A 102848-nucleotide genomic window follows, 5' to 3' on the forward strand; every position below is an offset into this window, starting at 1 on the left:
TGGCGCCGGCGTCCAGGTGTTTCTGGGCGGTGACTTTGTCCAGGAACAGGCCGGTGGACTCGACCACGATGTCGGCACCGACTTCGTTCCACTTCAGGTTGGCGGGGTCGCGCTCTTGCGTCAGGCGAATGGTCTTGCCGTTGACCACAATGTTGCCGCCTTCCACCTTGACGGTGCCCTTGAAGCGGCCGTGCACGCTGTCGTATTGCAGCATGTAGGCCAGGTAGTCGGGTTCCAGCAGGTCGTTGATGGCAACAACTTCGATGTCAGAAAAACTCTGGATCGCGCTGCGCAGCACGTTGCGCCCGATACGGCCAAAGCCGTTGATACCGATCTTGATGGTCATGGTGGAAGGTCTCCGGGAGAGGTGAAAAATGGGCGTTCAGGCTGTTGTGGGCAGCTCGGTGGTCAACGCCGAAAAATCGGGAATCACGCGATCAGGTGAGCAGGATTCGATGGGTTCACCCATGTTGTAGCCATAGGGCAGCGCCCACACCGCAATGCCGCCGTTGCGCGCCGTGGCCACGTCGATGCTGGAGTCGCCCACAAACAGGGTGCGCTCACGCGGCACACCAAAGCGCTGCAGGCAATGCTCGATACCGGCCGGGTTGGGCTTCTTCACCGGCAGCGTGTCGCCGCTGATCACAAGATCAAACAGCGGCGTCATCTGGTGTGCGTCCAACACGGTCTGGGTGTACCGCCCTTCCTTGTTGGTCATCACCACCAACTTCACGCCCGCCGCACGCAGGGCGTGCAGGGTTTCCCGCACCTGGGGATACAGGTGACTGCGCGTGCCGCAGCGGCGCTGGTAGAACTTGCCAAATTCGACCTCAATCAGCTTGAAGCTGTCTGAGTGGCGCACCAGGTCGGCTGTGGTGTTGCCCACATAGGCCAGCGCCTGGATCAGCAGCTCGCGCGTGCCGTGGCCAATCCAGTCGTTCACCTGCTGCTGCGTCACGGGTGGCAAATCAAACCGCGTCAGGGTGTCGTTCACCGCATCGGCAATTTCGGGCGCGGTCTCTATCAGCGTGCCGTCCAGGTCAAACAGGATCAGGTCGTAGGGGTAGGCAGCCATTCAGTGGGCCCCTTTGATGATGTGCTCGGGCAGCGTTTCTTCGAGCCGGTGGGCGGCCCGGTGCACCAGGGTGCGCACGGCGTCACACACGCGCGCACTGGTGATGCCGAAGTGCTGGTACAGGTCTTTGGCCGGTGCCGACTCGCCAAAGCTGGCGATGCCGACCACCACGCCGGTGCGACCGACGTACTTGCGCCAGAAGTCGGGGTGCGCGGCCTCCACCGCCACGGTGGGCAGCGACAGCGGCAACACCTTGTCCTGGTAGGCCTCGGGCTGGCGGTCAAACACGTTGCTGCTGGGCATGGACACCACGCGGGTGCTGATGCCCTCGGCGGCGAGCGCGGCATGGGCTTCCATGGCGAGCGAGGTTTCGGAACCGGTCGCCACGATCACCGCCTGCGGGTTCGCGCCCTCGGCCAGCACATAGCCGCCCTTGCGGATTTTCGAGACCATGGACAGGTCGCTCAGGCGCGGCAGGTTCTGGCGCGACAGGCACAGCGCGCTCGGTCCGTCACGCCGCTCGATCGCGCAGGTCCAGGCCACGGCGGTTTCCAGGCCATCGGCCGGGCGCCACACGTCCAGCCCCGGGATGATGCGCAGGCTGGGCACGTGCTCGACCGACTGGTGCGTGGGGCCGTCTTCACCCAGGCCGATGCTGTCGTGCGTGAACACATGGATGACGCGCAGCTTCATCAAGGCGGCCATGCGGATGGCGTTGCGGCTGTAGTCGCTGAACGTGAGGAAGGTACCGCCATAGGGGATGTAGCCACCGTGCAGCGCGATGCCGTTCATGATGGCGGCCATGCCGAACTCGCGCACGCCGTAGCTCATGTGGTTGCCCCAGGCGTCGCGCCCGGCCTTCACACAGCCCTTGAAGTTGGTGAGGTTGGAGCCGGTCAAATCTGCGCTGCCGCCGAAAAATTCGGGCACCAGCGGCGCCAGCACATCCAGCGCGTTCTGGCTGGCCTTGCGGGTGGCAAAGGCGTCGGCTTTGGCGGCAATGGCTTCCAGCACCTCGGGCAACTTGTCGGCGAACGCGGGCAACAGATCGCCGGCCATGCGGCGCTCAAACTCGGCGGCTTCCAGCGGGTACTGCGCGCGGTAAGCCTCGAAGCGCTCGCGCCAGGCCCGCTCGGCGGCGGCGCCGCGGTCCACCGCATTCCAGGCCAAGGCCAATTCATCGGGAACTTCAAACGGCGGCGCCGTCCAGCCCAGCGCGTCGCGCGTGGCCTGCACCTCGGCAGCGCCCAGCGCGGCGCCGTGCACGTCGTGCGTGCCGGCCTTGTTGGGCGAGCCCATGCCGATCACCGTCTTGCAGCAAATCAGCGTGGGCTTGCCGTGCGGCAGCGCGCCCTGCTTCTTGGCCTCCACCAGTGCCGCTTCAATGGCGGCGGGGTCATGACCGTCCACGTTGGGGATGACGTGCCAGCCGTAGGCGTCGAAGCGTTTGGGCGTGTCGTCGGTGAACCAGCCCTCCACATGGCCGTCGATGGAGATGCCGTTGTCGTCGTAGAACGCCACCAGCTTGGACAGGCGCAGTGTGCCGGCCAGGGCGCAAGCCTCGTGGCTGATGCCTTCCATCATGCAACCGTCGCCCAAAAACGCGTAGGTGAAATGGTCGACGATGTGGTGCGTGGCGTCCTCGTCTTCGCGGTTGAACTCGGCGGCCAGCAGCTTCTCGGCCAGCGCCATGCCCACCGCGTTGGTGATGCCCTGGCCCAGCGGGCCGGTAGTGGTTTCCACACCGGGGGTGATGCCCACCTCGGGGTGGCCGGCGGTCTTGCTGTGCAGCTGGCGAAAAGCCTTCAGCTCGCTCATCGGCAGGTCGTAGCCCGTCAGGTGCAGCAGCGCATAAATCAGCATCGAGCCGTGGCCGTTGGACAGCACGAAGCGGTCGCGGTCGGGCCAGTGCGGGTTGGCCGGGTTGTGTTTCAGGTGCCGGTTCCACAGCACCTCGGCAATGTCGGCCATGCCCATGGGCGCGCCGGGGTGGCCGCTCTTGGCTTTTTCCACAGCGTCCACCGCGAGCATGCGGATGGCGTTCGCCATCTGGCGAGCGAGTTCGGGAGAGGGGTTGTTCATGGTGTCCTTCGGGCCTGAAGTGGTTCAAGTTTCTCAGTGGGGTCTCTGCTGGCTGGCCCCCACCCCTGCCCTCCCCCAGCGGGTGAGGGAGTCAAGCGGGGAAGCTCGGGCATTCGGGCTTCGCTCCTTCCCCCGCTGGGGGAAGGCGGGGATGGGGGCCCGCGCGAAACAACGCAGCTCAAAGCATCAAGCCAAGCCCATGGCTCTCTTCTTGCGCTCCACCATGCGCCATATAAACGGCGTGAAGATCAGCTGCATCGCCAGTTCCATCTTCCCGCCAGGCACCACGATGGTGTTGGCGCGGCTCATCATGGAGCCATTGATCATGCTCAGCAGGTACTGGAAATCGATGCCCTTGGGCTTGGCGAAGCGGATCACCACCATGCTCTCGTCGGCAGTGGGCACGTCGCGCGCCACAAACGGGTTGCTGGTGTCCACGATCGGCACGCGCTGGAAATTCACATGCGTGTGCTGGAACTGCGGGGTGATGTAGTTCACGTAGTCGGGCATGCGGCGCAAGATGGTGTCGGTCACCGCGTCGGCGCTGTAGCCGCGCATGTTCTTGTCGCGGTAGAGCTTCTGAATCCATTCCAGGTTGATGACCGGCACCACGCCGACCAGCAGGTCGGGGTATTGCGCCACGTTGTGCTCGGGCGTCACCACCGCGCCGTGCAGGCCTTCGTAAAACAGCATGTCGGTGTCGGCCGGCAGGTCTTCCCAGGGCGTGAAGGTGCCGGGCTCTTGCTTATAGGGCGCGGCTTCTTCGGCGTTGTGCAGGTACTTGCGGCTCTTGCCTTGCCCGGTCGCGCTGTAGGTGCGAAACAGGTTTTCAATCTCGCCGAACAGGTTGGCGTTGGCACCAAAGTGGCTGAAGTTGTTGTTGCCCGCCGCTTCGGCCTCGGCCGCCTTCAGCTTCATTTCCTTGCGGTCGTAGCGGTGAAAGCTGTCGCCTTCAATGATGCCGGCGGTCACATTCTCGCGGCGGAAGATGTTCTGGAACGTGCGGGTAACCGTCGAGGTACCGGCGCCGCTGGAACCTGTGATGGCGATGATGGGGTGGCGTTCAGACATGAAGTTCTCCAAAAAACAAAATCAGTTCAGCAGAGGGGATGCTCACCAAGGGCACAGCGGAACCGGCTTTGCCGGGCCGCCAGTGCCGCCCCCTTGAGGGGGTGACGCGCCCTTAGGCGCGGCGCGGGGGTGGTCAATCCCTGAAAAGGCTACGTTCGGCAAACAGCGGGTTCGCGTCTTCCTTGTAGGCCGCCGGCTCGTGGTGGTAGCGCTCAATGCGCTCCACCTCGTTTTTGCTGCCAAACACCAGGCCAATGCGCTGGTGCAGCGCGGTGGGCATGACGCCCAGCATGGGCACGCTGCCGGTGCTGGCGCGGCCACCGGCCTGCTCCATGAGCATGCCGATGGGGTTGGCCTCGTAAAGCAGGCGCAGGCGGCCGGGCTTGCTGGTGTCCTTGGTGTCGCGCGGGTACATGAACACGCCACCGCGCATCAGAATGCGGTGCGCTTCGGCCACCATGCTGGCAATCCAGCGCATGTTGAAGTCTTTGCCCCGGGGCCCGGTTTTGCCTGCCAGGCACTCGTCCACATAGCGCTTCACCGGCGCTTCCCAGAAGCGGCTGTTGGACGCGTTGATGGCAAATTCCTGCGTGTCGGGTGGAATCTGGATGTTGTGGTGCGTCAGCTTGAACTCGCCCAGGTTGGGGTCGAGCGTGAAGCCGTTGACGCCGTCGCCCACGGTGAGCACCAGCATGGTGGTGGGGCCGTAGAGCGCGTAACCCGCCGCCAGTTGCTGGGCACCAGGCTGGAAGAAGTCTTCGGCGGTGATGTCGCGGCCGCTGTCGATCACGTCTTGCGGCGCCCGCAAAATGGAAAAGATGCTGCCCACCGACACGTTCACGTCGATGTTGCTGGAGCCATCCAGCGGGTCAAACACCAGCAGGTATTTGCCGCGCGGGTACTGGCCCGGAATTTGATAGGGCTCGTCCATTTCTTCCGAGCCCATGCCCGCGAGGTGGCCGCCCCAGTTGTTGGCGCTGATGAACATGTCGTTGCTGATCACGTCCAGCTTCTTCTGCGTTTCGCCCTGCACGTTGACGCTGGCGCCGCCGGCAGCAGCGTCGTGGTTGCCCAGCATGCCGCCGAGTTCACCAAAGGCCACCGCGCGGGCAATGGCTTTGCAGGCCAGCGCCACATCCAGAATCAAGGCGTTGAAGTCGCCGCTGGCACTGGGGAAGCGCCGGCGCTCCTCAATCAGGAACTGGGTCAGCGTGGAGCGTTTGGACAAAGGCATGGCGGTCTCTCGGTGGTTTTTTAATGCGGAAAGGGGCTCAGGCGCTGCGGGCGTTCTTGCGCAGCTGCTTCATCACGGTGTGGTAGCCGCCGTCGTTGTCGGGCGCGCCAAACACGGCACTGCCGGCCACCAGCGTGTCGGCGCCGGCCCGCACGATCTCGGCGATGTTGTCCAGCTTCACGCCGCCGTCCACCTCCAGCCAGATCGGCTGGCCGCCTGCGGCCACGTGGGCGTCGATGCGGCGGCGCGCATCACACAGCTTGGCGAGCGTGCTTGGAATGAACTTTTGCCCGCCAAAACCGGGGTTCACGCTCATCAGCAGCACCACATCCAGCCGGTCCATCACATGGTCCATCCACTCCAGTGGCGTGGCCGGGTTGAACACCAGGCCGGCCTTGCAGCCGTGGTCGCGGATGAGTTGCAGCGTGCGGTCCACATGGCGGCTGGCTTCGGGGTGGAAGGTGATGATGTTGGCGCCCGCCTTGGCAAACAGCGGAATCAGCGCGTCCACCGGCTCCACCATCAGGTGCACGTCGATGCCGATCTTCACGTGCGGACGGATCGCCTCGCACACCAGCGGACCGATGGTGAGGTTGGGCACGTAGTGGTTGTCCATCACGTCAAAGTGAACCAGGTCGGCGCCGGCCGCTTCAATGGCACGCACCTCGTCACCCAGGCGGGAAAAGTCGGCAGACAAGATGGAGGGCGCAAGGCGAATGGGGGTCATGGAACGGGCCGGTGGGGTGAAAGAAACGGTGGGCAAACGCGGCATCAGCCGTTGTGCCATTCGCGCAGGCGCGCCACGTTGACCTGGCTCAGGTCGGGCACCACCCGCAGGGCGCCGGTGAAGTCGTGGTGCGCGGTGAAGCTGTTGGGCGTGATCACGGTGGCGAGGCCGGCGGCCCTGGCCGCGCGCAGGCCATTGGCCGAGTCTTCAAAGGCCAAGCAATCGGCTGCACGCAGGCCCATGTCGGCCAGCACCTTCATGTAGACCTGCGGGTTGGGCTTTTTGACCGGGGCATTGCTGGCGTCGCCCACGGCCAGAAAGTGGCTGCGCCAGTCAGACCCAATGGCGCTGCGCAGCAGGGCCGCAATGTTGACGGGCGAGGTGGTGGTGGCAATGGCCAGTTGCAGGCCTTGCGCCCGGGCTTCGCTCATCAGCGCCAGCACACCGGGGCGCAGGGTCACCGCGCCGTTGTTCACCGCGTTTTCGTAATAGGCGGTCTTGATCTCGTGCAGCCGGTTGATGGTGGCCTCCACCGCGCCGCCGGCCAGCTCTTTCAAATCCGGCTGCAGGCTGCGCCAGTGGTGCAACATGCGCTCTTTTCCACCCGAAATGTCCAGCAACTGCGTGTACTGGGCCAGGTCCCAGTGCCAGCCCATACCGGCTTGCTCAAAGGCGTGGTTGAACGCGGCCAGATGCACGCTTTCGGTGTCGGCCAGGGTGCCGTCAACATCAAAAATCAGGGCTCGGAGCATGGGCTAAACCAGTGAATGCCCCCCGAAAAACCGGGGTGTTGGCGAACTATAGGCATTCACTTAAATAAGGTAAATTCACGATTACTTGCTTTTAAGTTAAGCTTTTACTTAATGAAAAACGCCACCTTCCGCCAACTCAGGGTTTTCACTGAGGTCGCCAAACACCTCAGTTTTGCCCGCGCCGCCGAGGTGCTGCACCTGTCGCCGCCGGCGGTGACCATGCAGGTCAAAGAGCTGGAAGGCCATGTGGGCCTGCCGCTGTTTGAGCGCACCGGGCGCCAGGTGTCGCTGACCACGGCGGGCGAATACATGCTGGTGTACGCCCGCAAGGTGCTGGCCACGCTGAAAGACGCCGAAGACGCCGCCGCCCGCCTGCAGCGGCTGGAGGTGGGCACGCTCACCATCGGCATGGTGAGCACCGCCAAGTACTTTTTACCCCGGCTGATGGCCGAGTTTCAGCACGAGCACGAGGGCATTGAAATCCGGCTGGCCGTGGGCAACCGCGAACAGCTGGTGAAGATGCTGCAGGGCAACGAGCTGGACATTGCCATCATGGGGCGCCCGCCCACCGAGCTGGCCACGCGCGCCGAGCCGTTTGCCGCCCACCCGCATGTGTTTGTGGCCGCCACCGACCACCCGCTGCTCAAGGTGGGCCACCCCACGGTGGACTCGCTCAAGCCCTACGGCTTCATCTTGCGCGAGCGCGGTTCGGGCACGCGCGCGGCGATGGAAAAGTTTCTGGAACGCACCCGCATGGAACCTCGCGTGGTGATGGAAATGACCAGCAACGAAACCATCAAGCAAGCGGTGATGGCCGGCATGGGCATCAGCTTTTTGTCGCTGCACACCATCGGCCTGGAACTGGAACACGGCCTGATTGCCACCCTGGACGTGGAAGGCACGCCCATCGTGCGCGCCTGGAACGTGGTGCACACCTTGTCTAAACTGCTCTCCCCGGCCGCCGAAGCGTTTCGCTATTTCATGCTCGAGCGCGCCGAAGGCCACCTGGCCGAAAAATACGGCCAGTTGCTGAAACTGCCGCAGGCGCTGTAGGCGCCCCATTTCCACCCCATACCCATGACAACCCCCAACACCCCGGCCACCGACCGCACCGACGAACGCCTGACGCAGCTCGAGATCAAGCTCAGCTACACCGAAGACCTGCTGGACACCCTGAACCAGCTGGTGGCCACGCAGCAAGACCAGATCGACCTGCTGCTGCGCGAAGTAGGCCGCCTGCGCCAGCACGGCGGCGGCGAAAGCATGGCCGCCCCACGCAACCCGCGCGACGAACTGCCACCGCACTATTGAACCCACGTTGGCCCGGGGGTGCGCGAACGAATGCACACCCCGGCCCGGGTGGTTACAAAGCGGGTTTCTGAATCGTTTCTAATTACCCCCGGCCACCGGTTTCGCCCTTTTCGGCGAATTCGATGCTGGCCACACCGGCTGCCGGCACACCTGCCGCAACCGACCCGTGTGCACACCCCAACGTTGACGCGACATTCAGGCCGAAGCACTGGATGAACACCCAGCGATGGACCGGTGCCCAGCGGCCTCCCCGGCCCACCCATTTTCAACCGCTTGATGGCCCCGTTTCGGGGTGAAGGATTGGTTTTGCGCAGCAACTTCAGCAGTTCCAGACTGGTGCGCCTGCTCGGTGACGGCATGCCCGCGCCGGCCGAGTCGCCCCGGCAGGACGTTGCCGAGCGGCTGGGCCAGTGGCTGAATGTGGCGGACGCCATTGCGCTGCATGCGGCCCACCAGTCGATCCAGGCCATGGCCTCTGCCAAGCCCGCGCGCGCCCGGGCCCACGGCACAGGCCGCGCAACCGCCTTGACCGCCGAATTTCAGCGCGTGCGCGCCACGCTGACCCAAGCCATCCAGACCCCACCGCCAACCGGTGCCAGCACCAAGCGGCACCGCCACGCGCTGCCCGCCAGCGTGCTGCCGTTGGACGCGGAAGCCCCGCCCGCCGCACCCGACATCAGCTTTGCTCCCTTCCAGCAGCGTTACCAGGAACACCAGCGGCGCATGGACATGAGCCTGGAAGCCCTGCGCGGCCATGTGCGCCAGACGCTGGCCAGCGCCACGCCAGCCCTGGCCCAGCTGGCCGCACTGGACGCCGTGCTCGACCCTTTGCTGGGCGGGCGCGAACAAAAAATGCTGGCCACTGTGCCCGCATTTCTGGAACGCCGTTTTGACCAGCTGCGCCAGCAGCACCCCACCGAGCCCGATGCGCCGGCGGCAGCGCCAAGCTGGCTGGCCTCTTTTGAACCGACCTTCCAGGCCACCTTGCTGGCCGAACTCGACGTGCGCCTGCAGCCCGTCCTGGGAATGATCGAAGCACTCAGCAACTCCGTGAATCAGTGAAGCAACAACAATGAGCAGAATCGTTTTGGCCGTGGCCTTTGTCCTGGGTCTGGTGGCCGTCCTCTGGGTGGGTGTGGGTTTTGTGGGCACCAGCGCGCTGGCGCTGGCCATGAGCGTGGTGATTGGCGCGGTGTACGTGTTGGGCGCCGTGGAAATCCGGCGCTTTCGCGCCGTGACCGCCTCGTTGCAAACGGCGCTGAGCCACATTCCGCAGCCACTGGCTCAGCTGGGCGACTGGCTCGCAGGCCTGCACCCTTCGGTGCAAAACGCGGTGCGCGCGCGGGTAGAGGGCGAGCGCGTGGCCTTGCCTGGCCTGGCGCTCACGCCCTACCTGGTGGGCTTGCTGGTCATGCTGGGCATGCTGGGCACGTTTGTGGGCATGGTCGTCACGTTCAAGGGCGCGGTGTTTGCGCTGGACGGCTCCACCGACCTGCAGGCCATTCGCTCGGCGCTGGCCGCCCCCATCAAAGGGCTGGGGCTGGCCTTTGGCACTTCGGTGGCGGGTGTGGCGGCGTCGGCCATGCTGGGCCTCATGTCGGCCATCAGCCGGCGCGAGCGCCTCGGCGTGGTGCGCCTGCTGGACGCGCAGATCGCGACCACCTTGCGGACGTTCTCGCTGGCCCACCAGCGCCAGGAAAGCTTCAAAGCCCTGCAGTCGCAAGCCCAGGCACTGCCCGCCGTGGTCACCCAGCTGCAAGCCCTGATGGCGCAGATCGAGCAGCGCAGCGAACAGCTGGACGCGCAGTTGCTCAGCCGCCAGGCGAAGTTTCACAGCGACGTGTCGGTGGCCTACACCGGGCTGGCCAGCGCCGTGGCCACGTCGCTGCAAGACAGCCTGAGCGCCAGCGCCCGGGTGGCCGGCGAGAGCCTGAAGCCGGTGGTTGAGTCCGCCATGGCGGCCATGGCCGAAGAGTCGGCGCGCCAGCATGGGCGCGTGAGCGACGCGGTGCAAACGCAGTTGAACGGTCTGGCCACCCAGTTTGGCGCCACCGCCACCACCGTGGCCGACACCTGGACCAGCGCCCTGGCCCAGCATGCGCACACCAGCGAACAGCAGGTGAGCGGGCTCGACCGCGCGCTGAACGCTTTCACCCACACCTTTGAAGAACGCGCCACCGCCTTGCTGGCCAGCGTGCAGGCCAGCGCCGCCCAGTCGCTCGCCGGGCTGGCGCAGGCCGACCAGCACAAGCAGGCCGCCTGGACGCAGTCGCTGCAAGCGCTGGCTTCCACGCTGCAAGGCGAATGGCAGCAGGCCGGCGCACAAACGCTGGCCCAGCAACAGGCCGTGTGCCAGGCACTGGAACACACCGCTACAACGATCAGCGAACGCGTCAGCCAGCAGGCCGGCCGCAGCCTTGACGACATGGCGCGCCTGCTGGCCCAGTCCGAAGAACTGGTGCGCGCCCGCACCGAGGCGGAAGCCCGCTGGGCTCAAGACCACGGCCAGCGCATGGACGCGCTGGCCACGCTGTGGCGCACCGAACTGGCCGCCCTGCGCAGCGACGAAAGCACGCGCGGCCAGGCCGCCGTGGAGCGCATGGAAGCGCTGCAGACCACGCTGGCCGACCAGCTGGCCGCCTTGCGCACCGACGAATCGGCACGAGGCCAGGCCGCCGTGGACCGCTTGGAAGCCCTGCAAACCACGTTGGCGCAACAGCTAACGGCTTTGCGCACCGACGAATCCACACGCGGCCAGGCCGCCGTGGACCGCCTGCAAACCTTGCAGGCCGAGCTGAGCGCCCACATGAGCACCCTGCGCACCGAAGAAGCCACCCGGGGTGAAGCGGCGGTGAACCGGCTGGGCGAGCTGCAAGGCGCGCTGGCCAGCCACCTGGCCACGCTGGGCACCGCGCTGGAAACCCCCATGACCCGCCTGCTGGAAACCGCCTCAGAGGCGCCGCGCGCCGCCGCCGAGGTGATTACCCAGCTGCGCCAGGAAATGGGCCACATCACCGAGCGCGACAACCTGGCTCTGAAAGAGCGCACCAGCCTGGTGGCCCAGCTCGACACGCTGCTGCACACGGTCCAGCAGGCCACGGGCGAACAGCGCGCCGCCATCGAGTCGCTGGTGGCATCGGCCGCCACGGTCATGGCGCAAGCCAGTGGCCAGTTTGCCCAGACCCTGGGCGCGCAGGCCGGCCGGGTGGACGAGGTGGCCGCCCATGTGAACGCCAGCGCGGTCGAGCTGGCCAGCCTGGGCGAGTCGTTCGGCCACGGCGTGCAGCTGTTCAGCGCCAGCAACCAGCAGCTCATGGACAGCCTGCAGCGCATTGAAGGCGCCATTCAGCATTCGATGGCGCGCAGCGACGACCAGCTGGGCTACTACGTGGCGCAGGCGCGCGAGGTGATCGACCTCAGCATCAGCGCGCAGCAAGGCATTGTGGAAGACCTGCGCCGGCTGCACGGCACGCCTGCCACCCAGCCGGTGGGAGCCGCGGGATGACCGACCTGGACGACCGCGACGACGGCGGCCTGGAACAGACCGCCCCGGTCTGGGCCGTGTTTGGCGACCTGATGTCGGGCCTGCTCGGCGCTTTCGTGCTCATTTTGGTGGGTGTGCTGGTGGTTCAGATGGACCTGATGAGCAACCTGGCCTCTGAAATTGCCAAGCGCGAGGCCGAAGAGCAGCGCCGCATGGCGCTGGAAAAAGCGCTGGCCATTCCGTTGCAAACGGGCCGCGTCACGCTGAACAACGGGCGCATTGGCATCAGCGGCAGCGTGCTGTTTCCGCTCAACTCCGACGAGCTGCGCCCCGACGGCCGCCAGCTGCTCAAGAGCCTGGTGCCGCCGCTGCAGGTGTACCTGGGCGAGCGCGACGAAATGCTGATGGTCAGCGGCTTCACTGACGACCGCCCGATCCAGGACGGCAACCGGCGCTACGCGGACAACCTGGAGCTGTCGGCCCAGCGCGCGCTCACCGTGACCCGCGCGCTCATGGACGAAGGCATGCCGCCCGCGCGCGTGTTTGCCGCCGCCTTCGGGGCCGAACAGCCGGTGGCCTCCAATGCCGAGGAACAGGGCCGCACCCTGAACCGCCGGGTTGAAATGGCGCCGGTGCCCAAAACCGCCACCCCACCCGCGGCCAAGCCATGACCGAGCCGCTGGCCGCCCTGGCCGATCTGCGCAACGCGGGCGCCCACCAGCTGGACCCGGTGCGCTTTCACTACCTGGAGGCGCTGGCCGCCCGCGTGCAAACGGCCACGCCGGGCGTGCAAAGCGCGCTGGCCGCCCGGCTGGGCGCAGCGCTGGCCGACTACCAGCAGCGCGCCACACAAGCCCTGCAGGCGCGCCAGGGCGCAGAAGACGCGCAGACCGCGCAACACACTCGGCAAAAAATGGAGCGGCGCCGGCTGGCGGCGGCCTGCGGCGTGGGCATGCCGGCAGCCAGCGCCCAGGCCGCCGAGTCGCCGCTGGCCGAGCTCACCCGCTACATCGATCGCGTGCGGCAGGCGCCGGCCGACGATCCGCTGGCGCACGGCGCCCAGCCCCACCAGCACGCCCTGCCCGAACTCAACAGCGTGCGCCGGTTTCGCGAAACCTGGTCGCGCATCTGCGCCGAAGACCAGGTGGACCTGGCCGTGGAGCGTGGCCCGGAAAACGCCGGACCGCTCAACTCGCACATGCTGGTGCTGCGCTCGCTGGCGCTCATGCGCGAGCTGTCGCCCCACTACCTGCGGCGCTTCATGGCGCATGCCGACGCCCTGCTGTGGATCGAGCAGGCCAGCGCCCGCCTGAAGCCCCCCGCCGCCAAGCCCAAGGCGGTGCGCGGCGCCAAGGCCAAAAAACCCAGCTAAAACCGGGTTTGTTGCCGCTCTTCGCGCTGCACCGGGCCGGCCTTGGCCAGCGCCATCCACACATGAAACGGCAGGCGCTCCAGCGCGCGGCGCGGTGCCTCGCGCACCACCATCAGCGCATCGGGTGTGGCCAGCATCACACCGCATTCGGGTGGAATCTCGTCGGGCTCGCCAATCGGGCGGCCGCGCGCGTCGTGCCCCAGCACATACCAGCAAGCGCTGGCCAGCCCCAGGTAGGCGGCGCGCTTGGCGGGTTTTTTCAGGTCGCCCAGCAGGTCGGCGCGGTTCACCTTGATCTCGTGCACCACCGGCTCCAGGTAGGCTTCCACCGAGCTGCGGCGAATGGAAAACACGTCGGGGCAGGCCATGCACCAGGCGTGGTCGGGCTGGCCGGGCACGGTGTCGGTGTCGTCGTCCAACGCGCTCAACTGCGCGGGCGGCCCGGCCACCACGGTCGGCGCCACGCCATCGTCCAACGGGGCGCCTTGCAACAACGTGCGCGGCAAGGGAACCCGCAGCGCCAGGCCGCGCCAGGCCAGGCGCCCCGCGCGGCCCATGGCCACCGCCACCTGCTCCACCAGCGCTTCGTGCGGGGAACGCGCCGCCTTGTTGCTGGCAAACACCCGCGCCAGCGTTTCAATGCCGGCGTCGGTCACGCGCAGCGTCTCGTGGCCCTGGTCCGACAGGCGCCGCTCTACCTGCCCCGCGGCCAGCAGCTCCACCTCAAGCAGGTCCTGGCAAGGCCAGCCGGCCGAGCGGTAAATGTCGCGCAGGCGCTGGTGGTGGCGGCGGGTCAGGGTGGGCACAAACGAACTCATCAGCTGATGGTATATCCAGTACGATGCCACACCCCAACGCCTGCCCATCTTGAACACCGCCGCCCCCCGCCTGGAAGCCGAAACCGCTGAAGACTCCCCGCTGGGCGCGGTGGCGGTGCGCGCGCTGTGCGACTTTGCGGCCCGCGCGGGCGACCTGGACCTGCGCTTCACGCCCTCGCCCAGCGGCAGCGAAGGCGTGGCCGGGCACAGCGAGGTCACCTCGCGCCGCGGCGCGGGCTACCAGCGCGAACTGCCCCTGAGTGTGGTGTGGGGCGGGCTGCGTGTGCAAGGCCGGGCCGATGGGTTTGATTCCGTGGCCCTGCGGCTGGAAGAAATCAAAACCCACCGCGGCGACCCGGCCCTGATTGGCGCCAACCAGCGCGCGCTGCACTGGGCGCAGGCCCGCGTGTATGGCCACATGCTGTGCGAACAACTGGCGCTGGACGGGCTGGACCTGGCGCTCGTTTATTTCAACATCGACACCGCGCAAGAAACGCCGCTGGTGCAGCACCACAGCGCGCCCGAACTGCGCGCGTTTTTTGAAGCCCTGTGCACGCGCTACGCGGTGTGGGCGCGGGCCGAGCGCGCGCACCGCCTGGCGCGCGACGCGGCGCTGCGCGCGCTGGCCTTTCCATTTGCCGCGTTTCGCACCGGGCAGCGCGCGCTGGCCGAGGCGGTGTACCGCACCCACAGCCACGGCCGGGTGTTGATGGCACAGGCGCCCACCGGCATTGGCAAAACCATGGCCACGCTGTTTGCCGCGCTCAAGGCCGCGCCCGGCAACGGCAAAGACCCGGGCACCGACAAACTCTTTTACCTGACCGCCAAAACCCCCGGCCGCCAACTGGCGCTGCACGCGCTGGACAAGCTCACCCAGGCCGACACACCGCAGGCCATCCCGCTGCGCGTGCTGGAACGCGTGGCCCGCGACAAAGCCTGCGAGCACCCCGACAAAGCCTGCCACGGCGACAGCTGCCCGCTGGCCCAGGGCTTTTACGACCGCCTGCCTGCCGCCCGCCAAGCCGCCGCGCAGGCCCGCTGGCTGAGCAAAACCACGCTGCGCCAGGTAGCGCTGGAACACACCGTGTGCCCCTACTACCTGGGGCAAGAAATGCTGCGCTGGAGCGACGTGGCCGTGGGCGACTTAAACCACTACTTTGACCACGGCGCCGCCTGGCACGCACTGACCGAGGCCAACGGCTGGCGCGTGGGCCTGCTGGTGGACGAAGCGCACAACCTGATCGAGCGCGCGCGCCTCATGCACAGCGCCACGCTGGAGCCCGCCGCCTTTCAGGCGCTGCGCCAGGCCGCGCCCGCCGCGCTGAAAAAGCCGCTGGACAAACTGCAACGCCGCTGGAGCGCCCTGGCCAAAACCCAGACGCAGGACCACGAGGTGCTGCCCGAGCTACCCGGTGAATTCATCACCACGCTGCAGCAACTGTGCAGCGACATCGGCGACCACCTTGCGCAGCACCCGCAAGACGCGGTGGACGGCCCGCTGCAGCGCTGGTGGTTTGAGGCGCTGCACCTGCTGCGTGTGGCCGAGCAGTTTGGCGAGCATTCGCTGTGCGACCTGACCCGCGACACCAGCACCGGGCGGGCCAAGCACCCCGCGCTGGCCATCCGCAATGTGGTGCCCGGCCCGCTGCTGGCGCCGCGCTGGGCCGCAGCCCACAGCGCCACGCTGTTTTCAGCCACGCTCGCGCCCATGGACTTTGTGGCCCACATGCTCGGCCTGCCGGCCGAGACGCTGCGGGTCGATGTGCCGTCGCCCTTCGCGCCCGAGCAGCTGGCGGTGCGCGTAGCGCCCCACATTTCCACCCGCTGGAGCGACCGCAAGGCCTCGCTCACGCCCATGGCCAAGGTGATGGCGGCGCAATACGCCGCCGAGCCCGGCAACTACCTGGCGTTTTTCAGCAGCTTTGACTACCTGCAGCAAGCGCTGGACCGGTTGCAACAGCACCACCCCGCCCTGCCGGTGTGGGCGCAGTCGCGCGGCATGAGCGAGCCCGAGCGCGACGCCTTTGTGGCCCGCTTCACCGAAGGCGGCCAGGGCATTGGCTTCGCGGTGCTCGGTGGCGCGTTTGGTGAAGGCATTGACCTGCCGGGCCGCCGCCTCATTGGCGCCTTCATTGCCACGCTCGGCCTGCCGCAGGTGAACCCGGTCAACGAGCAAATGCGCGCGCGCTTGCAAGCCCTGTTTGGCCGCGGTTACGACTACACCTACCTCTACCCCGGCCTGCAAAAAGTGGTGCAAGCGGCCGGGCGGGTGATCCGCACCGAGCAAGATCACGGCACCGTGTGGCTGCTGGACGACCGCTTTGCGCGCCATGACGTGCAACGCCTGCTGCCGGCTTGGTGGCGCGGCCCGCGCACGGCACCGAACACGCCTGACCTATAGTGCGGCCTGGGCTGCACCCGCTTGGCGGTGCACTGCGCAGTACCCCAAAGCACCACCATGCCCACGGCCCAGCGCCCTTTTCTCGCCAACCCATGCCAGACACCCAACCCGACCCAAACACGCCGCCTCGCCCCGAGCGGCCCGAAGACGCCATAGCGCTGCATGCCGAGCCCGGCCACCTCATCCGCCGCGCCCACCAGCTCGCCGTGGCCACCTTTCACGACACCCACGGCCGCCAGATCACGCCGGTGCAATACGCCCTGCTGCGCGCCCTGCAAGAAGAGCCCGGCCTGGACCAGGTGACGCTGGCGCAGCGGGTGGCGCTCGACACCTCCACCACCGCCGACATCGCCACCCGGCTGGAAAGCAAGGGCTGGATCGTGCGCGAGCTGCTGGCGCGGCGCCAGCGCAGCCTGCGCCTCACGCCGGCTGGCGAAACCATGCTGAGCGACATGCTGCCCCGCGTGGAGCCCATGTACCAGCAACTGCTGCAGCCACTATCGCCCGCTGAGCAAGCCGAGTTTTTGCGCCTGCTGCGCAAGTTTGTGCACCTGAACGAAGCCGCAGCACCGCCGCAAACCTCGGGAAAACCCGAATTTTGAACCCCTGTCATTGGCGCCACACATTCCGTAAAATACGCGTCATTCAGCATACTGAATGAAACACACCCCACAGGAGACGCTGCATGTTCCCCAAAAACACCTGGTACGTGGCCTGCACGGCCGAAGACATTGACGCCAAGCCCCTGGGCCGCAAAATTTGCAACGAGCGCATCGTTTTTTACCGCGCGCAGGCCGGCAAAGTGGCCGCCGTGCAAGACTTTTGCCCCCACCGCGGCGCCCCGCTATCGCTGGGCTACGTGTGCGAAGGCAAACTGGTGTGCGGCTACCACGGGCTGGAAATGGGCTGCGACGGCAAAACCATCGCCATGCCCGGCCAGCGCGTGGGCGGCTTCCCGGCCATCCGCAGCTTCCCGGTGGAAGAGCGCTACGGCTTCATCTGGGTCTGGCCCGGCGACAAAGACAAGGCCGACCCGGCCCTCATTCCCCACATGGAGTGGCACGACAACCCCGAATGGGCCTACGGCGGCGGGCTCTACCACGTCAAGGCCGACTACCGCCTCATGGTCGACAACCTGATGGACCTGACGCACGAAACCTATGTGCATTCCACCAGCATCGGTCAAAAAGAGATTGACGAGGTGCCCTGCAAAACCACGATCGACGGCGACACCGTGGTCACCAGCCGCTTCATGGAAAACATCTCGGCCCCGCCATTTTGGAAAGCCGCCCTGCGCGCCAACCACCTGGCCGACGACGTGCCGGTGGACCGCTGGCAAATCTGCCGCTTCACACCACCCAGCCACGTCATGATTGAGGTGGGCGTGGCCCACGCCGGCCACGGCGGTGTGAACGCACCGGCCGAACACAAGGTGTACGCCGTGGTGGTCGACTTCATCACCCCCGAAACCGACACCTCCATGCACTACTTCTGGGGCATGGCGCGCAAGTTCAACCCGCAAGACAAAGCGCTCACCGCGCAAATCCGCGAAGGCCAGGGCAAGATCTTTTCAGAAGACCTGGAAATGCTGGAGCGTCAGCAGCAAAACCTGAGCGAATTCCCCGAGCGCGCCCTGCTCAAGCTCAACATTGACGCCGGCGGCGTGCAGTCGCGCCGGGTGATTGACCGGCTGATTGCCGCCGAACAAGGCGCCGCCCCATGAACCAGCCCAGCCCCACCCTGGCCGTGTGCGTGGCCAGCAAGCGCACCGAAGCGCTGGGCATTTGCAGCCTGCAACTGGTGGCCACCGAGGGCACCACCCTGCCCGCCTTCACCGCCGGCGCCCACGTGGACGTGCACCTGCCCGGCGGCCTGGTGCGCCAATATTCCCTGTGCAACCCGCCCAGCGACGCCGGCCGCTACGAAATCGGCGTGCTGCGCGACGCCCAGTCGCGCGGCGGCTCGGTGGCCGTACACGACGCCGTGAACGAAGGCACTGTGCTGCAAATCAGCGCGCCCAAAAACCACTTTCCCCTGGCCGCAAACGCCGACCACCACCTGCTGCTGGGCGGCGGTATCGGCATCACGCCGCTGCTGGCCATGGCCGAGCACCTGGCCAGCCACGGCAAAAGCTTCGAGCTGCACCACTGCACCCGCTCGCGCGAGCGCACACCCTTCACCGAGCGGCTGGCCGCGGCAAGCTTTGCGCGCCACGCGCACCACCACTTTGACGACGGCCACGCCACCCAAAAGCTGGACATAGCCGCCACGCTGCAACAGGCCAACCCCGGCACCCACCTGTATGTGTGCGGCCCGCAAGGCTTCATGGACGCCGTGCTGAGCACCGCCCGCGCCCAGGGCTGGCCCGAAGAACGCCTGCACCACGAATACTTCAGCGCCGCCCCGGCAGATACCGCAGGCGACGGCAGCTTCGAGATGGAAGTGGCCAGCACCGGCCAGGTGATCACCGTGGCTCCCGCCCAAACCGCCCTGCAAGCCCTGCTGGCCGCGGGTTTTGACATTCCCATGTCGTGCGAACAAGGCGTGTGCGGCACCTGCCTGACCGGCGTGAAAGCCGGCACCCCCGACCACCGCGACCACTACCTGACGCCAGAAGAACAAGCCGCCAACGACCAGTTTCTACCCTGCTGTTCGCGGGCCAAGGGTGGGCGGCTGGTGTTGGATTTGTAGATGGCTGGACGCACGCATTTGCATTTATTGGGGGTACATTGATATATTGAGATCGAGCTGAGACGACGCCAAGCGCAGCAGAACCCTGCTGGAGCGTGGCCTGGACTTTGCGCATGCAAAGGCCGTGTTTGAAGGCTTGCATTTCACAGCGCAAGACACCAGAGCGGGCTACGAAGAAGATCGGTTCATCACCGTGGGGTGGCTGGATGCCCGTTTGGTGGTTTTGGTCTGGACCCCACGCGGCGAGGTACGCCGCATCATCAGCATGAGGAAAGCCAATGACCGGGAAAAAACGCTCTACGCCAGCCACCTGGAATGACCCGGACGATGCACCGGAATTGACGGATGCATTTTTCAAGTCCGCCGACCTGTATGACGGGAACAAACCCAAGGCACGCGGCCGCCCCAAAGCTGCCACCACCAAGGAGCCTGTCAAGCTGCGCCTGGATGCCGACGTGCTGGCCGCGCTGCGCGCCAGCGGTGAGGGGTGGCAGACACGCATCAACGACACCTTGCGGGCAGCACTGAGCCTGGCCGGGCGGGTCTAAACCGAGGGCTGGCCCGAAGAACGCCTGCTCCACGAATACTTCAGCGCCGCCCCGGCAGACACCGCCGGCGACGGCACCTTTGAGGCGGGAGTGCACAGCACCGGCCAGGTGGTCACCGTGGCCCCCGCCCAAACCGCCCTGCAAGCCCTGCTGGCCGCGGGTTTTGACATTCCCATGTCGTGCGAACAAGGCGTGTGCGGAACCTGCCTGACCGGCGTGAAAGCCGGCACCCCCGACCACCGCGACCACTACCTGACGCCGGAAGAACAAGCCGCGAACAACCAATTTCTACCCTGCTGTTCGCGGGCGAAGGGTGGGCGCCTGGTGCTGGATTTGTAGATGGCGGAGCGCGGGTTGCTGCGCATTCACCCATGGGCAAAGGGTCGCGATTCGCGGCCCTTTGTTTTTGGCGCGCGGCTGGAAAGGCTGCACTGCCGCAAACTGCACCTGGGTTGAAGGGGTGAATTGGGCCAACTGAATTCACATGACTGACAGTCAGGGTGCTGACTGACCACTGACGACCCGTTGCGGCCGATTGGTCATCCGAGTCAATGGCTGCAGTGCAGCGACAGCGGTAGTTGGTGGTCGCGCTCGCAGTTCACGGTCATGTACACAGACCTGTCAGCCAGGCAACTGCGATGTCGCTGGTCCGATGACCGTTCATCGGGCCAATGCTGACGTTGCCTGCTGTAAAGGAGTCGAGGCCGGCCGAACGTCCGCTGACTGATCTGTCCAACAGGCACTGCCGACCCGCAGCAGACGGGGGTTCATGTGGTTGCACTACTATTGCAACATGCCGCCAGGACTCCCAACTCCTCAAGAACTCGTCGACGGTGAGGTAGCGTTCTTTTCCCTGGACACGGATGTCATACAGGCCGCTGGCTACAACTTCGGCAAGGGAGCGCTCAACCAGCTTCCGCGCCAGCTTCCTACCGCCATGAAGCTCCAGCTCACGGAGGTCGTTCTGCAGGAGATCGTTGGTCACAAGCTGGCTCCCGTGAAGGAAGCTGCCGACAAGTTCCAGGCTTCGACCGCAGGCCTCACCAGGCTTACTGGCCTAGATTTCAGTCCAGTAGACTTTCATTTCAGCAAGCTAGATGTGCTCGCTGCCGCGCAGCGGAAATTTGAGGCAGACGTCAAGAACTACGTGTCGCAGTGCGGCGGTGACGTCCTATCCATAGCGGATGTCGACCCGGAGATGCTCTTTGCTCGGTACTTCGCGGCAGATCCCCCATTCGGCCTCAAGGCCGACAAAAAGTCGGAGTTCCCAGACGCGGCGGCGTTGTTGCTCCTTGAGCAGCACGCGATTGACGAGGAGACAAAGGGCATTCTTGCTTCGGGAGATGCTGGCTGGAAAGCCTTTGCAGACCAGTCTGCCCACCTTTACTGCGTCTCATCGCTGGACGACTTGGCAGCGCTATTTGCCGCGACCGATGCCCACGCTCAAGCGGTGAGGGACAAGATTGCGGCCGCCGTAGGCGACAAGCATTCCGCTCTACGGGCGCAACTTACGGAGTCACTCAAGGAACACGTTTCTAGCGCAGATTGGGACGCGAGCGAACTGTACAACGGGTCTCGACGCATCGAACCTGAGGTTAGTGATGTGGAGCTGACGGACTATTCCGTCCACGAAAGCTCGCTGAACGTCTGGAAGGTCGAGAACGAACCGGGAGCCTGGGTCGTCGAACTGACGGCCAGCGTAACGGTAGACGTCACAGTGAGCGTTCAGTTTTTTGTCTGGGACTCAATTGACCGTGAAGAATTGGCCTTCGGCCATGACAGCTTCACGTTCTCCCAAGAAGTGGAAGTTGAGGCGTTTCTCACCTGCCACTCTGTGAAGCTGGAAGTGGCGCCTGAATTGTGGGAAATTGAAGTTGAGATTGGCTCCGGGAAGTACTCGCTTGAAGCTGCCGAAGTGGAGCCGGACTTCAGCGACCACGATTGATCGCGGACGTTCCTAGGCTGATGCCCTTGGCCCCGTGACTGGCACCTGTATGGGAAACCATCCCAGTTGGCAGCTTAACCAACGTTGGCACTGCGCCTGGAATCAGTCACGGTCAGTTGGTGGTGCGACTCTGCTTGTCCAACTATCATTCTTCGATGCCTCAACGGACCAACCAATTCCAAAGACTCGCGGTTCACATCCACGCTCGGTTAAGTAAGGGGTGGAAGGTCGAAGAGTCAAAGATGCTGGTTGATCGGATAACGGGCGAACTGCGAGAGGTGGATGTGACAGCCACGGCGACTGTTGGTACGCATCAAATCGTCCTTAGCGTGGAGTGTCGGGACCACCAGCGGCCCGCCGATACGCCTTGGGTGGAGTCGATGGCTCAAAAACACGCTAACTTGGACACGTCAAAGCTTGTGCTCTGGTCACGCAGCGGCTTTACCGCCCCTGCAGCTGCTAAGGCGAGTTTCCTCAACATCGATACTGTTTCGGCACGTGATGTGAAAGATGCTGATTGGGCCAAGTTCGCTCGCGCCTCTGTAGGTTCCAAGATTCGACTCGTTACCCCTGCATTCCAGCCTGAGGTCTTGGTCGTAACCGCAAATAGCGACGTTGTTCCAATGAATAGCCCGGAACTGGCGGTCTGGTTCGATGAAGCTGGACGTGTGGCTGGTTCAATGCAGGGCGTACTGAACCAGCTCTTAACAGACGAAGAAGTGCGGACTGTAATGCTTGACCATGCGCCGCTCGGCTCGGGGGACTTCTGGACGCATGTTGTTCCCCCGGAAGGGAGGACATGGTTTGTCCAGTCTGACAAAGGGGAGCGCATAGTGGTCCGGCGCATCGCGGTTGGGATCAAAACCATGACCGAGGTCGTGAAATTGCAGACTGCCTCAGCGCCCTACGACGGAAAAATCGTCACGCTTGCGAGCGGTGTGCAGGAGAACGGCCGGCACGTGAACGTCTACGTCGAGGAATCCCCGCCTAGCCTAGCCAGCTCCAACATTGAAGAAGACAGTGGCACGGACCCGCAAAGTTAAGTGCCAGCTCTTGGCCGACCGCTGATTCCGCGGCTCCAGTCGTTCGACCCTTCTGTGCTCGAAAGACAGGTGAACGCGGCGTCCGACATTCAAGAGTGCCAAGTCACCGGCTGCACCCAGCCTTTATCGGGTACCCGGCTGGCGCCGGGCAAGGTCAGCTGATGGCCGAAAGCGGCTTCCTGCTGGCAAAAAACTGCTTGCTCCCGCCCGGAGCACAACGGCTCAAACCGCGCCACGACTAAAACTCAAGGCACCAACACAGCCCGCGCCACCGCGTTTGCCTCCACCTGCACGGGGTTGAACCACCACGCGGTGCGCTGGCCCGCTGCCCACAGGCGGGCCTGGTCGTTTTGGTGGGGTTGGAAGTGGCGTTCGCTCACGCCGCCGGCGAGCACGGCTTCTATTTTGTCGGGGTCGCCGAAGTCCACCACCAGCTGCATGGACGCGAAGAACTTGGTGTCGAACGGGGCCATGAAGTCGTACACGCCGCGGTTCAGGGTTTCGCCGCTGCCCGATTTGTCGAACGCAAAGCCGCCCACCAGCTCTTGGCCGGCGCCTTTGCGGCGCAGCGGGCTCACAAAGGCGAGCCGATGCGAGCGGCCCCATTGCCATTGCGACACGTCTTTGCCTTGCTGCGCTTCCAGCGTGGCGCGGGCGCGGGGGGCGGCGCTGCGGATCACGTCGGCCAAGGTTTCCTGCCGGTCGGGGGTGCTCACGTCGTCAAACCATTTCGCCTTGGGCGTGGCCACCAGGGCGGCAAAGCGCTGTTGCCAAAAATACCAGCTGGACATCATGTCGCCCGCGGTGTCGGCGCCGAGTTCGTCCACAAAGGTGCCCAGCGCCACTTCGCGGTAGAGCGCCTGGTACACCAGCGGGGCGGCGTCGGTGGCGCGGTCCACGCCGTCCCAGGCAGCGAGCAGCGCGGCCAGGTCGGCGTGGGCGGGGTCGTTTTGCAGGGCGGCCACCAGCAGCGGGCGCAACACGTCGCTTTGCAGGTTGCGGTCGTCGCGCATCAGGGCCCAGTGGTCGTCCACCCGCATTTGGGTGGCGCTGCCCAGCACCTGGCCCATGCGCTGGTAGCGGTAGTCGGGCGCCACGTAGTTGGTGTAATACCAAGGGAAGCCTTCGGGGCGGGTGTCGTGGTTGGCGGTGCCCACCCAGGCGCGTGCGGGGTTCAGCTGGCCGGGCATGCGGTCTTTGGGGATGAAGCCAATCCAGTCGTCGCCGCCGTCGGCCGGCGGCAGGCGGGGCGCGCTGCCGTCGGCCCCGGCGCGCAGGGGCACGGCGCCGCTGGCGCGGTGTCCTATGGCGCCTTGCGCGTCGGCAAACACGAAGTTGAACATCATGAGGTCGATTTTTTGCACCTCGGCGTCAAAGGCGGCGGCGTTGGGCGCGGTCAAGAAGCCTTCCACGCCGATGACCGGGCCCAGCACTTCGGCGTCGGTAGAGCGCAGCACCAGGAGCTTGTCGCCCTTGGGGCCCAGGCCGGGGTGGTCGCTGATGACGGGGCCGCGCCGGGTGCTGCGAACGGTGAGTGTGTGCTCACGCACGCCGCCGGGGGCTGCGCTGTCTTTCACGCGAATGACCTCGCTCACGGTGCCAAAGGGCACGCTGCGCCCACCGTCCAGGTAGTGCTGGGGGTTGGCCGGGTCCCGCGTTTCAATGTAGAGGTCTTGCACGTCGCCGTAGGCGTTGGTCACGCCAAAGGCCACATGCTGCGTGCGGCCCACCAGGATGCCGGGCACGCCGGGCAGCGCTGCGCCCACGGCCTGTATGCCGGGCGCGAACAGGCCCACGGGGTGCCACATGCCGGGCAAGATGCGGTTGTCCAGGTGCGGGTCGTTGGCCAGCATGGCCTGGCCCGAGGCGCTGCGCGACGGGCCCACGGCCCAGTTGTTGGAGCCCAGGCCTTGGTGGTTCAGGGTGTCGGGGCGCACCAGCAGGTGGTCCCAATCCAGGCCGAGCGCTGCGGTCTGCTCGGCGGCAGGCTTTGGCGCTGCGGTCTGGCGCTGCAGGCTGGTGGCGGGCCAGTCGGGGTTGCTCAGCAGCGGAAACAGTTCGCGGGCGCGGTCTTCGCCCAGCTGGTCGATCAGCTTCTGCGCCACCACCTCGGTTTTGAAGTTGGTGGCATGGGTGTAGTGCACAAAATGCACCAGCGTGACCAGGTCGGCCACACCCCAGGGCCTGGGCACCAGCCCAGCAATGCGCAGCTCGACCGGATGGTCGGCGGTGTGGTCTTGCACATAGGCGTTCACGCCGTCCACATAGGGCTGCAAAAACGCGCGGGTTTCGGGCGAAATGCGCTGGGCGTGGCGTTCGCCGTTGCGGGCAATGCCCAGCACGCGCATGCGGATGTCGCTGGGCAGCGCGGCTTCACCAAAGCTGGCGGCCAGCTCGCCGCGCCAGGTGGCGCGGTACAGCTCCATTTGCATCAGCCGGTGCTGCGCGGTGACGAAACCCTGGGCGCGAAACAGGTCGGGCGTGTTGGCCGCAAAGATGTAGGGCACGCCGTGGCCGTCGCGCAGCACCTTCACCGGTGCGGTCAGGCCGCTGAGCTTCAACTCGCCGCCCACCTGCGCGCGGCCGGAAGCGCGCAGCAAACCGTAGGCGGCCAGCGCAGCCAGCAAGGCCAGCACCAGCACAGCCACCACCAGCCATTTCAGGGTTCGGACCACGGCGTCTCCTCGTTGTGTTGTGAAGGCAAATGGTACCCGTGGGCCTGGGTGGGCGGTGTCACGGGGCAGCCATTTTCAGCGGTAGCTGGCCAGGTGGATGCTGGTTTCGGTGCCGCGAATGCCGCTGATCAGCCGCACGCGCTCCAGCACGTCCGACAGTTCTTTCATGCTGCCCACCTCCAGCTCGGCCAGCAGGTCCCAGCGGCCGTTGGTGTCGTGCAGGGCGGCCACACCGGGCTCGCCCAGCAGGCTGGCAATCACCAGGCGGGTCTGGTTGCCTTCGACCTGCACACCCATCCAGGCGCGTATACGTTCGGGCTGTGCTTCGGGCCGCAGGCGCACGGTGTAGCCCACGATCACCTGCGTGTCTTCCAGCTTGCGCAGCCGGTTGGTGACGGTGCCGCGCGACACCTTGAGCTTGTGCGCGAGGTCGGCCACCGAGAGCCGGGCGTCTTGCCGCAGCAGGGCAATGAGTTGCTGATCGAGCTGGTCCATGGTCAAAACGCCATCCAAGGTTGCCGAAATGCTTGATTTTCTGTCATTTCAATACCTTTTTGGCGATTTTCATTGCCGCGCCACCCCGGCAAACTGCTTGCACAGTTTGGCGAACCCACGCCAGCCCCCCAAGAGACGACCATGAACAACACCGCACTGACCCGATTCAAAGACACTGGCACCCTGTACCTGAGCGCGCCCGAAGCCGCCGAGCTGGTGCGCCGGCTGGGCCTGCCGCACTGCCTGCAACACATGGCCGAGCACATACGCGCCGACTTTCTGCGCTGGGCCGACTTCGACAAAAGCGCCCGCGTGGCGGCCCATTCCAAAGACGGCGTCATCGAGCTCATGCCCGTGGCGGACGACCACCGCTACAGCTTCAAATATGTGAACGGGCACCCGGGCAACACGCGCTTGGGGCTTTCCACCGTGATGGCCTTCGGTGTGCTGGCCGACGTGGACACCGGCGCACCGCTCTTCCTGAGCGAGCTCACGCTCACCACCGCGCTGCGCACCGCCGCCATGTCGGCCCTGGCCGCCAAAACCCTGGCCCGGCCTGAAAGCCGCGTGATGGCGCTGATTGGCAACGGCGCGCAAAGCGAGTTTCAGGCGCTGGCTTTTCAGCACCTGGTGGGCATCACCACCCTGCGGGTGTTTGACGTGGACCCTGCCGCCAGCGCCAAGCTGGTGGCCAACCTGCAAGGCAGCGGGCTGCGCATTACCGTGTGCCCAAGCACGGCCGAAGCCGTGCGCGGGGCTGACATCGTGACCACCGTGACCGCCGACAAGGCGATGGCCCTGATCTTGACACCCGAAATGTTGGAGCCCGGCATGCACCTGAATGCCGTGGGCGGCGATTGCCCGGGCAAGACCGAGCTGCACGGCGCCATATTGGACGCAGCCAAGGTGTTTGTGGAATACGAGCCGCAGTCGCGCGTGGAAGGCGAAATACAGCACAAGCCCGCAGACTTTGCCGTGACCGAACTCTGGCAGGTGTTGCGCGGTGAAAAGCCCGGGCGCGACCACGCTGCCCAAGTGACGGTGTTTGACTCGGTGGGCTTCGCGCTGGAAGATTTTTCAGCCCTGCGCTTCATGATGGACAGCGCCACCCGCCTGGGCATGGGCGAGCGCATGGCGCTGATTCCGCAGCTGGCAGACCCGAAGAATTTGTTTGGCCTGCTGGGCGCTACCGCGCCGGTGGCCTTGGCCGCGCACGCGAGGCGCCTCGCGGCCTGAGGCAACGCTTACTGGATTTTTTGGTAACGGCCGTCGCGAATTTCGGTGAAAAACACCTTGCGCTGGGTGTCGCCGTTGGCGTCAAAAACCATTTCTTGCTGCAGGCCGGTGAAAGGGCTGCTGCGCAGCGCAGCAGATTTCACGGTTTCGCCCTTCTGGCGGTTTTTCAGCGCCTGCAGCACCACGGTGGCCGCGTCGTAGGCCGACACCGAGCTGTAACCCGGGTTGCGCTGGAAGCGCTTGAAATAGGCTTCGCTGAACGCTTTGAAACGCTCTGAGGTGTCATCGCGGTCGTAGTTTTGCACGATCAGCAGGCCTTCCACCACCGGGCCACCCAGCTCGATGAGCTGCTCGGTCGAAGCCCATTCAGCCGCGCCAATGGGCAGCGTGGGCGCGAGTTTGCGGGACTGCTGGGCAAAGCGGGCCACGTCCAGCGCACCCGAAATGAAGAACAGGCTGTCGGGATTGACGACCAGCATGTTTCGCACCACGACGTCAAAGTCGGTGTCGATGCCTGAGGCATAGGGCACCTCTGCGGCCAGCTCGGCGCCCAGGGCGTTTGCCGCGGTCCGGAATTCGGTGAGCCAGGATTCGGTGAAGTTTTTGTTGCGCGTGTCATAGGCCACGGCCACACGCTTCTGGCCCATGCCCACCATCACTTGCGCGTAGTCGCGGGCGTTGTCACGGGTGGTGCGGTTGATGCGAAACAGGTTGTCGTCTTTGCCGTAGAAGTCCATCGAGGTGATGGTGGGGCTGACCTGAAAAATGCCCGCAGCGCCGGTGATGGGCACGATCACCTGGGCCATGCTGCTGGTGAACGGCCCGACCACCGCTTCCACCTGCGCTGCCACCAGCTCTTCAGACGACTTGGCTGCCACAGCCTTGTCCTGGGCATCGTCTTTGGGCAGCAGCTCGACCAGCCGCCCGTCCACACCGCCCGCGCGGTTGAACTGTTCCACCGCCAAGATCACGCCATTCAGGCCGGACTGGCCGTTGTCCGAGTTGCGATCGGTCAGGCCGCCAATGAACCCGATTTTGATGGGCGGCGGTGGGCTGCAAGCGCCCAACAACAAAGAACCTGCCAGAAGCAAAAAAAGAGGCAATTTTTTCATATTTGTACCGATAAACAAGGGATGAAATCCCATTCGTCGAAAGAGCACCCGAGAACGGGTCTGCTGAGCAGCCACCACAAAAGCCCTTCAGCGCCTGAAAGCGCGCGGTGCAACCGCCTAGAGCGCCATGTCTGACCACGATCCGATATCGACCTTTCCGGAAGAAACTGAAACGCTGTACAGCCGCTCTCTGGCGAGCCAATGGCGCCGGCGCTGGACTGGGTCTCTGCGCTTTCGGCTGCTCGCGCTCGGCCTCATGCCGCTGCTGGTGGCGTTTCCGCTGGTGATTGCAGCGCTGGTGGTGCTGGGTGGCCAGCGGGCCCAGGCGCTGCTGGAGTCCAACCTGCGCAGCCACCTGGCGGCGAGCCGCAACTACCTGAGCCAGGTGAGGCTGGAAACCGGGGTGCGGGTGACCCAGCTCGCCCGATCTGAGCGCATGCGCGACCTGCTGGCCCCCGACACTCCCCAGGAAATCCGTCAGCGCGCCCTGGCCGCCGCCGCCGAGAGCAGTGGCCTGGACTACCTGCTGCTGGCCATGGCGGACGGGCGCGTACTGGGGGCCAACACACCGGTCGCTGAAGGCGCCCGGTTGCCCGACTCGTTTGTGATCCGGCAGGCCGCCATTGGCGTGGCCAACGCGGCGTATGAGGTATTTGATGCGCAAACGCTGGCCACCTTTTCGGCGGCTTTTCCCGAGGTGGCCCGGGTGCCCCTGGCGCTGCAGGGCGGCAAAGCGGCGGAGTCTGAAACCCGTGGGCTGCTGATCAACGCGGCGGCGCACTTCCCGCTGGGTGTGGACACGCCCGACGCGATCTTGCTGGGCGGCGTGCTGCTCAACCGCAACAACTCGCTGATCGAGCACATGCGGGAGATCATTTACCCGGTGGGCTCGCTGCCCGACGATGCCGAGGGCATCACCGCCATTGCCTTGGGCGGGGTGCATGTGGCCATGAGCCACCAGCGCCAGCAGGGCCACCGGGTGCTGGGCACACCGGTGAATGACGCAGCGTTTTCAGCGGTGATGGAACAAGGCCAGGCGTGGCACAGCCGCCTGGTGCTAGACGGTGCCGAGCACCTGGCGGCCTACGAACCGATCGTTAACGGCGATGGCCAGCGCGTGGGCATGCTGGGCGTGGCGTTTCCGTATGCGCCGTACCAAAACAGCGTCCAGCTGCTGATGTGGATGGTGGGTGCTTTGCTCGCGCTCACCATGCTGGCCATTTCGCTGGCCTTCCTGTTTGCGGGCCAGCAGCTCACGCAGCGGCTGGCCCACATTGGGCAGACCATGTCGGCGGTGCGCCGCGGTAACCGGCACCACCGCGTGGCATCGTCGGTGCACCAGGACGAGCTGGAACAGCTGGCGCGGCACTTCAACGTGTTGCTCGACACCATTGCCACCCAGGACGCCGCGCAGCACCAGGCGCAGCAGACGATTGCGGACGAAGCTTCGCGCCGGCGCGCGTTGTTTGAACACGAGCGCGACGGCGTGGTGATTCTCAACGCCGACGGCACGGTGTTTGAAGCCAACCCCAAGAGCGCGGCCATGCTGGGCTACAGCGGCGAAGAAATGCAAGGCCTGCATGTGAGCGACTGGGACGCCCACTACAGCGCGGCCGAGGTGCGCGCCATCATCCAGACGATGGGGCCCGCCGGCGAGTTTTTGCAAACCGTGCACCGCCGCAAAGACGGCAGCACCTACGACGCCGAGGTGTCGATCAGCCTGGCCACATGGGGTGACAAAACCTTTGTGTTCATGCTGCAACGCGACATTTCAGAACGCAAGGTGGTGGAAGCCGAACTGGAACAGTACCGCCGCGACCTGGAGATTCTGGTGGGGCAGCGCACGCAGGAACTGTTTGACCGCTCGGAACAGCTCAACACCATCTTTGCCCTGAGCCCGGACGGCTTCGTGTCGTTCAACCACCGGCGACAGGTGAACTTTGCCAACGAAGCGTTTTTGCGCATGACGGGCCTGTCCGTGCAGGACGTGGTGGGTCTGAGTGAGGCGGCCTTTGCGGCCCGCATGGGCGGGCTGTGCCGCAGCGCAGAAGACTTCCCCGACATTGCTTCGCTGCGCCAGGCCCAGCAGCGCCAGGAAGACGAACCCGCCAAACACGCACCGAAGGCGCAGCGGCACCAGTTGCTGGAACTCACCGCCGCAGGCAACCGCATGCTGGAGCTGGATGTGCGGGTTTCCGAGTCGGCCAATGTGTCGCTGGTGCTGTATTTCCGCGACGTGACGCACGAAACCGAAGTAGACCGCATGAAGAGCGAGTTTTTGTCCACCGCCGCCCACGAATTGCGCACACCCATGGCGAGCATTTACGGGTTTTCCGAGCTGCTGCTGGCGCGCAAATTCAGCGAAGAACAGCGCCGCGATCTGCTGGAAACCATATCGCGCCAGGCCACCCGCATGTCCACCATCATCGACGAGCTGCTGGACCTGGCCCGCATTGAAGCCCGCCAGGGCAAAGACTTTGTGCTGGCCACGCTGCCGCTGCAGGCGCTGGTGAAACAGGTGCTGGGCGACTACAACCCGCCCACCGGCCGAACCGCGCCCAGCCTGGACGCGGGCCACCACCCGCTGCAGGTGCGCGCCGACAGCGACAAGCTGCAACAGGCGTTGCTCAACGTGGTGTCCAACGCCTACAAATACTCGCCCGAAGGGGGCGAGGTGCAGGTGCGGTGCCTGTGGGACGAAGCAGGCCAGCGCGCCGGCGTTGAGATCAGCGACCAGGGCCTGGGCATGACACCCGAGCAGGTGGCGCGCTTGTTTGAGCGCTTTTACAGGGCCGATACCTCAGGCCAGATCCCCGGCACGGGGCTGGGCATGAGCATCGTGAAAGAAATTGTGGAACTGCACGGCGGGCAGATCGATGTGCGCAGCGCCCACGGCCAGGGCACCACCATCACCCTGTGGCTCCCTGTGTGGAACAGCGCCACAGCACACAGCGAAGACACGGAGCCAGCAACCGCGTGAGCGGCTGCCGCGCCCAAAGCCACGCTCAGCCTCTTCAGTCGTCGTCGCCCAGCTCGGCGCTCCAGCCGGCGGCCTTGGCGCGTTGCACGGCGCCGGCGTGGATGCGGGCATGGCGCTCGGCCAGTTCGGGCGGCAGGCGGCTGGGCAACTGGCCGTAAGGCTCCCAGGCCTGGTGCACGGCCTCGAACAGGTTTTGCATGTCGCCTGCGCTTTTGCCGGCAAAGCCATCGCCCTCGGGCAGCACGCCAAACACCCAGGCGTCTCGGATGATGCGTCCGGTCATGGTCATGCCGTGGTTTTCTTCGTGGTCCATGCCAGCGTAGCTGTGGGTGCGGGTGTGAATCATGGCAAGGGGTGCTTTCAGGTTATCGGGTGAGGCCAGCATAAAGCACCGGCAGTTTCTCGGGCAGGCGTTCCACCTTGTCCACCACCATGTAATGCCGCTCGCCAAAGATGCGGCGCACATACTGGTCGGCGCGCGGGTCCAGGCTCATGCAGTAGGTCATCACGCCGTTTCGCCCCGCTTCTTCCACCGCCTTCTTGGTGTCGTGCCGCAGGTACTGCGGGTCGCGCACGTCCACGTCGGCCGGTTCGCCGTCGGTGATGACGAGCAGCAGTTTCTTGCTGCTGCGCTGCGCCTTGAGCGCGGCCGCGGCGTGGCGGATGGCCGCGCCCATGCGGGTGGACAGCTGCCCTTCCATGCCGGCCAGGCGCGCCTTGGCCAGGTCGTCGTAGGGCTGGTCAAAGTCCTTGAAGCGCCAGTAGTTCACGTCGTGCCGGCCGTCGGAGCAGAAGCCGTGGATGGCGAACGGGTCGCCCACCTTCTGGATCGCGTCGGCCAGCAGCGCGCAGGCGGAGCGCGTGAGTTCCAGCACCGTGTGCTCCTGCCCGGTCACCTTGTCGTTCGTCGACTGGGACAGGTCAAGCAGCACCAGCACCGAGATGTCGCGCGTCTTGCGCACGCTGCGCATCATGATGCGCGGGTCGGGCTGGCGGCCCATGCGCTGGTCGATCACCGAGGCCAGCGCGGCATTCAGATCAATCTCGTCACCGTCTTCCAGTTTGCGGATGCGCTGCACGCCCTGCGGCTGCATGGCGTCCAAGATGTACTTCATGCGGCCGGTCAGGCGCCGGTGTTCGGCCAGGATCGCGTCGATCACCGCCGCGTCGCCAGCCTTGGGGCGGCGCTCCTGCACCGTGGCCCAGGCCGGGCGTTCGAGCTGGATCATGTGGTCCCACTCGCCGTAGTGCACCGGCGGCAGAACCGGCTCGCGGCCTTCGCTCTGATTGAACGACACGCCCAGGTCTTCGTAGGGAAACAGCTCGGTGCCCAGCACCCAGATTTCCTGTGCGTCGTCGCCCGCGCCCTCCACCTCCAGCTCGTTGACGAACTCCATCAGGTTGACCTGCTTGCGCACCTGCTGCGGCGGCTCGTAGCCAGCGGCGATGCTGCGCTCGAAGTCAAACCCGTCAAAGGCCCAGAAGTAGCGGTTGTCGTCGCGGTAGGCGGCCGTCTGCAGATCGGTGCGCGGCTGGTAGGCCGGGCCCGGCGTCAGTTCGCGGTAGCTGTGCGCCAGATGCACGCCCAGTTCCCACGACACGGTGTTTTCGTGCGGATCGGCCTGCATGCGGGGCAGCGCCTCGGCCAGCAGCGTGCGGCCCTGGGCGATCCAGGGGTGGGTGTCTTCGTACGCCGGATCCAGCAGCGCACGCGCGAGGCGGTTGAGCCAGTCACCGGCCGTCTTGTCTTGTGTGGCCTGCACGGTGTGCAGCTGTGCCCAGAGCGGGCGCATGCCGGCAAAGCGCGCCAGCGTCAACGACTCCACGCGTGCGTCCTCCACCAGGCCGATCACGGCCATCTGCCAGGGGTTCAGCGTCTCGGCCGAGATCGGCTGGCGGGTGAACACCACGTGCGCCGCGGCGTGCGCGGCGGCGGCGCGGTAGAGCTGCGTGGCGTGCACCGTGCCGGCGTTGCCCTCCACCGCGTCGAAGGCGTCGGGCAGGTGGATGAAGTAGTCTTCGATGAAGGGGCGGTAGCCTTCGCGGCTCTCGTAGTCGCCGGCCGTGGGCCGCATGAAAAAGTCGCGGCCCCAGAGCGCACGCAGGTACATGTTGATGCGCCGCTGCACGTCCACCAGCAACGTGCCTTTGCGCTCCTTCTGCAGCATCGCCAGCGACTCTTTGGACTGCAGGCCAAAATAGGCGATCTGCTCTTCGTAGTTCGTGCGGTGCGCCTGCGCGCCCCAGGTGGCCCAGCGCCGCAGGCCGCCGAGCGTGAGCTGACCGAACAGCGCGTCGAGCTGGCCCAGCATGGGCCGCAGGCCGCGCGGCGCCTGCGCCACCAGGGTGTTGAGGAACTGCAGGTACTGCATGAACAGCGCGCCATCGGCCAGGCGGCGCGCGGCGGTGGGCGCGGTGGCCAGCACCAGCTCGATCACCGCCCCCGACGTCTTGGACGCGAGCATGAGCGCGGTGGTGGCGAGTTCACCGACCACGTCTTCGCCGATTTCCTGGGCTACCTGCGGCGCACCGTCGATCCAGGCGTTGACCAGCTCGTGACCGCGACCCAGTCCGCGCAGCGCGGCGGCACCCTTGACGTAGTTGTCCAGCCCTCGCGCCGAGAACACCTTGGTGGCGTCCGGCCAGCGGTGCGCCAGCAGTTCGCGCGAGGCCGCATCCAGTTGCTCGGTCCACTCGGCGTGGTCGTGGAGGTGGACGCTCATGGCGAGATCAGAAGAATGTCGAGACAGCGGCGTCCAAAGCGTCGCGCATGTCCGGGTCGTCCGTGATTGGGCGCACCAAGGCCACTCGGCAGGCGGCCTGCGCGGCCACGCCTTTGGCGATCAGGCTGCCCGCGTAGATCAGCATGCGGGTGGAGATGCCTTCGTCCAGGCCATGGCCCTTGAGGTTGCGCGCACGTTCAGCGATGCCAACCAACTTGCCTGCCACGTCGGCGCTGACACCGGTCTCGTGGGCCACGATCTCGGTTTCGATGGCGTGTTCGGGGTAGTTGAAATCCAGCGCACCAAAGCGCTGTTTGGTGGACTGCTTGAGGTCCTTCATCAGGCTCTGGTAGCCCGGGTTGTAGGAGATGACGATCTGGAAGTCCGGGTGGGCCCTGACCAGCTCGCCCTTTTTCTCCAGCGGCAGCACGCGGCGGTTGTCGGTCAGCGGGTGGATCACCACGGTGGTGTCTTGCCGCGCTTCGACGACTTCATCGAGGTAGCAGATGGCTCCCAATCGTGCGGCCATGGCGAGCGGGCCGTCTTGCCAGCGGGTGCCTTGCGCGTCGAGCAAGAAACGGCCAACCAGGTCGGAAGCCGTCATGTCTTCGTTGCAGGCCACGGTGATGAGCGGCTTGTTGAGCTTCCAGGCCATGTACTCGACGAAGCGCGTCTTGCCGCAGCCGGTGGGGCCCTTGAGCATCATGGGCATGCGCACCGAGTAGGCGGCATCAAACAGCTCGACCTCGTCGGCCACCGGGCGGTAATAGGGTTGCTGTGCGACGCGGTAGGCGTCGAGGGTGTCGCTCATGTTCGTCTCCGTTGCTTCTCGTTCGCCTACACCGCGTGGCACGGCGCGGCCGACTCCGTTCGTGTCCCCCGCCGGCCTGCGGCCGGCTCCTCCTTTACCTCACTGCGTCAGCCATCCCGCGCCACGCTCACGAGCACTCAGCAGAAAAGACATTCCAGCCAAACGTCCGGAGCGCGTGCAGTGACCAGAGATGCCGTGGAACTGGCTCCGCCAGGCCACAGGCATCGCCCCCTGGGGGGTGACGCCGCAGGCGGCGCGGGGGGATCACCAATCAGACAGTCTTCCCGCGGAAGATCACCATGCTCGCACCCTGCGACTGCTTGAAGTTGTCGTAGCCAATCAGGCGAATGTGGTTGTCCGGGTTCGCTTTGCGGCAGGCTTCGCATTCGGCCAGCACCACGTCCACGTCGGTCTCGCCAAACATGGGCAGCTTCCACATGTACCAGTAGGAGTCCATCAGGTACTGCGGCTCGATGTGCTCAATGGCCGGGTTCAATCCCTTTTTCACCAGGTATTGCACCTGCTTGCGGATTTCCTCGGTGGTCATCGCGGGCAGGTACGAAAAGGTCTCGAACTTGCGGCTGGCCGGGTCGGAGAGGCGGGAGTTGTAGTCTTGCATGCTCATGGTGTGTGTCCTTTAAAAAATGGGGCTGCGTCCGACAGGTTCACTTGTGAGCGATGTCGAGCTTGTCCACCGTGTCAAATTCGAACTTGATCTCTTTCCAGGTTTCCATGGCGATCTTGAGTTCGGGCGAGTGTTGGGCGGCGTCCATCAGCACGGTCTTGCCTTCCTTCTCCACCGCCACACCCTCGTTGCGCGCCTTCACGCAAGCTTCCAGTGCCACGCGGTTGGCGGCGGCGCCGGCGGCGTTGCCCCAGGGGTGGCCCAGCGTGCCGCCACCAAACTGCAGCACCGAGTCGTCGCCAAAAATGTTCACCAGTGCGGGCATGTGCCAGACGTGGATGCCGCCCGAAGCGACCGGCATCACGCCAGGCATGGAGCCGAAGTCCTGGTCGAAGAAAATGCCGCGGCTGCGGTCTTCTTTGATGAAGCTGTCGCGCATGATGTCGATCCAGCCCAGCGTGGAGGCGCGGTCGCCTTCGAGCTTGCCCACCACGGTGCCCGAGTGCAGGTGGTCACCGCCCGAGAGGCGCAGCACCTTGGTCAGCACGCGAAAGTGGATGCCGTGGTGCGGGTTGCGGTCGAGCACGGCGTGCATGGCGCGGTGGATGTGCAGCAGCATGCCGTTGTCGCGGCACCAGTTGGCCAGGCCGGTGTTGGCGCACAGGCCACCGGTCAGGTAGTCGTGCATGATGATCGGCGAGCCCAGTTCCTTGGCGTATTCGGCGCGCTTGTACATCTCTTCGGGCGTGGGCGCGGTCACGTTGAGGTAGTGGCCCTTGCGCTCGCCGGTCTCGCGCTCGGCCTTTTCGATGGCTTCCTGCACGAAGTCGAAACGCTGGCGCCAGCGCATGAAGGGTTGCGAGTTGACGTTCTCGTCGTCCTTGGTGAAGTCCAGGCCACCGCGCAGGCATTCGTACACGGCGCGGCCGTAGTTCTTGCCCGACAGACCCAGCTTGGGCTTGATGGTGCAGCCCAGCAGCGGGCGGCCGTACTTGTTCATGATGTCGCGTTCGACCTGGATGCCATGGGGTGGGCCACCGCAGGTCTTCACATACGCGATGGGGAAGCGGATGTCTTCCAGACGCAGGGCGCGCAGGGCCTTGAAGCCAAACACGTTGCCCACCAGCGAGGTCAGCACGTTGACCACCGAACCTTCTTCAAACAGGTCGATCGGGTAAGCCACGAAGGCGTAGAAACAGGTGTCGTCCCCGGGGACGTCTTCGATGCGGTAGGCGCGGCCTTTGTAGTAGTCCAGGTCGGTCAGCAGGTCGGTCCAGACCGTGGTCCAGGTACCGGTGGACGACTCGGCGGCCACGGCGGCGGCCACTTCTTCGCGGTCCACACCGGGCTGTGGCGTGATCTTGAACACCGCGAGGATGTCGGTGTCCTTCACGGTGTAGTGGGGTTCCCAGTACGTGCTGCGGTATTCCTTGACACCGGCGTTGTAGGTTTTCGTGGCCATGCTTGCTCCTGTTCGGGTGGTTCTGAATGCGGTTCTTCGGCGCTCAACACGCGGGTGAAAGACTTTCGAAGCCCGTCGTTTTGCGTTGAACTGGAGCGGATTGTTGGCCAGCCAGACGATAAATAAAAGTAAAATGTTTAGACCGTTACGTTAGATTTTTATAAATGCATTGGAGCCATCGGTATGCACCTGCGCCACGCCACCTTGCACCAGCTGCGCATATTTCTGGCGGTGGCACGCCACTGCAGTTTTGCGCGTGCGGCCGAAGAGCTGCACCTGTCACCGCCCACGCTGTCGCTGCAGGTCAAGCAGCTGTCGGAAACGGTGGGGCAACCGCTGTTTGAGCAGCTGGGGAAAAAAATCTTTTTAACGGCCGCTGGCCAGACCCTGGCCGAGGCCTGCCAGGACATCGAGGGCCGCATGGAACGGCTGTCGCAAGACCTGGCCGCGCTGCAGGGCGTGGAGCGCGGCAGCCTGAAGCTGGCGATTTTGACCACGGTCAAATACACCGTGCCCAAGCTGCTGGGCGGCTTTTGCGCGGCGCACCCCGGCATCGACGTGGCCATGGTGGTGGGCAACCGCGAAAACCTGCTGCAGCGCCTGGCCGCCAACCAGGACGACCTCTACATCATGGGCCAGCCGCCCGAGCAGATGGACGTGGTGTGTGAAGACTTTGCCGACAATCCGCTGGTGCTGGTGGCCCCGCCCAACCACCCGCTGGTGGGCCAACAGAACCTGTCACCCCAGCGGCTGATGAACGAGCCCTTCATCTTGCGCGAACCCGGTTCGGGCACACGGCTCACGGCCGAGAAGTTTTTTGCCGCGCAAGGCGTCACCCTGAAGAACCGGCTCGAAGTCGGCAGCAACGAAGCCATCAAACAAACCGTGGCGGGGGGGCTGGGGCTGGCAGTGCTCTCGGCCACCACGGTGGTGTCAGAACTGGCGCTGGGCGAGCTGGTGCTGCTGGATGTGCAGGGCTTTCCGCTCATTCGGCGCTGGCATGTGGTCTACCCGCGGGGCAAGCGGCTCTCGGCCGCGGCGCTGGCCTTCAAGGCCTGGCTGTTTGAGCACCGCGAGCAACGCGGCTGAACCACTCAATCTGCGGTTGCCTCGGCTTCGGGCAAGCGCGCAATCAGCACCTGGTCGATGCGCCGGCCATCGAGCACCAGCACCTCAAAACGCCAGCCAGCCGCATGGACCTCCTCGCCCTGTTGCAGCAACTCGCCCGCCACGGTCTGCATCAAGCCGGCCACGGTGTTGTAGCGGCCCTTGTCTTCGTCGGGCAGCTCCTCAATGTCCAGGCGCGACTTGAGCTCGGCCACCGGCATGGCCCCGTCCACCAGCCAGGCACCGTCGTCTCGCTGGGTGGCCCAGGCGTCCACCGCGGCCTCGGGTGACAGCTCGCCGGTGATCGCTTCCAGCATGTCCAGCGGGGTCAGCAGACCCTGCACCACGCCGTATTCGTCCACCACAAACACGATGCGGGTGGCGCGCTCGCGGAACTGCTCCAGCAGCTCCATGCCGGTCAGGGTTTCGGGCACAAACACGGCCGGCTGCACGTGGCGCATGAGCGGCTCGTTGTCGCCTTCGGCCTGCAAAGCCAACATGCGCGGCAGGTGGATCACGCCCACCACGTCTTCCAGCCCGCCGCGGCACACCGGGTACCACGAATGGCCGGTGGTCCAGGCCTTTTGCACCGCGTCGTCGATGCTGTCCTGCGCGTCCAGCCACTCGATCTCGGAGTGCGGCACCATGATGGACGTGAGCTGGCGGTCGTCCAGCAAAAACACATTGCGCACCATCTGGTGTTCGTGTTCTTCAATGATGCCCGCGTCAACGCCCTCTTCCAGGCTGGCATTGATCTCTTCTTCGGTCACATGCTGCACAGCGTTGCTGTCCACACGCAACAGCTTGAGCATGCCTTGCGTGGTCTGGGTCAGCAGCCACACAAACGGCTTGGCGGCCTTGGCCACAAAGGCCATGGGGCGAGACACCCAGCGCGACACGGTCTCGGGGTAGAGCTGGCCAATGCGCTTGGGCACCAGCTCGCCAAACACAATGGTGATGAAGGTAATGACCACCACCACGATGGCCGTGGCCGTCACGTTGGCCGTGGTGTCGGCCATGCCAAAGGTTTGCAGCCAAAGCGCCAGTTTGCCGCTGAAAGCGGCTTCACCCACGATGCCGTTGAGCATGCCGATGGAGGTAATGCCCACCTGCACCGACGACAAAAACTGGGTCGGGTTTTCCAGCAACTTCAGGGCGGTGATGGACCCCTTGTCACCGGCCTCGGCCATGGCCGCCAGACGCGCCTTGCGGCTGGAGGCCAGCGCCAGCTCGGACATGGCGAAAGCGCCATTGAGCAGCGTGAGAAAAACAATGAGGAGGATGTCCATAATCGGTCGATGGCAATTTACATGATCGGCGATGTGCAGGGCTGCGATGAAGCCCTGGGCCGCCTGCTCGAAACAGTTGATTTTTCACCCAGCCGCGACACGCTGTACCTGCTGGGCGACCTGGTGAACCGGGGCCCGCAGTCGCTGGCGGTACTGCACCGCTTGATGGCGCTGGAAGGCTCGGCCCACTGCCTGCTAGGCAACCACGACCTGCACCTGCTGGCTACCGCGCACGGCGTGCGCAAGCCGCACCGCAGCGACACGGTGCAAGACATCCTGAACGCACCCGACCGCAGCGCCTTGCTGGACTGGCTGCGACACAGGCCCATGGCGCTGTATGCACACGGCTGGCTCATGGTGCACGCCGGCCTGCTGCCGCAGTGGGATCTGACGCAGACGCTGGCACTGGCGGGCGAACTGGAAACCGTGCTGCGCAGCCCCGGTTGGGCCGATTTTTTGACCGGCATGTACGGCAACCAGCCTGACTTTTGGAGCGACAGCCTGCGCGGGGCCGAGCGCCTGCGCGTGATCGTCAACAGCCTCACGCGGTTGCGGTTCTGTTCGGCCCAAGGCGTGATGGAATTTGACGCCAAAGACGGTGCCGACACCGCCCCGCCGGGGTTCATGCCCTGGTTTGACGTGCCCGGACGCCGCACCGCCGGTGTGCCGATGGCGTTTGGCCACTGGTCCACGCTGGGCGCGGTACAGCGCGAAGGCGTGTTGCCGCTGGACACCGGTTGCGTATGGGGTGGTTGCTTAACGGCGGCGCGTGTTGGCAGTGCACCGGGCAGCTTTGAGCTGCTCTCGGTGCGGTGCGCGCAAGCACGCAAACCAGGCAAGGACTGAAGCGACACCGTGGGCGAGCCTGAAAGGCTCAGATTTCCTCGGTCGTGCTGGCCACCGGGCTCGGGGCCTGTGCGGGCGCTGCGGCCTCGGGGGCCTGCACCGGTGCTGGTGCACGCTTGAACAAAGCCGCCACTTTCTTGCGGGACTTGATGTTGGGCGACAGGCTGCGTGCCGCAGCCGGCTGTGAGGCTTCCCACGACGGCTTCACGTCGGCACCCACACTGGGCTCGTAAGGCTTGTCAAACAAGGGATCGGCCGGTGCGCGCGGCGCACGCGGGGCGCGACCAGCCGAGGCCGAGCGCGGGTCAAACTCAGCCCGGCCCCCGCCACGGCCTTCACGCGGTGCGCGGCTTTCACGGGCTGCGCGAATTTCACGGTCTTCGGTGGCTTCCGGCTGCTTCCAGGCGCGCTGGCCGTCGTTGAAATGGCCAGCTGGGCGCTTGTCGGCTTCCAGCTCCAGCGCTTCGAGTTCCAGTTTTTTGCCCAGCAACTTTTCCAGATCGCCCATCAGACGCGTGTCGCGTGCGCTGACAAACGACACCGCCAGGCCCGAGGCACCCGCGCGGCCGGTGCGGCCAATGCGGTGCACGTAGTCTTCGGCGTTGAAGGGAATGTCGAAGTTGAACACCGCCGGCACGTCCTTGATGTCCAGACCGCGCGCGGCCACATCGGTACACACCAGCAAATCCACCGCACCGCTCTTGAAAGCTTCCAGCGCTTTCAGGCGTTCGTCCTGGCTTTTGTCGCCGTGCAGGGCGGTGGTGTTCAGGCCTTCACGCTCCAGCGAACGCGCCAGCCGGGCACAACCCAGCTTGCTGTTGACGAACACAAAGGCCTGCTTGAGACCGCGCTCGCTCAAAATTTTCTTCAGCACGTGGCGCTTGTCGTCGTCGTCCACGCGGTAGAAATGCTGCTCCACCGTGGAAGCCGTGGCGTTGGAGCGCGCCACTTCAATGGTCACCGGGTCTTGCAGATAGCTGCCCGCCAGGCGCTTGATTTCGGGCGAAAAAGTGGCCGAAAACAGCAGCGTAGTGCGCTGCTTGGGCAGGTAGCTCAAGATGCGCTGCAGGTCGGGCAAAAAGCCTATGTCGAGCATGCGGTCGGCTTCGTCGAGCACCACATATTCCACCTGGTTCAGCACGCAGTTTTTGGCTTCAATGTGGTCGAGCAAGCGCCCGGGCGTGGCCACCAGCACTTCGACGCCTTTTTTCAGCTCGGCGGTCTGGGGCTTCATGTCCATGCCGCCAAACACCACCGCGCTGCGCAGGTTGGTGTACTTGGCATACAGCTTCACTTGCTCGGCCACCTGGTCGGCCAGCTCGCGCGTGGGCAAAAGCACCAAAGCGCGCACCGGGTGCCGGGCGGGCGAGGTGGAGGCGTTTTCGTGCTTCATCATGCGCTGCAGAAGCGGCAGCGTGAAGGCGGCGGTCTTGCCGGTGCCGGTCTGGGCGGCGCCCATCACGTCACGGCCTTGCAACACCACCGGAATGGCCTGCGCCTGGATCGGCGTCATGTTCTCGTAGCCCATTTCGGCCACGGCACGCTCCAGCGAAGGAGAAAGGGAGAGTTCGGAAAAAGATTGGGTCATTTCTGTATCGGTTAGCCCGCTATTGTCTCACTTTGACCCGAAATCACCCAATCAGCCCGCGTCTGGCTTCGCTCTGGGGCCATAGACGGCCTTACAAATTGCGGGCGTTGAAGGTGTCGCACAAGGGCACCTGGCCTTGTTCCAACCCGATGTGGAACCAGCGCTGGCGCTGCGCACTGGTGCCATGGGTGAAGCTGTCGGGCACGATCTGCCCCTGGCTCTTGCGCTGCAGGGCGTCGTCACCAATGGCCGCAGCGGCGTTGAGCGCTTCTTCCACATCGCCGGGCTCCAGAATGGCCTGGGTCTTGTGGTTGTGGTGCGCCCAGATGCCGGCAAAACAGTCGGCCTGCAGTTCCAGCCGCACGCTCAGGGCGTTGTATTCGCGCTGGCTGACACGGCCGCGCATCTGGTCCATCTTGTCGGTGATGCCCAGCAGGTTTTGCACGTGGTGGCCCACCTCGTGGGCAATCACATAGGCCTGCGCAAAGTCGCCAGGGGCGCCAAGCTCGCGTTTGAGCGTGTCGTAAAAGCTGAGGTCGATGTAGACCTTTTCGTCGCCCGGGCAATAAAACGGCCCCATGGCGGACTGACCCGTGCCGCAGGCGGTGGGCGTGGCGCCGCGAAACAACACCAGGCGGGGTTTGCGGTATTCGCTGCCGCCCTGGCGAAACACCTCACCCCACACGTCTTCGGTGCCGCCGAGTACAGCGGCCACAAACTGGCCCATGTCGTCGGTGGGTTTCTGGGTCGCCGCTGGTGCGCTCTGTGTCTGGGCCGGGGCCATGAGGTCGCCACCGCCGCCCAGCACACCCAAAATGGTCATCGGGTTGATACCGAACACCCACCCCGCCACCAGCGCAATGGCGATGGTGCCCAGGCCAATGCCTTTGCCACCGGTGCGGCGACGGCCACCCGTGGGCAGGCCAGCACCCGGCTGCGAGCGCCGGTCTTCCACCTGGTCGGACTGGCGGTTGTTGCCCCACTTCATGGCTGCAACGCCGTCGAATGGGCCAATGGCTGCGGGCAGGCAAGCGTTAGAACGTGCATGGTTTCTCCGGGATCTGCGGTGGGGTGTGGGGAACTCGGCGGTTGCGCGAATGGTCGCACAATGCCTTGGCAACCGAACAGCACGGCCCCGCTTTTCAAACGCAACTCAACGCAACGGCACCGCCACACCCATTATGCAAACAGCCCGCCACTTGCAACCCCACCGGTTTACGCCGGCAGCGCCATCTCGGCGCGCAGCGTGGCGTTGTGCCGCAGGTGTTGCTTTGGCGTCGCTGTTGCTGCTGGCCGGCTGCGCCAGCACGCTCACAGCCAAGGTGACCCGTTTCAACCAGTGGCCAGCCGACGCAGCCGGCCAGCGCTTCAGCTTCGCGCCGGCCGAGCCTGAAAGGGAACTTGAAATGGCGGCTTACCAGGCGCTGGTGGCCACCGAGCTGGAGCGCCTGGGTTTGCAGCCTGCGCCTGCGGGAGAGACAGGGCCGTTTGTGGTGCAGCTGCAGGCCACGCTGAGCGAACGCGAGCGCAAGCGGCTGGAAGCGGTGTACAGCGACCAGTGGGTGTACGTGCCGCCCTGGCGCGATGCACAAGGGCGGCTGTTGGGTGGCCACTGGGTGCCCGACCCCATGGGCGTGCGCTACGTGGGCGACCGCGAGGTGACCCGCACGGTGCAGGAAAGTCGGCTGCAAGTGCGCATCACGGCAGCCCAAGCGCCCACCGGCGTGGCCCGCACGGTGTTCGAGGCCACCGCCGTGCACGACGGCCGTGACGGCGATCTGGTGGAGGTGGTGCCTTACCTGGTGCGGGCCGTGTTTCAGGACTTTCCGGGTGCTAACGCTCAGGTGCGGCGCATCAGCTTTGAGCTGAAAAAACCCTGACTCTGCGCCCAGTGCAGCACACAACCGACACAAAAAAGCGCTGCCATGCAGCGCTTTTTTTATGAATTCGAGAGGCGTTGCTTGACGCTCGCGCCCCTCACACCATGGCGGGCTTGAAGTCGCTGGTGGGGCGACCCTGGAAGTCGGTCCAGCAGCGGCGGGTGAAGTCGTACAGCTTGCATTTGCGGGCGGTGTCAAAGTACCAGGCCCACGAAAATTTCTGCACGATGATGCGGCCTGGCAAGGCCTCTTCCAGCACCTGTTGTGCGCCTTCGAGCTTGTAGAGCGGAATGCTCATGTCCACGTGGTGCGCGGTGTGCTCCATGATGTGGTGCATCAGCGCGCCAATGCGCATGGGGAAGGTCATGTGCACCGTGGTGGAGACAAACGGAGCGGCCTTGGCCCAGGCGGCTTTTTCGTCGTGCCACTGCACGGCGGTGTGCGTGTGGTGCACGTACACCACAAAGCCGATCATGGCGTTCCAGAACATAAACGGCACCACAAAGCCATAGCCCAGGGTAGCCCACACCGACTGCCCGGTGGCAAACGCTGCGGCCACCAGTGCGCCGATCCACACCAACGCGCTGGCAACCACGTACACGCCGTCCCACATGAATTCTTTGCGCTGGGTGCCCATGTAGGTTTTGCGCGGGAAGAACATGCGCAGCCACCACATTTCAATCAGGTAATAAAACGCCGGGCCCAGGCCGCTGCGGTAGAGCCGCTCCAGCGCACGGCGGGTAGGGGACAGCGCTTCAAACTCTTCTTTGGTGAGCGGTGCCCACACAAAGTCCACGCCCTTGAGGTTGGTGTACCCGTGGTGCACCACGTTGTGCCCCACTTCCCACAGGCTGTAAGGCGTGAGCGACACGGTGAAGGCGATGCGGCCTAACACGCGGTTCAGGCGGCGGTGCGGGGTGTAACTCTGGTGGCAGGCGTCGTGCCCGATGACAAACAGCCGCCCGATCATGAAACCCGCCGCCATGCCGCACAGCAGCTTGGCCCACCAGGCGTCCAGCCACACGGTGCCAGCCATGAGAGCCGCGTAAATGACCAGATCCAAGGCCAGCAAAAACACCGCCAGCGCGGTGCGGCGCTCGACGATGGGCGCCAGCCAGCCGCGGATCACCTTGCGGTGCGGCAGGGGCTGCCCCAAGGGAATGGGTTCAGGATGCTGGAACGAAGGGGAAACGTGAGACATGGAGCAGATGGGGAGGTAGGTCCCGGGAAGCACACACGGAAGGCGTGCGGTACACACAAACGCCAGCCAAAGCCAGCGAGGAACACGCAGCGACACCACCGGGGGTGCCCGCAAACAGGAAGCGCGATGCTAGCCGGAGCGCTGCCCCGCCGCTTTGATGCATGTCAAACAGCCCATGCCAGCCCGGGCACTCAGGTCTTGGGCAGCGTCACGCCCACCTGGCCCTGGTATTTGCCGCCACGGTCTTTGTAGCTGACTTCACAGACGTCGTCCTTGTCGCTCTCAAAGAACAGCACCTGGGCGCAGCCTTCACCCGCGTAGATCTTGGCTGGCAGCGGCGTGGTGTTGCTGAACTCCAGCGTCACATAACCTTCCCACTCGGGCTCGAACGGGGTCACATTGACGATGATGCCGCAGCGCGCGTAGGTGCTTTTGCCCAGGCAAATGGTCAGCACATTGCGCGGAATGCGGAAATACTCCATGGTGCGCGCCAGCGCAAAACTGTTGGGCGGAATGACGCACACGTCTTTGTTGATGTCGACAAAGCTGTTTTCATCAAAGTTCTTCGGGTCCACCACGGTGCTGTGGATGTTGGTGAACACCTTGAATTCGGGCGCACAACGGATGTCATAACCGTAGCTGCTGGTGCCGTAGCTCACGATTTTTTCGCCAGCGGCGTTTTGTCGGATCTGGCCCGGCTCGAAGGGCTCGATCATGCCGTGCTGCTCGGCCATGCGGCGGATCCATTTGTCGCTCTTGATACTCATGCTGGTGTGCTCCGTGGAATAGCTGCCGATTGTACGGACGCAGCCCTGCACCGCTGAACGCGTCAGCCCGTCACTGTGCGGACAACAACCCGGTCATCGCCCAGCACGATGAGCGCAAACAGCAATTCTTCCAGGCTGTTGGCCTGGGCGGTCTTGCGTGCCAGCAGCGGCGTGGCCTGCGGGTTGAGCACCACAAAGTCGGCTTCGCAACCCGGCTGCAAGTTGCCCACCACGCCGCCCAAGCCCAGCGCCTGCGCGGCGCCTGCCGTGTGCTGCCACCAGAGCTGGCCGGGGGTCAGGCTCAGGCCGGTCTTGGTGTGTCCCTCACGGCCCACGTAGTAGGCCGCCAGCATGGTGTGAAACGGTGAAAAACTGGTGCCCCCGCCCACGTCGCTGGCCAGGCCGTAGCGCATGCCCGCGGCGTCGGCGGCGGCGTAGTCAAAAAATCCGCTGCCCAGAAAGAGATTGCTCGTGGGGCTGATGGCGGCTGCGGCGCCGGTTTGCTGCATGAGCGCACGGTCGGCCGTGTCCAGGTGGATGCAGTGGGCGTAAATGGCGCGCTCGCGCAGCAGGCCGAAGTCGGCGTACACGCTCAGGTAGCTGCGCGCGTGCGGAAAAAGCTCGGCCACCCACTGCACCTCGTCGCGGTTTTCGGCCACATGCGACTGCACCCAGACGCTGGGGTAGCGGGCGGCCAGCTCGCCCGCGCCGCGCAACTGCTCGGGCGTGCTGGTGGGCGCAAAACGCGGCGTGATGGCGTAGCCCAGGCGGTCCACGCCGTGCCAGCGCTGGATCAGCGTTTCGGTGTCGATCAGGCTTTGCTCGGTGTCATCGCGCACGCCGTCGGGGCTGTGCCGGTCTTGCAGCACTTTGCCGGTGATGAGGCGCACGCCCCGGGCCTGAGCGGCTTCAAACATGGCGTTGACGGAACTCGGGTGCGAGGTGGCAAACGCCAGCGCCGTGGTGACACCGTGGCGCAGCAACTCGTCCAGAAAAAATTCGGCCACGCCGCGTGCGTAGTCCATGTCTGAAAACCGCGACTCGTGCGGGAAGGTGTAGTTTTCCAGCCAGGGCAACAAGCCCGCCGCGGGCGCCCCGATCACATCGGTTTGCGGATAGTGGATGTGCATGTCCACAAACCCCGGCGCAATGATGTGGCCCCGCAGGTCTTCAATGGCCACACCGGGGAAGCGGTCCACCAACGCGGTATGGTCGCCCACGGCGCGCACCACGCGCTGCCCGGTGGCATCTGGCCCCACCACCAGCAGGCCATCGGGCTCGAAGACGGGGGTCTGGTCGTCGGCAAAACGGAGAACGGCGGCGCGGTAGGCTTTCATAAGGCCTTGAGCTTAGCGGGGTTCTGCCCCGCAGGCATACCGCTCTTGGCATAGTTGCCATGCCGGCAGACACCCCGCCAACCGTCAGTGACCCAGCTTGGCCTGCACGCCGTCCACCAGCCAGTTCATGTTGAGAATGTCGGCGTCCGACAGCGCCTGCCCCGCGCCGATGACCACCTGGCCCTCGTTGCTGAGCACCGCGGTTTTGGCCGCAAACACCCGCAGCTTGCCGGCCGCCATATCGGCCTGGCGCGCCAGCACTTCCTGGCGAACAGCAGCCGGCACCTTGCTGCCGAAACCGTCCACACGCACCATGCCGTCCTTCACGCCGCCCCACACACTGGCGCTCTGCCAGGTGCCGTCGAGCACCGCCTTTACGCGGCGGGTGTAGTAATCGCCCCACAAGTGGGTCACGGCCACCACCTGCGCATCGGGCGCCACCTTGCGCATGTCGGAGTGGTAGGCCACGGCCAGCTTGCCGCGCTCTTGCGCAGCGGCCATCACCGCGGTGGAGCCGGTGTGAAACGCCAGCACTTCGGCGCCCTGGTTCATCAGCGTCATGGCGGCGTCGCGTTCGCGCGGCGGGTTGAACCACTCGCCCAGCCAAACCACCCGCACCGTGGCCGCGGGGTTGACCGAGCGCATGCCCAGCGTGAACGCATTGATGCCCTGAATCACCTCGGGAATCGGGAAGCCCGCCACGTAACCGGCCTGACTGGCCATGCGGCCCGCCGCAATGCCAGCCAGGTAGCGGCCTTCGTAGTAGCGCGCGTTGGCAGTGGCCACATTGAGCGCATTTTTGTAGCCGGTGATGGACTCGAACTTCACGCCCGGAAATTCTTTGGCTACCTTGAGCGTGGGCTCCATGTAACCAAAACTCGGCGTGAAGATAATGCCGTGCCCCTGACGCGCCAGGTCGCGGATGACGCGCTCGGCATCCGCACCCTCGGCCACGTTTTCCACAAAGTGGGTTTGCACCTGGCTACCCAGCGCAGCCGCCACCGCCAGGCGGCCCTGCTCGTGCTGGCGCACCCAGCCCGCTTCGGTGAGCGGGGCCACATACACAAACGCGGCCTTCAGCGGTGCACCCGGCGGCGACTGGCCGGCCGTCTGTGCGGTCGTGGCGAGGGGAAAAGAAAAGAAAAAGCTGGTAACCGCCAAGGCGCAGGCGCGCCGGGTCACGAGGTTTTTGTACATGGTGGTCCTCTACATGGCTTCCGTGAATAAAAAAGCGAGCCGGGGAAGCACCGGCTCGCAGGCTGCATTTTAACCCGCCACCTCCTGCGCGCTGGCGCCACGCCTGCACGCCGTGCAGGCGCTGCGGTGCCCTGAACAAGCTAAGTGCAATTACGTAGCGACAGCAGAAGGTTTTGCCTTTCCAATCTGTGTGCAGCGACATGTGAAAAATGCCGCACCACAGACGTCAACCAGGAGACAAAAGAATGAAGCAGAAAGACATGCAGGACGTGATCGGCGGCCTGGGGTTGGCCGCCCTGGGCACATTCGCCGCCGTCTACGCCCAGCGCTACGAGTTCGGCGACCTCAACCGCATGGGCGCAGGCTACTTCCCGGTCACGCTGGGTGCGTTGCTGGCGGTGCTTGGGCTCATGATCGCTATCCCAGCCTTCTTTCGCAGCGGGCCAGCCATCTCGGTGCAGTGGAAAACTTTCGCGCTGATCATGGCCAGCATCGTGGCGTTTGCCCTCACGCTGAAGGTGCTGGGTCTCATTTTGGCCACCATGCTGTCGGTGGTGCTGGCCACGCTGGCCGACAACGAAACGCGCGGCAAAGGCCGTCTGATGATCGCCGGGGGCGTGGCCGCTGTGACCTACCTGGTGTTTGGCTTCGGTTTGAGCATGAGCCTGCCCATCTGGCCCTGGAGCCCCTGATGGGCGGAACCACCCAGCCCGCTCACACCACACAACACTGAGAGACACAACACCATGGACATTCTCAACGGCCTGATGATCGGCCTTGAATCGGCGATGAACCCGGTCACGCTGCTGTATTGCTTCATCGGCGTATTTCTGGGCACGCTCATTGGCGTGTTGCCAGGCATCGGGGCACTCGCCGCGATCTCGCTGCTGCTGCCCATCACGTACCACATCCCACCCACCGCAGCCATCGTGATGCTGGCGGGTATTTACTACGGCGCCCAATACGGCGGCTCCACCGCGTCGATCCTGCTGAATCTGCCCGGCACCCCATCGTCGGCAGTGGCCTGCCTGGACGGCTACCCCATGGCCAAGCAAGGCCGTGCGGGTGTGGCGCTGTTCATGACCACGATCGCCTCGTTCGTGGGTTCCATGCTGGGCATTTTGGCGCTGGTGTTGTTTTCACCCGCCATTGCAGAGCTGGGCCTGAAATTCGGCGCCGCCGAGTACTTTGCCATGATGTTGCTGGGCCTGATTGCGGCGTCGGCGCTGGCGTCGGGCTCGCCAGCCAAAGGCCTGTCGATGGTGATCCTGGGCCTGTTGCTTGGCACCGTGGGCACCGACGTCAACTCGGGCCAGGCCCGCTTCGACTTCGGCATACCCGAACTGATGGACGGCATCAACCTGGTGGCGCTGGCCATGGGCATGTTTGGCGTGTCTGAGGTGATCTCTGGCATCAACCAGGTCCGTGGCAGCGAGGTCAAGGAAAAGATCACCATGCGCACCATGACGCCCACGCGCAAGGATGTGAAAGATTCGATCATGCCCATGCTGCGTGGTACCGGCATCGGCAGTTTCTTTGGCGCCCTGCCCGGCACTGGCGCATCCATTGCGTCGTTCATGTCCTACGCCGTTGAAAAGAAGATCGCGAAAGATCCCAGCCGTTTTGGCAACGGTGCCATTGAGGGCATCACCGCACCCGAGGCAGCCAACAACGCAGCCGCTCAAACTGCCTTTGTGCCCACGCTCTCGCTGGGTATTCCGGGCGACGCCGTGATGGCCCTGATGCTTGGCGCGCTGATCATTCACGGCATCCAGCCGGGGCCCATGCTCATGTCGCAGCAGCCCGAGCTGTTCTGGGGTTTGATCGTGAGCTTTGGTATCGGCAACGTCATGCTGCTGGTGCTCAACCTGCCCATGATTGGTATGTGGGTTGCCATTTTGCGCATCCCATACCGGGTCTTGTTCCCCGCCATTCTGGTGTTCATCAGCCTCGGGGTTTACAGCGTCAACAACAACACCTTTGACGTCTTGATGGTCGCGGGCATTGGTGCTGTGGGCTACTTGCTGGCGGTGTTCAAGTTTGAAGCGGCCCCCCTGTTGCTCGGTTTTGTGCTGGGCCCGCTCATGGAAGAAAATCTGCGCCGCGCCCTGTTGCTGTCACGCGGCGAGCTGTCCACCTTCATTGATCGCCCCATCAGCGCCGGCTTCCTTGCCTTTGGTGCTGCCATCCTGCTGTGGAGCGCCTGGGGTTCACTGAAGAACTTCATGCGTGCCCGCGAAAGGGAAGCAGACGCCCAGCAGATCTGACCCTGCTGCGCTGAAAAGCACAACGCCGTGGGCATCCACTTGTGATGCCCACGGCGTTTTTTATGGGTGTTTCAAACCTTCAAGTCAAACGCTGCCACCACTCGGTTCACAGCGGCATACAGGCTGCTCCGCTGGGTATCGCTCACAAAACTGGCTTCAACACTGTTGCGCGCCAGGGTAACCACCTCGGCTTCGGACAAGCCCAGCGCGGCCACCGTCTGCTCAAAGTTGGCGTTCATATAGCCACCAAAATACGCGGGATCGTCTGAATTCACCGTCACACAAAGCCCCGCGTCCAGCATCGTTTTCAGCGGGTGCTCGCGCAGGTCGCGCACCACGCACAGTTTCAGGTTGGACAACGGACACACCGTGAGGGGCAGGCGCGTGTGCGCCAGTTCAGCCACCAGCAGCGGGTCTTGCAGGCAGGCCACACCGTGGTCGATGCGCTGCACCTTCAGCAGGTCGATGGCTTGCCACATGTAATCGGGCGGGCCCTCCTCGCCCGCATGCGCCACCAGGCGCAAACCCAGCTCGCGGCAGCGGGCAAACACGCGCTCGAATTTTTCGGGTGGGTGGCCGAGTTCGCTGGAATCGAGCCCTACGCCAATGAAGTGCTCGCGGTAGGGCAGCGCGGCTTCCAGCGTGGCAAAAGCGTCTTCCTCGCTCAGGTGGCGCAAGAAACACAGGATCAGCGCCGAACTGACGCCCAGCTCGGTTTCGGCCAGGCGGCAGGCGCTGGACAGCCCTTCCACCACCGTGGCCATGGGCACTCCGCGGGCGGTGTGGGTCTGCGGGTCGAAAAACAGCTCGGCGTGGATGACGTTGTCGGCCTTTGCGCGCAGGAAATAGGCCCACGCCATGTCGTGAAAATCTTGCGCTGTCAGCAACACGCTGGCGCCAGCGTAATAAATGTCCAAAAAGCTCTGCAAGTCGGTGAAGGCGTAGGCCGCTCGCAGAGCCTCCACGCTGGCGTAGGGCAGCTTGACGCCGTTGCGCTGGGCCAGCGCAAAAATCAACTCGGGCTCCAGCGAGCCTTCAATGTGGATGTGCAGCTCGGCTTTGGGGATGGCGCGGGCCAGCGCCACAGCGCGTTCAACAGCGGGGTTGGTCATGTCAACTCCAGAAAGGTTTCAATGCAGGGGTCGGTGTTCAGCACACACCGAGCGACACGCCCAAACGGGCCAGGTAGCGGCGGTAGGCGCTCGACATGCGGTCGGCCGGGCTGTGCACTTCGGTCATGGGCAGGTCTCGCCCAATGGGCAGGGCCTTGGGTTGCTGAGATTCAACGATGGGCCGGTCTTGCGCAAACACCGCGTCCTGAAAGGCCCGCAGCTCTTCGTCGTCCGACAAGTCGCCCAGCGTCGCCATGGCAAACCAGGCGGTGCAAGACTCAGACGAGTCGGGCCGGATGAACAGCGCAATGGCGTTGCTCACCGGGTCGCCCTCGGTGGCGTCTTTGCGCAAGATGGCGGCAAACGGATGCGGCACGGTGTAGCGGTAGGCCACCCAGCCGCCGTCGCTTGCGCCCGCATAGGCGCGCGGCTGCCAGGCGCGGCAGTCGCTCGCCACCAGGCCTTCAGCGGTTTCCTGCACCTGGCCGGTGTCCACCTGCGCGTGGCTGCGTGCGCCCAGCCAGCCTTCGTGCACAAAGCCGAAATGGCTCAGGTCCAGAAAGTTTTCAACCAGGCGCGGTGCGCTGGTGTTCACCTCGTAGGGGCCACACAGCACCTGCCGCCACAGGGGGTCGTGCCACGGGTCAAACGCGGGGGGCTTCCGCAGGCCAGCAGGCACGCGGGTGCTGTCTGGGGCGGCCAGGCGCACCCACACCAGACCATGCTGCTCACAGGCCTCAAACACCGTGGCCGTGTGCGCCGCGGGCGGCTCGAACAGCGGCGCGGCAGGCACATGCACGCAGCGCCCACACGCGGCAGTGGCCTGAGCGGCCGCTGCGTCGCCGCCAAACTGCCAGCCGTGATACGGACACTCCAGCCGCGCGCCGTGCAGATGGTGCAACACCCGGCCCAGCGACAAGCGAGCACCCCGGTGCGGGCAGCGGTCGGCCCAAGCGTGCACCACACCCGGCGCGCCTTCGTGTCCCGGCTCGCGCCAGAGCACGAGCGACTGCCCCAGCAGCGCCACCGCCACGGGCGCTTCGCGCACGCTGTGCGAAGCGGTCACCGGATGCCAAAGCTGTGTTTCGATCATGTGGAACTCCTAAAAGCAAAAAAGCCGCCCGGAGACAGCTTTTTCGAGCGCCTGGGTTAGAGGCGCGTCAGACGGGTGCAGGGCTAGGCGCGGGTGTCAGGCCACCGGAATGGACTTGCGGTCCATGAGGATGGCCTGAACGGGACCCGCAACAACGCCATGCGCACGTAGGACGTGCCGAACTCAGTTAGGCACTTTGCCTTCTACGCCCTTGACGTAAAACTTCACACCACCCAGGAAAGCGTCGTCAGCCACGGCATCAGCCGCCAGCACTTCTTTGCCGGCCTGGTCCAGGATGGGGCCCTTCCAGATGGAGAACGTGCCGTCCTTCAAACCATTGCGGATTTCGTCCACTTTGGCTTTGGTTTCGGCAGGCACGTCTTCGGCCACCGACACCATGTCAATCGCGCCCTCTTTCACACCCCACCAGACACCACCCGTGCTCCAGGTGCCTTCCAGCGCATCTTTGGTGGCCTTGATGTAGTAAGGCGCCCAGTTGATGATGGCCGAACCCAGGTGGGCCTTAGGGCCGTAGGCGGTCATGTCAGAGTCCCAGCCAAACGCGCGCTTGCCCATTTTTTCAGCGGTCTGCAGCACGGCCGACGAGTCGGTGTTCTGGAACAGCACGTCAGCGCCGCCGTTGATCAGCGAGGTCGCGGCTTCCGTCTCCTTCGGTGGGTCGAACCAGCCGTTCACCCACACCACCTTGGTCTTGACCTTCGGATTGACCGACTGCGCGCCCAGGGTGAAGCTGTTGATGTTGCGGATCACTTCGGGAATTGGGATGGAAGCCACCACGCCCAAGGTGTTGGACTTGGTCATGGCGCCCGCGATCACGCCGGCCATGTAGGCGCCTTCGTAAGTGCGGCTGTCGTAGGTGCGCAGGTTGGCGGCTGTTTTGTAGCCGGTGGCGTGTTCAAACTTCACATCGGCGAAGTCAGGCGCCACTTTCAGCATGGGTTCCATGTAGCCGAAGGTGGTGCCGAAGATCAGTTTGTTGCCCTGACCGGCCAGATCGCGAATGACGCGCTCGGCGTCGGCGCTCTCGGGCACGTTTTCCACAAAGCTCGTCACGATCTTGTCGCCAAACTCGGCTTCCAGCGCCTTGCGGCCGTTGTCGTGCGCAAAGGTCCAGCCGCCGTCGCCCACCGGGCCCACGTAGGCAAACGCAATTTTCAGCGGCTCGGCCTTGGGCGCTTCCACCACAGCCGGTGCAGGCGCGGGTGCCGGGGCCGCCTCTTCTTTCTTGCCGCAGCCGATCAGCGCGGCGCTGGCCACTGCCGTCAGGGCAGCGAGCTTGATCAAGGAACGTTTGCTCAGGTCAGTCATGAAAACCTCTTGGAGGGTTGGGAGAGTTGAAGAAAATCAAACACAGCTGGTAATTGAAACACGAATCTGCACTGCAACGGTGCCTCGAAAACCGGCCGGGGACACCGCCGGGCCGGCGCTGCCGGACGGCTGGTGTCGCCCCCTGGAGGGTGACGCCGAAGGCGGCGCGGGGGGTACTTCATCAAGCACCGGGATAAAACGGTTTGCCGATCGACGTGGGCATGTTGATGCGAATCCAGGTGGGGTTGCGCGAGATCAGCACCAGCACCACGATGGTGGCCAGGTAGGGCATCATGGTCAGGAACTGGCTGGGCACGTTGACGCCAATGCCCTGCAAATGGAACTGCAGCATGGTGACGCCACCGAACAGATAGGCACCAAGCAATACCCGTGCCGGGCGCCAGGTGGCAAAGGTGGTGAGGGCCAGCGCGATCCAGCCCTTGCCGGCGATCATGCCTTCCACCCACAGCGGCGTGTACACGGTGGACACGTAGGCGCCCGCAAGCCCACACAGGGCGCCACCGGCCATCACGGCCATCAGCCGGATGCGGCGCACCGGGTAGCCCAGCGCATGGGCCGACTCGGGACTTTCGCCCACGCTGCGCAGAACCAGGCCGGCGCGCGTGCGGTACAAAAACCAGATCAACCCAAACACGATGCCCACACACACGTACACCATGGGGTGGTGGCGAAACAGCGCCGGGCCCAGCAGCGGAATGTCCCCCAGCACCGGAATAGCGAACTGGGCCTGCTCGGGCAGTTTTTCCTGCACGTAGCGCGTACCGGCGAAGGCCGAAAAACCGCCGCCAAACAGCGACAGCGCCAGCCCGGTGGCGTACTGGTTGGTGTTGAGCCAGATCACCAGGCCGCCAAAAATGGCAGCCAGCAAAGCCCCGGCCGCCATGCCGGCGGCAAACCCCGCCACGGTGCTGCCGGTGTGCACCACCGTGGCAAAACCGGCCAGCGCGGCGCACAGCATCATGCCCTCGGCGCCCAGGTTGACGATGCCGGCCTTTTCGTTGATGAGCAGGCCCAGTGAAGCAATGGCCAGCACGGTGCCGGCGTTGAGCGACGCGGCGATGAGGAGTGCGATGGATTCCATGTTCACTTCTTCCAAACAAGCCGGTAGGCGATGAGCGTGTCACAAGCGAGCAGCGCAAACAGCAGCAGCCCCTGAAACACCCCGGTGATGGATTTCGGCAGGCCCATGCGCGACTGCGCCAGCTCACCGCCGATGTAGAACATGCTCATGAGAATGGCCGAAAACACGATGCCCACGGGATGCAAGCGGCCCACAAACGCCACGATGATGGCGGCGAACCCGTAGCCTGCCGGCACGTAGGGCGTGAGCTGACCAATAGGCCCGGCCACTTCCAGCGCACCGGCCAAACCGGCCGCACCGCCCGATGTGAGCAGCGCCACCCAAAGCGCCCGGCGCGAAGAAAACCCGGCGTAGCGCGCCGCCGCCGGCGCCAGCCCGCCCACCAGCTGCGCATAGCCCGCATAGGTGCGAAACAAAAAGACCCACACCGCCGCCACGCCGGCCAGCGCAATCAGTAGGCCTATATTGACGCGCGAGCCCTGCATGAGCTTGGGGATTTGCGTGACCGACTCGAAGGTCTTGGTCTGCGGAAAGTTGTAGCCCAGCGGGTCCTTCCAGGGGCCATACACCAGGTAGTTCAGCACCTGAATGGCCACATACACCAGCATCAGGCTGACCAGAATTTCGTTGGCGTTGAAGCGGTCGCGCAGCAACGCCGTGATGCCCGCCCACACCATGCCGCCCAGCACGCCCGCCGCCAAAATGGCCGGAATGATCCAGGGGCCGGTGGTTTTGTCAGCCATGAGCGCCACACCGGCGGCAAAAATGGCCCCAATGACAAACTGACCCTCGGCACCAATGTTCCACACATTGGAACGAAAACACACCGCCAGCCCCAGCGCAATGATCAGCAGCGGCGTGGCCTTGACCATCAACTCGGACAGCGCATAGGTGCTCTTGATGGGTTCCCAGAAAAACACCTGCAGGCCGCGCACCGGGTCTTTGCCCAGCAAGGCAAACAAAATCACACCGATGACCACGGTGATGGCCAGTGCCAGCAGCGGCGAGGCGTAACCCCAGCGCGCAGAGGGCTGGGGACGGACTTCAAGCCGCAGCATGGGCGGTCTCCTTGTTGTTGTTGGTCGCCTGCTGATCCCACAGGCCAGACATCCACTCGCCAATGCGCTCGATGGTGGCGTCGGCCCGGTTCAGGCTGGGCGAGAGCCTGCCTTTGGCAATGACATGCAAGCGGTCGCTGATCTCGAACAGCTCGTCCAGCTCTTCGCTGACCACCAGCACGGCGCACCCGGCGTCGCGCAGCGCCAGAATTTCGCCGCGAATCTGTGCCGCCGCGCCCACGTCCACGCCCCAGGTGGGCTGGCTCACGATGAGCAGTTTTGGCTTGGCTTCAATCTCGCGCCCGACGATGAACTTTTGCAGATTGCCACCCGAGAGCGACTTGGCCGCCGCGTCCGGCCCGTTGGCCTTCACGTTGTAGCGCGCAATGATGTCGGCCGCCTGGCGCTTGAGCGCGCGCACGCCGATCCACCCACCGGCACCCAGTGCGTCGCGGCGCGACAGCAGCAGGTTGTGGGCCAGCGACAGCGTAGGCACGGCGCCGCGGCCCAGCCGCTCTTCGGGCACAAAATGCAGGCCCAGGGCTCGGCGTTTGCCCGGCCCAAAGCGCGAAGCGTCCACCCCGCCCACCCGGATGCTGCCCACCGGCGCCCGCGTGATTTCGCCCGACAGGCAGTACAGCAGCTCGCTCTGGCCGTTGCCCGACACGCCAGCAATGCCCACCACCTCGCCGCTGCGCACGGTGAGCGCAATGTCGGCCAGATGGGTGCCAAACGGGTCGTCGCTGGCGAGCGTGAGACCGGCCACCTGCAACACGTCAGCCCCCGCGTTGAGCGCGCGCACGTTCAGCGCGGGCGGCTCGGCGCCAATCATCAGGCGGCTCAGCGAGGCGTTGCTTTCTTGCCGCGGGTCGCACACGCCGGTGACCTGCCCGCCGCGCAGCACCGTGCAGGCGTTGCACAGCTCGCGAATTTCGTGCAGCTTGTGACTGATGTACAAAATGCTGCACCCCTCAGAGGCCAGCTTTTTCAGCACCACAAACAGCTTTTCCACCGCCTGTGGCGTGAGCACCGAGGTGGGTTCGTCCAAGATGAGCAGTTGCGGGTTGGTCAGCAGCGCGCGGATGATTTCCACCCGCTGCATTTCGCCCACGCTGAGCGTGTGCACCGGGCGGGCGGGATCGATGTCGAGCCCGTATTCGGCCGCCTTGGCGGTGACGCTGGCGCTCACCTCGGGCAGGCTCAACGACTTGTCCAGTCCCAGCCACACGTTTTCGGCCACGGTGAGCGTGTCAAACAGGCTGAAATGCTGAAACACCATGCTGATGCCCAGCGCCCGCGCCTCCTGCGGGTTGCGCACATGCACCGGTCGGCCGTTGAACATCACCGCGCCTTCGTCGGGTTTGACCGAACCGTAGATGATTTTCATCAGCGTGGACTTGCCGGCACCGTTTTCGCCCAGCACGGCGTGGATTTCTCCAGGGGCCACCGTGAGCGAGACACCGTTGTTGGCCACCACACCGGGGTAGCGCTTGGTGATGCCGGTGAGTTGCAGTCGGGCAGTGGTCATGGGGTCCTTCTTGTTATTCAGGCGGCCGCGGCGTCCGCCTCCGGGCGGCGCAGCGAAGCCGCCACGCTCTTGACCTGCTCGCGCAGCCAGCGCCCGGCATTGGACGCGTGGGTGCGCTCGTGCCAGAGCTGGTAATACATCATGCGGGGAAACGGCACCGGGCACGGCAGCACCTGCACCGGCAGCGTGGTGGTGAAGCGCTCGCAATATTGCCGCCCGGTGGTCAGCACCAGCAGGCTGCCCGCCACCATGGCGGGAATCAGCCCGAAATGCGGGCAGCGCACTGTGATGTGGCGCACAAGCCCCTGGGCGGCCAGGTGCTCGTCGATCACGCCACGCGCGCCGGGGTGGGTGGGCGTGGGGGCAATGTGTTCGGCCGCCAGCCAGGCTTCGGCGTCCCAGCCGCGGCGCACCGCCGGGTGCTGGCTCGACACCAGGCACACCACCTCGTCGCCAAACAGCCGGCCCAGGTGCAGGTCGTCGGGCGGCTTGGCCCAGTTGCCAATCACCACGTCCACCTCGCCCTGCGCGAGTTGCTGGCGGTAGTCGGCGTCGGCCGACAGCGGGTGGATGTCGATCGGGCACTGGGGCGCCAGGCTTTTGATTTGCGTCACCAGCTGGGGCAGAAACAGCGGGTCCAGGTAGTCGCTGGCGGCCAGGCTGAAGCTGTGCTGGGCCGTGGCGGGGTCGAAACTGCGGGCGTCTGAAAACAGCACGGCCGCGCTGCGCAAGATGTCGGCTGCGGGCTCAATCATGCGCAGGCCCGCCACCGTGGGCACCATGCCGGCGCCCGAACGCACCAAAAGCGGGTCACCCGCCAGATCGCGCAGGCGCTTGAGCGCTGCACTCACCGCCGGCTGGTACATGCCCAGACGCAGCGCCGCGCGCGACACGCTGCGCTCGGTGAGCACGGTGTGGAGCACGCGGATCAGGTGCAGATCTATCTTGTCGAACATGGACACGTATTTCATACCCTTGTCATATGCAAGTGAATGGTGTTTTGGGCATTCGGGCCATACGCATGAGCATATGTTGTGCCATGGGGGTGGCGCTATGCTGGCGCGCATGACCTCTGAAATTGTCTCCCAGACCCTGACTTTCTTGCGGCGCGGCCAGCCCGTGACGCTGCGCAATGTACCACCCGACCGCACCCTGCTGGAGGTGCTACGCGAAGACCTGCACCTGAGCGCCACCAAGGAAGGCTGCGGCGAGGGCGACTGCGGCGCCTGCACCGTGGTGCTGGGTGAATCGGTGGACGGTCAGCTGGCGTACAGAGCGGTGAACAGCTGCATCCGGCTGGCCCATTCGGTGGCGGGCATGGCGGTGTTCACCGCCGAAGACATTGCCGCCCCCAACGGCGAACTGCACCCGGCGCAAGAAGCCATGGTGCAGTGCCACGCCAGCCAGTGCGGCTTTTGCACACCGGGCTTTGTGATGAGCCTGTTTGGTGCGTACCAGACACATATCGCCCCCACGCTCCCCACTGCGTGTGGTTCGCTGCCCCCCGAGGGGGCTCTCGCGCCTAGGGGCGGCCCGTCGGCGCTCGGTGGCGGTCAGGGCATCACGCGAGAGCAGGCCCAGGTCGACCTGTCGGGCAACCTGTGCCGTTGCACCGGCTACCGCCCCATTCTGGACGCCGCTGAAACCATGGGCAGCCTGCCGCTGCCCGCTGGCTGCGCGGTGGACGAAGCCGCCACACTGGCGGCGCTCAAGGCGCTGAAACCCAAGCGCCAGGGCCTTGAGGCCTACCTGCGCCCCACCACGCTGGTCGCCTTGCTGCAGCAGCGGGCACAGTTTCCCAAAGCGCAGGTGGTGGCCGGCTGCACCGACGTGGGCCTGTGGGTCACCAAGCTGCACCAACGCTTTGACCGCGTGCTCGATGTGACGGCCGCCCGCGAGCTGCGACGCGTGGAAACCTACCCGTACCACATCGCCATTGGCGCAGCGGTGTCGCTGACCGACGCCTTTGCCGCGCTGGTGCACGAGCGGCCGCAGCTGAAAACCTTCAGCCAGCGCTTTGCCGGCCTGCCGGTGCGCAACGCCGGCACGCTGGGCGGCAACGTAGCCAGCGGCTCACCCATTGGCGACAGCATGCCGCTGCTGATTGCGCTGGGCGCCAGCGTGGTGCTGATGCGCTGGAAAAAAACCGCCGCCGGTGGCGAAGTGGCCCACCGCGAGCTGCGCCTGGAAGACCTGTACACCGGCTACCGCACCAACGTGATGCGGCCCGACGAGCTGCTGTGCTGGATCAAGATGCCGCGACCCACGCAGCAGGAAACGATGAAGGTCTACAAAATCAGCAAGCGCTTCGACGACGACATCTCTGCCGTCTGCCTTGCCATCCAGATGACGCTGCAAGACGGCGCCGTGCGACACATCTCCATCGGCGCGGGCGGCGTGGCCGCCACGCCCGCCCGCGCCAGGCAAACCGAAGCCGCCCTGCTCGGCCAGCCCTGGACCACCGACACCGTGATGGCCGCCATAGCCGCGCTGCGCGCCGAGTTTCAACCCATCAGCGACATGCGCGCCAGCGCCCGCTACCGCCAGACCGTGCTGGGCAACCTGCTGCAACGCTTCTGGCTGGAAAGCCAGGGCATGACGGCCATCAACCTCGAAAGCCTTTCCACCCTGGAGGTGCTCGCATGAACGCCCCCGATCTGAAGCTTGTGGCCGGCAACCCCGTGCTCGCAGCCGGTCAATCCAAGTTTCACGAAAGCGCCCGCGCCCAGGTGGCCGGCGCCGCCACCTACATCGACGACCTGCCCGAGCTGCGCGGCACGCTGCACGCGGCGCCGGTGTGCTCGCCGGTGGCGCATGGCAAGCTGCTGGGGCTGGACGCCAGCGCGGCCCTGGCCGTGCCGGGTGTGCGCGCCTTCATCAGCGCGGCAGACATTCCCGGCGACACCACGCTGGCCGCTTTTGCCCACGACGAACCGGTGTTTGCGCACGACACCGTGCAGTTCGTCGGGCAGGTGGGCGGGCTGATCGTGGCCGACACGGTGATGACCGCCCGCCGCGCCGCCCGGCTGGTGAAGTGGCAGGTGGAAGCCCTGCCCGCCGTGCTCAGCGTGTGGGAAGCGCACGCGCTACAAAGTTATGTGTTGCCGCCGGTGCATGTGAAGCGCGGCGACGCCCAGGCGGCGCTTGCACGCGCACCGCACCAGCTCGAAGGCACGTTTGAAGTGGGTGGCCAGGAACACTTTTACCTGGAAGGCCAGATTGCCTATGTGGTGCCGCTGGAGCAAAGCCAGTGGCGGGTGTACAGCAGCACCCAGCACCCCGGCGAAGTGCAGCATTGGGTGTCGCACGCGCTGGGCCTGCACAACCACGCCGTCACGGTGGAATGCCGGCGCATGGGCGGCGGCTTTGGTGGCAAAGAAACGCAAGCCGGCCACCTGGCGGTGTGGGCGGCCGTGGCTGCCAACCGGCTCAAGTGCCCGGTGAAACTGCGGCTGGACCGCGACGACGACTTCATGGTCACGGGCAAGCGCCACCCGTTTGCCTACCACTACCGCGCGGGTTTTGATGACTCCGGCCGCCTCTGCGGCCTGGCGCTGGAGATGCTGGCCAACTGCGGCTTCAGCGCCGACCTGTCTGGCCCGGTGGCCGACCGCGCCATCTTCCACGCCGACAACGCGTACTTTCTGGAAGACGTGGCGGTGGCCAGCTACCGCTGCAAGACCAACACCCAGAGCCACACCGCCTTTCGCGGCTTTGGCGGCCCGCAGGGTGTGATCGTGATCGAGCGCATCCTGAGCGACATCGCGCGCACGCTGGGCCTGGACCCGCTGGATGTGCGGCTGCGCAACCTGTACGGCGATGAAGTCATCGCGCCGAGGAACGCAAGCGCGCCGGAACGGCGCCGCGACACCACCCACTACCAGATGAAGGTGGAAGACAACATCCTGGAGCCGCTGATCACACAACTGGCGCGCACCAGCGGCTACCGCGAGCGGCGCGAGCAGATCGCGGCCTTCAACGCGCAGAGCCCCGTCATCAAAAAAGGCATCGCGCTCACCCCGGTCAAGTTCGGCATCAGCTTCACCGCCACGCTGTTCAACCAGGCCGGCGCGCTGGTGCATGTGTACACCGACGGCAGCGTGCAGGTGAACCACGGCGGCACCGAAATGGGCCAGGGGCTGAACACCAAGGTGGCGCAGATCGTGGCCGACGAACTGGGCGTGCCGTTTGAGCGGGTGCTGTGCACCGCAGCCGACACCAGCAAGGTGCCCAACGCCAGCGCCACCGCCGCCAGCAGCGGCACCGACCTGAACGGCCGCGCCGCCCAGTTTGCCGCCCGCCATGTGCGCGACAACCTGGCCGCCTTTGTGGCCGGGCTCGACGGTGTGGGCGCGGGCTCGGTGCGTTTCGAAGGCGGCCAGGTCATCACCGAGCAGTCCACCCGCCAGTTTGAAAACGTGGTGGGCGCGGCTTATGCCAACCGCATCCAGCTCTGGAGCGACGGCTTTTACCGCACCCCCAAGATCCACTACGACAAGACCACCCTCACCGGCCGGCCGTTTTATTACTTCTCTTACGGCGCGGCGGTGAGTGAGGTGGCCATCGACACGCTCACCGGCGAGAGCCGCGTCTTGAAGGTGGACATCCTGCACGATGTGGGCCGCAGCATCAACCCGGCCATTGACATCGGCCAGATCGAGGGCGGCTTTGTGCAAGGCATGGGCTGGCTCACCACCGAGCAACTGATGTGGAAAGCCGACGGCCGTTTGCAAACCCACGCGCCCAGCACCTACAAAATACCCACCACCGGCGACGTGCCCGCACACTTCAAAGTGGACCTGTGGCCCGAGGCCAACCGGGAAGACAACGTGCACGGCAGCAAAGCCGTGGGCGAGCCACCGTTCATGCTGGGCATCAGCGTGTTTGAAGCGCTGCGAGATGCGGTGGCCCAGGCCGGTGGACAGCCCGAGGCCATGAACGCACCGGCCACGGCTGAAGAGGTGCTGAGCGCGCTGGGTGCCTGACGGTTCAGGCGCCGGCGTTCAGTAGAATCGGCGACCCTGACCCGGGGCCGCAATCTGACCACGCCATGGCGGCGCCGCGTCACCCAACACCCACACACCATCCCCCATGCATTACTCCGCTTCCCACCACAAACTCAAGCTCATCCTGGCGGCCCAAGGCATCAAGACCGGCGACGCCGGCGCCATCGACACCCTCTTTGGCGGCAAAGACGGCTACTACTGGTTTGGCACCGTGCGCGACATGTGCCCGGAAGGCAAAACGCTCTCGTGGGAGAACCAGTACGCCATGGTGCACGCCATCCAGGCACACGAAAACGCCACCGCCGAAGAAGACGAAGTGAAACCGCAGGTGCCGAGCGCGGCCAACATCGCCGCCCTGTCCAAGCTGCTGGCCGATCCGATCTGAGAAGCCGGTTTTCATGTCCACTCACGCTCCCCTGCAGGTTGCCGTCATGGGCGCTGGCGCCGTGGGTTGCTATTACGGCGGCATGCTCGCACGCGCCGGCCACCGCGTCACGCTCATCGGCCGCCCGGCGCATGTGCAGGCGGTCCAGGCCCACGGCCTGCGCCTGCAAACGCTCAGCTTCGACGAAAACGTGACGCTGGAGGCCAGCACCGAAGCCAGCGCCGTGGCCGGTGCCGACGTGGTGCTGTTCGCCGTGAAGTCGCCCGACACCGAACACGCAGGCGAACAAATGCGCGCGCACCTGAAACCCGGTGCGCTGGTGCTGTGCCTGCAAAACGGGGTGGACAACGCCGAGCGTCTGCGCACCGTGCTGCCCGGCGTGAGCGTGGCCGCCGCCGTGGTGTATGTGGCCACCGAAATGGCCGGCCCCGGCCACCTGCGCCACCACGGCCGCGGTGAACTCGTCATCGAACCGTCTGTGCGCAGCGCCGAGGTGGTGCAAGCCCTGGTGGCCGCCGGCGTACCCACCGAAGTGAGCGACAACGTGCGCGGCGCGCTGTGGGCCAAACTCATTCTCAACTGCGCCTACAACGCGCTGTCAGCCGTGGGCCGCATCGCCTACGGTGAACTGGTGCAGCGCCCCGGCGTGCTGGCCGTCATGCGCGACGTGGTGGCCGAATGCCGCGCCGTGGCCGCCGCCGACGGCGTGACCCTGCCCGGCGACGTGGACGCCGCCGTGCGCCGCATTGCCGAGACCATGCCCAGCCAGTTGTCATCCACTGCGCAAGACCTGATGCGCGCCAAGCCCAGCGAGATCGACCACCTCAACGGCTATGTGGTGCAACGCGGCGCAGCGCTGGGCGTGCCCACACCAGCCAACCAGGTGCTGTGGGTGGTGACGAAGCTGGGGGAGAGGCCGTAACCCATCGACGCACAGGGACTTGAGTGGATGCCCGCCCGGCCGCTATACTTCGCGCTGCTCCGGGGTGCATGAGCCGAAAGGCCCAGCGCTGAGATGGTTGAAGAACCGAACCCGTGAACTTGATCTGGCTAGTACCAGCGAAAGAAGAGCGCAGCCCCCAGGGCCTGCATCCCCACCCGTCCCTCGACAGGCGGGTCCGTCCACCCCAGCGGTGGACCGGGTGCATGTTTTGACGGGCGGTCTCCGGAGCATCCACAGCCCCACCCAGGAGACCGCCATGAACGCCCCCGACAAGATTCCCTTCGCCGACCAGTTCGCGCTCAGCCGCGAGCCCTTCCCCGCTTCGCGCAAGATTCACGTGCCCGGCTCGAACGAGAGCATCCGCGTACCCATGCGCGAGATCGCGCTGAGCAACGGCGAGCTTGTGACGGTGTACGACACCTCCGGCCCCTACAGCGACCCGAGCGCCGCCATCGACGTGCGCACCGGCCTGGCCGATGTGCGCGGCGCCTGGATCGCGGCGCGTGGCGACACCGAAAGCTACGAAGGCCGCCAGCGCGCCGCGCTGGACGACGGCATCAAGAACGAGGCTGCGCAAAACGGCACCACCATCGAACGTATCGAAGCCCTGCGTGCCGAGGCCGCCGGCCTGCAGCGCACGCCGCGCCGCGCCAAGAGCGGGCAGAACGTGACGCAGATGCACTACGCCCGCCAAGGCATCGTGACACCGGAAATGGAATACGTGGCGCTTCGCGAAAACGGCAAGCGCGAGTGGATGCGCGAGTACCTGGGCGACCCGGCCCGCGAAGCGCGCCTGCGCGGCAACCCGATGGGCGCGCACATCCCCGAGGTGTTCACACCCGAGTTCGTGCGCGACGAGGTGGCGCGCGGCCGCGCCATCATCCCGGCCAACATCAACCACCCTGAAGTGGAGCCCATGGCCATCGGGCGCAACTTCGGCGTCAAGATCAACGCCAACATCGGCAACTCGGCCGTCACCTCCAGCATCGAGGAAGAGGTGGACAAGCTGGTCTGGGCGATCCGCTGGGGCGCCGACAACGTGATGGACCTGTCCACCGGCAAAAACATCCACACCACGCGCGACTGGATCGTGCGCAACAGCCCGGTGCCCATCGGCACGGTGCCGATCTACCAGGCGCTGGAGAAAGTGGGCGGCGTGGCCGAAGACCTCACCTGGGCGATCTACCGCGACACGCTGATCGAACAGGCCGAACAGGGCGTGGACTACTTCACCATCCACGCCGGCGTGCGCCTGGCCTACATCCACCTCACCGCGCAGCGGCGCACCGGCATCGTCTCGCGCGGCGGCAGCATCCTGGCCAAGTGGTGCATCACCCACCACCAGGAAAACTTCCTCTACACGCACTTCGAAGAGATCTGCGACATCATGAAGGCCTACGACGTGAGCTTCTCGCTCGGCGACGGCCTGCGCCCCGGCAGCGCGGCCGACGCGAACGACGAAGCTCAGTTCGCCGAATTGAAGACCCTGGGCGAGCTCACCCAGGTGGCCTGGAAGCACGACGTGCAGACCATGATCGAAGGCCCCGGCCACGTGCCCATGCACCTGATCCAGGCCAACATGGACGAGCAGCTCAAGCACTGCCACGAGGCGCCGTTCTACACACTCGGCCCGCTGACCATCGACATCGCGCCGGGCTACGACCACATTGCCAGTGCCATCGGCGCGGCCATGATCGGCTGGATGGGCACCTCCATGCTCTGCTACGTGACGCCCAAGGAACACCTGGGCCTGCCCGACCGCGACGATGTGAAGCAAGGAATCATTGCCTACAAGATCGCTGCGCACGCGGCCGACATTGCCAAGGGCCACCCCGGGGCCCGCGCGCGCGACGACGCCATGAGCAAGGCGCGTTTCGAGTTCCGCTGGCGCGACCAGTTCGCCCTCGGCCTGGACCCGCAGACCGCCGAGGACTACCACGACGAAACCCTGCCCAAGGACTCGTCGAAAGAGGCGCACTTCTGCTCCATGTGCGGGCCGAAGTTCTGCTCCATGAAGATCACGCAGGACGTGCGCGACTACGCCGCCGCCAAAGGCGTGAGCGAAGACGCGGCACTGGCCGAGGGCATGGCGCAAAAGAGCGCGGAGTTCAAGGCCGTGGGCGGCGAGTTCTACGTGCCTGTGTCATCCATCTCCACCAAAGGCTGAGCCGTGAAACGCATTGGCATCGCCGGGGCGGGCGTGCTCGGGCGCCTGCTGGCGTGGCAGCTGTCGCGGGCCGGGCACGCGGTCACGGTGTTCGACCCGGCGGCAGGACCGGAAGCACCGGCCACGGGCTCGCTGACTGGAGGCTCAGCGCATGCGGCCGGCTTCACTGCCGCCGGCATGCTCAGCCCCCTCGCGGAGCTGGACAACGCCGGGCCGGACATCGCGCGCCTGGGCTGGCGCTCGCTGGCCTTGTGGCGCGAGGTGGCGGAAGCGTTGCGCGCCGACGGCTGCAGCGCAACACTGTTCGCGCAGCACGGCAGCCTGATGCTGGCGCACGGCGCCGACCTGGGCGCGGCGCGCCGCGTGCTGGCCCGACTGGAAACCGCGCCTTCGCTGGCCGCCGAGCTGCCCGCGCCGCAGCCACTGGACCGTGCGGCCCTGGCCGCGCTGGAACCCGCGCTGGCACCGGGTCTGCACGCCTGGCTGCTGCCCGACGAAGCCCAGGTGATGTCGCGCGACATGCTGGCCGCGCTGGCGGTGCATGCGCCGAACGCGCACTGGTGCTGGGGCGAGCGCGTGGAGCGGGTCGAGCCGGGCGTCTTGCACGTGGCGGGTGAAGGGCCGGTGCGGTTTGACCTCGCCATCGACGTGCGAGGAACGGGTGCGCGGGAGATGGATGGCTCGCCCGTCATCGCATCCGTTCGGGCTGAGCCTGTCGAAGCCTTGCACACCCACACCCCACAAACCCTTCGACAGGCTCAGGGCGAACGGCGTTTTTTGTACGCATCGGAACCCGTACGCGGCGTGCGCGGCGAGGTCATCTGGCTGCACGCCCCCGGTGTGCGCCTGCAGCGCCCGGTGCGCCTGCTGCACCCGCGCCACCGCGTCTACATCGTGCCGCGCCCGGGCGACCTGTTCGTGGTGGGTGCCAGTGAAATCGAAAGCGAGGACCGCTCGCCCGTGAGCCTGAGGAGCGCGGTGGAGCTGATGGCCGCCGCCCAGAGCGTTCTGCCCGAGCTGGCCGAAGCGCGCATCGTGCACATGGAGGCCAACCTGCGCCCCGCCCTGCCCGACAACGAACCGCACACCCACGCCGAGCCCGGCCTGCTGCGCATCAACGGCCTGTTCCGCCACGGCTGGCTGCTGGCGCCGGCGCTGGTGCAGGACGCGCTTGATCTATTGGGCCTGGCGACTGCAGCACGCGAACACCCTCACCCTCCTTCGACAAGCTCAGGACAGGCTAAGCCTCTCCCGCCAGCGGTAGAGGGGACTTCACTCGCCGGAGGAAGGGCTTCACTCCCTCGCCCCTCTGGGGAGAGGGCTGGGGTGAGGGGCACGCCTGAGCCAACGCCCGAAACTCAACAGACCCACTGACCAGGTTCACCCCCACAGGAATGCCCATGCCTGAAACCCTTTCGCATGCAGAAGCCCAGCTGCGCTTCAACGAATGCACCATCCCCTGCCCCGAAGGCCTGACGCTGGCGGCACTGCTGGAAACGCAAGGCGTGCAAGCCACCCAGGCGGCCTCGGCGGTGAACGGCGAGTTCGTGCCGCGCGGATTGCGCGCATCCACCGTTTTGAAACCTGGCGACACCGTCCTGACCTTCCAGGCCATCGTGGGAGGTTGAGCACATGAATCAACCCACTTCAACCTGGGCGCCCTACGGCGTCGAACTGTCCAGCCGTTTCCTGCTCGGCACAGCCGGCTACCCCTCACCGCAGGTGCTGGCACAGAGCATCGCAGCCAGCGGCACGCAGATCGTCACCGTGGGCCTCAAGCGCATGGCGGCCTCCGGTGGCGACAACGGTTTCATCGAGATCATCCGCAGCGCCCTGCGCGAGCGCAGCGCACAGCTGCTGCCCAACACCGCCGGCTGCCGCACGGCGCGCGAGGCCATCACGCTGGCGCACATGGCGCGCGAGCTGTACGGCACGCATTGGATCAAGCTCGAAGTGGTGGGCGACGAACACACCCTGCAGCCCGATCCCTGGGGCACGGTGGAGGCGGCCGAGCAACTCATCAAAGACGGTTTTGCGGTTTTCCCCTACTGCACCGACGACCTCGTGACCTGCCAGCGCCTGCTCGACGCGGGTTGCGAGGTGCTCATGCCCTGGGGCGCGCCCATCGGCTCGGGGCAGGGGCTGATCAACCCGTTTGCGCTGCGCACGCTGCGCGCGCGGCTGCCCGGCGTGCCACTGGTGGTGGACGCCGGCATCGGCGCGCCCTCCCACGCCGCCGCCGCGATGGAGCTGGGCTTTGATGCCGTGCTGCTGAACTCCGCCGTGAGCCAAGCGGTGGACCCGGTGCGCATGGCACGGGCCTTTGGCTTGGCCATCGAAGCCGGCCGCAGCGCTTTTGAGGCCGGCGTGATGGCGCCGCAGGCCATGGCGGTGGCATCGACCCCGGTCAGCGGTCATCCCTTCCTGATCGACTGAACCACCACGCCCGTTCGGGCGGAGCCTGTCCAAGCCCTTGCGAGCCCTTCGACAGGCTCAGGGCGAACGGTATTTACACCTCACTCAACATGCAGACCACAACCCCCCCCATCATCTGGAGCATTGCCGGCACCGACAGCGGTGGCGGCGCCGGGCTGGCGGCAGACCAGCGCGCCGCTGACGCACTCGGCGTGCACTGCTGCACCGTGGTCGCCGGCATCACCGCGCAAAGCACCACCGAAGTCACCCACATCGAGGCCACGCCCCCGGCGGTGCTGCAGGCGCAGCTGGACACGCTGGCCGCCGACATGCCGCCGCGCGTGATCAAGACCGGGCTGCTGGGCAGCGCCGACAACGTGCGCGTGCTGGCGCGCTTCATCGACCGGTTGCGGCAGCAACAGCCGCTGGCCCTGGTGGTGGACCCGGTGCTGCGTGCCAGCACGGGCGCCGCGCTGGCCGACGCCGAGCTGCTTAGCGCCTACCGCGAGCTGCTGCTGCCGCGCGCCACCGTGATCACCCCCAACCAGACCGAGGCGGTGGCGCTGCTGGAAGAACAGGGTGGGGACGCACCCAGCGACATTCCTGCGCAAGCCCGGGCGCTGCGGGCGTTGGGCTGCGAGGCCGTGGTCATCACCGGCGGCGACGCCGCAGCCCTGAGCCCCCACGCCAGCCTGTCGCTGGACTGGCTGGACAGCCCCCACGCGAAAGGCTGGCTGAGCCTGCCGCGCGAAGACACCCCGCACAACCACGGCACCGGCTGCACCTTTGCGTCGGCCCTGGCTGCCGCGCTGGCGCTGGGCTGGGTCACGGCCGACGCCGCCGTGCTGGCCAAGATGGCCGCCACCTTTGCGCTGCGCCACGCCCGCGCCGTGGGCCGAGGCATCGGGCCGGTGATCGCGCGCCCGGGGTTTGCGACCGTGCCCTCGCTGCTGCCGCAACTCTCGCTGGACGCGCAACCGCCGTCCGTCTGGGTCACAAGGGTGCGCGGCCGTGCGCCGGGCGTGTACGCCATTGTGGACAGCGCCGAGCGCGTCGAGGCCGTGCTCGGCGCACACCCCACGGTGGACACGGTGCAACTGCGCATGAAGCGGCCAGCGGGCCTGCACGACAGCGCCTGGCGCATCCAACTGCGTGAAGCGCTGGCCCGCAGCCAGCGCGCGGCGCGGGCCGCGGGCGTCACGCTGGTCGTCAACGACCACTGGCAAGCCGCGCTGCAGGCCGGCGCGCTCGCACTGCACCTGGGCCAGGACGACCTGCTCGCCCTCACGCCCGAAGAACACGCGCAGCTTCAGGCCGCGCGCTGCCTGGGCGTGCAGCTCGGCCTGAGTTCGCACAGCCTGTGGGAGCTGTGCCGCGCCGCCGCCCTGCAGCCCGACCTGATCGCCTGCGGCCCGGTGTGGCCCACCACCACCAAAGACATGCCCTGGCGGCCGCAGGGCCTGGACAACCTCGCCTGGTGGGCCCACATGGCGCCCGCGCCGGTGGTGGGCATCGGCGGCATCCTCGATCCCGCGCAGCTGCAGGCCGTGGCCACCGCAGGGGCCGCCGGCGGCTGTGTGGTGCGCGGGCTGGGTGCGGAGCCTTCGAAAACATTGCCCGCCTGGCTGGACGCCTGGCACCAAGGTGCACACCAGCCACCCGGCGCTGTGCCACCGCTGCCGCACCCGACGCTGCCGGCCTGACCGGTCGGGCGGGGTTTGACGGGCCGCACCCGCCGGCCGATGATGGACGGCTGATCGAAAGGATGGCCCGGCATGGACATCGTGGCGCATGGATGGTGGGTGAGCGTGGGCATGGGTGTTGCCGCGCTGGCCGGACACGCGCCGCCCAACCGGCGCACGGTCGGGCTGGTGTTGGGGCTGGCCGTGGCGCCCGACCTGGTGCACCTGCTGCCGGTCGCCGTGGGCGAGCTGCAGACCACCGGGAGCCTGGGCACCGTGCGCGACTACGCGCTGGCGCTGCCCGGCGCCGAGCCGCCGATGTCGGCCACCGTCGAGTGGTGGGCCCACCACCTGCACTGCATTTTTCACAGCGCGCTGGTGGCCGGGGCGGTCACGCTGGCGCTGCGGGTCGCGTTGCAGCGCTGGTGGTGGCCCTTGCTGGGCTGGTGGTCGCACATCGTGATCGACGTCTTCACGCACTCGGCCGACTTCTACCCCTCGCCCGTTCTGTACCCGCTGACCTACCGGGGGTTCGACGGCATCGCCTGGAACCGCCCTGACTTCCAGCTGTTGAACTACACCGCGCTGATCGCGGTCACGCTGTGGCTGCTCTGTCGGCGGCGCTCGCCACGCGACAGCCCCTGATACCCACCGGGGCTGGCACTTTGGCACACTCCGAGCCTTCATTGCTCAGAAGTCCCCATTTGCCATGACCGCCCCCACCGACCACGACCTTCCGCCGCTGAACGCCACGCCCCCGGGGCTGTACCGCCACTACAAAGGCGGCTGGTATTCGGTGGTGGACACCGTGCGCTGCAGTGAAACGCTGCAAGGCATGACGCTGTACCGCGCGCTGTACGGCGGTTTTGGCTTGTGGGTGCGCCCGGCGGCCATGTTTGCCGAGCGCGGTGTGTTTGAAGGCAAAGAGCAGCCGCGGTTTACGCCGCACGACGCTGGCCTGGTGCCCTTGGGCGACTTGCCCACGGCGCAAGCGCTCATTGCGCACCTGCGGGGTGTGGCCGAGCGGCGCGGCCTGTGTCTGGACACCGCTGTGCGCCCCCCGCCACCCGAGCCCAGCACCTGCTGCGGGCGTGGCTGCAACGGCTGCGTGTGGGAAGGGTTTTATGAAGCGCTGCACCACTGGCGGGTGGACGCGCTGGCTTGGCTGGAGGACAACGGGCCGGGATGTCACCCATCGGTCTGACATGGGACCTGGTGGTGCCGAAAACCGCCCCCATCCCAACCTTCCCCCGGTGGGGGAAGGGGCAAAGCCCAATTGCCACAGCGGCTGAAGCAGGGCCGCGCTGCAAGTTCAACCGCGCGCTGGCAGCACCGTGCCCACGCACTCGCCAAAGCCGATGCGCGGCGCACCGGCTTTTTCACACCAACCGCGAATCACCACGGCATCGCCGTCTTGCAGCCAGGTGCGCGACTCGCCGTTGGGCAGGGTGAGCGGGTGTTTACCGCCAGTGGTCAGCTCAATGAGCGCGCCGGCCTGGTCCAGCGTGGGGCCTGACAGCGTGCCGCTGCCGAACAGGTCGCCGGGTTGCAGGTTGCAGCCGTTCACGGTGTGGTGGGTCACCATTTGGGCCACGGTCCAGTAGGCGTGGCGGTAGCTGGTGCGGCAAATGGTGGCGTCGGCGTGGCCGGCTTCGCGCATTTGCGGCGTTTGCAGGCCCACCTGCAATTGAATGTCGAAAGCGCCCTGGCTGCGGTTGGTGGCACTGTCCAGGTAGGGCAGCGGCTGGGGGTCGTCGGCCGGGCGGTCAAACGCCACGCGGTACGGTGCCAGCGCTTCAAGCGTGACCACCCAGGGCGACACGGTGGTGGCGAAGTTTTTGGACAAGAACGGCCCCAGTGGCTGGTATTCCCAGGCCTGGATGTCGCGCGCCGACCAGTCGTTGAGCAGGCACAGGCCAAACACATGGTCTTCGGCCTCGGCCATGGCCACGGGCTCGCCCAGCGGGTTGCCATTGCCCACAAAAATGCCCAGTTCCAGTTCAATGTCCAGCCGCTGACTGGGCCCGAAACTGGGCACGGTGGCGCCGGGTGGCAGCGTTTGGCCCTTGGGGTGGTGAAACTGCTGGCCCGACACGCCGATGCTGGACGCGCGGCCGTGGTAGCCAATGGGCACCCATTTGTAGTTGGGCAGCAACGGGTTGTCGGGGCGAAACTGTTTGCCGATGTTGGTGGCGTGGTGGACCGAGGTGTAGAAGTCGGTGTAGTCGCCAATGCGGGCGGGCACGCCGTATTCGGCGCTGGCCTGCGGCACCAGGCAGGCTTGCAGGGCGGCCTGCTCGGGCGCACCTTCGCGCAGCGCGCGCGAGAGCGCCAGGCGCAGCGCGCTCCAGGCCGGGGCGCCCAGCGCCATCAGGGCGTTGAGCTTGTCTTGCGCACCGGCCTGCACGGCGGTGGCCGCCACGCCGGTGAACACGCCGGTTTGCGCTGCCGCGGCCAGGTCCAGAATCTGGTCGCCAATGGCCACACCACCGCGAAAGGCTTCGCTGGAAGCGCTGCGGCGAAAGCTGGCAAAAGGCAGGTTCTGCAGCGGAAAGTCGGTGCCGGCGGCGTTGGCCGAGGCCACCCAGCTGCGCAGTGCCGGATCGTGGGTTTCGTTCAGGGTCGTCATAGGTCGTGTTCTTCAACGAGCGGTGCTTCAAGAGGAGCGTGAAGCGGGTCAGATCAGTTGGGTGCGGGCAGGGTCTTGTCGTGCATCCAGGCGGCGTGCTGGGGCGCGCGCTTGGTGGCGGCCCATTCGTTGAGCATGTCCCACTTCACCTCACTCAGGGCGCTGTGCATTTTGGGCGTTCCCACATCGGCGCAGAGTTCCAGGCGGTGGCCGTTGGGGTCAAAGAAGTAGATCGACTTGAAGATGGTGTGATCTGTCGGGCCCAGCACGTCGATACCCGCTTCTTGCAAGCGGGTCTTGGTGGCTTCGAGCGAGGCCATGCTGTCGACCTTGAAGGCAATGTGCTGCACCCAGGCCGGGGTGTTTTCGTCGCGGCCCATCTCGGGTGATTGGGGCAATTCGAAAAACGCCAGCACATTGCCCTGACCAGCGTCCAGAAACACGTGCATGTAAGGGTCAGGCGCCTGGGTGGACGGCACCTCGTTTTCGGCAATCGCCAGCACAAAGTCCATGTTCAGGTGCTTGACGTACCACTCCACGGTTTGCTTGGCATCGCGGCAGCGGTAGGCGACGTGGTGAATGCGTTCGATCTTCATGGGAGGCTCCTCGGTCAAAGGTCTTGCAAAGCAGACTGCACATGGTGCTGGAAAAGTGCCGCGTCGGCCAGCGCATTGGCGTTGAGCAAGGCCAATTTGACGAGAAAAAGGCTGGTTTTTTCGACACCAGCCTGGTCGATGGCCTGGGCCAGGGTGTCGTATACGGCTTCCAGCCCCTCGATGGGCAGGCTGGGTACGGCTGCGGTGTGGGTGTTCATGGCGTGTATTCCTTTCACTGGGGCAGGGCGTTGTGCAGGGCGGCTTGCAGGCGGGTGGCGTCCAGCGTGAGCCAGCGGGCGCACACATGCTGGTCGGGGCGCAGCAGGTAAGCGGCGCCATGGGCGCGCACACCGTAGCGCTGGCGAAAGTGGCCGCTGGCGTCGGCCAGGGTCTGGTCGGCCCCGGCCACCGGCGCGCTGGCCCCCACCGCGGTCACGCGCAGCACCACGCCGCGGGCGCGGGCCTGGGCCACCACGGCTTGCAGTGCGGCGGGTATCGCGTCGCCGTCGGTGAAATAGAGCAGGTCAAAACCGCCGCCCAGGTGGTCCAGCAGGTAGTCGTTGGCGGCCAGGCAGATGTTGCGCGGCGGTGCGCCGTGGGCCGGGCCTTCGGTGAACAAGGTGTTGTCGTCGCCGGCGCTGTTGAGCCGGGAGTGGGTGTACTCGTGCGGGCGCGAGGTGCGCCAGTGGTAGAGCGGGCGCACAAAAGCGTGTTGCAGCGAGAGCGACAGCACGGCGTTGCGCAGCAACGCAAAGCCACCGGCGGGCGGCGTCATGAAGCGCACGCTTTTGCCGGCTTCTTCAATGATTTCGCGGGCGGCGCCCACGCGCTCGGTGCTGTGGTTGGCCAGCAGCTGCGGGCCCGCCAGGCCCTTGACCACATAGGCCAGATGCCAGCCCAGCGACTGTGCGTCCTGAAACGCGGTGTTGGCACCGCGCACGCCAAAAATGGGCAGCAGGTGGGCCGCGTCGCCGGTGAAGATGACGCTGCCGTGCACATAGTCGGGCAGCGTGAGCGTGCGGGCGGAATACACCGAACACCAGTCCATTTCCCACGGCACGCCTTCGTGGCCAATCATTTTCAGCTGCGCGTCAATGCGGGCCCTGAGCGACTCGGGTTTGAGCGCCTCTTCCGGCGTTTCGCCGGCGGGCAACTGGTAGTCCACCCGCCAGATGCCATGGGGCTCGCGGTGCATGAGGATGGTGTTGCCGGGATTCCACTCGGGGTCAAAAAACGCCAGGCGCTCGGTGGGCAGGGGCAGGTCCACTTTGATGTCGGCAATCACAAACGAACCCTCGTACGAAGCGCCTTCCATCTGCAGGTTCATGGCGGTGCGTATGGGTGAGCGGCCACCGTCTGCAGCCACCAGCCAGTCGGTCTCCAATGTGTATTCGCCCTCGGGCGTGTCCACCCGCACTTCGGCGCAGGCGTCGCCCTGCGTCACCTGGGTCACCTTGTTGCCCCAACGAAAGTCGATCAGCGGATGGGCCGCGCAGGCATCAAACAGGTACTCCTCCATGAACTGCTGCTGCACGTTGATGATGGGGAAGAAGCGGTCGTCGGCGTCGTGCGGTGCTTCCATGCGAAACACGCGCTGGCCGCGGTAATACGAGTTGCCAAAGCGCCAGGGCAAGCCGCCCTCGGTCATGCGGTCGGCCACGCCCACCTGCTGCAAGATTTCCATGGACCGGCGGGTGAAACAAATGGCTCGGCTGCCTTGCGAAAACTGCAGCTCGGGTGTCAGCACCACGCTGCGCACACCGTGGCGCGCCAGCTCCAGTGCGGTCACCATGCCCGCAGGCCCCGCGCCGGCAATGACCACCGGGTGGCGGCTTTGTGGCGGATGCGCCGAAGGCAACCAGGGCTGAAATACTTGGTAGGTGTAGTAGATGGATGGGCGTGGCTCGGTGGTGGGCTGGTGCATGAGGGGGCTCCTGGAGGACATCGCACAGGGGGCATACCGTGTGTTCGACGTTGGATTCTAGGCCCACCTAGTTGCGAACACAACTATATTTATATGATAGAAAACAACCATAAAACCATTTATAGTTGCAACAACAATCAATTAAACTGGGGCTGGAAGCTACCCACCTACCCCACACGCAAGGCCGATCATGCGCCCCACCCCGCCCGACACACCGCCCAAGCTGGAGCGGTATGTCACCTACCGGCTGAACACGTTGAGCAAGCTCAACGACCTGGCCAGCCACAGCCTCTACCTCCACCACGGCGGGCTGACGCTGTCGGAGTCCCGGGCGCTGGCGTCCATTGGCTCCTTTCCTCAGATCACCGTGAACCAGCTGGCTTTTGAGGCCAACCTGGACAAAGGCCAGGCCAGCCGGGCGGCCCAGTCGCTGGTGGACAAAGGGCTGGTCATCAAGACCCACAACCTGGTGGACGCCCGCAGCGTCATTCTGGCGCTGGCACCCAAAGGCAAACCGGTGTGGCGCAAGCTGATGGCGCTGATGGAACAACGCAACCAGACGCTGATGCGCTGCCTGTCAGCCGATGAACAGACCCAACTCATCGGCATGCTTGGACGCATGCTGGCGCAGGCCAAGGCCGAGCACGCGGGCCACAGCGACACCGGGGCACCCTGAGCCTGGCGGCTGCTGCGCCCGAGCGCAGATGGCCGTGCCGCCACGGGGTTGGGCCCCACAGGCGGACAATGTGGGCGTGCTTTCATCTCCCGCATTCTCCCCCGCCGAAGACAATCCGCCCGACGCCATCGTGAGCGTGCGCGGCGTCAGCAAGACCTACGCCGGCGGCTTCCAGGCCTTGAAAAACGTCAACCTTGACATCCGCCGCGGCGAAATTTTTGCTCTGCTCGGCCCCAACGGTGCCGGCAAAACCACGCTCATCAGCGTCATCTGCGGCATGACCAACGCCACGCAAGGCACCGTGATCGCCGACGGCTTTGACACCGTGCGCGACTACCGCGCGGCCCGCAGCATCATCGGCCTGGTGCCGCAAGAACTGCACACCGATTCGTTTGAAACCGTGTGGGCCACGATGAGTTTCAGCCGGGGCCTGTTTGGCAAGGCGCCCAACCCGGCCTACATCGAGACGATTTTGAAAGACCTGTCGCTCTGGGACAAAAAAGACAGCAAGATTCTGGCGCTCTCGGGTGGCATGAAGCGCCGCGTGCTGATTGCCAAGGCGCTGTCGCACGAGCCCAAGATTCTGTTTCTGGACGAACCCAGCGCAGGCGTGGACGTGGAGTTGCGCCACGACATGTGGCGCATGGTGCGCGCACTGCGCGCGGCCGGCACCACCATCATCCTCACCACCCACTACATCGAAGAGGCCGAAGACATCGCTGCGCAACACGGCGAAGATGTTGCGCTTGGCGATGATCTTCGTTTCAAAATCCAGCCCCGGCGAGAGGTTCAGGTAGCTGTGCGTGGGCCGGGCGTAGCAGTAAATGCAGCCGTGTTCGCAGCCGCGGTAGGGGTTGAGGCCGAGGGAGAAGCCGATGTCGGGCGAGTCGTTTCGGGTGATGGCGTTGCGGGCGTCTTCGAACGTGACCTGCGTGGCCGGCGCAGCGGTTGCTTCGCCCGCGACGGCCGCATCGTCCAGCGTGCCCCAGCCATCGTCGAACGCCGCCCGCGGATCGCGCTCGAAGCGGTGCGGCTGGCGGTGGGCGATGCCGCGGCCCTTGATGGCGTGCAGGGGAATGAGGATTTCGGTATGGCGGGGCGCTGGCAGGAAACCACTGGATGGACATCCAGTTTTTAGCGCCAACACCCTGAAAAGACCACCCCACCCGGCCCACCGTAAACCAGGCGGGCGCGCGTGGAGCCCGCAGCGGGTGCGGGGCCGGGCCACTCTGCAGGCCACCGACTGCGCGGTAGTCGAGCGGTTGCCGGCGGGGCCTAACGCTCGGCCTGCAGGCTGGCCGGCTCCTCAACGTCGTAAGACCCGAAAACTTCACGGGCCGTGCGGGTTTCGGGCAGCACATACACAATGCCGTCCGTTCCAGTAAAGGCCGGGCTCAGCACCGTGTCGTAGAACTTGACGGGAAGGTTGATGCATCCATAGGAAATCCGGCGCTCGGCCGGTGACGGACTGGCCAGCCTTTCGAGGCGGCGTTCCCTGGGATTGCCTGTGGCCACACGGTGCATGGAGATGGCCGTGTCGTAGTCCACCCAGAGCATTTCATCGCCCTTCATGTTTTTGTCCAGGTTCGCCACAAAACGGCCTGCCGGCGTGGTGCGTTCCTCCGGGCGAATGGTGGACATCTTTTTGGTTCCAATGCCGGGAACCGAGTGATCGCCAATGGCCAGTCCGAGCAGCGCGGAAGACGCGCCACTCAGCTTCCCCTGGGCATCGAACACGAAGACCTTGGCCTCCCGCTTGTCCACGATGACAAATGGCTTGTTGCGGTTGTCGCCCGAATCCACCACCCAGTGGGCCACATGCCGGGCTTCTGTGGAGGCTTTGGCCTGCGCAAAGTGGGCGCGTCTTGAGCTCTTCCCCACCGCTGCGGAGGGCGTTGGCGTGACCGCCGCGACAGCATGGCCTTCAGCGGACCGCACCGACAAGGCTGACCCCGATCCGGTGCCAGGCCCGTGCGCAGCATCGTTCGATGCGTGCGCCTGGGTGCTGATCAGTCCAGCGGCCAGCAAGCCCAGGAGAATTTCGTGGATCATGAGCGCCGTTCTGTCACAGGTTTTCCCACAACCGCCGTTTTCAGTTGCGTTCCTGCCTGGGCTTGCGCACGGGCGGCTGGTACACCTCGGGCGGCGTTTCGACAGGCACCACAACAGGCACGAAGACCGGCGGGGGTGGGGGAGGAGGAGGTGCGACCACGACCAGCATCGCAGGCGGCAAGGGCGCTGGCGAAAGCACCGTGAGAACGTAGTCGGGACGGTCGACGGCGGGTGGTGTGGACGGCGTCCACACGGGAGGCCACGGCTCGAGGTCCTGGGGCGGCGCTATCGGTGACGCCACCACCGGAGGTACCACCGGAGCCACCACGACCGGAGGCGGCACCACCGGTGGAGTCACGGGAGGCGTGACCGGAGGAATCACAGTCGCCGCGATGATGCTCCCGGTCGTTGTGGATACAGCAGGACCACAACAAGGAACGGCAAAGGCGAATTGGTCTGCGCCAACACCGCCCAGGCTGTAGCCGCTGAAGGAGACGGTCTTGTCGGTTCCTACGGCCGCGGTATCAAAAGTGGCGGTGGCACCTGACCCTGCAACCAGCGTCAGAGTGTCCGGGACGGGACCCGAGACCGCCGTGCTCTTGAATCCCAACAGGGTGGCCGTCGTGGTGCCGTCGAACGTCTTGTCCGTCACCTCCGGGTAGACCAGCATGTGTTGCGTCAGGTTCACAGCTCCTACCAGGATGAAGTTGTTCGTATAGGCGGTTGGCGTGGCGTACGACGTTGGGTGGTAATAAATGGCGATGTCGGTGGGCGGCGCCTCCGACCTTGTCACGCTGGGCCTGAGAGGATCCGCAGGGCCCGGGAGGTAGACACTGCCGCTGGCAACCCCAGGGCCAGAGCCATTCGCCCCGGCAATCAGGGTCAGGCCGAGTGGCAGGCCCAGGCTTTGTCCGGGAATGCTGCCACTATTGGTCAAGGTGATTTTCGAATTCACCCTGACATCGCGACCCGCGCAAATTTGGATGTTGCCGTTGGTCGTTGTCATGGCCGAGCCGTCAAACAAGGTGACGTCCCGTCCGGCATTCAACGAGACGCTGCCATTGGTCGTCGTGATGGCCGCTCTCACGTTCACATCCTGGCCGCAACACACGAAAAGATTGCCGTTGGTCGCTGTGATTGCGCTGTTGATGTTCACATCGTTAGCTGCCATCAAGGTCAGCGTTGTCGGAGTGCCCGCGGCGGTCCATGAAGCTCCCGTGCCGATCGCGTCATTGACGTTGATATCGCCCTGGCCGGGATCAGCAAAAAATGCCGTGCCCGTGTTCGCTCCAGTGACCATGGTGCTGATGGTGACGTTGTTATTGACCAGCAAGGCAGTAAGTGCCACGCCGGTAATGTCACCGCCGATGGCTTGAATATTGAAATCAACCGGATCGATCAACCAATTGCCCGTCGTCCCCGCAGGGGCGACCGTGGTGATGTTGGCGTCGCTGGCGATCTTCACATGCGCCGCGGACGTTTCGATGAAGCCGCCGTTGCCACCTGCGGGCGCCGACGCATCCAGGGTACCACCCACGTTGACGACACCGGTTTCCATGCCGCCCATCAGCATGATGGTGCCCTTGACGTTCTGGATCGTCTGCGCCTGGACGATGCCGGTGTTGTTGACGGCATTCGCCAGCAGGCTGCCCGCCGCCTGCGTGGTCATCAGCACGTGGCCACCGTCGGCCTGGATCATGCCGCCGTTGTCCACCAGCGCGTTCACCGCACCCTGGTCCACCGTGATGGTGAGCAGCTTGTCGCCCGCCATGTCCAGCGTGACCGCGTTGCCGGCCGCCAGAGCGACCGTGCCGAGCCGGGCGGCAATCACACCCTGGTTGCTGACATTCGCACCCAGCAGGGCAACATAGCCGCCGTCGGCTGCGTTGATCAAACCCTGGTTCACCACCGAACCCGCGCCCGCACCGGAGAAGGTGTAGTTGTTGGCCATGAAGTTGGCATCGGAGATGGCCATCGTGGACGCCAGCAGGCCACCCACGTTGACCGATGCACCCACCCCGAACAGGATGCCGTTGGGGTTGACCAGGAACACCTTGCCGTTGGACGACAGGCTGCCCAGAATGTTCGAGGGATCCGATCCGATGACCCGGTTCAGCGCCACCGAGCTGCTGCCCGGCTGCACGAACTGAACCGATTGCCCGGACTGGATGTCGAAGCTCTGCCAGTTGATCGCCACGTTGGACGAGGTCTGGGTGATCGTCATGTTGCCGAGTGTGCCACCGATGGTGGCGCTGCCAGCCGTCACCACGCCGCCCGTGGGCTGGGCATAGACACTGGCTCCGCAGATCAGCAGCAGGGAAAAGGCCAGGACCCTCAGCCTGAAGCGGCCGCCAGCGCCCGACCCGGCCGTGCAGGACGAGATTTTTTTGCCGGCGCTGCGGGCCATTTCAGAAACGGCCACGAAGGTGCCGGTCCGGTCGTTCCAGATGGAGCGGTGAATGAGGTTCATGGTGATCTTTCGCGTGTTCTTCAAAAAAGCGGCGTCTGTGCGGCATCAGCGCAGGTCCGGCCTGCGCTGGACGGGTTCAGAAATATTTGACGGCCTGAATCCAGAACCGCCCCGACTTGTCAGGCGCCGAGGTGGCCATTTCGTTGCCCAGCTTGCGGGCGTAAAACATCCTCACCAGATAGTTGTTGTCCTCAGACCAGTTCAAGCCCACACCGGCGCCGCTCAGCGCTCTGCTGTTCGGCCCGGCACCCGGCCAGGGGTTCTTGTTGATGCTCACGCTGCCGGCATCGACAAAACCGATCAGCTGCAGCTGCCCGGGAAACTGGTCGGGGGTGGGCAGCCGCATCCGGGCTTCGAGCGTCAGCACATAACCCTCGTCCGCATAGGCTTCGCCTTCCGGATAGGCCCGCACGCCGTACATGCCGCCCAGCGCCATCTTTTCAGAGACATCGAGGTTTTTCGAGGCCAGCTGGCCGTTGATGCCGGCGTAGAGCGAAACGGTATCGGTCACGCTTTGCAGCCGCATGGCACTGAACCCCAGCTTATTGAAGTGACCGCTGGTTTGCGCCAGCGCGTCGGCGCGCATCAAGACGGGCGTTTCCAGGTCGATGTTGCCCGTTGACAAGGTCAGCGAAAAGCCGCTCACCCCGCCGCCGCCCAGGCTGTCGCGGTGTTCGCCGCGCAAGCTGGCCATTAGCACCTGAGCCTTCTTGTCTTCCACCGGCATGTCCAGGTTCAGCGGCCGCTTGTCCTGGAACGTCTTGGCGTCAAAGGCCAGACCGGCGTACAGATTGGTGGTGCGCGAACGGATCAACGGGTAGCTGCCGTACACGCTCGCCACCCTGGCCGTCCCGGTGGCCTGCGCGAACTTGAATTCCTTGCCCAGCTCGTAACCCAGCCAGCTGTACGCCACGCCAGCCGTCGCCTTGCCGAACTGCATCTGATAGGACGCCCGGGCATAGTTCAGGCCCGAGCCCGTCGTCAGCACGCGCAGCGAGGCCACGTCGCCGTGCCCCGCCGGGTTGTTCAGGTTCACCGTGGCGCCCAGGCGGTATTCGCCGGTGTAGCGGTTGCCGGCGTTGTCGGCATCGATGCTGCCCGTGATGCGATCACCGGGCACCACGTCAACGATCAGGTCGGAAGCCCCGACGGATGCGCCCGGCGCCAGGGTGGAGCTGACTTTCACGCCCGGAATGTCAGACAGCAGCAGCAGGCGTCTTTCAATCGGCTCGATGACGATCGGATCGCCGCTGTTGAGTCCCTCAAGCTGGCTCTGGATCAGCCCATCGGACAGCGTGCTCTGGTTGCGCACGGTCACCGCGCCATACTGACCCTCGATCACGGCAATGGTGACCGCGCCGTTCTGGATCTCCTGGGCGGGCAGATACGCCTGGGCCACGAAATAGCCATCGCTGCGGTAGCGGTCGGTGATCTTCAGCGCCATGGCCTTCAGGTCGGCCAGGGTCAGTTCGCTGCCGGGCATGAACCCGGTCAATGCCAGCAGCTCGGCTTCGGGATAGGCCCGCGCGCCCGTCACCTGCAGGCTGTTGACGGTGATCTTGACCGCGTCGGTAGCCGGCGGTGCGGGCGCTGTGCTGGGCTCGATGCGGATGGTGGGCTCGGCTCTTTGCAGCGTGGGGGCCGGCGGAATCTGCTGAATCTGGCTGCCGGCACTCGGCGGTTGCTGGGCATACACGCCCTGGCTCAGGACCAGAATCGCAAAGGGTAGAAGGGGTTTTTTGAACATGGGAGGCCTTTGACGAGAGTTGTTTTTGAATCAGACCACCCGAGTCAGGCAACCAGACAATCGGCTCAGGTTGGCAGCACGCTCACCCTCCTCGATGGCGATCGTCGCCGGGTTGCGGTGCGGGGTGCGGCCCTGCCCATCGCAGACCCTGATCACTTCCGGCCAGCGGGAAAGTGCCGTCCGGAGTGCGGCATCGCGCGTTCTCGCAGGCGGGGGTGTGGAAGGGCGGCAGATCATTGGAGATCATGGGGCCCGAGACCGGCGCCGTCCGTGCGCCAACGCACAGACGGGCGACGAGAATTCGCTAGCCTTTATAGTCGGGTCTCTGCGGGCCGGCGAATCCGGACGCAGCACGGACAAGGTCCGGATCGAAGCGCCCGGCGTCGCGAGGAAAACCGCGGCCTTGCCGCGCCTCCCTGCTTCCGGTTTTTCGAGCCAGCGCGTGCGCTCACCCCCGGCGCTGCAAGGCCGTTCCCGGACCTGTATAAAGTGCAGGGCCATGACGGCTGCCGTCACCGTCCCGGAAGACTTGGACCCTTGCGGCAGCCGACCACCCACCACCAGCACACCATGACCCCATCCCCTGTCGCGGTCGCCACCGCCGACGCCATCGTCCGCGTGCGCGGCGTCAGCAAGACCTACGCCGGCGGCTTCCAGGCCTTGAAAAACGTCAACCTTGACATCCGCCGCGGCGAGATCTTTGCCCTGCTCGGCCCCAACGGTGCCGGCAAAACCACGCTGATCAGCGTCATCTGCGGCATGACCAACGCCACGCAAGGCACCGTGATCGCCGACGGCTTTGACACCGTGCGCGACTACCGCGCCGCCCGCAGCATCATCGGCCTGGTGCCGCAAGAACTGCACACCGATTCGTTTGAAACCGTGTGGGCCACGGTGAACTTCAGCCGTGGCCTGTTTGGCAAGGCGCCCAACCCGGCCTACATCGAGACGATTTTGAAAGACCTGTCGCTCTGGGACAAAAAAGACAGCAAGATTCTGGCGCTCTCGGGTGGCATGAAGCGCCGCGTGCTGATTGCCAAGGCGCTGTCGCACGAGCCCAAGATTCTGTTTCTGGACGAACCCAGCGCCGGCGTGGACGTGGAGTTGCGCCACGACATGTGGCGCATGGTGCGCGCACTGCGCGAGGCCGGCACCACCATCATCCTCACCACCCACTACATCGAAGAGGCCGAAGACATGGCCGACCGCATTGGCGTGATTCGCCAGGGCGAGCTGATCGTGGTGGAAGAAAAAACCACGCTCATGCGCCAGCTGGGCCAGAAGCAACTGGCGCTTACCCTGCAGCAGCCCCTGGCCGTCGTGCCCGCCGCGCTGGCGCGCTGGCCACTCACGCTCGCGGCTGATGGCCTCACCCTGACCTACAGCTTTGACGTGCAAAAGGACGACACCGGCATCGCTGAACTGCTGGCCGCGCTGGGCGCCGAGGGCATCCACTTCAAAGACCTGCGCTCCAGCGAAAGCTCGCTGGAAGAGATCTTTGTCGGTCTGGTCAATGCCCCGCAAACCCCGTCCGCCTCAATCCAGGTGGCCGCATGACATTCAACCTGCACGGCGTGCGCGCCATTTACCGCTTCGAGATGAACCGTGCCCTGCGCACCTGGGCGCAAAGCATCATCGCGCCGGTGCTCACCACCTCGCTGTATTTCATCGTTTTCGGCTCGGCCATCGGCGCGCGCATGGGCGACATTGGGGGCGTGAGCTACGGCGCTTACATCATTCCCGGCCTGCTCATGCTGTCGCTGCTGTCCGAGAGCATTTCCAACGCCGCCTTCGGCATCTACATGCCCAAATGGTCGGGCACCATTTACGAACTGCTCAGCGCGCCGGTGAACTGGGTCGAGGTGCTGCTGGGCTATGTGGGCGCGGCCGCCACCAAGAGCCTGCTGCTGGGCACGCTGATCCTGCTCACGGCCCGTGTGTTTGTGCCTTACACCGTGGCCCACCCGGTGTGGCTGGTGGCGCTGCTGGTGCTCACCGCCATCACCTTCTGCCTGTTTGGTTTCATCATCGGTCTGTGGGCCGACAACTTTCAGAAACTGCAGATCGTGCCGCTGCTCGTGATCACCCCGCTCACCTTTCTGGGCGGTGCGTTTTACAGCATCAACATGCTGCCGCCGGTGTGGCAGACGGTGTCGCTGTTCAACCCGGTGGTCTACCTCATCAGCGGCCTGCGCTGGGCGTTTTATGGCCAGGCCGACGTGCACATTGCCGTCAGCACGGGCATGACGCTGGGCTTCATGCTGGCCTGCCTGGGTGTGGTGTGGTGGGTGTTCAAGACGGGCTGGCGCATCCGGCGCTGAGCGGTCGCCTCAACGACCGCGCAAACACTTGCGCGTCCTGACGCAGGAACCCGTCAGCGCAAAGCCACAGCGCATCACACCACCAGCACCGCCCGAAAGTCGTTCACATTGGTGTGCGTGGGACCGGTGATCACCAGATCGCCCAGTGGCTCGAAATAACCATAGGCGTCGTTGCAGGCCAGGTGGTCGCTGACCTTCAGACCCAGCGCGGCGGCGCGGGCCAGGGTGTCGGGCGTAACCAGCGCGCCGGCGTTGTCCTCCATGCCGTCGATGCCATCCGTGTCGGCGGCGAGCGCCCACACGCCGGCCTGCCCGCCCAGCGCCTGGGCCAGGCCCAGGCAGAACTCACCGGCGCGGCCGCCGCGGCCCCTCTTCTGGCCTTCAGCGCGCGGACGCACCGTGACAGTGGTTTCGCCGCCGCTGAGGATGACGCAGGGCTTGGCAAAACTGCTGCGGCCGAGCGCGGTGGAACGCGCCAGCGCGGCGTGCACCTTGCCCACCTCGCGCGACTCGCCTTCGATTTCGTCGCTGAGCACATAGACGTTGAGGCCGAGCGCGCGGGCGGCGTCGGCGGCGGCGTCCAGGCTTTGTTGGGGCGTGGCGATCAGGTGCGTCTCGCAGCGCGAAAGCCGCGGGTCACCGGGCTTGGGCGTCTCCAGCGCGCTGCTCTCCAGCTGCGCGCGCACGGCGGGCGGCACGTCGATGCCGTAGCGCCGCAGGATGTCGAGCGCCTCGGCGCAGGTGGACGCGTCGGCCACCGTGGGGCCGCTGGCGATCACGCTCACGTCGTCGCCGGGCACGTCGCTGATGGTGAGCGTGACCACGCGCGCCGGCGCGCAGGCCGCGGCCAGGCGCCCGCCCTTGATGGCCGAGAGGTGCTTGCGCACGGTGTTCATCTCGCCAATGTGGGCGCCGCTGTGCAGCAGCTGGCGGTTGATGCGCTGCTTGTCTTCGAGCGTGAGGCCGTCGCAGGGCATGGTCAGCAAGGACGAGCCGCCGCCCGAAATGAGGCAAAGCACGAGGTCGTCTTTCGTCAGTCCCTCGGTCAGCTGCAAGATGCGCTGTGCCGCTGCCAGCCCGGCGGCGTCGGGCACAGGGTGCGCAGCCTCCACCACCTCGATCCGCTCGGCCAGGCCCGCCGGGCGCGGGGGCGTGTGGTGGTAGCGCGTGACGACCAAGCCCGAGAGCGGCGCATCGGCAGGCCACAGCGCCTCCACCGCCTGCGCCATCGCTCCGCCGGCCTTGCCGGCGCCGAGCACCAGGGTGCGGCCCTTGGGCGGGCTGGGCAGGTGCGCGGCGGTGTTGTGCAGCGGCAGCGCGCGCTGCACGGCCACGTCGTACAGGTGGCGCAGCAGGGCGCGGGGGTTGGCTAGGGTGGGATCGGTGGTGTCGGTCATGGCGGCAGTCTAGCGAACCATCGGCATGAAGTGCCTTCGTTCCAGAACACAGCGGAACCGGCTGTGCCGGGCCGCTGGTGTTGCCCCCTGGGGGGGGGGTCGCGCAAAGCGCGGCGGGGGGTGTCTATTCCGCGATTTGGTGGTTGGCCATCAACTCCAGCGACCGGCACAGCGCGGAGTGGTCGAGCCCGCCCATGCCGTGCGCGGCGCAGCTCTGCATCAGTTGCGCGGCGCTCGCCGTGTTGGGCAGGCTCACGCCCAGCTCTTTCGCGCCTTGCAGCGCGAGGTTCAGGTCCTTCTGGTGCAGCTCGATGCGAAAGCCCGGGTTGAAGGTGCGCTTGACCATGCGCTCGCCATGCACTTCCAGAATGCGGCTGGCGGCAAAACCACCCATGAGCGCCTGGCGCACCTTGGCTGGGTCGGCGCCGGCTTTGCTGGCAAACAGCAGGGCTTCGGCCACAGCCTCGATGTTGAGCGCCACGATGATCTGGTTAGCCACTTTGGTGGTCTGACCGTCGCCGTTGCCACCCACCAATGTGATGTTTTTGCCCATGGCTTCAAACAGCGGCTTAACCCGCTCGAAGGCCGCCTCCGGTCCACCGACCATGATGGTCAGGCTGCCGGCCTTGGCCCCCACCTCGCCGCCGCTGACCGGCGCGTCCAGGTAGTCGCAGCCGAGCGCGTTGATCTGCTGCGCAAATTGCTTGGTCGCCATCGGGCTGATGGAGCTCATGTCCACCACCACTTTGCCCACCCGGTCGCCAGCGCCGGGCGCCGAATCCTTGAGCCCTTTGGCCACACCGTTCTCGCCGAACAGCACGTCTTCCACATGGGGCGTGTCGGGCACCATGGTGATGATGATGTCGGCGCGCTTGGCCACTTCGGTGGCGTTGGTGCAGATGGTGGCGCCCTGTTCGGCAAACGCCTCGGGCACTTTGCTGCGGCTGCTCACATACAGCTGGTGCCCGGCGTTGATGAGGTTCAGCGCCATGGGCGTGCCCATGATGCCCAGGCCGATGAAGCCTACTTTGAGTCCGCTTTTGGTCATGTGTCTTGTCTCCGTGTGGGTTCTGTTCAAAGTTTTTGTTGATTCGCAGCAATCCAGCCCAGGCCTCTGTCCGTACCGCCGGGCGTGGCGTCTTTCGGCTTGTATTCGCAGCCGATCCAGCCGGTGTAGCCCAGTGCGTCGATGTGGTCGAACAGGTTTTTGTGGTGAATCTCGCCGGTGCCCGGCTCGTGGCGGCCGGGCGTGTCGGCCAGCTGCATGTGCGCGATGCGCGGCAGCAGGTCTTTGATGGTGTTGCACAGCTCGCCTTCCATGCGCTGCGCGTGGTAGATGTCGTACTGCAGGAACACGTTGTCAGCCCCCACCTCGTCCATCAGCGCAATCGCCTGGCGCGGGCGGTTGACGAAATAGCCCGGCATGTCAAAGGTGTTGATGGGTTCGATCAGCAGCGGCAGGCCCAGCTTCTTGGCTTCTGCTGCGGCATAGCGCACGTTGCCCACCCAGGTGGCGCGCGCCTGCGCCTCGCCCACGCCGGCGGGCATGAGCCCGGCCATGCAGTGCCAGCGCTGCACGCCGATCACCGGCGCGTATTCCGCCGCCTTCGCCACACCAGCCCGAAACTCGGCTTCGCGCCCCGGAATGCAGGCGATGCCGCGCTCGCCCGCGGCCCAGTCGCCCGGTGGCAGGTTGTGCAGCACGAGTTCGAGGCGGTGTTGTTTGAGCAACTGCGCAATGGTCTCGGCCGGGAAATCGTAAGGAAACAGGAACTCCACCGCCTTAAAACCCGCCTTTGCGGCAGCTTCAAAACGGTCAAGGAAAGGCAGCTCATTCCAGAGCATGGAAAGGTTGGCGGCAAAACGAGGCATGTTGTGTTCTTTCAAAAATCAGTCAAACCAGAGCGAGACCTGCAGCGCTTGAAGTGGACCCACCCAGGGGCACCGCCGGGCCGGCTTGGCCGGACGGCCAGCGCCGCCCCCTTGAGGGGGTCGCGCGAAGCGCGGCAGGGGTGTCATTCCAACAGTCCGGCTGCAATGAGGCCCTCACGGCCCTCAGGGTGCAGGCACTCGATGTCTTCAAACTCGTTGATGGCATTGATCTCCGTGCCCATGGCGATGTTGGTCACCTTTTCCAGAATCACCTCCACCACCACCGGCACACTGTACTTTCGCGCCATGACCTGAGCCTCGCGCAGCGCACACTGGATTTTGGCCGGATCGGTGACGCGCAGCGCCTTGCAGCCCAGGCCTTCGACCACAGCCTGGTGGTCCACGCCATAGCCTTTGAGCGCGGGGTCGTCCACGTTCTGGTTCTCAAACGCCAGTTGCACGCAGTAGTCCATTTCAAACCCGCGCTGGCTCTGGCGAATCAGCCCCAGGTAGCTGTTGTTCACCAGCACCTGCACATAGGGAATGCGGAACTGCGCGCCCACCGCCAGCTCTTCCACGAGGAACTGGAAGTCGTAGTCGCCCGAGAGGCCGACCACGGTCTTGGTCGGGTCGGCCGCAGCGACGCCCAGCGCAGCGGGAATGGTCCAGCCCAGCGGGCCGGCCTGGCCGCAGTTGATCCACTGGCGCGGACCGTAGACGTGAAGAAATTGCGCGCCGGCGATCTGCGACAGGCCGATGGTGGACACATAGACCGTGTCGCGGCCGAACGCGGCGTTCATCTCCTCGTACACACGTTGAGGCTTGATGGGCACGTTGTCGAAATGTGTCTTGCGCTGCATCAGTTTTTTGCGTTCGGCGCAGCGCTCGGCCCAGGTGCTGTAGTCCTTCAACTGCCCTGCAGCCTGGCGCTCGCGCGCCACCTGCACGAAGAGTTCCAGCGCGATCTTGGCATCACTCACGATGCCCAGATCCGGGTTGAACACACGACCGATTTGCGTCGGCTCGATGTCCACGTGCACAAACGTGCGCCCCTGTGTGTAGACCTCGACCGAGCCGGTGTGGCGGTTGGCCCAGCGGTTGCCGATACCGAGCACGAAGTCGCTCGCGAGCATCGTGGCATTGCCATAACGGTGGCTGGTCTGCAGGCCGCACATGCCCGCCATGAGCGGGTGGTCGTCGGGGATGGCGCCCCAGGCCATGAGGGTGGGGATCACCGGCACGCCGGTGACTTCGGCCAGCTCGACCAGCAGGTCGGACGCGTCGGCGTTGATGATGCCGCCACCGGCCACGATCAGCGGTTTCTCGGCAGCGGCCAGCATGTCCAGCGCTTTCTCGATCTGCTTGCGCGTGGCCGCTGGCTTGTAGACCGGCAGCGGCTCGTAGGTGTCGATGTCGAACTCGATCTCGGCCATCTGCACGTCGATCGGCAGGTCGATCAGCACCGGGCCCGGGCGGCCCGAGCGCATGAGGTGAAAGGCCTGCTGGAACACGCGGGGCACCAGCGCCGGCTCGCGCACCGTCACGCTCCATTTGGTGACTGGCTTGCTGATGGACTCGATGTCCACCGCCTGGAAATCTTCCTTGTAGAGCCGGGCGCGCGGCGCCTGGCCGGTGATGCACAGGATCGGTATCGAATCGGCGCTGGCCGAATACAGGCCGGTGATCATGTCGGTGCCGGCCGGGCCGCTGGTGCCGATGCACACGCCGATGTTGCCAGCGCGCGCCCGGGTGTAGCCCTCGGCCATGTGCGAGGCGCCTTCCACATGCCGCGCCAACACGTGGGCGATCGTCTGGCGTTCACGCAGCTGCGCGTACAGCGGGTTGATGGCGGCACCCGGCACACCAAAGGCCTGGGTGATGCCTTCTTTTTCCATCACCAGCACGGCGGCCATCGCGGCTTTGATCTTCGGCATATCTGTCTCCAGTTGGGTTGAATCACTGGAGCCGATGGTAGGGACGCCGACCCCGTTTCGGAATGCCACTGGCGGTACTTTGATTCGATACTCCTGGTATGGAATCGCGCTTTCCCGCTAACATGCGGCCATGGACCGATACAAGGAAATTGAAGCCTTCGTGCAGGTGATGGAGCACGGCAGCCTGGCCGCGGCCGCGCTGCATGCGGGCATCACCCCCGTGATGATGGGCCGGCGCATGGACGCACTGGAAAAGCGCCTGGGCACCCAGCTGATCCACCGATCCACCCGCCGCCTGGCGCTCACCGAGCAGGGTGCGAGTTTTCTGGACGAGTGCCGCGCGCTGCTGGCGCAATGGGCGCAGGCCGAGGCCAGCGTGTCGGCCCAGAAACACAGCGCCAGCGGCCACCTGATCGTGTCCGCCCCGGCCGCCTTTGGCCGGTTGCACGTGGCGCCGCACGCAGCGGCCTTTCTCAAGGCCCACCCGGCGGTGAAGCTCTCGTTCAACCTGACCGACCGCGTGGTGGACCTGGTGCGCGAGGGCTACGACATGGGTCTGCGCATCGGTGGCGTGATCGACCCGAACTTCGTGGCCATCAAACTCGCGGTGAACCAGCGCGTGGTGTGCGGCACACCGGCCTACTTCCGCAAACACGGCAAGCCGCGGACGCTGGACGACCTGAAAACCCACAACTGCCTGGCCTTCAACCTGCAAGGCGGGCAGCAGCGCGGCTGGTATTTCCAGCAAGACGGCAAGCCCCTGAGCCTGCGCGTGGACGGCAACCTGGACTGCAACGACGGCGAGCTGCTGCACCGCTGGGTGAGCGAAGGCATGGGGCTGGGCTGGCGCAGCACCTGGGAAATTCAGGCCCAACTGCAGCGCGGTGAGCTGGTGACCGTGCTCGATGAATTCGCCCTGCCCGCCTACGATATTTTGGCCGTGTACCCGCAGCAGCGGCACCTGCCGGCCAAGGTTCGATTTTTCATCGAGCACCTGAAGAAGGTGTATTCCCGTTCCGGCTACTGGTTGAAATGACATGAACACCCTGCTGATCCACAACGCCACCTGCATCGCCACCTTCGACCACGCCGACCCGGCACAAGGGCGGAAAATCAAAGACGCGTCGCTGTTCGTGCGCGACAACGTGATCGAGTGGATCGGCCCGACGGCCGAGCTGCCACACGCACTGCTTGAATCGGCGGGCGAAACCATTGACGCGCGGGGCCACCTCGTCACGCCCGGCCTGGTGAACACGCACCACCACATGTATCAGTCGCTGACGCGGGCCGTCCCCGGCGTGCAGGACGCCGAACTCTTCAGCTGGTTGCGCGGGCTGTACCCGATCTGGGCCGGGCTCACGCCCGAGATGGTGCAGGTGTCTACCCAGGTCGCCATGGCCGAGCTGCTGTTGAGCGGCTGCACCACCAGCAGCGACCACCTCTATATCTACCCCAACGGCGTGCGGCTCGAAGACAGCATTGGGGCGGCGCAGCAGATCGGCATGCGCTTCCTGGCCACGCGCGGCAGCATGAGCGTGGGGCAGTCGCAAGGGGGTTTGCCGCCCGACCGCGTGGTGGAGCAGGAAGACGCGATTTTGAAAGACAGCCAGCGCCTCATTGAGACCTGGCACAGTGCCGAGCACGGCGCCATGGTGCAGGTGGCGCTGGCACCGTGTTCGCCCTTCTCCGTCAGTCCGGCGCTGATGAAGCAGAGCGCCGAGTTGGCGCGCAGCTTCAAGGGCCAAGGGGTGCGCCTGCACACCCACCTGGCCGAGAACGACCACGACATCGCCTACAGCCGCGAGAAGTTCAACAAGACGCCGGCGCAGTACGCGCAGGAGCTGGGCTGGCTGGGCGACGACGTCTGGCATGCGCACTGCGTGAAGCTGGACGACGAAGGCATTTCGCTCTTCGCCGCCAGCCGCACCGGCGTGGCGCACTGCCCTTGCAGCAACATGCGGCTCGCCAGCGGCATCGCGCCCATCCGCCGCATGCTCAACGCCGGTGTGCCGGTGGGCCTGGGCGTGGACGGCAGCGCCAGCAACGACGCCGCGCACATGGTGAACGAAGCGCGGCAGGCGCTGCTGCTGGCGCGCGTGGGCCGCGCCATACAACCGCCCGAAACCCGCAGTGGCAAAACCTTCTTCGGCTGCGACCTGGGGCCGGCTGAAATGACCGCGCGCGATGCGCTGCACATCGCCACCCGCGGCGGTGCGCAGGTGCTGGGCCGCCAAGACATTGGCCACCTGGCCGTGGGCATGTGCGCCGACTTTGCGCTGTTCGACCTGCGCACGCTGGGCTTTGCGGGCGGCGCGGTGCACGACCCGGTGGCCAGCCTGCTGCTGTGCGCCAGCCCGCAAGCCGCTTACACCGTGGTCAACGGGCGGGTGGTGGTGCGCGAAGGCCAGCTCGCCACCGTGGACCTGGGGCCGCTGGTGGAGCGACACAACCGGCTGGCGGTCACGCTGGCAGAAGCCGCACGCTGCGCCTGAAAGCCCGTTCAGGGTGTGAGCGGCTGCACCGTCTGCCCTTCGATGCGGGCACGCTGGTGCTGTCCATCCAGCCCCAGCGCCAGCCAGTCCATCGACTCAATACGCGCCACCACCACCGCCAGGTGGTGCGCCGCCGGATCACCCGGCGAAACGGGTGGGCCACCACCACCAGCCAGTGGGTGCCCCGGTGCTTGGGCGGTCAAATAATCCCCCGCCGACGCCGACCGCCCCACGCGCGCCCAGGCCGCCTCCACCTCGGGGCCGCCGGTGAGCACTTGCACCCGCGCCGTCACGCGCAACTGCCAGCGCAACTGAGGGCTCCAGAACACCAGCGAGGCCTGAGGCCGGGTTTGCAACTCAGCCACCTTGGGGCTTCGCCCATCGGTGAAGAACACGAGTTCGCCAGAGGGCTCCCGGGCCTGGCGCAGCACCACCGTGCGCGCGTTGGGGTGTTGGTCTGGTCCCACCGTGGCCAGCACAGGGGTGCGCCAAGCGTGGTGGCGGTCTTGCGTGGCGCGGGCCAGTTCTTGCCAAATGCTGTGAATGAGGTGGTCCATGCGCATGGGGTTCGGGGATTCAAAAGGTTCAACAGGTTCAACGGGTTCAACGGGTTCAACGGATCAGGCACGGCCCCTCAGCGCCGGCTGTGGTGTTTTCGGGTGCGTTCCATGAAGTCATTGGGCTTGGTCTTCACCCAGGCCACGAAACGGGCCACCTCAGGGTGTGCCAGCAGGGCTTCTGCGGTGTTGTAGGTGCGGGCCAGCTCCGTTTCGCTGAGCAGGGCGTGCACCTGCCGGTGGCACATGCGGTGCAGGTACAAGGTGTCTCGGCCACCTTTGGACTTGGGCACCAGGTGGTGGGCGTCGCGCTGCGAAGCCGGTATGGCGCGGCCACACAGAGGGCACAGCGGCTCGGCCAGCGGGGGTTGGTGAATGGCACGCGCGGCCATCAAAAGGCGGTTGATCGACCCATGGAGGACAACGTTAGCGCATCTGTTGCGCGCTCGCGGGGCAGGCGCGCCAAGCCCCCACCGGCGAGCGCCGACCGCCTGCTCGCTCGGGTCAGTCACCCGGCTTTGTGGCAACCTCAGCGCCATGAACCCCCTGCACCCCAAAAAACTGCTGCGCACCAAATGGACCGCCGTGCAGCCCCTGGCGAAAAACAAACATTTCATGGTGGTCAAGGTGGTTGAACCGGAACCACCGCAGACCGCACTGGAATGGGTGGATCTGGAGGCGGTGTATTCGGGCACGGTCACGCGTATCGGCTGGCGCGAGTTGCGCGACCCATCCCTGTGGCGTCAGGGATGGGTGTAGGACAACAGCCTGGCACTCAACGCACGGCCAGCACTTTCAGCAGCCAAGGGTTCAGGTCCGCAATTTCCTGCGGGCATACCGAATGCTCCATCGGGTAGGTGTGCCAGTCCACGCGGTAACCCAGCGCCTCCAAAGTATCGCGCGACTCCATGCCGCGCTGCACCACCACCACCGGGTCGTGCGTCCCATGGGCCAGGAAGATAGGCGTGTTTTGGTTGGTTGCGCTGCGCTCGGCCGCGGTGTGCCCGGCCAACGGCAAATAGCCCGAAAGCGCCACCAGGCCCGCCAGCCGCTGCGGCGCCCGCAAGCCGGCGAGCAAGGTCATGGCGCAACCTTGCGAAAAACCCATCAGCACGGTGCGCTCGGGCGGCACACCGCGCGCGGACTCGCGGTCCAGCAACTGCTGCACGATGGTCTGAGAAGCCCTCAATCCGGCATCGTCCTCACGCCGCGCCACGGCCGGGTCGGGGCTGGGTGGATAAATGTCGTACCAGGCGCGCATTTCATAGCCGCCGTTGATACTGACCGGGCGCACCGGTGCGCTGGGGAAAACAAAACGCACCGGGCCGACAGCGCTCAGCTCAAGTTCCTGGGCGATGGGCACGAAGTCGCCACCGTCGGCCCCCAGACCGTGCAACACCACGATGCTGGCCACCGGCTGGGCGGAGGGGTCGCCACCGGCGACCAACTCCCTGATTTCAAGGGTTTGGGTGTTCATGGGTGGCAGCATAGCGGTTGCCAGCTGGCACCAGCGCAGAAGGTGGTTGGCGCCCCCACGTTGCACCTGTGTTGACAACTGCGCAAGTTGATCCGTATCAACGAAGCCCTGCGCTGGTTTGGACTCTCTAACCCACAGCAGGAAAAACCCTCTGCCCCAGACGCCTTGATCTTGTTAGATTGGGCCTATATCACCACCGTTCGAGACACATTCATGGCAAACGTCCCTTCCGACCTCCTGGCCCTGCAGCGCCTGTACCACTGGGAAAAAACGGCGCCCGCCAAAGTGGCCCTCACCCAGCCCATGGGCGCTGGCGCGGTACAAGACTTCACCTGGGCACAGATTGGCGACCAGGTGCGGCGCATGGCCACCCACTTGCAGTCCCAAGGCTGGGAGCCCGGCTCCAAGGTCGCGATTCTGTCCAAAAACTGTGCCTGGTGGATGATGAGCGACCTCGCCATCTGGATGGCGGGCTACGTGTCAGTACCGCTTTACCCCACGCTGGCGCCCGACACGGTGCGCCAGATTCTGGAGCACAGCGAGTCCAAAGCCTGCTTCGTGGGCAAGCTCGACGGCTGGGAAGGCATGAAGCCCGGCGTGCCGGCTGGCATGCCATGCATCAGCTACCCGCTGTCGCCGCCAGATGCTTTGAAGTCTTATGACAACTGGGACGCCATCTGCGCCCGCTGCCAGCCCATGCAAGGCCACCCGGTACGGGGTGTCGACGACCTGGCCACGCTGATCTACACCTCGGGCACCACCGGCATGCCCAAGGGCGTGATGCATTCTTTTGGCAACTTTGCCTGGGCGCTCGACTCGGGCTTGAAGCGCATTCCCATGAGCGGCGAAGACCGCATGCTGTCCTATTTGCCGCTGGCCCACGTGGTGGAACGCATGCTGGTCGAACACGGCTGGTTGCGCACCGGCATGCATGTGTATTTCGCCGAATCGCTGGACACCTTCACCGCCGACCTACAGCGCGCGCGCCCAACCATTTTCTTCTCGGTGCCGCGCTTGTGGGTCAAATTCCAGCAGGGTATTCACCACAAAATGCCGCCCGCCAAGCTCAACCGTTTGCTGGGCATTCCGATTTTGGGCGGTATTGTGCGCAAGAAGGTCATGAAGGCGCTGGGCCTGGACCAGTGCAAGTTTGCCGCCGGTGGCGCAGCACCCATGCCGCTGGCGCTGCTGCAGTGGTACAGCAAACTGGGCCTGCACATCAACGAGGGCTACGGTATGACCGAAAACCTCGCGCTGTCACACATCACCGAACCCGGCAAAAACCAGCAAGGCACCGTGGGCCCGGTGTACGACGGTGTGAAGCACCGCATCGACCCCGAAACCGGCGAAGTGCAAATGCACAGTCCCGCACTGATGCAGGGTTACTACAAAGAACCCGAAAAGACCCGGGAGACCTTCACCGAAGACGGCTGGCTGAAAACCGGTGACAAGGGCCACATCGACGCACAGGGCAACCTGCACATCACGGGCAGGGTGAAAGACCTGTTCAAGACCGGCAAGGGCAAATATGTGGCACCCGCGCCGATTGAAGACAAGCTCGTGATGCACGAAGCGGTAGAGGCCTGCGTGGTGTCGGGCGCCAACCTGGGCCAACCCCTGGGCATCGTGATGCTCAACGCCGAATTTGTGACCCGCGTGAGCGATTCAGCAGCGCGCAGCGAACTGGAAAACTCACTGGCCAGCCACCTGAAGCAGATCAACGCCACGCTGGACCCGCACGAGCGTCTGCAATGCCTGGTCGTGGTCACCACCGCCTGGACGGTAGACAACGACGTGATCACGCCCACTTTTAAGGTCAAGCGCAACCGCATTGAAGACCTGTACGCCAAAAACTACGAAAACTGGGAAGCTGCGGGCAAGCAGGTGATCTGGCAAAACGGCTGAGCTGCCAAAGGTTTTCAGACCCTGCAAGGCGTCGCTGGGGAAGGAACTCTGTTCTCAAGAAATCACCTCGAGTAAGCCAGCCCTCGGCAAGGATACGGTCAAAAGCCCAGACCGCACATTCCGCAAGGTGTGTGACGGATGGCCTTCGACGCAACAGACTGTCGAGAATCGCATGCACGACGCTCGGGACATGCCCAGCGTCGCCTTGCGGGCGCTACTGGCCCCTGTGAGGCTTTGAGTTGTCAACAACCCGTGCGGGCATCAAGCGGTCCAGTACACCGCTGGCGCCTTGTTCACACAGCTGCATGACCCGCTCAAAACCCTCGTCGTTCCCGTAATAAGGGTCGGGCACCTCGCTGCACTCGGCCACAGCAGCGAACTCCAGAAACAGATGCAGTTTGTGCAGCTGATTGGCCGGGCAAAGGCGCTGCAAATTGGCCAGGTTGCTGCGGTCCATCGCCAAAATCAGGTCGAACATCTCAAAATCTTTGGGCGCTACACGCCGCGCCCGCTCGCGGTTGATGTGCGAGTAACCCCGTGCCGTAGCCACCGCGATGGCGCGACGATCGGTTTTTTCGCCCTGATGCCCGGCATAGGTGCCCGCAGAATCCACCTCAAAGGCGTGCGTCAACCGCCGCTGGGCCAACAAGGCCTGTAACGCGCTGGAAGCCAGCGGCGAGCGGCAAATATTGCCCATGCAAACCACAAGAATTCGAAACATTGTTCGAGGATAGCAAACCGAGACACAACCAAAACCCGAGATCCCGAGGAGCGGGTGCCCCAAACGACAAAGCCCGCCAGAGGCGGGCTTTGCTGCTCGACGAAGGCCTGCCCAAGGGCTGGCGCCCGCCTCGCTCGCTTAAATCAGGAATTCGTCGATGCTTTTGCCCGAAGCCAGCACAGCACGCACCCACTCAGGCTTGCGGCCTGGGCCGCCGGCCCAGAGTTCGCCATTGGGGCCACGGTATTTGGCTGGCGCGCTCGACTTGGATTTACCCGCCTTTTTGCCGCCAGCACTTGCGCCGCCGAGATCGGCAACTGTGATGCCAAACTGCTTCATCTTGCCTTTGATGTCTGCAATCACAGCAGAAAGCTCGTCTTTGCGCGCCTGCTCGGCTTGCGCCATCAACGATTGCGCTTGCGCCATGAGTTCGGAGTAAGTTGCCATTGCGTTTCCTTTTTTGGTCGGATTGGTATCTATATTGCGTACATCCCAACGATGTAGGCAACATTCTAATACCTATGAAGTGATCCGTGACCAGACCTTAAGTTCCGCAGGCAATTCTGCATGTAGCTCTATCGCATTACCAGTCACCGGATGCGTCAATCGCAATCGCCAAGCATGCAGGAACATCCTCTTCAAACCCACCCGGGCCAATTGGCGGTTCAGTTCAAAATCCCCGTATTTATCATCCCCCGCGATGGGATAGCCCGCACTGGAGAGGTGAACACGAATTTGATGCGTTCGGCCTGTCTTGATGGTCACTTCCAGCAAACTGAACCCATCGGCCAGCCCTGCCGGCAGGTCAGCCGGCGCCGCCACCCGCCCCACCACACGCACCAGCGTCACCGAACGCATACCATCGGGGTCGTCTTTGCTGGTCACCCGCACACGCCGCTCACCGTCAGGAAGCAGGTATTTGCGCAGGGGTTGATCCAGCACCTTGAGCTTGGCCGGCCAGGTACCTTTGACCAGCGTCAAATAAGTTTTACCGGTTTCGCGCTCGCGAAATTGGTCCTGCAATGCCTTGAGCGCGCTTTTCTTTTTGGCAATCAGCAGCAAACCACTGGTTTCACGGTCGAGCCGATGCACCAATTCGAGCAGCCGGGCTTGTGGCCGCGCTTGCCGCATTTGCTCGATCACACCAAAACTCACGCCGCTGCCGCCGTGCACCGCGACACCCGCGGGTTTGTCGATGGCCATGAAGGCGTCGTCCTCAAACACCACCGGAAATTCGCGGGGCGGAGCCGGGTTAGCGGTTTTTTCTTCGGCGCGTTCGGACAGACGAATGGGTGGAATGCGCAGTACATCACCGCTGGCAACTCGGTCATCAGCCCCCACGCGGCCTTTGTTTCGGCGCACTTCGCCCGAGCGAATAATGCGGTAAATGTGGGTTTTCGGGACGCCCTTGAGCTCGCGGATCAAAAAATTGTCGAGCCGCTGGCCGGCCGACTCTTCGTCGACCGTGATGTGACGGACTGCCGCCGGGGGCGAGGCACTTGGCATGGGCAACGGAATAAGACCACCACGGCGGCGGGAGCTGACTATAATGTCATGCACCCGTCGCGTGCTGTAAGTGATTGATTTCCCTTGATTTTAGGGCAGTCACTTCAAGCAGTCGCCCCAGCGCCCAGCGCCTGGAGCCCGATGGGTATAAGTTGCCACCCGCAGCACCCGGGTCCGGCGCCTGTTTCCTGTTGCATTCCCGAGCGAATCCAGGCACAGCACCGGGCAGGTTGAAGCTGCGGGAGAACCCGCTACAGAAACTGCGAACCCGAATACGGAATACCCCAATCACCCAGCCTGCAAAAGAGGCTGGTTGAGGACGAAGTGAAGTCAGAGAGACAACCGCCAGACCCATGTCATTGACAGCCACCTGGCCATCCCTGTTCACCCACCTCCACGCGCCTACGCCCTGACCCGGCGATTCGACGCGGCACCTCGCGGTGCCCGCTTGCGTTGAACGCCCTCCCCGAATCGCGGGTCATCGGCTCTCCGGCAATTCCTCCCCTCGTTCGCTTTTCCCGCGTGTTCACGGCAGGTTGGCGCTATGGGCATGGCCCGCAGCGTCCTTGTGTGTTTGAACGAAGGAAAACGCATCATGAAACGCATGCTGATCAATGCCACGCAGGCTGAAGAACGCCGCTTGGCCATTGTGGACGGGCAAAAACTGCTCGACTACGAAATCGAAATCGAAGGGCGCGAACAGCGCAAAGGCAACATTTACAAGGCCGTGGTCACCCGCGTCGAGCCTTCGCTGGAGGCCTGCTTTGTCGATTACGGCGAAGAACGCCACGGCTTTTTGCCCTTCAAAGAAATCTCGCGGCAGTATTTCGCTGCTGGCGTGCCGGTCAACCAGGCCCGCATCAACGACGTGATCCGCGAAGGCCAGGAACTGCTGGTCCAGGTGGAAAAAGAAGAGCGCGGCAACAAGGGCGCGGCCCTGACCACCTTTGTGAGCCTGGCTGGCCGCTATGTGGTGCTGATGCCCAACAACCCGCGCGGCGGCGGTGTGAGCCGTCGCATTGAAGGCGAAGACCGGCAAGACCTCAAGGCCGCCCTGGACCAGCTGGAATACCCCAACGGCATGAGCATCATTGCCCGCACCGCCGGCATTGGCCGCGATGCCCCTGAGCTGCAATGGGACTTGAATTACCTGCTCAAACTGTGGAACGCCATCGACGGCGCGGCACAGGGTGGCAAGGGCGCCTACCTGATTTACCAGGAATCGAGCCTGGTGATTCGCGCGATCCGCGACTACTTCAACGGCGACATCGGCGAGATCCTGATCGACACCGACGACATCTTTGAACAAGCTCACCAGTTCATGAGCCACGTGATGCCCGAGCACGGGCACCGCGTGAAGCGCTACCGCGACGATGCGCCGCTGTTCAGCCGTTTCCAGATCGAGCACCAGATTGAAACTGCCTACAGCCGCACGGTGAACCTGCCCTCGGGCGGCGCCATCGTGATCGACCAGACCGAAGCGCTGGTGGCCGTGGACGTGAACTCGGCGCGCGCCATCAAGGGCGGAGACATCGAAGAAACCGCCACCCGCACCAACCTGGAAGCTGCCGACGAAGTGGCCCGCCAGGCCCGTCTGCGCGACTTGGGCGGCCTGATCGTGATCGACTTCATCGACATGGACGAGTCGAAGAACCGCCGCGAAGTGGAAAACCGCCTGCGCGACGCACTGCGCCAAGACCGCGCCCGCGTGCAGTTTGGTGCCATCAGCAAGTTTGGCTTGCTGGAGATGAGCCGTCAGCGCTTGAAGCCCATGCTGAGCGAAGGTTCGTCCATTCCTTGCCCACGCTGCGGGGGTTCCGGCCACATCCGCGACACGGAAAGCTCCGCGCTGCAAATTCTGCGCATCATCCAGGAAGAGTCGCTGAAAGACAGCACCGCTGCCGTACTGGTACAGGTGCCGGTTGAAGTGGCCAGTTTCCTGCTGAACGAAAAGCGCACCGAGATCACCAAGATCGAACTCAAGCAGCGCATCAACGTGCTGCTGGTGCCGAACAAGTCGCTGGACACGCCGAACTACAAGCTCGAACGTCTCAAGCACGACGACCCGCGCCTGGACAACCTCGATGCGAGCTACAAACTGGCCGACGAAGCCGACGACGCCACAGGCTTCACCCGCCGCAGCCAGGAACGCACCAACAAGCAAGAGCCCTTGATCAAGGGTGTGCTGCCGGACGGTCCGGCACCGGTGGCCGCACCGCGCCCTGAAACGCCCGCCCCTGTTGCAGTGCCTGCAGCAGCCGTGCCACACGTGGCCGCTGCACCCGCAGCCAAAGCACCCGCACCGGCTGAAAAAGGTTTCTTTGGCTGGCTCAAGAGCCTGTTTGGCGGTGCTGAGCCTGCACCTGTTGTGGCAGCTCCCGCACCTGCCGCACCAGCAGCCAAGACCGGCGCTCGCGAAGAGCGTCCCGATGCACGCCGCGACGGCCGCAGCCGTGGTGGCCGCAATGGCGCCGAAGCCCGACCACCGCGCGAGGGCCGTGAGGGCCGCGAAGGTGGCCGTAGCCCGCGTGGCGAAGGCCGCAACGTGGAAGGTCGACCCGAAGGCCGTGGAGATCGCCGCAGCGAAGGCCAGCCTGCTCGCGTTGATGGACGCGGTGAGGGCCGTGAAGGTCGCGAAGCCCGCGAACCGCGCGAACCCCGCACCGACGGCCGCAATGGTGGCCGCCGCGACAACCGCCGCGATGCTGCGCCCGCAGACACCAACGCCCCTGCCAACGCCCTGCTGGCGAACGCCGCACCCGAGGCTGCAGCGGACACACCAGAAGCGGCCGAAGCACAGCGCCGCGAACGCCGTCCGCGCAACGACAACCGCCGCCGCCAGCCGGGTTCCGACACGCCCGAGACCGGCTCCACGGTTCAAAACGCAGATGCCGAACCCGCGCTGAACGCTGCGACTGAAGCCGGCGCAGAGGCACCGCGCGAAGGTGAAGCCGACAACGGTGCACCGCGCGCGCCACGCGAACGCCGCAGCCGCGACCGTTATGGCCGCGACCGCCGCGAACGCGCACCGCGTGACGCATCTGCGGCGCCGGCCGAAGACGGCTCAGCAGCCGAAGCCCTGCCCGCCGAACACACGACGGGCGAAACAGCCAGCGAAGCACCGGTCCGCAGCAGCTATTTCAGCCTGCCCGTGGAAAACGCACCCGTGCAAGCCCCCGTAGCGGCTCCTGTTGCAGAAACGCCGGTCGCCGTGCATGCTGCCGTGGAGCCTGTGGCCGTGGTTGTGCCGGAGCCCCGCGCCGCCAAGCCAGCACCCGTCGCAGAACGTGCAGCACCGGCACCCTCTGCCGCGCCCGCTGCCAGCGGTTTGCCCAAGGTGCAGGCCTTCGAGTTGTCGCTGGAAGCCCTCAACCAGGTGGCTCAGAGCAGTGGCCTGGAGTGGGTAAATTCCAACGCCGACAAAGTGGCCCAGGTGCAAGCTGCCATTGCAGCGGAACCCAAGCCCATTCACGTGCCGCGTGAACCCAACGTCGTGGCGTTGCCCGATGATGGACCGCTGGTGCTGGTGGAGACGCGCAAAGACCTGCGCAACATGCCGTTGCCCTTTGAGGCACAGTAAGTTGCGCTGAACACAAGCCCTCGGGCTTGCGCAGGCTCCCCAGAAAACGCCGGTCGCCATCGACCGGCGTTTTGCATTTCAGAGCGTCAAAAAGGCGCATTGCCCAGGGCAGGCACGCGCCGCAGATCTTTGGCCAGCAGGCACAGTGGCCGGGGGATGTCCGCCGTAATGTGCAGAACACGGCTGCGCTGCCTCAGATCGCAACAAGCGGGAATAACCCGGTGCTGCAGACCAAGCGGCTTACAAGATGGCCGGGTATCAAGGGGCTGGACCAGCCACACAGCGCGGCACCGTTGTGACGGCCCCGGCGGGCATGCCCCGTACAGCCGGTAGTGCGGATCAAACCGAGGCAAGCCTCGCGATTTCTGCGAAATGTTAGCGGCGGTCTAAACCCGCGTAAATTTGGCGGCGGTAAGTGGTGGCGGAATTTGGTGACGTAATCCGGCGTTCATTTTTGGTGGCCGATTCTGGGTGCGGTTTTCGGTGCTGAGCGTGCCAACAACAAGGGCCCCGTCAGGGGCCCTTGTTGTTGGCGCGGGAGACTCGTTGGCGCTCAGAACGGCAAGTCCGTGTCAAAGTCTTCCAGTGAATCAGTGGTCACGCGCTGCGCACGCAGCAGATCCTGGATGACCCCTCCGTAATGGGTCCAGACGCGATCGCGCAGATCATCGAGCAACTCCATCACCGCCATGGCTTGTTCCGGTGTCCAGGTGTCGTCCACCGCGAATGGCAGCCCTTGGCGCAGTCCTGAAGGCGGATGCCACGGTTTCATACGGTCTCCTTTGAAGGCTTGCGCTTTACCGTGCGCGCCCGGGCATGTTCTTGCGCCTCCTTGTGCCGGTACGAGTTGCCCTTGATGCCAACAATTTCGGCGTGGTGAACTAGGCGGTCCACGAGGGCGACCACGCAGGCCGCGTTGGGGAACACTTCGCCCCACTCGGCAAAGGACTTGTTCGTGGTGATCAGCGTGCTCTTGTGCTCGTGGCGCCGGCTGATCAACTCGAACAGCAGATCGGCATA

The 102848-nt window shown here is 65.2% G+C and carries 89 protein-coding genes, 4 pseudogenes and 1 riboswitch; of the genes and pseudogenes, 43 read left to right on the plus strand and 50 right to left on the minus strand.

Features of this window, described 5'->3' with window-relative positions:
* The 7 genes from AC0GNR_RS11325 to AC0GNR_RS11355 form a co-directional block, all read right to left on the minus strand.
* The coding region (locus tag AC0GNR_RS11325; protein WP_472901063.1) for a glyceraldehyde 3-phosphate dehydrogenase NAD-binding domain-containing protein at positions 1-346 on the minus strand (346 nt) is incomplete at its 3' end.
* A 36-nt stretch (positions 347-382) separates the two neighbouring features.
* Positions 383-1075: an HAD family hydrolase gene (locus AC0GNR_RS11330; protein WP_472901064.1), complete on the minus strand. Its 693-nt coding sequence runs from the start codon at positions 1073-1075 to the stop codon at positions 383-385.
* Complete coding sequence (gene tkt / locus AC0GNR_RS11335) at positions 1076-3157, minus strand: transketolase (protein WP_472901065.1); 2082 nt, start codon at positions 3155-3157, stop codon at positions 1076-1078.
* A gap of 186 nt (positions 3158-3343) precedes the next feature.
* Positions 3344-4228, minus strand: coding sequence for a phosphoribulokinase (locus tag AC0GNR_RS11340; RefSeq protein WP_472901066.1), 885 nt, complete (start codon positions 4226-4228; stop codon positions 3344-3346).
* Between the two features lie 133 nt (positions 4229-4361).
* Positions 4362-5462, minus strand: a complete 1101-nt coding sequence (locus AC0GNR_RS11345) for a class 1 fructose-bisphosphatase (protein ID WP_472901067.1) — start codon at positions 5460-5462, stop codon at positions 4362-4364.
* Between the two features lie 37 nt (positions 5463-5499).
* A complete protein-coding gene (rpe, locus tag AC0GNR_RS11350; protein WP_472901068.1) occupies positions 5500-6189 on the minus strand; it encodes a ribulose-phosphate 3-epimerase in 690 nt (229 codons plus the stop codon).
* Positions 6190-6233: 44 nt separating this feature from the next.
* The gene (locus AC0GNR_RS11355) at positions 6234-6941 is read right to left on the minus strand and encodes an HAD-IA family hydrolase (RefSeq protein WP_472901069.1); all 708 of its coding nucleotides are present in this window, start codon (positions 6939-6941) and stop codon (positions 6234-6236) included.
* Positions 6942-7052: 111 nt separating this feature from the next.
* Between AC0GNR_RS11355 and AC0GNR_RS11360 the strand changes: the two genes are divergently transcribed.
* From AC0GNR_RS11360 to AC0GNR_RS11385, 6 genes are all read left to right on the plus strand, one after another.
* Positions 7053-7994 (plus strand): LysR substrate-binding domain-containing protein, encoded by a 942-nt coding sequence (locus tag AC0GNR_RS11360; RefSeq protein ID WP_472901070.1) that lies wholly within the window; start codon positions 7053-7055, stop codon positions 7992-7994.
* A 24-nt stretch (positions 7995-8018) separates the two neighbouring features.
* Positions 8019-8252: a SlyX family protein gene (locus AC0GNR_RS11365; RefSeq protein ID WP_472901071.1), complete on the plus strand. Its 234-nt coding sequence runs from the start codon at positions 8019-8021 to the stop codon at positions 8250-8252.
* A gap of 276 nt (positions 8253-8528) precedes the next feature.
* Positions 8529-9314, plus strand: coding sequence for a DUF3348 family protein (locus AC0GNR_RS11370; RefSeq protein ID WP_472901072.1), 786 nt, complete (start codon positions 8529-8531; stop codon positions 9312-9314).
* A 10-nt stretch (positions 9315-9324) separates the two neighbouring features.
* Positions 9325-11757: a DUF802 domain-containing protein gene (locus tag AC0GNR_RS11375; RefSeq protein ID WP_472901073.1), complete on the plus strand. Its 2433-nt coding sequence runs from the start codon at positions 9325-9327 to the stop codon at positions 11755-11757.
* Positions 11754-12407, plus strand: coding sequence for an OmpA family protein (locus tag AC0GNR_RS11380; RefSeq protein WP_472901074.1), 654 nt, complete (start codon positions 11754-11756; stop codon positions 12405-12407). The genes AC0GNR_RS11375 and AC0GNR_RS11380 overlap by 4 nt, the downstream gene beginning before the upstream one ends.
* Positions 12404-13108 (plus strand): DUF2894 domain-containing protein, encoded by a 705-nt coding sequence (locus AC0GNR_RS11385; protein ID WP_472901075.1) that lies wholly within the window; start codon positions 12404-12406, stop codon positions 13106-13108. Before AC0GNR_RS11380 ends, AC0GNR_RS11385 begins: the two co-directional genes overlap by 4 nt.
* Here the strand turns inward: AC0GNR_RS11385 and AC0GNR_RS11390 are convergent.
* Entirely contained in the window at positions 13105-13926 is an 822-nt protein-coding gene (locus AC0GNR_RS11390; RefSeq protein ID WP_472901076.1) for a hypothetical protein, read from the minus strand. The two genes, AC0GNR_RS11385 and AC0GNR_RS11390, sit on opposite strands and share 4 nt — an antisense overlap.
* 49 nt (positions 13927-13975) lie before the next feature.
* Here AC0GNR_RS11390 and AC0GNR_RS11395 point away from each other — a divergent pair, with 49 nt between their 5' ends.
* From AC0GNR_RS11395 to AC0GNR_RS11435, 9 genes and pseudogenes are all read left to right on the plus strand, one after another.
* Positions 13976-16327 carry an ATP-dependent DNA helicase gene (locus AC0GNR_RS11395; protein WP_472901077.1) on the plus strand — a complete coding sequence of 784 codons (2352 nt, stop codon included), beginning with the start codon at positions 13976-13978 and terminating at the stop codon, positions 16325-16327.
* A gap of 92 nt (positions 16328-16419) precedes the next feature.
* On the plus strand, positions 16420-16929 hold the full coding sequence (locus tag AC0GNR_RS11400; RefSeq protein ID WP_472901078.1) for a MarR family winged helix-turn-helix transcriptional regulator: 510 nt from the start codon (positions 16420-16422) through the stop codon (positions 16927-16929).
* An 83-nt stretch (positions 16930-17012) separates the two neighbouring features.
* Complete coding sequence (locus tag AC0GNR_RS11405) at positions 17013-18050, plus strand: aromatic ring-hydroxylating dioxygenase subunit alpha (RefSeq protein WP_472901079.1); 1038 nt, start codon at positions 17013-17015, stop codon at positions 18048-18050.
* Positions 18047-19018, plus strand: a complete 972-nt coding sequence (locus tag AC0GNR_RS11410) for a PDR/VanB family oxidoreductase (protein ID WP_472901080.1) — start codon at positions 18047-18049, stop codon at positions 19016-19018. Before AC0GNR_RS11405 ends, AC0GNR_RS11410 begins: the two co-directional genes overlap by 4 nt.
* Positions 19019-19118: 100 nt before the next feature.
* Positions 19119-19337 (plus strand): BrnT family toxin, encoded by a 219-nt coding sequence (locus tag AC0GNR_RS11415; RefSeq protein WP_472901143.1) that lies wholly within the window; start codon positions 19119-19121, stop codon positions 19335-19337.
* Positions 19297-19566 carry a BrnA antitoxin family protein gene (locus tag AC0GNR_RS11420; RefSeq protein WP_472901081.1) on the plus strand — a complete coding sequence of 90 codons (270 nt, stop codon included), beginning with the start codon at positions 19297-19299 and terminating at the stop codon, positions 19564-19566. Before AC0GNR_RS11415 ends, AC0GNR_RS11420 begins: the two co-directional genes overlap by 41 nt.
* A gap of 6 nt (positions 19567-19572) precedes the next feature.
* Positions 19573-19905 (plus strand): annotated as a pseudogene (locus AC0GNR_RS11425) (2Fe-2S iron-sulfur cluster-binding protein); the annotation flags it as partial.
* Positions 19906-20335: 430 nt separating this feature from the next.
* The gene (locus AC0GNR_RS11430; RefSeq protein ID WP_472901082.1) at positions 20336-21511 is read left to right on the plus strand and encodes a PIN domain-containing protein; all 1176 of its coding nucleotides are present in this window, start codon (positions 20336-20338) and stop codon (positions 21509-21511) included.
* 242 nt (positions 21512-21753) lie between these two features.
* Positions 21754-22554, plus strand: a complete 801-nt coding sequence (locus AC0GNR_RS11435; RefSeq protein ID WP_472901083.1) for a hypothetical protein — start codon at positions 21754-21756, stop codon at positions 22552-22554.
* Positions 22555-22799: 245 nt separating this feature from the next.
* On the opposite strand, the gene AC0GNR_RS11440 is transcribed toward AC0GNR_RS11435, so the two are convergent.
* Together AC0GNR_RS11440 and AC0GNR_RS11445 are read right to left on the minus strand one after the other, a co-directional pair.
* The gene (locus tag AC0GNR_RS11440) at positions 22800-25229 is read right to left on the minus strand and encodes a penicillin acylase family protein (protein ID WP_472901084.1); all 2430 of its coding nucleotides are present in this window, start codon (positions 25227-25229) and stop codon (positions 22800-22802) included.
* A 75-nt stretch (positions 25230-25304) separates the two neighbouring features.
* On the minus strand, positions 25305-25724 hold the full coding sequence (locus AC0GNR_RS11445) for an Lrp/AsnC family transcriptional regulator (protein WP_472901085.1): 420 nt from the start codon (positions 25722-25724) through the stop codon (positions 25305-25307).
* Positions 25725-25865: 141 nt separating this feature from the next.
* Here AC0GNR_RS11445 and AC0GNR_RS11450 point away from each other — a divergent pair, with 141 nt between their 5' ends.
* The gene (locus AC0GNR_RS11450; RefSeq protein ID WP_472901086.1) at positions 25866-26960 is read left to right on the plus strand and encodes an ornithine cyclodeaminase; all 1095 of its coding nucleotides are present in this window, start codon (positions 25866-25868) and stop codon (positions 26958-26960) included.
* 8 nt (positions 26961-26968) lie between these two features.
* Here the strand turns inward: AC0GNR_RS11450 and AC0GNR_RS11455 are convergent, their stop codons facing one another.
* Positions 26969-28072 carry an ABC transporter substrate-binding protein gene (locus AC0GNR_RS11455; RefSeq protein ID WP_472901087.1) on the minus strand — a complete coding sequence of 368 codons (1104 nt, stop codon included), beginning with the start codon at positions 28070-28072 and terminating at the stop codon, positions 26969-26971.
* Positions 28073-28199: 127 nt separating this feature from the next.
* Between AC0GNR_RS11455 and AC0GNR_RS11460 the strand changes: the two genes are divergently transcribed.
* Positions 28200-31052 carry an ATP-binding protein gene (locus tag AC0GNR_RS11460; protein WP_472901088.1) on the plus strand — a complete coding sequence of 951 codons (2853 nt, stop codon included), beginning with the start codon at positions 28200-28202 and terminating at the stop codon, positions 31050-31052.
* A 34-nt stretch (positions 31053-31086) separates the two neighbouring features.
* On the opposite strand, the gene AC0GNR_RS11465 is transcribed toward AC0GNR_RS11460, so the two are convergent.
* The 5 genes from AC0GNR_RS11465 to AC0GNR_RS11485 all read right to left on the minus strand — a co-directional run bounded on the left by AC0GNR_RS11465 (position 31087) and on the right by AC0GNR_RS11485 (position 36673).
* A complete protein-coding gene (locus AC0GNR_RS11465) occupies positions 31087-31398 on the minus strand; it encodes a hypothetical protein (protein ID WP_472901089.1) in 312 nt (103 codons plus the stop codon).
* 19 nt (positions 31399-31417) lie between these two features.
* The gene (locus AC0GNR_RS11470) at positions 31418-33775 is read right to left on the minus strand and encodes a nitric oxide reductase activation protein NorD (RefSeq protein WP_472901090.1); all 2358 of its coding nucleotides are present in this window, start codon (positions 33773-33775) and stop codon (positions 31418-31420) included.
* A gap of 7 nt (positions 33776-33782) precedes the next feature.
* Positions 33783-34586 carry a CbbQ/NirQ/NorQ domain-containing protein gene (locus AC0GNR_RS11475; protein ID WP_472901091.1) on the minus strand — a complete coding sequence of 268 codons (804 nt, stop codon included), beginning with the start codon at positions 34584-34586 and terminating at the stop codon, positions 33783-33785.
* Between the two features lie 271 nt (positions 34587-34857).
* Complete coding sequence (locus AC0GNR_RS11480) at positions 34858-35211, minus strand: ribulose bisphosphate carboxylase small subunit (RefSeq protein ID WP_472901092.1); 354 nt, start codon at positions 35209-35211, stop codon at positions 34858-34860.
* 40 nt (positions 35212-35251) lie between these two features.
* Positions 35252-36673 (minus strand): form I ribulose bisphosphate carboxylase large subunit, encoded by a 1422-nt coding sequence (locus AC0GNR_RS11485; RefSeq protein WP_472901093.1) that lies wholly within the window; start codon positions 36671-36673, stop codon positions 35252-35254.
* A gap of 183 nt (positions 36674-36856) precedes the next feature.
* Between AC0GNR_RS11485 and AC0GNR_RS11490 the strand changes: the two genes are divergently transcribed.
* Positions 36857-37762 (plus strand): LysR family transcriptional regulator, encoded by a 906-nt coding sequence (locus AC0GNR_RS11490; protein ID WP_472901094.1) that lies wholly within the window; start codon positions 36857-36859, stop codon positions 37760-37762.
* Positions 37763-37767: 5 nt separating this feature from the next.
* Here the strand turns inward: AC0GNR_RS11490 and AC0GNR_RS11495 are convergent, their stop codons facing one another.
* Positions 37768-39069, minus strand: coding sequence for a hemolysin family protein (locus AC0GNR_RS11495; RefSeq protein ID WP_472901095.1), 1302 nt, complete (start codon positions 39067-39069; stop codon positions 37768-37770).
* Between the two features lie 9 nt (positions 39070-39078).
* Between AC0GNR_RS11495 and AC0GNR_RS11500 the strand changes: the two genes are divergently transcribed.
* Positions 39079-39915: a symmetrical bis(5'-nucleosyl)-tetraphosphatase gene (locus AC0GNR_RS11500; protein WP_472901096.1), complete on the plus strand. Its 837-nt coding sequence runs from the start codon at positions 39079-39081 to the stop codon at positions 39913-39915.
* Positions 39916-39943: 28 nt separating this feature from the next.
* Here AC0GNR_RS11500 and AC0GNR_RS11505 read toward each other — a convergent pair whose 3' ends face one another.
* Together AC0GNR_RS11505 and ypfJ are read right to left on the minus strand one after the other, a co-directional pair.
* Positions 39944-41503, minus strand: coding sequence for a DEAD/DEAH box helicase (locus AC0GNR_RS11505; RefSeq protein WP_472901097.1), 1560 nt, complete (start codon positions 41501-41503; stop codon positions 39944-39946).
* A 91-nt stretch (positions 41504-41594) separates the two neighbouring features.
* Entirely contained in the window at positions 41595-42491 is an 897-nt protein-coding gene (gene ypfJ, locus AC0GNR_RS11510) for a KPN_02809 family neutral zinc metallopeptidase (protein WP_472901098.1), read from the minus strand.
* A 283-nt stretch (positions 42492-42774) separates the two neighbouring features.
* On the opposite strand from ypfJ, the gene AC0GNR_RS11515 reads away from it, so the two are divergent.
* Positions 42775-43383, plus strand: coding sequence for a DUF4136 domain-containing protein (locus AC0GNR_RS11515; RefSeq protein ID WP_472901099.1), 609 nt, complete (start codon positions 42775-42777; stop codon positions 43381-43383).
* 97 nt (positions 43384-43480) lie between these two features.
* Here AC0GNR_RS11515 and AC0GNR_RS11520 read toward each other — a convergent pair whose 3' ends face one another.
* The 4 genes from AC0GNR_RS11520 to AC0GNR_RS11535 form a co-directional block, all read right to left on the minus strand.
* On the minus strand, positions 43481-44584 hold the full coding sequence (locus AC0GNR_RS11520; protein ID WP_472901100.1) for a fatty acid desaturase: 1104 nt from the start codon (positions 44582-44584) through the stop codon (positions 43481-43483).
* Positions 44585-44775: 191 nt separating this feature from the next.
* Positions 44776-45351 (minus strand): dCTP deaminase, encoded by a 576-nt coding sequence (dcd, locus tag AC0GNR_RS11525; protein ID WP_439115076.1) that lies wholly within the window; start codon positions 45349-45351, stop codon positions 44776-44778.
* 62 nt (positions 45352-45413) lie between these two features.
* Positions 45414-46688, minus strand: coding sequence for a guanine deaminase (guaD, locus tag AC0GNR_RS11530; protein WP_472901101.1), 1275 nt, complete (start codon positions 46686-46688; stop codon positions 45414-45416).
* A gap of 84 nt (positions 46689-46772) precedes the next feature.
* Positions 46773-47885, minus strand: coding sequence for a BMP family ABC transporter substrate-binding protein (locus AC0GNR_RS11535; protein ID WP_472901102.1), 1113 nt, complete (start codon positions 47883-47885; stop codon positions 46773-46775).
* Between the two features lie 245 nt (positions 47886-48130).
* Between AC0GNR_RS11535 and AC0GNR_RS11540 the strand changes: the two genes are divergently transcribed.
* Complete coding sequence (locus AC0GNR_RS11540; RefSeq protein WP_472901103.1) at positions 48131-48577, plus strand: tripartite tricarboxylate transporter TctB family protein; 447 nt, start codon at positions 48131-48133, stop codon at positions 48575-48577.
* Between the two features lie 54 nt (positions 48578-48631).
* Positions 48632-50152: a tripartite tricarboxylate transporter permease gene (locus tag AC0GNR_RS11545; protein WP_472901104.1), complete on the plus strand. Its 1521-nt coding sequence runs from the start codon at positions 48632-48634 to the stop codon at positions 50150-50152.
* A 71-nt stretch (positions 50153-50223) separates the two neighbouring features.
* On the opposite strand, the gene AC0GNR_RS11550 is transcribed toward AC0GNR_RS11545, so the two are convergent.
* The 7 genes from AC0GNR_RS11550 to AC0GNR_RS11580 form a co-directional block, all read right to left on the minus strand.
* On the minus strand, positions 50224-51264 hold the full coding sequence (locus AC0GNR_RS11550; RefSeq protein WP_472901105.1) for an adenosine deaminase: 1041 nt from the start codon (positions 51262-51264) through the stop codon (positions 50224-50226).
* A 37-nt stretch (positions 51265-51301) separates the two neighbouring features.
* Complete coding sequence (locus tag AC0GNR_RS11555; protein WP_472901106.1) at positions 51302-52357, minus strand: Rieske 2Fe-2S domain-containing protein; 1056 nt, start codon at positions 52355-52357, stop codon at positions 51302-51304.
* 183 nt (positions 52358-52540) lie between these two features.
* Positions 52541-53686, minus strand: coding sequence for a BMP family ABC transporter substrate-binding protein (locus AC0GNR_RS11560; RefSeq protein WP_472901107.1), 1146 nt, complete (start codon positions 53684-53686; stop codon positions 52541-52543).
* Between the two features lie 181 nt (positions 53687-53867).
* Positions 53868-54788, minus strand: coding sequence for an ABC transporter permease (locus tag AC0GNR_RS11565; RefSeq protein ID WP_472901108.1), 921 nt, complete (start codon positions 54786-54788; stop codon positions 53868-53870).
* Between the two features lie 2 nt (positions 54789-54790).
* Positions 54791-55846: an ABC transporter permease gene (locus AC0GNR_RS11570; RefSeq protein ID WP_472901109.1), complete on the minus strand. Its 1056-nt coding sequence runs from the start codon at positions 55844-55846 to the stop codon at positions 54791-54793.
* Positions 55833-57374: an ABC transporter ATP-binding protein gene (locus AC0GNR_RS11575; protein WP_472901110.1), complete on the minus strand. Its 1542-nt coding sequence runs from the start codon at positions 57372-57374 to the stop codon at positions 55833-55835. The genes AC0GNR_RS11570 and AC0GNR_RS11575 overlap by 14 nt, the downstream gene beginning before the upstream one ends.
* Positions 57375-57391: 17 nt before the next feature.
* Positions 57392-58345 (minus strand): LysR family transcriptional regulator, encoded by a 954-nt coding sequence (locus AC0GNR_RS11580; RefSeq protein WP_472901111.1) that lies wholly within the window; start codon positions 58343-58345, stop codon positions 57392-57394.
* A 94-nt stretch (positions 58346-58439) separates the two neighbouring features.
* On the opposite strand from AC0GNR_RS11580, the gene xdhA reads away from it, so the two are divergent.
* From xdhA to AC0GNR_RS11640, 12 genes and pseudogenes are all read left to right on the plus strand, one after another.
* Positions 58440-60020: a xanthine dehydrogenase small subunit gene (gene xdhA, locus AC0GNR_RS11585; RefSeq protein ID WP_472901112.1), complete on the plus strand. Its 1581-nt coding sequence runs from the start codon at positions 58440-58442 to the stop codon at positions 60018-60020.
* Positions 60017-62359: a xanthine dehydrogenase molybdopterin binding subunit gene (xdhB, locus tag AC0GNR_RS11590; protein WP_472901113.1), complete on the plus strand. Its 2343-nt coding sequence runs from the start codon at positions 60017-60019 to the stop codon at positions 62357-62359. The genes xdhA and xdhB overlap by 4 nt, the downstream gene beginning before the upstream one ends.
* A 106-nt stretch (positions 62360-62465) precedes the next feature.
* Positions 62466-62765: a hypothetical protein gene (locus tag AC0GNR_RS11595; protein ID WP_472901114.1), complete on the plus strand. Its 300-nt coding sequence runs from the start codon at positions 62466-62468 to the stop codon at positions 62763-62765.
* Positions 62766-62778: 13 nt separating this feature from the next.
* Entirely contained in the window at positions 62779-63687 is a 909-nt protein-coding gene (locus AC0GNR_RS11600) for a ketopantoate reductase family protein (protein WP_472901115.1), read from the plus strand.
* Between the two features lie 50 nt (positions 63688-63737).
* Positions 63738-63850: riboswitch (TPP riboswitch) on the plus strand.
* 114 nt (positions 63851-63964) lie between these two features.
* Positions 63965-65875: a phosphomethylpyrimidine synthase ThiC gene (thiC, locus tag AC0GNR_RS11605; RefSeq protein WP_472901116.1), complete on the plus strand. Its 1911-nt coding sequence runs from the start codon at positions 63965-63967 to the stop codon at positions 65873-65875.
* A 3-nt stretch (positions 65876-65878) separates the two neighbouring features.
* The gene (locus AC0GNR_RS11610; RefSeq protein ID WP_472901117.1) at positions 65879-67249 is read left to right on the plus strand and encodes an FAD-dependent oxidoreductase; all 1371 of its coding nucleotides are present in this window, start codon (positions 65879-65881) and stop codon (positions 67247-67249) included.
* Positions 67250-67275: 26 nt separating this feature from the next.
* A complete protein-coding gene (gene thiS / locus AC0GNR_RS11615) occupies positions 67276-67503 on the plus strand; it encodes a sulfur carrier protein ThiS (RefSeq protein WP_472901118.1) in 228 nt (75 codons plus the stop codon).
* A gap of 4 nt (positions 67504-67507) precedes the next feature.
* Entirely contained in the window at positions 67508-68311 is an 804-nt protein-coding gene (locus tag AC0GNR_RS11620) for a thiazole synthase (RefSeq protein ID WP_472901119.1), read from the plus strand.
* A gap of 89 nt (positions 68312-68400) precedes the next feature.
* Positions 68401-69993 (plus strand): bifunctional hydroxymethylpyrimidine kinase/phosphomethylpyrimidine kinase, encoded by a 1593-nt coding sequence (gene thiD, locus AC0GNR_RS11625; protein ID WP_472901120.1) that lies wholly within the window; start codon positions 68401-68403, stop codon positions 69991-69993.
* 72 nt (positions 69994-70065) lie between these two features.
* The gene (locus AC0GNR_RS11630) at positions 70066-70617 is read left to right on the plus strand and encodes a hypothetical protein (RefSeq protein WP_472901121.1); all 552 of its coding nucleotides are present in this window, start codon (positions 70066-70068) and stop codon (positions 70615-70617) included.
* A 64-nt stretch (positions 70618-70681) separates the two neighbouring features.
* Positions 70682-70912: pseudogene (locus AC0GNR_RS11635) on the plus strand (DUF1653 domain-containing protein); the annotation flags it as partial.
* A 111-nt stretch (positions 70913-71023) separates the two neighbouring features.
* Positions 71024-71176, plus strand: coding sequence for an oxidoreductase-like domain-containing protein (locus tag AC0GNR_RS11640; RefSeq protein WP_472901144.1), 153 nt, complete (start codon positions 71024-71026; stop codon positions 71174-71176).
* Between the two features lie 108 nt (positions 71177-71284).
* Here the strand turns inward: AC0GNR_RS11640 and fahA are convergent, their stop codons facing one another.
* The 4 genes from fahA to AC0GNR_RS11660 are packed head-to-tail and all read right to left on the minus strand — an operon-like array spanning position 71285 to position 75121.
* Positions 71285-72601 carry a fumarylacetoacetase gene (fahA, locus tag AC0GNR_RS11645; protein WP_472901122.1) on the minus strand — a complete coding sequence of 439 codons (1317 nt, stop codon included), beginning with the start codon at positions 72599-72601 and terminating at the stop codon, positions 71285-71287.
* Positions 72602-72654: 53 nt separating this feature from the next.
* Positions 72655-73197, minus strand: coding sequence for a VOC family protein (locus AC0GNR_RS11650; RefSeq protein WP_304837895.1), 543 nt, complete (start codon positions 73195-73197; stop codon positions 72655-72657).
* A gap of 14 nt (positions 73198-73211) precedes the next feature.
* A complete protein-coding gene (locus AC0GNR_RS11655; protein ID WP_304837897.1) occupies positions 73212-73415 on the minus strand; it encodes a DUF2783 domain-containing protein in 204 nt (67 codons plus the stop codon).
* A gap of 14 nt (positions 73416-73429) precedes the next feature.
* Positions 73430-75121, minus strand: a complete 1692-nt coding sequence (locus AC0GNR_RS11660) for an FAD-dependent monooxygenase (RefSeq protein WP_304837900.1) — start codon at positions 75119-75121, stop codon at positions 73430-73432.
* A 190-nt stretch (positions 75122-75311) separates the two neighbouring features.
* Between AC0GNR_RS11660 and AC0GNR_RS11665 the strand changes: the two genes are divergently transcribed.
* Both AC0GNR_RS11665 and AC0GNR_RS11670 read left to right on the plus strand, forming a co-directional pair.
* Positions 75312-75797, plus strand: a complete 486-nt coding sequence (locus AC0GNR_RS11665) for a MarR family winged helix-turn-helix transcriptional regulator (protein WP_304837903.1) — start codon at positions 75312-75314, stop codon at positions 75795-75797.
* 136 nt (positions 75798-75933) lie between these two features.
* Positions 75934-76530: pseudogene (locus AC0GNR_RS11670) on the plus strand (ABC transporter ATP-binding protein); the annotation flags it as partial.
* On the opposite strand, the pseudogene AC0GNR_RS11675 reads toward AC0GNR_RS11670, so the two are convergent.
* From AC0GNR_RS11675 to AC0GNR_RS11690, 4 genes and pseudogenes are all read right to left on the minus strand, one after another.
* Positions 76510-76905: pseudogene (locus AC0GNR_RS11675) on the minus strand (PA0069 family radical SAM protein); the annotation flags it as partial. The pseudogenes AC0GNR_RS11670 and AC0GNR_RS11675 sit on opposite strands and share 21 nt — an antisense overlap.
* A 167-nt stretch (positions 76906-77072) precedes the next feature.
* On the minus strand, positions 77073-77849 hold the full coding sequence (locus AC0GNR_RS11680) for a hypothetical protein (RefSeq protein WP_304835582.1): 777 nt from the start codon (positions 77847-77849) through the stop codon (positions 77073-77075).
* Between the two features lie 40 nt (positions 77850-77889).
* Entirely contained in the window at positions 77890-80319 is a 2430-nt protein-coding gene (locus tag AC0GNR_RS11685; RefSeq protein WP_472901123.1) for a two-partner secretion domain-containing protein, read from the minus strand.
* 76 nt (positions 80320-80395) lie between these two features.
* Positions 80396-82066, minus strand: coding sequence for a ShlB/FhaC/HecB family hemolysin secretion/activation protein (locus AC0GNR_RS11690; protein ID WP_304835585.1), 1671 nt, complete (start codon positions 82064-82066; stop codon positions 80396-80398).
* 570 nt (positions 82067-82636) lie between these two features.
* Between AC0GNR_RS11690 and AC0GNR_RS11695 the strand changes: the two genes are divergently transcribed.
* A complete protein-coding gene (locus tag AC0GNR_RS11695) occupies positions 82637-83623 on the plus strand; it encodes an ABC transporter ATP-binding protein (RefSeq protein ID WP_472901124.1) in 987 nt (328 codons plus the stop codon).
* The gene (locus AC0GNR_RS11700) at positions 83620-84387 is read left to right on the plus strand and encodes an ABC transporter permease (protein WP_472901125.1); all 768 of its coding nucleotides are present in this window, start codon (positions 83620-83622) and stop codon (positions 84385-84387) included. Before AC0GNR_RS11695 ends, AC0GNR_RS11700 begins: the two co-directional genes overlap by 4 nt.
* A gap of 74 nt (positions 84388-84461) precedes the next feature.
* Here AC0GNR_RS11700 and AC0GNR_RS11705 read toward each other — a convergent pair whose 3' ends face one another.
* The 4 genes from AC0GNR_RS11705 to gcl all read right to left on the minus strand — a co-directional run bounded on the left by AC0GNR_RS11705 (position 84462) and on the right by gcl (position 89590).
* Entirely contained in the window at positions 84462-85784 is a 1323-nt protein-coding gene (locus AC0GNR_RS11705; protein ID WP_472901126.1) for a glycerate kinase type-2 family protein, read from the minus strand.
* A gap of 124 nt (positions 85785-85908) precedes the next feature.
* Positions 85909-86862, minus strand: a complete 954-nt coding sequence (gene glxR, locus AC0GNR_RS11710; RefSeq protein WP_472901127.1) for a 2-hydroxy-3-oxopropionate reductase — start codon at positions 86860-86862, stop codon at positions 85909-85911.
* Positions 86859-87656: a hydroxypyruvate isomerase gene (gene hyi / locus AC0GNR_RS11715; RefSeq protein WP_472901128.1), complete on the minus strand. Its 798-nt coding sequence runs from the start codon at positions 87654-87656 to the stop codon at positions 86859-86861. The genes glxR and hyi overlap by 4 nt, the downstream gene beginning before the upstream one ends.
* Positions 87657-87799: 143 nt before the next feature.
* The gene (gcl, locus tag AC0GNR_RS11720; protein ID WP_472901129.1) at positions 87800-89590 is read right to left on the minus strand and encodes a glyoxylate carboligase; all 1791 of its coding nucleotides are present in this window, start codon (positions 89588-89590) and stop codon (positions 87800-87802) included.
* A 130-nt stretch (positions 89591-89720) separates the two neighbouring features.
* Here gcl and AC0GNR_RS11725 point away from each other — a divergent pair, with 130 nt between their 5' ends.
* Positions 89721-90626: a LysR family transcriptional regulator gene (locus AC0GNR_RS11725; protein ID WP_472901130.1), complete on the plus strand. Its 906-nt coding sequence runs from the start codon at positions 89721-89723 to the stop codon at positions 90624-90626.
* A gap of 1 nt (position 90627) precedes the next feature.
* Positions 90628-92082: an 8-oxoguanine deaminase gene (locus AC0GNR_RS11730; RefSeq protein ID WP_472901131.1), complete on the plus strand. Its 1455-nt coding sequence runs from the start codon at positions 90628-90630 to the stop codon at positions 92080-92082.
* A gap of 8 nt (positions 92083-92090) precedes the next feature.
* Here AC0GNR_RS11730 and AC0GNR_RS11735 read toward each other — a convergent pair whose 3' ends face one another.
* Together AC0GNR_RS11735 and AC0GNR_RS11740 are read right to left on the minus strand one after the other, a co-directional pair.
* Positions 92091-92639, minus strand: a complete 549-nt coding sequence (locus AC0GNR_RS11735) for a pyridoxamine 5'-phosphate oxidase family protein (RefSeq protein WP_472901132.1) — start codon at positions 92637-92639, stop codon at positions 92091-92093.
* Positions 92640-92716: 77 nt separating this feature from the next.
* Positions 92717-93031: an HNH endonuclease gene (locus tag AC0GNR_RS11740; RefSeq protein ID WP_472901133.1), complete on the minus strand. Its 315-nt coding sequence runs from the start codon at positions 93029-93031 to the stop codon at positions 92717-92719.
* Between the two features lie 145 nt (positions 93032-93176).
* Between AC0GNR_RS11740 and AC0GNR_RS11745 the strand changes: the two genes are divergently transcribed.
* A complete protein-coding gene (locus AC0GNR_RS11745; RefSeq protein ID WP_472901134.1) occupies positions 93177-93398 on the plus strand; it encodes a TIGR02450 family Trp-rich protein in 222 nt (73 codons plus the stop codon).
* 16 nt (positions 93399-93414) lie between these two features.
* Here the strand turns inward: AC0GNR_RS11745 and AC0GNR_RS11750 are convergent, their stop codons facing one another.
* Positions 93415-94116, minus strand: coding sequence for an alpha/beta hydrolase (locus AC0GNR_RS11750; RefSeq protein ID WP_472901135.1), 702 nt, complete (start codon positions 94114-94116; stop codon positions 93415-93417).
* 213 nt (positions 94117-94329) lie between these two features.
* Here AC0GNR_RS11750 and AC0GNR_RS11755 point away from each other — a divergent pair, with 213 nt between their 5' ends.
* The gene (locus tag AC0GNR_RS11755) at positions 94330-96021 is read left to right on the plus strand and encodes an AMP-binding protein (RefSeq protein WP_472901136.1); all 1692 of its coding nucleotides are present in this window, start codon (positions 94330-94332) and stop codon (positions 96019-96021) included.
* A gap of 214 nt (positions 96022-96235) precedes the next feature.
* Here AC0GNR_RS11755 and AC0GNR_RS11760 read toward each other — a convergent pair whose 3' ends face one another.
* The 3 genes from AC0GNR_RS11760 to AC0GNR_RS11770 all read right to left on the minus strand — a co-directional run bounded on the left by AC0GNR_RS11760 (position 96236) and on the right by AC0GNR_RS11770 (position 98248).
* Positions 96236-96742 carry a low molecular weight protein-tyrosine-phosphatase gene (locus AC0GNR_RS11760; protein ID WP_472901137.1) on the minus strand — a complete coding sequence of 169 codons (507 nt, stop codon included), beginning with the start codon at positions 96740-96742 and terminating at the stop codon, positions 96236-96238.
* Positions 96743-96880: 138 nt separating this feature from the next.
* On the minus strand, positions 96881-97189 hold the full coding sequence (locus AC0GNR_RS11765; RefSeq protein ID WP_472901138.1) for an H-NS histone family protein: 309 nt from the start codon (positions 97187-97189) through the stop codon (positions 96881-96883).
* Positions 97190-97261: 72 nt separating this feature from the next.
* Positions 97262-98248, minus strand: coding sequence for an RluA family pseudouridine synthase (locus AC0GNR_RS11770; RefSeq protein WP_472901139.1), 987 nt, complete (start codon positions 98246-98248; stop codon positions 97262-97264).
* A 595-nt stretch (positions 98249-98843) separates the two neighbouring features.
* On the opposite strand from AC0GNR_RS11770, the gene AC0GNR_RS11775 reads away from it, so the two are divergent.
* Positions 98844-101828: an Rne/Rng family ribonuclease gene (locus tag AC0GNR_RS11775; protein WP_472901140.1), complete on the plus strand. Its 2985-nt coding sequence runs from the start codon at positions 98844-98846 to the stop codon at positions 101826-101828.
* A 553-nt stretch (positions 101829-102381) separates the two neighbouring features.
* On the opposite strand, the gene AC0GNR_RS11780 is transcribed toward AC0GNR_RS11775, so the two are convergent.
* Together AC0GNR_RS11780 and AC0GNR_RS11785 are read right to left on the minus strand one after the other, a co-directional pair.
* Positions 102382-102600: a hypothetical protein gene (locus tag AC0GNR_RS11780; RefSeq protein ID WP_472901141.1), complete on the minus strand. Its 219-nt coding sequence runs from the start codon at positions 102598-102600 to the stop codon at positions 102382-102384.
* Positions 102597-102848, minus strand: a 252-nt coding sequence (locus tag AC0GNR_RS11785) for an ATP-binding protein (protein ID WP_472901142.1), incomplete at its 5' end; no start/stop codon positions are given. The genes AC0GNR_RS11780 and AC0GNR_RS11785, both read right to left, overlap by 4 nt.

It is taken from the genome of Hydrogenophaga sp. LT287 (assembly GCF_055702805.1).

Coding starts and splice junctions, on each gene's coding strand:
- AC0GNR_RS11340 (WP_472901066.1), bottom strand. CDS start 4,228: ATGTCTGAACGCCACCCCATCATCGCCATCACAGGTTCCAGCGGCGCC.
- AC0GNR_RS11430 (WP_472901082.1), top strand. CDS start 20,336: ATGTGGTTGCACTACTATTGCAACATGCCGCCAGGACTCCCAACTCCT.
- AC0GNR_RS11740 (WP_472901133.1), bottom strand. CDS start 93,031: ATGGCCGCGCGTGCCATTCACCAACCCCCGCTGGCCGAGCCGCTGTGC.
- AC0GNR_RS11550 (WP_472901105.1), bottom strand. CDS start 51,264: ATGACCAACCCCGCTGTTGAACGCGCTGTGGCGCTGGCCCGCGCCATC.
- AC0GNR_RS11470 (WP_472901090.1), bottom strand. CDS start 33,775: ATGAGCGTCCACCTCCACGACCACGCCGAGTGGACCGAGCAACTGGAT.
- AC0GNR_RS11535 (WP_472901102.1), bottom strand. CDS start 47,885: ATGTACAAAAACCTCGTGACCCGGCGCGCCTGCGCCTTGGCGGTTACC.
- AC0GNR_RS11390 (WP_472901076.1), bottom strand. CDS start 13,926: ATGAGTTCGTTTGTGCCCACCCTGACCCGCCGCCACCACCAGCGCCTG.
- AC0GNR_RS11745 (WP_472901134.1), top strand. CDS start 93,177: ATGAACCCCCTGCACCCCAAAAAACTGCTGCGCACCAAATGGACCGCC.
- AC0GNR_RS11755 (WP_472901136.1), top strand. CDS start 94,330: ATGGCAAACGTCCCTTCCGACCTCCTGGCCCTGCAGCGCCTGTACCAC.
- AC0GNR_RS11700 (WP_472901125.1), top strand. CDS start 83,620: ATGACATTCAACCTGCACGGCGTGCGCGCCATTTACCGCTTCGAGATG.
- AC0GNR_RS11445 (WP_472901085.1), bottom strand. CDS start 25,724: ATGGACCAGCTCGATCAGCAACTCATTGCCCTGCTGCGGCAAGACGCC.
- AC0GNR_RS11460 (WP_472901088.1), top strand. CDS start 28,200: ATGTCTGACCACGATCCGATATCGACCTTTCCGGAAGAAACTGAAACG.
- AC0GNR_RS11580 (WP_472901111.1), bottom strand. CDS start 58,345: ATGAAATACGTGTCCATGTTCGACAAGATAGATCTGCACCTGATCCGC.
- AC0GNR_RS11680 (WP_304835582.1), bottom strand. CDS start 77,849: ATGATCCACGAAATTCTCCTGGGCTTGCTGGCCGCTGGACTGATCAGC.
- AC0GNR_RS11620 (WP_472901119.1), top strand. CDS start 67,508: ATGAATCAACCCACTTCAACCTGGGCGCCCTACGGCGTCGAACTGTCC.
- AC0GNR_RS11380 (WP_472901074.1), top strand. CDS start 11,754: ATGACCGACCTGGACGACCGCGACGACGGCGGCCTGGAACAGACCGCC.
- AC0GNR_RS11500 (WP_472901096.1), top strand. CDS start 39,079: ATGGCAATTTACATGATCGGCGATGTGCAGGGCTGCGATGAAGCCCTG.
- AC0GNR_RS11650 (WP_304837895.1), bottom strand. CDS start 73,197: ATGAAGATCGAACGCATTCACCACGTCGCCTACCGCTGCCGCGATGCC.
- AC0GNR_RS11540 (WP_472901103.1), top strand. CDS start 48,131: ATGAAGCAGAAAGACATGCAGGACGTGATCGGCGGCCTGGGGTTGGCC.
- hyi (WP_472901128.1), bottom strand. CDS start 87,656: ATGCCTCGTTTTGCCGCCAACCTTTCCATGCTCTGGAATGAGCTGCCT.
- tkt (WP_472901065.1), bottom strand. CDS start 3,157: ATGAACAACCCCTCTCCCGAACTCGCTCGCCAGATGGCGAACGCCATC.
- AC0GNR_RS11705 (WP_472901126.1), bottom strand. CDS start 85,784: ATGACCGACACCACCGATCCCACCCTAGCCAACCCCCGCGCCCTGCTG.
- AC0GNR_RS11780 (WP_472901141.1), bottom strand. CDS start 102,600: ATGAAACCGTGGCATCCGCCTTCAGGACTGCGCCAAGGGCTGCCATTC.
- AC0GNR_RS11385 (WP_472901075.1), top strand. CDS start 12,404: ATGACCGAGCCGCTGGCCGCCCTGGCCGATCTGCGCAACGCGGGCGCC.
- AC0GNR_RS11665 (WP_304837903.1), top strand. CDS start 75,312: ATGCGCCCCACCCCGCCCGACACACCGCCCAAGCTGGAGCGGTATGTC.
- AC0GNR_RS11420 (WP_472901081.1), top strand. CDS start 19,297: ATGACCGGGAAAAAACGCTCTACGCCAGCCACCTGGAATGACCCGGAC.
- AC0GNR_RS11565 (WP_472901108.1), bottom strand. CDS start 54,788: ATGGAATCCATCGCACTCCTCATCGCCGCGTCGCTCAACGCCGGCACC.
- AC0GNR_RS11435 (WP_472901083.1), top strand. CDS start 21,754: ATGCTGGTTGATCGGATAACGGGCGAACTGCGAGAGGTGGATGTGACA.
- xdhA (WP_472901112.1), top strand. CDS start 58,440: ATGACCTCTGAAATTGTCTCCCAGACCCTGACTTTCTTGCGGCGCGGC.
- guaD (WP_472901101.1), bottom strand. CDS start 46,688: ATGAAAGCCTACCGCGCCGCCGTTCTCCGTTTTGCCGACGACCAGACC.
- AC0GNR_RS11405 (WP_472901079.1), top strand. CDS start 17,013: ATGTTCCCCAAAAACACCTGGTACGTGGCCTGCACGGCCGAAGACATT.
- thiC (WP_472901116.1), top strand. CDS start 63,965: ATGAACGCCCCCGACAAGATTCCCTTCGCCGACCAGTTCGCGCTCAGC.
- dcd (WP_439115076.1), bottom strand. CDS start 45,351: ATGAGTATCAAGAGCGACAAATGGATCCGCCGCATGGCCGAGCAGCAC.
- AC0GNR_RS11725 (WP_472901130.1), top strand. CDS start 89,721: ATGGACCGATACAAGGAAATTGAAGCCTTCGTGCAGGTGATGGAGCAC.
- AC0GNR_RS11570 (WP_472901109.1), bottom strand. CDS start 55,846: ATGCTGCGGCTTGAAGTCCGTCCCCAGCCCTCTGCGCGCTGGGGTTAC.
- AC0GNR_RS11360 (WP_472901070.1), top strand. CDS start 7,053: ATGAAAAACGCCACCTTCCGCCAACTCAGGGTTTTCACTGAGGTCGCC.
- AC0GNR_RS11485 (WP_472901093.1), bottom strand. CDS start 36,673: ATGGCCACGAAAACCTACAACGCCGGTGTCAAGGAATACCGCAGCACG.
- AC0GNR_RS11595 (WP_472901114.1), top strand. CDS start 62,466: ATGCATTACTCCGCTTCCCACCACAAACTCAAGCTCATCCTGGCGGCC.
- AC0GNR_RS11660 (WP_304837900.1), bottom strand. CDS start 75,121: ATGCACCAGCCCACCACCGAGCCACGCCCATCCATCTACTACACCTAC.
- AC0GNR_RS11770 (WP_472901139.1), bottom strand. CDS start 98,248: ATGCCAAGTGCCTCGCCCCCGGCGGCAGTCCGTCACATCACGGTCGAC.
- AC0GNR_RS11690 (WP_304835585.1), bottom strand. CDS start 82,066: ATGTTCAAAAAACCCCTTCTACCCTTTGCGATTCTGGTCCTGAGCCAG.
- fahA (WP_472901122.1), bottom strand. CDS start 72,601: ATGACGACCCTGAACGAAACCCACGATCCGGCACTGCGCAGCTGGGTG.
- thiS (WP_472901118.1), top strand. CDS start 67,276: ATGCCTGAAACCCTTTCGCATGCAGAAGCCCAGCTGCGCTTCAACGAA.
- AC0GNR_RS11735 (WP_472901132.1), bottom strand. CDS start 92,639: ATGGACCACCTCATTCACAGCATTTGGCAAGAACTGGCCCGCGCCACG.
- AC0GNR_RS11370 (WP_472901072.1), top strand. CDS start 8,529: ATGGCCCCGTTTCGGGGTGAAGGATTGGTTTTGCGCAGCAACTTCAGC.
- AC0GNR_RS11655 (WP_304837897.1), bottom strand. CDS start 73,415: ATGAACACCCACACCGCAGCCGTACCCAGCCTGCCCATCGAGGGGCTG.
- AC0GNR_RS11375 (WP_472901073.1), top strand. CDS start 9,325: ATGAGCAGAATCGTTTTGGCCGTGGCCTTTGTCCTGGGTCTGGTGGCC.
- AC0GNR_RS11345 (WP_472901067.1), bottom strand. CDS start 5,462: ATGCCTTTGTCCAAACGCTCCACGCTGACCCAGTTCCTGATTGAGGAG.
- AC0GNR_RS11765 (WP_472901138.1), bottom strand. CDS start 97,189: ATGGCAACTTACTCCGAACTCATGGCGCAAGCGCAATCGTTGATGGCG.
- AC0GNR_RS11695 (WP_472901124.1), top strand. CDS start 82,637: ATGACCCCATCCCCTGTCGCGGTCGCCACCGCCGACGCCATCGTCCGC.
- AC0GNR_RS11630 (WP_472901121.1), top strand. CDS start 70,066: ATGGACATCGTGGCGCATGGATGGTGGGTGAGCGTGGGCATGGGTGTT.
- AC0GNR_RS11355 (WP_472901069.1), bottom strand. CDS start 6,941: ATGCTCCGAGCCCTGATTTTTGATGTTGACGGCACCCTGGCCGACACC.
- AC0GNR_RS11475 (WP_472901091.1), bottom strand. CDS start 34,586: ATGAGCGACACCCTCGACGCCTACCGCGTCGCACAGCAACCCTATTAC.
- thiD (WP_472901120.1), top strand. CDS start 68,401: ATGCAGACCACAACCCCCCCCATCATCTGGAGCATTGCCGGCACCGAC.
- AC0GNR_RS11685 (WP_472901123.1), bottom strand. CDS start 80,319: ATGAACCTCATTCACCGCTCCATCTGGAACGACCGGACCGGCACCTTC.
- AC0GNR_RS11400 (WP_472901078.1), top strand. CDS start 16,420: ATGCCAGACACCCAACCCGACCCAAACACGCCGCCTCGCCCCGAGCGG.
- AC0GNR_RS11465 (WP_472901089.1), bottom strand. CDS start 31,398: ATGATTCACACCCGCACCCACAGCTACGCTGGCATGGACCACGAAGAA.
- AC0GNR_RS11775 (WP_472901140.1), top strand. CDS start 98,844: ATGAAACGCATGCTGATCAATGCCACGCAGGCTGAAGAACGCCGCTTG.
- AC0GNR_RS11730 (WP_472901131.1), top strand. CDS start 90,628: ATGAACACCCTGCTGATCCACAACGCCACCTGCATCGCCACCTTCGAC.
- AC0GNR_RS11490 (WP_472901094.1), top strand. CDS start 36,857: ATGCACCTGCGCCACGCCACCTTGCACCAGCTGCGCATATTTCTGGCG.
- ypfJ (WP_472901098.1), bottom strand. CDS start 42,491: ATGAAGTGGGGCAACAACCGCCAGTCCGACCAGGTGGAAGACCGGCGC.
- AC0GNR_RS11560 (WP_472901107.1), bottom strand. CDS start 53,686: ATGACTGACCTGAGCAAACGTTCCTTGATCAAGCTCGCTGCCCTGACG.
- AC0GNR_RS11760 (WP_472901137.1), bottom strand. CDS start 96,742: ATGTTTCGAATTCTTGTGGTTTGCATGGGCAATATTTGCCGCTCGCCG.
- AC0GNR_RS11365 (WP_472901071.1), top strand. CDS start 8,019: ATGACAACCCCCAACACCCCGGCCACCGACCGCACCGACGAACGCCTG.
- AC0GNR_RS11480 (WP_472901092.1), bottom strand. CDS start 35,211: ATGAGCATGCAAGACTACAACTCCCGCCTCTCCGACCCGGCCAGCCGC.
- AC0GNR_RS11330 (WP_472901064.1), bottom strand. CDS start 1,075: ATGGCTGCCTACCCCTACGACCTGATCCTGTTTGACCTGGACGGCACG.
- gcl (WP_472901129.1), bottom strand. CDS start 89,590: ATGCCGAAGATCAAAGCCGCGATGGCCGCCGTGCTGGTGATGGAAAAA.
- AC0GNR_RS11750 (WP_472901135.1), bottom strand. CDS start 94,116: ATGAACACCCAAACCCTTGAAATCAGGGAGTTGGTCGCCGGTGGCGAC.
- AC0GNR_RS11455 (WP_472901087.1), bottom strand. CDS start 28,072: ATGAAAAAATTGCCTCTTTTTTTGCTTCTGGCAGGTTCTTTGTTGTTG.
- AC0GNR_RS11545 (WP_472901104.1), top strand. CDS start 48,632: ATGGACATTCTCAACGGCCTGATGATCGGCCTTGAATCGGCGATGAAC.
- rpe (WP_472901068.1), bottom strand. CDS start 6,189: ATGACCCCCATTCGCCTTGCGCCCTCCATCTTGTCTGCCGACTTTTCC.
- AC0GNR_RS11555 (WP_472901106.1), bottom strand. CDS start 52,357: ATGATCGAAACACAGCTTTGGCATCCGGTGACCGCTTCGCACAGCGTG.
- AC0GNR_RS11520 (WP_472901100.1), bottom strand. CDS start 44,584: ATGTCTCACGTTTCCCCTTCGTTCCAGCATCCTGAACCCATTCCCTTG.
- AC0GNR_RS11410 (WP_472901080.1), top strand. CDS start 18,047: ATGAACCAGCCCAGCCCCACCCTGGCCGTGTGCGTGGCCAGCAAGCGC.
- AC0GNR_RS11450 (WP_472901086.1), top strand. CDS start 25,866: ATGAACAACACCGCACTGACCCGATTCAAAGACACTGGCACCCTGTAC.
- AC0GNR_RS11495 (WP_472901095.1), bottom strand. CDS start 39,069: ATGGACATCCTCCTCATTGTTTTTCTCACGCTGCTCAATGGCGCTTTC.
- AC0GNR_RS11575 (WP_472901110.1), bottom strand. CDS start 57,374: ATGACCACTGCCCGACTGCAACTCACCGGCATCACCAAGCGCTACCCC.
- AC0GNR_RS11505 (WP_472901097.1), bottom strand. CDS start 41,503: ATGACCCAATCTTTTTCCGAACTCTCCCTTTCTCCTTCGCTGGAGCGT.
- AC0GNR_RS11600 (WP_472901115.1), top strand. CDS start 62,779: ATGTCCACTCACGCTCCCCTGCAGGTTGCCGTCATGGGCGCTGGCGCC.
- xdhB (WP_472901113.1), top strand. CDS start 60,017: ATGAACGCCCCCGATCTGAAGCTTGTGGCCGGCAACCCCGTGCTCGCA.